Origin of the sequence: Actinomadura sp. 3N508, assembly GCF_044326375.1 — a bacterium.
In the GTDB taxonomy this organism is placed as follows: domain Bacteria; phylum Actinomycetota; class Actinomycetes; order Streptosporangiales; family Streptosporangiaceae; genus Spirillospora.
Window position 1 is genome coordinate 56,296 of record NZ_JBIRAX010000014.1, and the last position, 114,474, is coordinate 170,769.

At 70.9% G+C, this 114,474-nt stretch carries 99 protein-coding genes and 1 pseudogene (2 of these 100 cut by a window edge); 42 read left to right on the forward strand and 58 right to left on the reverse strand.

Features of this window, described 5'->3' with window-relative positions:
• Both ACH34S_RS36595 and ACH34S_RS36600 read left to right on the forward strand, forming a co-directional pair.
• Positions 1 to 1,067, forward strand: partial view of a PucR family transcriptional regulator gene (locus ACH34S_RS36595; protein ID WP_395957484.1) — the 3' portion only. 433 nt of this gene lie to the left of the window's left edge; the window shows 1,067 of its 1,500 coding nt (coding positions 434-1,500); its start codon lies off the left edge, out of view; it ends in the stop codon at positions 1,065 to 1,067.
• Positions 1,068 to 1,077: 10 nt separating this feature from the next.
• Positions 1,078 to 1,488, forward strand: a complete 411-nt coding sequence (locus tag ACH34S_RS36600) for a hypothetical protein (protein ID WP_395957485.1) — start codon at positions 1,078 to 1,080, stop codon at positions 1,486 to 1,488.
• Positions 1,489 to 1,501: 13 nt separating this feature from the next.
• On the opposite strand, the gene ACH34S_RS36605 is transcribed toward ACH34S_RS36600, so the two are convergent.
• The 8 genes from ACH34S_RS36605 to ACH34S_RS36640 all read right to left on the reverse strand — a co-directional run bounded on the left by ACH34S_RS36605 (position 1,502) and on the right by ACH34S_RS36640 (position 9,095).
• Positions 1,502 to 2,362, reverse strand: a complete 861-nt coding sequence (locus ACH34S_RS36605; RefSeq protein ID WP_395957486.1) for an alpha/beta fold hydrolase — start codon at positions 2,360 to 2,362, stop codon at positions 1,502 to 1,504.
• A 30-nt stretch (positions 2,363 to 2,392) separates the two neighbouring features.
• Positions 2,393 to 3,124, reverse strand: a complete 732-nt coding sequence (locus ACH34S_RS36610; RefSeq protein WP_395957487.1) for a Clp protease N-terminal domain-containing protein — start codon at positions 3,122 to 3,124, stop codon at positions 2,393 to 2,395.
• A 49-nt stretch (positions 3,125 to 3,173) separates the two neighbouring features.
• Entirely contained in the window at positions 3,174 to 4,100 is a 927-nt protein-coding gene (locus tag ACH34S_RS36615; RefSeq protein WP_395957488.1) for an NAD-dependent epimerase/dehydratase family protein, read from the reverse strand.
• Positions 4,097 to 5,602 carry a class I adenylate-forming enzyme family protein gene (locus ACH34S_RS36620; RefSeq protein WP_395957489.1) on the reverse strand — a complete coding sequence of 502 codons (1,506 nt, stop codon included), beginning with the start codon at positions 5,600 to 5,602 and terminating at the stop codon, positions 4,097 to 4,099. Before ACH34S_RS36620 ends, ACH34S_RS36615 begins: the two co-directional genes overlap by 4 nt.
• A complete protein-coding gene (locus tag ACH34S_RS36625; protein ID WP_395957490.1) occupies positions 5,599 to 6,768 on the reverse strand; it encodes a cytochrome P450 in 1,170 nt (389 codons plus the stop codon). The genes ACH34S_RS36620 and ACH34S_RS36625 overlap by 4 nt, the downstream gene beginning before the upstream one ends.
• A complete protein-coding gene (locus ACH34S_RS36630; RefSeq protein WP_395957491.1) occupies positions 6,765 to 7,520 on the reverse strand; it encodes a glycosyltransferase in 756 nt (251 codons plus the stop codon). The genes ACH34S_RS36625 and ACH34S_RS36630 overlap by 4 nt, the downstream gene beginning before the upstream one ends.
• Before the next feature lie 2 nt (positions 7,521 to 7,522).
• Positions 7,523 to 8,524: a 3-oxoacyl-ACP synthase III family protein gene (locus ACH34S_RS36635; protein ID WP_395957492.1), complete on the reverse strand. Its 1,002-nt coding sequence runs from the start codon at positions 8,522 to 8,524 to the stop codon at positions 7,523 to 7,525.
• A gap of 157 nt (positions 8,525 to 8,681) precedes the next feature.
• Positions 8,682 to 9,095 carry a hypothetical protein gene (locus ACH34S_RS36640; protein WP_395957493.1) on the reverse strand — a complete coding sequence of 138 codons (414 nt, stop codon included), beginning with the start codon at positions 9,093 to 9,095 and terminating at the stop codon, positions 8,682 to 8,684.
• Between the two features lie 130 nt (positions 9,096 to 9,225).
• Between ACH34S_RS36640 and ACH34S_RS36645 the strand changes: the two genes are divergently transcribed.
• The 6 genes from ACH34S_RS36645 (at position 9,226) to ACH34S_RS36670 (ending at position 16,313) form a co-directional block, all read left to right on the forward strand.
• Positions 9,226 to 10,386 (forward strand): steroid 3-ketoacyl-CoA thiolase, encoded by a 1,161-nt coding sequence (locus ACH34S_RS36645; protein ID WP_395957494.1) that lies wholly within the window; start codon positions 9,226 to 9,228, stop codon positions 10,384 to 10,386.
• 29 nt (positions 10,387 to 10,415) lie between these two features.
• Positions 10,416 to 11,405, forward strand: a complete 990-nt coding sequence (locus ACH34S_RS36650; RefSeq protein WP_395957495.1) for an MBL fold metallo-hydrolase — start codon at positions 10,416 to 10,418, stop codon at positions 11,403 to 11,405.
• A gap of 183 nt (positions 11,406 to 11,588) precedes the next feature.
• Complete coding sequence (locus ACH34S_RS36655; RefSeq protein WP_395957496.1) at positions 11,589 to 12,845, forward strand: cytochrome P450; 1,257 nt, start codon at positions 11,589 to 11,591, stop codon at positions 12,843 to 12,845.
• A 207-nt stretch (positions 12,846 to 13,052) separates the two neighbouring features.
• Positions 13,053 to 14,345, forward strand: a complete 1,293-nt coding sequence (locus ACH34S_RS36660; RefSeq protein ID WP_395957497.1) for a glycosyltransferase family 4 protein — start codon at positions 13,053 to 13,055, stop codon at positions 14,343 to 14,345.
• A gap of 89 nt (positions 14,346 to 14,434) precedes the next feature.
• Positions 14,435 to 15,211, forward strand: a complete 777-nt coding sequence (locus ACH34S_RS36665) for a class I SAM-dependent methyltransferase (RefSeq protein ID WP_395957631.1) — start codon at positions 14,435 to 14,437, stop codon at positions 15,209 to 15,211.
• On the forward strand, positions 15,201 to 16,313 hold the full coding sequence (locus tag ACH34S_RS36670) for a prenyltransferase (RefSeq protein ID WP_395957498.1): 1,113 nt from the start codon (positions 15,201 to 15,203) through the stop codon (positions 16,311 to 16,313). The genes ACH34S_RS36665 and ACH34S_RS36670 overlap by 11 nt, the downstream gene beginning before the upstream one ends.
• Here the strand turns inward: ACH34S_RS36670 and ACH34S_RS36675 are convergent.
• Positions 16,294 to 16,989 carry a class I SAM-dependent methyltransferase gene (locus tag ACH34S_RS36675; protein WP_395957499.1) on the reverse strand — a complete coding sequence of 232 codons (696 nt, stop codon included), beginning with the start codon at positions 16,987 to 16,989 and terminating at the stop codon, positions 16,294 to 16,296. The two genes, ACH34S_RS36670 and ACH34S_RS36675, sit on opposite strands and share 20 nt — an antisense overlap.
• Positions 16,990 to 17,114: 125 nt before the next feature.
• Between ACH34S_RS36675 and ACH34S_RS36680 the strand changes: the two genes are divergently transcribed.
• A complete protein-coding gene (locus ACH34S_RS36680) occupies positions 17,115 to 17,306 on the forward strand; it encodes a ferredoxin (RefSeq protein ID WP_395957500.1) in 192 nt (63 codons plus the stop codon).
• 147 nt (positions 17,307 to 17,453) lie between these two features.
• Positions 17,454 to 17,639 (forward strand): hypothetical protein, encoded by a 186-nt coding sequence (locus ACH34S_RS36685; RefSeq protein WP_395957501.1) that lies wholly within the window; start codon positions 17,454 to 17,456, stop codon positions 17,637 to 17,639.
• 212 nt (positions 17,640 to 17,851) lie between these two features.
• Here ACH34S_RS36685 and ACH34S_RS36690 read toward each other — a convergent pair whose 3' ends face one another.
• Together ACH34S_RS36690 and ACH34S_RS36695 are read right to left on the reverse strand one after the other, a co-directional pair.
• A complete protein-coding gene (locus tag ACH34S_RS36690) occupies positions 17,852 to 20,371 on the reverse strand; it encodes a hypothetical protein (protein ID WP_395957502.1) in 2,520 nt (839 codons plus the stop codon).
• Positions 20,372 to 20,482: 111 nt separating this feature from the next.
• A complete protein-coding gene (locus ACH34S_RS36695; RefSeq protein WP_395957503.1) occupies positions 20,483 to 21,049 on the reverse strand; it encodes a DUF1707 domain-containing protein in 567 nt (188 codons plus the stop codon).
• Positions 21,050 to 21,204: 155 nt separating this feature from the next.
• Between ACH34S_RS36695 and ACH34S_RS36700 the strand changes: the two genes are divergently transcribed.
• Positions 21,205 to 21,789: a Uma2 family endonuclease gene (locus tag ACH34S_RS36700; protein ID WP_395957504.1), complete on the forward strand. Its 585-nt coding sequence runs from the start codon at positions 21,205 to 21,207 to the stop codon at positions 21,787 to 21,789.
• A gap of 87 nt (positions 21,790 to 21,876) precedes the next feature.
• The gene (locus ACH34S_RS36705; RefSeq protein ID WP_395957505.1) at positions 21,877 to 22,584 is read left to right on the forward strand and encodes a cupin domain-containing protein; all 708 of its coding nucleotides are present in this window, start codon (positions 21,877 to 21,879) and stop codon (positions 22,582 to 22,584) included.
• A 54-nt stretch (positions 22,585 to 22,638) separates the two neighbouring features.
• On the opposite strand, the gene ACH34S_RS36710 is transcribed toward ACH34S_RS36705, so the two are convergent.
• The 11 genes from ACH34S_RS36710 to ACH34S_RS36760 all read right to left on the reverse strand — a co-directional run bounded on the left by ACH34S_RS36710 (position 22,639) and on the right by ACH34S_RS36760 (position 34,538).
• Positions 22,639 to 23,679: a sugar phosphate isomerase/epimerase family protein gene (locus ACH34S_RS36710; protein ID WP_395957506.1), complete on the reverse strand. Its 1,041-nt coding sequence runs from the start codon at positions 23,677 to 23,679 to the stop codon at positions 22,639 to 22,641.
• Between the two features lie 2 nt (positions 23,680 to 23,681).
• On the reverse strand, positions 23,682 to 24,824 hold the full coding sequence (locus ACH34S_RS36715) for a Gfo/Idh/MocA family protein (protein ID WP_395957507.1): 1,143 nt from the start codon (positions 24,822 to 24,824) through the stop codon (positions 23,682 to 23,684).
• Between the two features lie 89 nt (positions 24,825 to 24,913).
• Positions 24,914 to 25,972 (reverse strand): ABC transporter substrate-binding protein, encoded by a 1,059-nt coding sequence (locus tag ACH34S_RS36720; RefSeq protein ID WP_395957508.1) that lies wholly within the window; start codon positions 25,970 to 25,972, stop codon positions 24,914 to 24,916.
• Between the two features lie 37 nt (positions 25,973 to 26,009).
• Entirely contained in the window at positions 26,010 to 27,035 is a 1,026-nt protein-coding gene (locus ACH34S_RS36725) for an ABC transporter permease (RefSeq protein WP_395957509.1), read from the reverse strand.
• Complete coding sequence (locus ACH34S_RS36730) at positions 27,032 to 28,573, reverse strand: sugar ABC transporter ATP-binding protein (protein ID WP_395957510.1); 1,542 nt, start codon at positions 28,571 to 28,573, stop codon at positions 27,032 to 27,034. Before ACH34S_RS36730 ends, ACH34S_RS36725 begins: the two co-directional genes overlap by 4 nt.
• 57 nt (positions 28,574 to 28,630) lie before the next feature.
• Positions 28,631 to 29,836 (reverse strand): ROK family protein, encoded by a 1,206-nt coding sequence (locus ACH34S_RS36735; RefSeq protein WP_395957511.1) that lies wholly within the window; start codon positions 29,834 to 29,836, stop codon positions 28,631 to 28,633.
• Positions 29,837 to 30,011: 175 nt separating this feature from the next.
• Positions 30,012 to 30,620 carry a GTP-binding protein gene (locus ACH34S_RS36740; protein ID WP_395957512.1) on the reverse strand — a complete coding sequence of 203 codons (609 nt, stop codon included), beginning with the start codon at positions 30,618 to 30,620 and terminating at the stop codon, positions 30,012 to 30,014.
• On the reverse strand, positions 30,601 to 30,990 hold the full coding sequence (locus ACH34S_RS36745; RefSeq protein WP_395957513.1) for a DUF742 domain-containing protein: 390 nt from the start codon (positions 30,988 to 30,990) through the stop codon (positions 30,601 to 30,603). The genes ACH34S_RS36740 and ACH34S_RS36745 overlap by 20 nt, the downstream gene beginning before the upstream one ends.
• A 3-nt stretch (positions 30,991 to 30,993) precedes the next feature.
• Positions 30,994 to 31,446: a roadblock/LC7 domain-containing protein gene (locus tag ACH34S_RS36750; RefSeq protein WP_395957514.1), complete on the reverse strand. Its 453-nt coding sequence runs from the start codon at positions 31,444 to 31,446 to the stop codon at positions 30,994 to 30,996.
• Positions 31,443 to 34,001 carry a nitrate- and nitrite sensing domain-containing protein gene (locus ACH34S_RS36755; RefSeq protein ID WP_395957515.1) on the reverse strand — a complete coding sequence of 853 codons (2,559 nt, stop codon included), beginning with the start codon at positions 33,999 to 34,001 and terminating at the stop codon, positions 31,443 to 31,445. Before ACH34S_RS36755 ends, ACH34S_RS36750 begins: the two co-directional genes overlap by 4 nt.
• A 108-nt stretch (positions 34,002 to 34,109) precedes the next feature.
• Positions 34,110 to 34,538 carry a roadblock/LC7 domain-containing protein gene (locus tag ACH34S_RS36760; RefSeq protein ID WP_207936619.1) on the reverse strand — a complete coding sequence of 143 codons (429 nt, stop codon included), beginning with the start codon at positions 34,536 to 34,538 and terminating at the stop codon, positions 34,110 to 34,112.
• Positions 34,539 to 34,900: 362 nt separating this feature from the next.
• On the opposite strand from ACH34S_RS36760, the gene ACH34S_RS36765 reads away from it, so the two are divergent.
• A complete protein-coding gene (locus ACH34S_RS36765; protein WP_395957516.1) occupies positions 34,901 to 35,743 on the forward strand; it encodes a sirohydrochlorin chelatase in 843 nt (280 codons plus the stop codon).
• Here ACH34S_RS36765 and ACH34S_RS36770 read toward each other — a convergent pair.
• Complete coding sequence (locus ACH34S_RS36770; RefSeq protein ID WP_395957517.1) at positions 35,740 to 36,534, reverse strand: enoyl-CoA hydratase/isomerase family protein; 795 nt, start codon at positions 36,532 to 36,534, stop codon at positions 35,740 to 35,742. The two genes, ACH34S_RS36765 and ACH34S_RS36770, sit on opposite strands and share 4 nt — an antisense overlap.
• A 4-nt stretch (positions 36,535 to 36,538) precedes the next feature.
• The gene (locus tag ACH34S_RS36775; RefSeq protein WP_395957518.1) at positions 36,539 to 37,441 is read right to left on the reverse strand and encodes an SDR family oxidoreductase; all 903 of its coding nucleotides are present in this window, start codon (positions 37,439 to 37,441) and stop codon (positions 36,539 to 36,541) included.
• Between the two features lie 227 nt (positions 37,442 to 37,668).
• Here ACH34S_RS36775 and ACH34S_RS36780 point away from each other — a divergent pair, with 227 nt between their 5' ends.
• The 7 genes from ACH34S_RS36780 to ACH34S_RS36810 all read left to right on the forward strand — a co-directional run bounded on the left by ACH34S_RS36780 (position 37,669) and on the right by ACH34S_RS36810 (position 46,579).
• Positions 37,669 to 38,736, forward strand: a complete 1,068-nt coding sequence (locus tag ACH34S_RS36780) for a dihydrodipicolinate reductase (RefSeq protein ID WP_395957519.1) — start codon at positions 37,669 to 37,671, stop codon at positions 38,734 to 38,736.
• Between the two features lie 50 nt (positions 38,737 to 38,786).
• On the forward strand, positions 38,787 to 39,695 hold the full coding sequence (locus ACH34S_RS36785) for a glutathione S-transferase family protein (RefSeq protein WP_395957520.1): 909 nt from the start codon (positions 38,787 to 38,789) through the stop codon (positions 39,693 to 39,695).
• 61 nt (positions 39,696 to 39,756) lie between these two features.
• Entirely contained in the window at positions 39,757 to 40,428 is a 672-nt protein-coding gene (locus ACH34S_RS36790; protein ID WP_132177373.1) for an AIM24 family protein, read from the forward strand.
• Between the two features lie 525 nt (positions 40,429 to 40,953).
• Complete coding sequence (locus ACH34S_RS36795) at positions 40,954 to 44,619, forward strand: multifunctional oxoglutarate decarboxylase/oxoglutarate dehydrogenase thiamine pyrophosphate-binding subunit/dihydrolipoyllysine-residue succinyltransferase subunit (RefSeq protein WP_395957521.1); 3,666 nt, start codon at positions 40,954 to 40,956, stop codon at positions 44,617 to 44,619.
• A gap of 87 nt (positions 44,620 to 44,706) precedes the next feature.
• On the forward strand, positions 44,707 to 44,886 hold the full coding sequence (locus ACH34S_RS36800; protein ID WP_395957522.1) for a DUF6104 family protein: 180 nt from the start codon (positions 44,707 to 44,709) through the stop codon (positions 44,884 to 44,886).
• Between the two features lie 93 nt (positions 44,887 to 44,979).
• Complete coding sequence (locus ACH34S_RS36805) at positions 44,980 to 45,825, forward strand: DUF4097 family beta strand repeat-containing protein (protein WP_395957523.1); 846 nt, start codon at positions 44,980 to 44,982, stop codon at positions 45,823 to 45,825.
• Between the two features lie 19 nt (positions 45,826 to 45,844).
• A complete protein-coding gene (locus tag ACH34S_RS36810) occupies positions 45,845 to 46,579 on the forward strand; it encodes a helix-turn-helix transcriptional regulator (protein WP_395957524.1) in 735 nt (244 codons plus the stop codon).
• Positions 46,580 to 46,600: 21 nt separating this feature from the next.
• Here ACH34S_RS36810 and ACH34S_RS36815 read toward each other — a convergent pair whose 3' ends face one another.
• The 4 genes from ACH34S_RS36815 to ACH34S_RS36830 all read right to left on the reverse strand — a co-directional run bounded on the left by ACH34S_RS36815 (position 46,601) and on the right by ACH34S_RS36830 (position 50,332).
• On the reverse strand, positions 46,601 to 47,569 hold the full coding sequence (locus ACH34S_RS36815; RefSeq protein ID WP_395957525.1) for a zinc-binding dehydrogenase: 969 nt from the start codon (positions 47,567 to 47,569) through the stop codon (positions 46,601 to 46,603).
• Between the two features lie 133 nt (positions 47,570 to 47,702).
• Positions 47,703 to 48,497: an amino acid ABC transporter ATP-binding protein gene (locus ACH34S_RS36820; protein ID WP_395957526.1), complete on the reverse strand. Its 795-nt coding sequence runs from the start codon at positions 48,495 to 48,497 to the stop codon at positions 47,703 to 47,705.
• Complete coding sequence (locus ACH34S_RS36825; protein WP_395957527.1) at positions 48,494 to 49,465, reverse strand: amino acid ABC transporter permease; 972 nt, start codon at positions 49,463 to 49,465, stop codon at positions 48,494 to 48,496. The genes ACH34S_RS36820 and ACH34S_RS36825 overlap by 4 nt, the downstream gene beginning before the upstream one ends.
• Before the next feature lie 3 nt (positions 49,466 to 49,468).
• On the reverse strand, positions 49,469 to 50,332 hold the full coding sequence (locus ACH34S_RS36830) for an ABC transporter substrate-binding protein (RefSeq protein ID WP_395957528.1): 864 nt from the start codon (positions 50,330 to 50,332) through the stop codon (positions 49,469 to 49,471).
• A gap of 486 nt (positions 50,333 to 50,818) precedes the next feature.
• On the opposite strand from ACH34S_RS36830, the gene ACH34S_RS36835 reads away from it, so the two are divergent.
• On the forward strand, positions 50,819 to 51,925 hold the full coding sequence (locus tag ACH34S_RS36835) for an NADP-dependent malic enzyme (RefSeq protein ID WP_395957529.1): 1,107 nt from the start codon (positions 50,819 to 50,821) through the stop codon (positions 51,923 to 51,925).
• 3 nt (positions 51,926 to 51,928) lie between these two features.
• Here the strand turns inward: ACH34S_RS36835 and sodX are convergent, their stop codons facing one another.
• Positions 51,929 to 52,342 (reverse strand): nickel-type superoxide dismutase maturation protease, encoded by a 414-nt coding sequence (gene sodX, locus ACH34S_RS36840; RefSeq protein ID WP_395957530.1) that lies wholly within the window; start codon positions 52,340 to 52,342, stop codon positions 51,929 to 51,931.
• Positions 52,343 to 52,532: 190 nt separating this feature from the next.
• On the opposite strand from sodX, the gene sodN reads away from it, so the two are divergent.
• Together sodN and ACH34S_RS36850 are read left to right on the forward strand one after the other, a co-directional pair.
• Positions 52,533 to 52,934 carry a superoxide dismutase, Ni gene (sodN, locus tag ACH34S_RS36845; RefSeq protein WP_395957632.1) on the forward strand — a complete coding sequence of 134 codons (402 nt, stop codon included), beginning with the start codon at positions 52,533 to 52,535 and terminating at the stop codon, positions 52,932 to 52,934.
• 179 nt (positions 52,935 to 53,113) lie between these two features.
• Positions 53,114 to 53,440, forward strand: a complete 327-nt coding sequence (locus ACH34S_RS36850) for a hypothetical protein (RefSeq protein ID WP_395957531.1) — start codon at positions 53,114 to 53,116, stop codon at positions 53,438 to 53,440.
• Here ACH34S_RS36850 and ACH34S_RS36855 read toward each other — a convergent pair.
• Positions 53,395 to 53,907, reverse strand: a complete 513-nt coding sequence (locus ACH34S_RS36855) for a GNAT family N-acetyltransferase (RefSeq protein ID WP_395957532.1) — start codon at positions 53,905 to 53,907, stop codon at positions 53,395 to 53,397. The two genes, ACH34S_RS36850 and ACH34S_RS36855, sit on opposite strands and share 46 nt — an antisense overlap.
• Before the next feature lie 169 nt (positions 53,908 to 54,076).
• Between ACH34S_RS36855 and ACH34S_RS36860 the strand changes: the two genes are divergently transcribed.
• Positions 54,077 to 54,505 carry an anti-sigma factor gene (locus ACH34S_RS36860; RefSeq protein ID WP_395957533.1) on the forward strand — a complete coding sequence of 143 codons (429 nt, stop codon included), beginning with the start codon at positions 54,077 to 54,079 and terminating at the stop codon, positions 54,503 to 54,505.
• A 50-nt stretch (positions 54,506 to 54,555) separates the two neighbouring features.
• The gene (locus ACH34S_RS36865; RefSeq protein WP_026401215.1) at positions 54,556 to 55,314 is read left to right on the forward strand and encodes an RNA polymerase sigma factor SigF; all 759 of its coding nucleotides are present in this window, start codon (positions 54,556 to 54,558) and stop codon (positions 55,312 to 55,314) included.
• Positions 55,315 to 55,371: 57 nt separating this feature from the next.
• Here ACH34S_RS36865 and ACH34S_RS36870 read toward each other — a convergent pair whose 3' ends face one another.
• Positions 55,372 to 55,893: a hypothetical protein gene (locus tag ACH34S_RS36870; protein WP_395957534.1), complete on the reverse strand. Its 522-nt coding sequence runs from the start codon at positions 55,891 to 55,893 to the stop codon at positions 55,372 to 55,374.
• Between the two features lie 121 nt (positions 55,894 to 56,014).
• Between ACH34S_RS36870 and ACH34S_RS36875 the strand changes: the two genes are divergently transcribed.
• Both ACH34S_RS36875 and ACH34S_RS36880 read left to right on the forward strand, forming a co-directional pair.
• Positions 56,015 to 56,956, forward strand: a complete 942-nt coding sequence (locus ACH34S_RS36875) for a diacylglycerol/lipid kinase family protein (RefSeq protein ID WP_395957535.1) — start codon at positions 56,015 to 56,017, stop codon at positions 56,954 to 56,956.
• A 293-nt stretch (positions 56,957 to 57,249) separates the two neighbouring features.
• The gene (locus ACH34S_RS36880; protein WP_131963414.1) at positions 57,250 to 57,504 is read left to right on the forward strand and encodes a WhiB family transcriptional regulator; all 255 of its coding nucleotides are present in this window, start codon (positions 57,250 to 57,252) and stop codon (positions 57,502 to 57,504) included.
• A 13-nt stretch (positions 57,505 to 57,517) separates the two neighbouring features.
• Here the strand turns inward: ACH34S_RS36880 and ACH34S_RS36885 are convergent, their stop codons facing one another.
• Positions 57,518 to 59,182: a histidine kinase N-terminal domain-containing protein gene (locus tag ACH34S_RS36885; RefSeq protein WP_395957536.1), complete on the reverse strand. Its 1,665-nt coding sequence runs from the start codon at positions 59,180 to 59,182 to the stop codon at positions 57,518 to 57,520.
• A gap of 67 nt (positions 59,183 to 59,249) precedes the next feature.
• Between ACH34S_RS36885 and ACH34S_RS36890 the strand changes: the two genes are divergently transcribed.
• The 3 genes from ACH34S_RS36890 (at position 59,250) to ACH34S_RS36900 (ending at position 62,044) form a co-directional block, all read left to right on the forward strand.
• Entirely contained in the window at positions 59,250 to 60,431 is a 1,182-nt protein-coding gene (locus tag ACH34S_RS36890) for an 8-amino-7-oxononanoate synthase (RefSeq protein WP_395957537.1), read from the forward strand.
• 37 nt (positions 60,432 to 60,468) lie between these two features.
• Complete coding sequence (locus ACH34S_RS36895) at positions 60,469 to 61,269, forward strand: GntR family transcriptional regulator (protein WP_395957538.1); 801 nt, start codon at positions 60,469 to 60,471, stop codon at positions 61,267 to 61,269.
• Positions 61,270 to 61,387: 118 nt separating this feature from the next.
• The gene (locus ACH34S_RS36900) at positions 61,388 to 62,044 is read left to right on the forward strand and encodes a Uma2 family endonuclease (RefSeq protein WP_395957539.1); all 657 of its coding nucleotides are present in this window, start codon (positions 61,388 to 61,390) and stop codon (positions 62,042 to 62,044) included.
• 7 nt (positions 62,045 to 62,051) lie between these two features.
• Here ACH34S_RS36900 and bioB read toward each other — a convergent pair whose 3' ends face one another.
• Positions 62,052 to 63,047 (reverse strand): biotin synthase BioB, encoded by a 996-nt coding sequence (bioB, locus tag ACH34S_RS36905; protein ID WP_395957540.1) that lies wholly within the window; start codon positions 63,045 to 63,047, stop codon positions 62,052 to 62,054.
• A 3-nt stretch (positions 63,048 to 63,050) separates the two neighbouring features.
• Positions 63,051 to 63,776, reverse strand: a complete 726-nt coding sequence (gene bioD / locus ACH34S_RS36910) for a dethiobiotin synthase (protein WP_395957541.1) — start codon at positions 63,774 to 63,776, stop codon at positions 63,051 to 63,053.
• Between the two features lie 216 nt (positions 63,777 to 63,992).
• Here bioD and ACH34S_RS36915 point away from each other — a divergent pair, with 216 nt between their 5' ends.
• Both ACH34S_RS36915 and ACH34S_RS36920 read left to right on the forward strand, forming a co-directional pair.
• Entirely contained in the window at positions 63,993 to 64,757 is a 765-nt protein-coding gene (locus tag ACH34S_RS36915; protein WP_395957542.1) for a hypothetical protein, read from the forward strand.
• A 46-nt stretch (positions 64,758 to 64,803) separates the two neighbouring features.
• On the forward strand, positions 64,804 to 65,298 hold the full coding sequence (locus tag ACH34S_RS36920) for a GNAT family N-acetyltransferase (RefSeq protein ID WP_395957543.1): 495 nt from the start codon (positions 64,804 to 64,806) through the stop codon (positions 65,296 to 65,298).
• Here the strand turns inward: ACH34S_RS36920 and ACH34S_RS36925 are convergent.
• From ACH34S_RS36925 to fusA, 3 genes are all read right to left on the reverse strand, one after another.
• The gene (locus ACH34S_RS36925; protein WP_395957544.1) at positions 65,295 to 65,489 is read right to left on the reverse strand and encodes a hypothetical protein; all 195 of its coding nucleotides are present in this window, start codon (positions 65,487 to 65,489) and stop codon (positions 65,295 to 65,297) included. The genes ACH34S_RS36920 and ACH34S_RS36925 overlap by 4 nt on opposite strands.
• A gap of 11 nt (positions 65,490 to 65,500) precedes the next feature.
• Positions 65,501 to 66,853, reverse strand: a complete 1,353-nt coding sequence (locus ACH34S_RS36930; RefSeq protein WP_395957545.1) for an acetyl/propionyl/methylcrotonyl-CoA carboxylase subunit alpha — start codon at positions 66,851 to 66,853, stop codon at positions 65,501 to 65,503.
• A 193-nt stretch (positions 66,854 to 67,046) separates the two neighbouring features.
• Positions 67,047 to 69,104, reverse strand: coding sequence for an elongation factor G (fusA, locus tag ACH34S_RS36935; RefSeq protein WP_395957546.1), 2,058 nt, complete (start codon positions 69,102 to 69,104; stop codon positions 67,047 to 67,049).
• 227 nt (positions 69,105 to 69,331) lie between these two features.
• Between fusA and ACH34S_RS36940 the strand changes: the two genes are divergently transcribed.
• Positions 69,332 to 70,222, forward strand: a complete 891-nt coding sequence (locus ACH34S_RS36940) for an alpha/beta fold hydrolase (RefSeq protein WP_395957547.1) — start codon at positions 69,332 to 69,334, stop codon at positions 70,220 to 70,222.
• A 6-nt stretch (positions 70,223 to 70,228) separates the two neighbouring features.
• Here ACH34S_RS36940 and fxsT read toward each other — a convergent pair whose 3' ends face one another.
• Positions 70,229 to 74,233, reverse strand: coding sequence for an FxSxx-COOH system tetratricopeptide repeat protein (gene fxsT / locus ACH34S_RS36945; protein WP_395957548.1), 4,005 nt, complete (start codon positions 74,231 to 74,233; stop codon positions 70,229 to 70,231).
• 298 nt (positions 74,234 to 74,531) lie between these two features.
• Between fxsT and ACH34S_RS36950 the strand changes: the two genes are divergently transcribed.
• Positions 74,532 to 76,766: a tetratricopeptide repeat protein gene (locus ACH34S_RS36950; protein WP_395957549.1), complete on the forward strand. Its 2,235-nt coding sequence runs from the start codon at positions 74,532 to 74,534 to the stop codon at positions 76,764 to 76,766.
• On the opposite strand, the gene ACH34S_RS36955 is transcribed toward ACH34S_RS36950, so the two are convergent.
• The 12 genes from ACH34S_RS36955 to ACH34S_RS37010 all read right to left on the reverse strand — a co-directional run bounded on the left by ACH34S_RS36955 (position 76,763) and on the right by ACH34S_RS37010 (position 93,876).
• Entirely contained in the window at positions 76,763 to 79,039 is a 2,277-nt protein-coding gene (locus ACH34S_RS36955) for an FxsB family cyclophane-forming radical SAM/SPASM peptide maturase (RefSeq protein ID WP_395957550.1), read from the reverse strand. The genes ACH34S_RS36950 and ACH34S_RS36955 overlap by 4 nt on opposite strands.
• An 18-nt stretch (positions 79,040 to 79,057) precedes the next feature.
• On the reverse strand, positions 79,058 to 79,300 hold the full coding sequence (locus ACH34S_RS36960; protein WP_395957551.1) for a hypothetical protein: 243 nt from the start codon (positions 79,298 to 79,300) through the stop codon (positions 79,058 to 79,060).
• A gap of 197 nt (positions 79,301 to 79,497) precedes the next feature.
• Positions 79,498 to 80,289 carry a VOC family protein gene (locus ACH34S_RS36965; RefSeq protein WP_395957552.1) on the reverse strand — a complete coding sequence of 264 codons (792 nt, stop codon included), beginning with the start codon at positions 80,287 to 80,289 and terminating at the stop codon, positions 79,498 to 79,500.
• 71 nt (positions 80,290 to 80,360) lie between these two features.
• Complete coding sequence (locus tag ACH34S_RS36970) at positions 80,361 to 80,915, reverse strand: hypothetical protein (RefSeq protein ID WP_395957553.1); 555 nt, start codon at positions 80,913 to 80,915, stop codon at positions 80,361 to 80,363.
• Positions 80,916 to 80,945: 30 nt separating this feature from the next.
• Positions 80,946 to 81,923, reverse strand: a complete 978-nt coding sequence (locus ACH34S_RS36975) for a DUF5954 family protein (protein ID WP_395957554.1) — start codon at positions 81,921 to 81,923, stop codon at positions 80,946 to 80,948.
• Between the two features lie 74 nt (positions 81,924 to 81,997).
• The gene (locus tag ACH34S_RS36980; protein ID WP_395957555.1) at positions 81,998 to 82,987 is read right to left on the reverse strand and encodes an alpha/beta hydrolase; all 990 of its coding nucleotides are present in this window, start codon (positions 82,985 to 82,987) and stop codon (positions 81,998 to 82,000) included.
• A 130-nt stretch (positions 82,988 to 83,117) separates the two neighbouring features.
• The gene (locus ACH34S_RS36985) at positions 83,118 to 84,356 is read right to left on the reverse strand and encodes a TIGR02679 family protein (protein WP_395957556.1); all 1,239 of its coding nucleotides are present in this window, start codon (positions 84,354 to 84,356) and stop codon (positions 83,118 to 83,120) included.
• The gene (locus ACH34S_RS36990; RefSeq protein WP_395957557.1) at positions 84,353 to 88,420 is read right to left on the reverse strand and encodes a TIGR02680 family protein; all 4,068 of its coding nucleotides are present in this window, start codon (positions 88,418 to 88,420) and stop codon (positions 84,353 to 84,355) included. The genes ACH34S_RS36985 and ACH34S_RS36990 overlap by 4 nt, the downstream gene beginning before the upstream one ends.
• Positions 88,417 to 89,595: a TIGR02678 family protein gene (locus ACH34S_RS36995; protein ID WP_395957558.1), complete on the reverse strand. Its 1,179-nt coding sequence runs from the start codon at positions 89,593 to 89,595 to the stop codon at positions 88,417 to 88,419. Before ACH34S_RS36995 ends, ACH34S_RS36990 begins: the two co-directional genes overlap by 4 nt.
• Positions 89,592 to 91,139: a TIGR02677 family protein gene (locus ACH34S_RS37000; RefSeq protein ID WP_395957559.1), complete on the reverse strand. Its 1,548-nt coding sequence runs from the start codon at positions 91,137 to 91,139 to the stop codon at positions 89,592 to 89,594. The genes ACH34S_RS36995 and ACH34S_RS37000 overlap by 4 nt, the downstream gene beginning before the upstream one ends.
• On the reverse strand, positions 91,136 to 92,134 hold the full coding sequence (locus ACH34S_RS37005; RefSeq protein WP_395957560.1) for a CBS domain-containing protein: 999 nt from the start codon (positions 92,132 to 92,134) through the stop codon (positions 91,136 to 91,138). The genes ACH34S_RS37000 and ACH34S_RS37005 overlap by 4 nt, the downstream gene beginning before the upstream one ends.
• Positions 92,131 to 93,876 (reverse strand): DUF262 domain-containing protein, encoded by a 1,746-nt coding sequence (locus ACH34S_RS37010; RefSeq protein WP_395957561.1) that lies wholly within the window; start codon positions 93,874 to 93,876, stop codon positions 92,131 to 92,133. The genes ACH34S_RS37005 and ACH34S_RS37010 overlap by 4 nt, the downstream gene beginning before the upstream one ends.
• A gap of 123 nt (positions 93,877 to 93,999) precedes the next feature.
• On the opposite strand from ACH34S_RS37010, the gene pglW reads away from it, so the two are divergent.
• Both pglW and pglX read left to right on the forward strand, forming a co-directional pair.
• The gene (pglW, locus tag ACH34S_RS37015; RefSeq protein ID WP_395957562.1) at positions 94,000 to 98,277 is read left to right on the forward strand and encodes a BREX system serine/threonine kinase PglW; all 4,278 of its coding nucleotides are present in this window, start codon (positions 94,000 to 94,002) and stop codon (positions 98,275 to 98,277) included.
• Positions 98,274 to 101,951 carry a BREX-2 system adenine-specific DNA-methyltransferase PglX gene (pglX, locus tag ACH34S_RS37020; protein WP_395957563.1) on the forward strand — a complete coding sequence of 1,226 codons (3,678 nt, stop codon included), beginning with the start codon at positions 98,274 to 98,276 and terminating at the stop codon, positions 101,949 to 101,951. Before pglW ends, pglX begins: the two co-directional genes overlap by 4 nt.
• A 14-nt stretch (positions 101,952 to 101,965) precedes the next feature.
• Here the strand turns inward: pglX and ACH34S_RS37025 are convergent, their stop codons facing one another.
• From ACH34S_RS37025 to ACH34S_RS37035, 3 genes are read right to left on the reverse strand one after another with little or no spacing between them, the layout of a single operon-like run.
• Positions 101,966 to 102,166 carry a hypothetical protein gene (locus tag ACH34S_RS37025; RefSeq protein WP_395957564.1) on the reverse strand — a complete coding sequence of 67 codons (201 nt, stop codon included), beginning with the start codon at positions 102,164 to 102,166 and terminating at the stop codon, positions 101,966 to 101,968.
• Entirely contained in the window at positions 102,163 to 102,501 is a 339-nt protein-coding gene (locus ACH34S_RS37030; protein ID WP_395957565.1) for a hypothetical protein, read from the reverse strand. Before ACH34S_RS37030 ends, ACH34S_RS37025 begins: the two co-directional genes overlap by 4 nt.
• Positions 102,498 to 102,698: a hypothetical protein gene (locus ACH34S_RS37035; RefSeq protein WP_395957566.1), complete on the reverse strand. Its 201-nt coding sequence runs from the start codon at positions 102,696 to 102,698 to the stop codon at positions 102,498 to 102,500. Before ACH34S_RS37035 ends, ACH34S_RS37030 begins: the two co-directional genes overlap by 4 nt.
• 209 nt (positions 102,699 to 102,907) lie before the next feature.
• On the opposite strand from ACH34S_RS37035, the pseudogene ACH34S_RS37040 reads away from it, so the two are divergent.
• From ACH34S_RS37040 to ACH34S_RS37060, 5 genes and pseudogenes are all read left to right on the forward strand, one after another.
• Positions 102,908 to 103,090: pseudogene (locus ACH34S_RS37040) on the forward strand (helix-turn-helix domain-containing protein); the annotation flags it as partial.
• A complete protein-coding gene (locus ACH34S_RS37045; RefSeq protein ID WP_395957567.1) occupies positions 103,006 to 103,704 on the forward strand; it encodes a DUF5753 domain-containing protein in 699 nt (232 codons plus the stop codon). The pseudogene ACH34S_RS37040 and the gene ACH34S_RS37045, both read left to right, overlap by 85 nt.
• On the forward strand, positions 103,701 to 103,964 hold the full coding sequence (locus ACH34S_RS37050; RefSeq protein WP_395957568.1) for a DUF397 domain-containing protein: 264 nt from the start codon (positions 103,701 to 103,703) through the stop codon (positions 103,962 to 103,964). The genes ACH34S_RS37045 and ACH34S_RS37050 overlap by 4 nt, the downstream gene beginning before the upstream one ends.
• 215 nt (positions 103,965 to 104,179) lie before the next feature.
• Positions 104,180 to 104,569, forward strand: coding sequence for a hypothetical protein (locus tag ACH34S_RS37055; protein WP_395957569.1), 390 nt, complete (start codon positions 104,180 to 104,182; stop codon positions 104,567 to 104,569).
• On the forward strand, positions 104,566 to 106,140 hold the full coding sequence (locus tag ACH34S_RS37060) for a caspase domain-containing protein (RefSeq protein WP_395957570.1): 1,575 nt from the start codon (positions 104,566 to 104,568) through the stop codon (positions 106,138 to 106,140). Before ACH34S_RS37055 ends, ACH34S_RS37060 begins: the two co-directional genes overlap by 4 nt.
• Positions 106,141 to 106,145: 5 nt before the next feature.
• Here ACH34S_RS37060 and ACH34S_RS37065 read toward each other — a convergent pair whose 3' ends face one another.
• The 5 genes from ACH34S_RS37065 to ACH34S_RS37085 all read right to left on the reverse strand — a co-directional run bounded on the left by ACH34S_RS37065 (position 106,146) and on the right by ACH34S_RS37085 (position 111,694).
• Positions 106,146 to 106,247, reverse strand: coding sequence for a cold-shock protein (locus tag ACH34S_RS37065; RefSeq protein ID WP_395957571.1), 102 nt, complete (start codon positions 106,245 to 106,247; stop codon positions 106,146 to 106,148).
• Positions 106,244 to 107,257 (reverse strand): protein kinase, encoded by a 1,014-nt coding sequence (locus ACH34S_RS37070; protein ID WP_395957572.1) that lies wholly within the window; start codon positions 107,255 to 107,257, stop codon positions 106,244 to 106,246. The genes ACH34S_RS37065 and ACH34S_RS37070 overlap by 4 nt, the downstream gene beginning before the upstream one ends.
• Positions 107,258 to 107,783: 526 nt before the next feature.
• Entirely contained in the window at positions 107,784 to 109,754 is a 1,971-nt protein-coding gene (locus tag ACH34S_RS37075) for a tetratricopeptide repeat protein (RefSeq protein WP_395957573.1), read from the reverse strand.
• A 76-nt stretch (positions 109,755 to 109,830) separates the two neighbouring features.
• Positions 109,831 to 110,337, reverse strand: coding sequence for an RloB family protein (locus ACH34S_RS37080; protein WP_395957574.1), 507 nt, complete (start codon positions 110,335 to 110,337; stop codon positions 109,831 to 109,833).
• A gap of 100 nt (positions 110,338 to 110,437) precedes the next feature.
• Positions 110,438 to 111,694 (reverse strand): ATP/GTP-binding protein, encoded by a 1,257-nt coding sequence (locus tag ACH34S_RS37085; protein ID WP_395957575.1) that lies wholly within the window; start codon positions 111,692 to 111,694, stop codon positions 110,438 to 110,440.
• Positions 111,695 to 111,959: 265 nt separating this feature from the next.
• On the opposite strand from ACH34S_RS37085, the gene ACH34S_RS37090 reads away from it, so the two are divergent.
• Positions 111,960 to 114,474, forward strand: the 5' portion of a protein-coding gene (locus tag ACH34S_RS37090) for a phage resistance protein (RefSeq protein ID WP_395957576.1). Its footprint extends 1,157 nt past the window's final position; the window shows 2,515 of its 3,672 coding nt (coding positions 1-2,515); it begins with the start codon at positions 111,960 to 111,962; its stop codon lies off the right edge, out of view.

Genomic DNA, 114,474 nt, shown 5'->3' on the forward strand with positions numbered 1-114,474 from the left:
GGCTCGGCGCCGTCCTCGACCTGGTCGGCCGCGATCTCGGCATGCGCTGCCACGTCCTGACCGCCACCGGGCGGCTCGTCGCCGGTCCGCCGCTTCCCGGCGCCGACGACGCGGCCGCGCTGGCCGGGGCCTTTCTCCGCGCGCCGCGCCTGCCGCGGTACGCGGCCGGTCCGGACGCGTCGGTCTTCCCGGTCGGCGAGGGCGCCGTGTGCCGGGCGGCCGACTGGTTCGTCGCGTGCGAGGGCGACTTCGCGGACTGGCCCGCCGAGCGCCGCGCCCTCACCGGCGAGCTCGCCGCCATCGTCGCTCTCGAACGGGCCCGGCTGGACGACCGGCTGAGCGCCGAGGGCCACCGCGCCCAGGAGATCGTGACCGCCGTCGCCGCCGGGGGCGCCGGAGAGCTGGAGAAGCACGGGGTGCCCGCCGGTGAACCGGTGGTCGCGGTCGCCGCCGCCGGCCGCGACGGGATGGGCCTGGGCGAGGTGCGCACGATCCTCGCCGAGATCCTGCCGGGGGCGCGGCCGGTGCTGGGCCTCGTGGACGACGAGGTCATCGGCCTCATCCCCGCTGCGGCCGGCGCCGACGTCGCCGGCGCGATCGAGGGCGCGCTGAACGCGTTGGAGCCCGGCCTGCCCCGCTCCGGTATCGCGGTCGGTGTCAGCGCCACGGCCGAGGCGCCCGACCTGCGCGGCATCGTCGAGGAGGCCCGCCAGGCGCGGCGGCTCGCGGCCACCCGTTCTCCGGCCGCCGTGTGCGTCGTCCGGCATGACGAACTCGCGACCCATGTTCTGCTGCTGGCGAGCGTTCCCGATGACGTCCGGGAGATGTTCAGGGTGCGGCTCCTGGATCCGCTGCATGCCTATGACGAGGTCCACGGCGCCGACCTCGTCCGGACCTTGGAGACGTTCCTGCGGCATTCCGGGTCCTGGGCGCGCACCGCCGAAGAGCTCCATTTGCACGTCAATTCGGTGCGCTACCGGATTCAGCGCGTCCAGGACCTGACCGGCCGTGACCTGTCGCGCCTTGAGGATCAGGTCGACTTCTTTCTGGCCCTCCGGCTCCGGTAGGAAGGCGGCAATGAATCACCAGAGCGATGATCCGCCGTCCGGACGGTGGAGAACGACGATCGACGCCCTCGCCGCAAGCCTCGCCGCCCACCTCGGCCAGCCGGTGACCGTGGTGGGCGCGTCCGAGATCGACGACGGGTTCTCCTGCCTCGTCCGGGGCCCGGAGCCGTCCGGGCCGTCCTTCCAGGTGGCGTGGGAGGGGGTCCTCGGTATGCAGGTCATCGACGGGAAGCCGGACGTCGGCGTCTCGCTGTTCCTCTACAGCCGAGGTCGCCGCCTGCGGCTCGACGACCAGCCCGGCAGCTATCTGGAGATCGTCTACGAAGGCCCCTTCGACGGCTCGGGAACCTGGCGCGACCTCGGCTGGCTCCAGGACGACTTCGGCGAGTTCGACGCCCACGACCATTACGGCGGCGGCTGATCGCCGGCGAGGTTCAGGAGGTGTGGCGGAGGAGGGCCGGGACGATCGTGTCCCACGCCCGCCGTGGCAGCTCGTTGCCCATTCCCGGGATGGTCAGCAGTTCGGCGCCCGGGATCTCGGCGGCGAGCGCCTCGCCGTTTCCGAGGGGGAAGAACGCGTCGTCCTCGCCGTGGATCACGAGGGCCGGCGCGGTGATGTCGCCGAGCCGCTCCCGCCAGCGGGGCCCGCTGTCGAGGGCGGCGAAGGCGGTCGCCATCTGGTCGGCGCGGTGCGCCTTGCCCGGGTCGGGGGCGGCGGGCGTCCGGTCGTAGATCCGTTCGATGTGCGCGCGGGCTTCGGCCTCGTCGAAGGACGGCCCGGAAAGGTGCCGGGCGCTCTCGACCATGAAGCCGACCACGGAGGCACGGTCCGTCCAGTCGACCTCGGGCGGGTTCATGATGTGGGCCATCAGCTCGGGCGCGTGCTCGGGCAGGTCGGCGTCGTTCGGGCCGGGCGCGGTGGGCCGGGTGGCGATCAGCGTGAGCGTGGTGACGCGGGCTGGGTGGTCCAGGGCGAGGAGCTGCGCGATCCAGCCGCCGACGCCGAAGCCCACGACGTGCGCGGACGGCAGGTCGTGGGCTTCGAGGACGCCGGCGGCGTCCGCCACCAGGTCGCGGAGCGTGTAGTCCGGGGCCTCCGGGTCGGCGGGCGCGGACCGGGCGGTGCCGCGCAGGTCATAGCGGACGGCGAACCTGCGCAGCGCGGCGATGCGCCCGCAGAGGTCGTCGGGCCAGGTGAGCATCGTGTTGCCGATCAGAAGGACCGGCGCGTCACCCGGTTCGCCGAACGTCTCCGCGCACAGTTCCACCCCGTTGGCCTTGATGAGTTTCTCCATGAAGGGTTGGACTGCCCCGGCGCCCGAAACTCATCCCTCCTGCTGGGCGACGATGGCGGCCAGGGCCTCGGTGATGTGCGCTTCGGCGGCCGCCTTGTCGATGCCGAGGCCGGACAGGACGCCGTCGCCGTCCTCGAACTCCAGGAGCGCGAGGAGCATGTGCTCGGTCCCGACGTAGTTGTGGCCGAGGCGGAGGGCCTCGCGGAAGGTCAGCTCCATGGCCTTCTTGGCGTCCGCGTCGTAGGGGATGAGGTCGGGGACGTCGTCCGCCTCGGGCGGGAGCGCCGCGGTGGCGGCCTGCCGGACGTCGTCGAGCAGGACGCCCTGCGCGAGGATCGCCTTGGCGGCGAGCGCGTTCGGCTCGGACAGCAGGCCGAGCACGATGTGCACGGGCCGGATCTGGTCGTTGCCCGCCGCCTTGGCCTCGGTCATCGACGCCATGACGACGTCGCGGGCCCGCGCGGTGAACCGGGAGAAGCCCTGGGACGGGTCGAGGTCGGGGGCCTCGCCCTTCGAGACGAAGCGCTTCTGCGCCGCCTGCTTGCTGACGCCCATGCTCTTGCCGATGTCCGTCCAGGACGCGCCGGAGCGTCTGGCCTGGTCGACGAAGTGGCCGATGAGATGGTCGGCGACCTCGCCGAGGTGCTCGGCGGCGACGACGGCGCTGGTGAGCTGTTCGAGGGCGTCGGTGTGGACCTTCTTGATGGCGTTGATCAGGTCGTCGAGGCGGACCTGACCGGAGGGCTGCACGGGTTCGGTCATGCGTCAACCATAGGTTGACGATCGGGCCCCGTCAACCTGAGGTTGACGATCACCAGGAGGCGGCGCCGGTGAAGGCCGTCCCGTGCGGGTCGTAGCCGAGGACGGTACGGGCGGCGGTGATGTCGAGCGTCCGCTCGACCGCCAGATGGCCGACCGCGTAGCGGGTGAGGCGCGGCGGGCGCGGGCGCCGGGCCAGCAGGAACGCGCCTTCGGCGACGGCGGCGAGCGGCCGGGCGACGGAGGCGGGAACGTACACGGGCCTCGCCTGGACGCCGCGCTCCCGGAGGATCCCGCGCAGCGCGTCGTCGATCGTGACCGGGGCCGCGTCCGCGATGTTGAACACGCCCGCGGCGACCGGGCCGGTCGCGGCCAGCACGCAGGCCCGGACGAGGTTGGCGATCGAGGTCAGGCTGACGCGCTGCCGTCCCGTCCCGGCGGCCGGGAGGACCGGGCCGCGCACGGCGGACAGCACGCGCGGCAGCAGCGTCGTGTCCCCCGGCCCGTAGACGGCGTGCGGACGCAGGATGATCGCGTCGCGCGGCGCGGCCCGCACGGCGCGTTCGGCGGCGGCCTTGGACGCGCCGTACGCGTTCAGGTAGCGGCGCACGGGCGCCTCGTCCTCGGTGACCAGCACGCTCGGCCGGAACGGGTCGTACACGCTCGCCGTGCTGACGTGCACGAACCTGGCTCCGGGAAAGGTCGCGAGGGCATTGCGGGTGCCGGTGAGGTTGGCGGCGAACAGGCCGGCGGCCGGTCCCCAGTCGGTGGCGCTCCCGGCGCAGTGGATCACCGCGTCGACGGCGGGCGCGTCCGGGAGCGGGCCCTGGGCGAGGTCCCATGATCGGTAGGCCGCCCCGCCCAGGTCGCCGGGATCGGGACGGCGGCCGTACGCGAACACCGTCGCGCCCTCCGCCGCGAGCGCCCGGCAGACCGCGCCGCCGACGAAGCCGGACGCGCCCGTCACCGCGATCCTCACCGGGTCACCAGCTCGCGGAGGCGGTCGCGGTCGAGCTTGCGCGTCCGGCCGGAGCGCGGCAGCTCGTCCAGGACGACGATGCGGTCCGGGAGCGCGGCGTGGTCGATGACGCCGGGCAGGGCGCGCCGGAGCCGTCCCGGCAGATCGCCCGCGCCGACGACCGCCAGGACCACCTCCTCATCCCCGGTGCCGGGGTCGGGCACGCCCACGATCGCGGCCTCCGCCACGCCGGGCAGCGCGGCGATCGACGGCTCGTACAGGCCCGGATAGAGATTGAACTTGCCCCGGATCAGCATGTCCTTCTTGCGTCCCATGAGGACGAGGCGGCCGCCGTCGAAGCGCGCGAGGTCACCGGTCGGCAGTTCGGTGACAGGGTCGGCGCCGAGGTACCCGCGGCACAGGTTCGGCCCGGACAGCAGCAGCTCACCGTCATCCGCCAAGCGGGCGCCGACGCCGGGCAGCGGTGCTCCGAGAAGGTCACCGGACGCGGTGTGGGCGAGTTTCTCCTCCGCCGACGCGATCGCCACCGGCAGGATCTCCGTCATCGCGTAGACGGACAGGACCTCGGCGGACGGCGCCGCCGCGACGGCCCGCCGGAGGATCGCGGCCGGTGCGGGCGCCGCGCCGAGCAGCACGTAGCGCAGCGTCGGGGACAAGACCGGCGACGCGTCCAGGATCTCGGCCAGCTGAACCGGCACGCTGAACGTGTGCGTGGCCGCCCGCTCCCGCATCAGCAGGGCGGCGTCGGCGGGGGCGCAGGACAGCGGCGGCATCGACCAGCGCGCCCCGGCGACCAGCGCCGGGAGCCCGAGCATGAGCTGATCGGTGTGGACGACGTCGCCCGGCCCGATCGGCATCCGCGTCCGGAACAGGTCGAGCGCCGCCGCCAGCGACGCCTGCGTGTGGACGACCGCGCGCGGGTGCGCCGTCGTCCCGGACGTGAAGATCACCGCGGCCGGTGCGTCCGGATCGGCGTCGGGGACGGGGCTGGGCGCGTCCCCGCCCGCGAGGCGCGCGAACGACAGCGCACCACGCGGCACACCCGGCAGCCGGCGGCCGACGTGCACATGCCGCATCGGGCCCTCGCCCGGAACCTCCAGGTCCGCGAGGTTCGGCAGCAGCAGCCCGCGCCGCCGCGCATACGCCCGGACGGGCCCCAGCCGGCTCCCCGCGTACAGCATCGACTCCGCCGCCGACCAGCGCGGACGGGCCAGCCGCAGCCGCGCCGTGAACATCTCGGGACCGGCTCCCGGATCGGCGAACACCACCACTCCCCCGGCGGCGACGACGCCCAGCGCCAGCACCAGCGACTCCGGCGACGGCCGGACCGAGAACAGCACCCCGTCACCGGGTACCAGCCCAGCGGAGTGAAGCCCATGGCGGACGGCGAGCACCTGCCGCCGCAGCTCGCCATAGGTGAGTTCCGCGCCGGACCCCGAGACCAGCGCGACACCGCCGGGCGTCAGCGCCGCCTGCTCCAGCAGCCGCCGGACGAGCGTCACGCCGTCCCCCTTCCCGCGCGCACGGCGAGCTGCCGGTACGTCGGGATCAGGACGCCCCGGGCGGCGGCACGGCGGGTGATCGTGAGCGGCCCGGCGGCGAGGAGCGTCCGGGCGACCAGCCGGATCTGCGCCATGGCCAGCGGATACCCGAGGCAGAAATGCGGCCCCGCGCCGAACCACAGCCGCCGCAGCTCGGGCGGGTGCGGGCGGTCGAGGTCGAACGGCCCGAGAGCGCGGCAGCAGTTGTGCGTCGCGATCAGCACCCGGTCCCCCGGGCGCACCGCGACGCCCCCGACCACCAGGCGCCGGTGCACGCTGCGCAGCATCAGCGGCGTCGGCGTCGTCACCCGCATGGCCTCGTCGATGGCCCGGTCGAGCAGCGCCGGACCGCCGGCGGCGACGCGCGCGAGCTGCCCGTGGTCGGCGAGGAGGGCGATCAGGCGCGGCAGGAGCGTGGCGACCGTCTCGGTGCCGGTGAGGAAGAAGGCTCCGGCGGCTCCCCGCGCCTCGTCCTCGGAAAGGCCGAGCGTCCGCATCCGTCCCATGACCGTGGATTCGTCCCCCGCCACGTACGACTTCGCGGCGATGTCGCCGAGCGGGTCCAGCACGGCCCGCGCGCGCCGCACCTGGGACGGCGACAGCCGCCGCGTCCGCAGCGACACCATCGAGACGATCCGCTCGCCCTGCTCGAACAGGTCGCGGTAGGCCGCCTCCGTCCGGGTGTCCAGGCCGATGACCTCACCGATCACGGCCCCGGCCAGCACGCGGGCCGCGTCGACCAGGTCGACGTCCGCGCCGTCGCGGAGGCGGCCGGTGAGCCGCGCCAGGGGCTCCGCCAGCACCCGCCCGCACAACGCCTCGGTGTACGACGGCACGAACAGGTCGGCGAGCCGCCGCCGCAGCACCCGGTGCGCCTCGCCCTCCATGTTGAGCAGCACGGATGGCCCGAGGACCGGCGTCCACAGCTCGCCCGGCGAGCCGGGACCGTCCTTCCGGAACGTCTCGCCGTCCATCAGGATCCCGCGCGCGAGGGACGCGTCGTTCACGACCACGCCCACACCCGGCACGCGCACGATCGGGCCACGCCGCGCCGCGGCCCGCAGCAGCGGATACGCGAACGGATGCGCGCTCAGGTAGAGGCGCCGTTCCCAGTCGAGGGTCGTCATCGGACGTCCACGACGGGCGGCCGGTAGCGGTGGTCGGCGTACCAGCCGAGCGTCCTGACCAGCCCGTACGCCCGCAGGCGGCGCACCGACCCGTACACGACGACGTCCTTGCGCAGCCCGTAGGCGGTGGTGAGGCGGCGGACGCGGTTGACGAGCGCGCGGTCCTCGTGGACGTCCTCGATGCGGGTGCGCGGGAACCCGCCCGCCCGCTCGTACAGGCCGGCGGTGATGGCGACGTTGCAGCCCGGCATCATCACGTAGGGGCCGAGGTAGAGCGGATCCTGGTTGCCCGGCCTGAAGCGTCCGAAGAGCGCGGCGATGTCGATGACGGCGGGCAGCAGGCGGCGCTCCCAGAACTTCAGCGGGAACTCGTCGGTGCGGGGCAGCAGCGGCCCGGACACCATCTCCAGCCCGTCCTCGCCGAACGCGCGCTTCACCGCCGCGACCCAGCCGTGGTGCGGGAGGCAGTCGGCGTCGGTGCGGGCCACGTGCGTGGCCCCGGCGGCGATGGCGTGCCGGACGCCGGTGTCGGCGGCGGCGCCCGTCCCCTTCTCCGGTTCGTGGACGATCCGGACGTCGAACGCCCCGTGCCCGGCCGCGAACTCCTTGACGACCCGCACGGTCGCGTCCGTGCTGCCGTTGTCGACGACGGCGAGCGTGAACCCGGTGTCGGTCTGCTCGGCGAGGCGCCGCAGCGTCGCGCCGATGGAGCGTTCCTCGTCGTAGGCGGGGACGACGACCCAGAGCCTCATGGTCACAGCTCCGCGAACACGACGCCGAGGCTGATGCCGCCCGCCAGCCCGACGAGCGCGACCCGGTCGCCGGGCCCGCACCGTCCCTCGCCGATCGCGGTGGCGAGCTGGAGCGGCAGGCTCGCCGACGCGACGTTCCCGTGCTCGGGCAGCGTCACGACGAGACGGTCGGCCGGGATGCCGAGCGTCGCGCGCAGCACCTCCAGATACGGGACGCTCACCTGGTGGACGGCGACGACCGCGAAGTCGTCCCACGTCAGGCCGGTCTTCTCCAGCGCGGTCGTGAAGATCTCCGCGCCGCCGTCGAGGAACGCGTCCTTGAGCCGCCGCCCGTCCCCGCTGAAGTAGGTGAAGTCGGGGTCGCGGGGATGCATCGAGCCGCCCGCCGGGAGCGTCCCGGCCCGCCACGCGGCGGAGACGGCGGCGAAGTCGCGGTAGAAGATCCCGCCGTCGGGGGCCGCCTCGACGAGCATCGCGGCGCCGCCGTCGGACAGGGTGTAGCCGGCGAACGCGTCCGCGAACTGGGCGCGGTCGCGCACCTTCCAGCGGATCGCGCGGGACGGGCTCTCGCCCGTGCAGACCAGCACCCGCTCGTGCTGCCCGGTACGGATCAGCGCGTCCGCGATCTGCAGGCCGTTCAGGAAGCCGTTGCAGGCGTTCTTGACGTCGAAGACCGGGCAGGACGCGCCGAGCTTCGCGGCGACGATGTGCGCGGTCGCGGGCTCGATCAGGTCCTGCGACGCCGAGCCGAAGATCAGCAGGTCGAGACCGGCCGGGTGCGTCGCGCGCTCGGCGAGGACGCGGCGCGCGGCGGCGACGGCCAGGTCGGACGCCTGCTCGGCGTCGTCCATGACATGCCTGGTCCGGATGCCGGTGAGCCGCCGGACGATCGTCGGAGGCGGCCGGTACCCGCCGCTCTCGGCCGCGACGCGCGCCTCCACCTCGGCGCTGGTGACCGTCCGGCCGGGCAGGTGTGCCGCGACGGCGGTGATGCGGGCTCTCATGGCCTGGGGTCCCCCGGTTCCTCATGGTGCGTGGAACCGTCAGCGTCGCCGGTCCCGGGCGCTCCCGGACAGAGCGACCCTACGGAACCGGGGATGGGCGTTCTACCCCAGGTCAGAGTGAGTACTGCCACTCACCTCGACTGAGCGATACCGCCCGCTAGGCCTCGGGGATCACGGTCGGGACGGCGGTCGTCGGCACGGGCGCCGGGGAGTTCGTCACGGTCGGGACGACCGGCTGCACCGGCTCCTCGGAGTCTCTGGCCCCGGAGTTCCACCACCACAGCGCGAACGAGATCGCGAACAGCACGAGGATGCCCGCGAGGACCTGGAACACCGCCGTCCGATGGCTCGGCTCCCGCTGCCCTCGCCGCCGGAACCGGGGGCCGCCGGAGTGCGCGGCGCGGCGCGCGTTCCGCCGTTCGCGCCGCCGCTCGCGCTTGCCGGGTGCGCGGGCCCGCTCGCTCGCGGACGGCTCGGTGAACGTTGCGCTCCGGACGAAATCGTCGTCGAACACGGGCTCGTCGAAGTCTGCGGCCATGAGGGTCTCCGGCGCGGGGGCGGCGATCAGCACCCAGGCTAGTCGACGGCCGCGGGGACCCGTCCCGCCGCCCGCGACCGTCCTGCTAACCGGGACCGGTCACCCGGCCGAAATCTAGAACCCGTTACAGTCATAACTGAATCGCGTTCGATAAGGAGACCGCATGGGTACCCCGGTGATCGTCGAGGCGGTGCGCACGCCGCTCGGGAAGCGCAACGGACGGCTGGCGGGCCTCAAGCCGATGGCCGTCCTCGCGCACGCGCTGACCGCCGCGATCGACCGCGCGGGCCTCGACGCCGCCGAAGTGGAACAGGTCTTCGCGGGCTGCGTGACGCAGGCTGGCGAGCAGGGCGGGCACGTCGGCCGCTACTCCTGGCTGTACGCGGGCCTGCCGTGGCAGACCGGGGTCACCACGATCGACGCGCAGTGCGGGTCGGCGCAGCAGGCCGTCCATCTCGCCGCGTCGCAGATCGCCGCCGGTGTCGTCGACGTCGCGATGGGCTGCGGCGTCGAGGTGATGAGCCGCGCGCCGCTCGGCTCCAACGTGCTCCCGGCCGACCCGCGGCCGGACGACTGGTCGATCGACATGCCGAACCAGTTCGAGGCGGCCGAGCGCATCGCCGCCCGGCGCGGCATCACCCGCGCCGACCTGGACGCGTTCGGCGCCCGCTCGCAGCAGCTCGCCGCGAAGGCGTGGGCGGACGGCCGCTTCGACCGCGAGGTCGCGCCGATCACCGCGCCGGTCCTGGACGCGGACGGCGACCCCACCGGCGAGACCGTTGAGGTGACCCGCGACGAGGGCCTCCGCGAAACCACCGCCGGCGTGCTGGCGAGGCTCAAGCCGGTCCTCAGCCCGGACGGGCTGCACACGGCGGGCACGTCGTCGCAGATCTCGGACGGCGCCGCCGCCGTCCTGCTCATGTCGGAGGAGAAGGCGGCGGCGCTCGGCCTGCGCCCCCGCGCCCGGATCAGGACGCAGGCCCTGGTCGGCGCGGAGCCGTACTACCACCTGGACGGGCCCGTGCAGGCGACCGAGCGCGTCCTGCGGCGGTCCGGCATGACGATGGGCGACATCGACATCACCGAGATCAACGAGGCGTTCGCGTCGATCGTGCTGTCGTGGGCGTCCGTCCACGGGCCGGACATGGACACCGTCAACGTCAACGGCGGCGCAATCGCGCTCGGCCACCCGGTCGGCGCGACCGGCTCGCGCCTGATCACCACGGCGCTGCACGAGCTGGAGCGCCGCGACGCCGGGACGGCCCTGATCACGATGTGCGCGGGCGGCGCGCTGTCGACCGCCACCATCCTCGAACGGATCTGACGATCCCCCAGGCGCGAAAGGCGGCACCTTTGCAGCCGGAACCCGAAGACCTCGGCGGCGGACTGTGGAGCGTCCCGGTCCCCATCCCGGACAATCCCCTCGCCTACACGCTCGTGTACGCGGTGGAGAGCCCCCGGGGCCCCGTCCTGATCGACGCCGGCTGGCAGCACGAGGACGCCTGGGCGGCCCTCCGCGACGGCCTCGGCACGTTCGGGATCGACGTCGCCGACGTCCACGGCGTGGTCGTGACGCACTTCCACCCCGACCACTCCGGCCTGGCCGGACGCGTCCGCGACGAGTCGGACGCGTGGATCGCCATGCACCACGCGGACGCCGAGATCGTCCGGCTGTTCCACAACGTGGGCCAGAGCGGCCGCCGCGCCTTCGAGCTGACCGCGCTGCGCCGCGCCGGGGCGGCCGAGTCGGACCTGACCGGGTCGAGCCGGCAGACCCCGGTCGCGCCGCCCGCGATCCCCGACCGCGAGCTGTCCGACGGCGACCTCGTCGACCTGCCCGGCCGCAGGCTGCGGACCATCTGGACGCCGGGCCACTCCCCCGGCCACATCTGCCTGCACCTTGAGGACGGCGACCGCATCTTCACCGGCGACCACGTCCTGCCGCGCATCACCCCGCACATCGGCCTCTACCCCTACGACACCCCGGACGTGGACCCGCTGAGCGACTTCCTCGGTTCCCTCGACAAGGTGTCCGCCATGACGGTGGACGAGGTCCTGCCCGCGCACCAGTTCCGCTTCAACGGGCTGTCGGGCCGCGCGCAGGAGATCGTCCGGCATCACGAGGAGCGCCTCGGCGAGGTGACGGCGCTGCTGTCGTCCACCCCCATCACGCTCTGGGACCTCACCGCGGGCCTCACCTGGCGCCACCCATGGGCCGAGATGCACCAGGGCGCCCGCCGGATGGCGGCCGCCGAGGCCGCCGCGCACATCCGCACGCTGGAGACCAGGGGCGTCGCCCGCCGCGAGGGGACCGACGACCCCATCCGCTACGTGCTGCGCTGATACGTGCTGCGCTGAGCCCGCTCGCGTCTCCGGGACCGGCGTGCGGCGTGGGTCACTCCGTCCGCCGGACCCTTGATGAGACTGGAGTCTCATGTTAGAACGTGTTCTAGGTCCACGGGACCAAGCAAGCGCTCAGTTCATGATCGCGCGGGCTCGGCCCCACCCCCGGCACGAAGGATCCCCATGGCACTCGCGACCTCGACCGCCTCCGCCGCGCGCACGTTCCGGGCTCCCGAAATCGACATCATCGACCCCGGCGTGTACGAGCGCGGGGGCATCCCGCACCGGCAGTTCGCGTGGCTGCGCGACAACGACCCCGTCCACTGGCACCAGGACCCGAACGAGGGCGTGCCCGGCTTCTGGGCCATCACCCGGCACGAGGACGTCGTGCAGGTGTCCCGCCGGGCCGACCCGTACTCCTCCCACGAGCGCACGGCGATGTTCGAGGAGTTCACCGACGAGGACATCGCCCTCTACGGGCAGATGATGCTGTTCCAGGACCCGCCGGACCACACCCGCCTGCGCGCCATGGTGAACAAGGGCTTCACCCCGCGCATGATCGGCAAGCTCCAGGACCACGTCCGGGAGATCTGCCACCGGCTGATCGACGAGGCCGCGCCGCTCGGCGAGTGCGACTTCGTCGAGTACTTCGCCGCGCCCCTCCCCCTCTACACGATCTGCGAGCTGCTCGGCGCGCCGCTGGAGGACCGGCAGAAGATCTTCCACTGGTCGAACAAGCTGGTCGCGTTCAACGACCCCGACTTCATCGGCGACCGGGAGGACTCGGCGCTGTGCGCCGCCGAGTTCGCGGGCTGGGGCGTGGAGCTGGCGCGCAGCCGCGAGTCGACGCCGCGCGACGACATCGTCACCAAGCTGCTCACGCCGGACGCGGACGGCTCCCGGATCACCGAGGAGGAGTTCGCGCTCTTCCTGATCATGCTGTCGATCGCGGGGAACGAGACGACGCGGACCGCGACGGCGGGCGGCATGCAGGCGTTCTTCGAGCGTCCCGAGCAGTGGGAGCGGCTGAAGGCGGACCGCAGCCTGCTGCCCTCGGCGGTGGAGGAGATCGTCCGCTGGGTGAGCCCGATCAACCAGTTCCGCCGGACGGCGCTGCGCGACGTCGAGCTGGGCGGCAAGGAGATCAGGGCGGGCGACAAGGTCGTGCTGTTCTACGGGTCCGCGAACCGGGACGAGCGGGTGTTCGACGACCCGTTCACCTTCGACGTGGGCCGCGACCCGAACCCGCACCTCGGGTTCGGCGGCGGCGGCCCGCACTTCTGCCTGGGCACCCACCTCGCCCGGATGAACCTCAAGATCATCTTCGAGACTATCCTGGAGCGCACGCCCGACATCCGCCCGGCGGGCCCGGCGCGCCGGCTGCGGTCGAACTTCGTCAACGGGCTCAAGGAGCTTCCGGTGCGTTTCACCCCGTCCTGACCCCGACTGGGCATGAAGGCGCCTATCTCGCCCGACTCGGGGTCAGTGTGCTTTTCGAAACACTTTTGGACGCCATGCCCAATATTGAACTCGGCGGTAACGTACGGAGGCTAGGGTCTAGGTCATCAACGGCATCAAGGGAGCGGCCGGTGCGCATGCGCCCGGTGCCCTTCGGCTGACGGGAGAGGTGCGTGGGCAGGTGCTGGCGTGGGTGAGGCAGGCGAGCCGGGGGCGCTGCGCGTTGGACCACTGCGGGTCGGCCTGCTCTCGTACCGGAGCAAGCCGCACTGCGGCGGTCAGGGCGTCTACCTCCGCCATCTGAGCCGGGAGCTCATCGACCTCGGGCACTCGGTGGAGGTCCTGTCCGGGCAGCCCTATCCGGAGCTGGACCGCGAGGAGATCGTCCTCACCAAGCTGCCGAGCCTGGACCTCTACAACGACGACGACCCGTTCCGCACCCCGGCGCTCCGCGAGTTCCGCGACTGGGTCGACGTCCTGGAGTTCGCGCACATGCGGACGGGCGGCTTCCCCGAACCGCTGACGTTCAGCCTGCGGGCGCTGCGGCTGCTGAAGCGGCGGCGGCGCGACTTCGACGTCGTCCACGACAACCAGGTCCTCGGCCTCGGCAACCTCGGCATCGGCCGGCTCGGGCTGCCGCTGGTGACGAGCATCCACCATCCGATCAGCGTCGACCGCCGCATCGAGCTGGAGGCGGCGCGCGGGCTCAAGCAGAAGCTCGGCAAGCGCCGCTGGTACGGGTTCGTCGCGATGCAGTCGCAGGTGTCGCGGCGGATCGGGCCGGTGCTGACGGTGTCGGAGTCCTCCAAGGTCGACATCGTCAAGGACTTCAAGGTCGACCCGCGCGACATCGAGATCCTGCCGCTCGGCGTCGACACCCGGATCTTCCACCCGCGCGGCGCGCGCGTGCCCGGCCGGATCGTCGCGATGGCCAGCGCCGACGCGCCCATCAAGGGCGTGGACGTCCTGCTGCGCGCGGTCGCCAAGCTCGCCACCGAGCGCGACGTGCACGTGATCGTCGTGAGCCGCCCGCAGAAGGACGGCCCGACCGAGAAGCTCGTGCGCGAGCTGGCGCTCGGCGAGCGGGTCCGGTTCGTCAACGGGATCGGCGACGAGGAGCTGGGCGAGCTGATGGCGTCGGCGGAGATCGCGGTCGTGCCGTCCCGGTACGAGGGGTTCTCGCTGCCGGCGGTGGAGCACATGGCGTCCGGGACGCCGCTCGTCGCGAGCCGCGCCGGGGCGCTGCCCGAGGTCGTCGGCGACGGGGGCGTGCTCGTCGCGCCCGGTGACGTGGAGGAGCTCGCCGCGACGCTGCGGCGGCTGCACGACTCCGCCGCCGAGCGCGAGCGCGTCGGCGCCGCCGGGTTCGGCCGCGTCCAGGAGCGCTTCGCCTGGCCGGCGGTGGCGAAGGCGACCGTCGAGCACTACCGGGCCGCCATCGCCCAGCAGAACTACCGGCGGCTCGCGCGCACGACCGACTGAGACACGGGCAAGTGAGCCACGGGCGAGTGAGGCACCGGGCCACCTGAGGGACCGCTTCCCCGCGTCCCCCGCACGGAAGGAGCACGACCCTGCTGACCGTGGATTTCCACCGGTTCCGCGTCACCCCCGGAGACCGCGTCCTCGACATGGGCTGCGGTGCCGGACGGCACGCCTTCGAGCTGTACCGCAGGGGCGCGCACGTCGTGGCCTTCGACCAGGACGCCGGCGAGCTGGCCGGCGTCGAGAAGATGTTCGGGGCGATGCGCATCGAGGGCGAGGTCCCCGAGGACGCGACCGCCGAGACCGTGCAGGGCGACGCGCTCGACCTGCCCTTCCCCGGCGACCACTTCGACGCGATCGTCGCCTCGGAGGTGCTGGAGCACATCCCGGACGACATGCGCGCCATGCGCGAGCTGCTGCGCGTCCTCAAGCCGGGCGGGAAGCTCGCCGTGACGGTGCCGAGCTGGCTGCCGGAGCGGGTGTGCTGGGCGCTGTCGGAGGACTACCACACCGCGCCCGGCGGCCACGTGCGGATCTACACGCGCGCCGAGCTTGAGGCGAAGCTCAAGTCGATCGGGTTCAAGGTCGGCGGCCACCACCACGCGCACGGCCTGCACGCCCCGTACTGGTGGATCAAATGCGCGGTCGGCGTGAACAACGACGGCCACCCGCTGGCGAAGGCGTACCACCAGGTCCTGGTCTGGGACATCATGAAGCGGCCGCTCGCCACCCGCCTCGCCGAGCGGGCGCTGAACCCGCTGATCGGCAAGAGCGTCGTCGTCTACTTCGCCAAGCCCAGGGCGGCGGGCACGGCCGCGGGCGCGGCGGGCGCGGCGCCGGTCGAGGAGACGGCGGATGCGGGCTGAGATCGTCCCGCCCGCGCTGCCGGGGGTCCTGTCGCCGGACGACGTCGTCGCCACGGCGCGGAGCATCACGGCGCAGCAGGAGGAGTCCGGCGCGATCCCGTGGTTCGCCCCGACTGCGGGCGTCCCCGGGCACGTGGACGCCTGGAACCACGTCGAGGCGGCGATGGCGCTGACCGTCGCCGGGTTCGGCGACGAGGCCCGCCGCGCGTACGAGTGGCTGCGCGGCGTCCAGCGCCCGGACGGGTCGTGGCCCGCCAAGTGGGTGCTGGGCGAGGTCACCGAGCCGGGCGGCGAGTCCAACCACGCCGCCTACGTCGCGGTCGGCGTCTGGCACGAGCTGGCGATGACCGGCGACGAGGAGTTCGCGCTGCGGATGTGGCCCGCGGTGCGGCGCGCGATCGACTTCACGCTCGGGCTGCAGACCCGGCGCGGCGAGATCATCTGGATGCGGGACGAGCACGGCCGCCCGTCCGACCACGCGCTGCTGACCGGCTGCTCGTCGATCTACCAGTCGCTGCGCTGCGCGGTCGCGCTCGCCGAGCATCTCGGCGAGCCGCAGCCGGAGTGGGAGCTGGCCGCCGACCAGCTCGGCCATGTGGTCGCCGCGCATCCGGAGGCGTTCGCCGACAAGAGCCGCTGGTCGATGGACTGGTACTACCCGGTGCTCGGCGGCCCCGTCCGCGGCGCGGCGGCCGCGCGGCGGTTCGCCGGCCGCTGGGACGCGTTCGTCGTGCCGGGCCTCGGCTGCCGCTGCGTCGACGACCAGCCGTGGGTGACGGCGGCGGAGAGCTGCGAGCTGGTGCTGGCGCTGGACGCGGCCGGCGACCGCGACCGGGCGCTGGAGCTGTTCACCACCATCCAGCACCTGCGGCACGAGGACGGCTCGTACTGGACGGGCTGGCAGTTCGAGAACCGGCGGCACTTCCCCGGCGACCGCTCGACCTACACGGCCGCGGCGGTGATCCTCGCGGCGGACGCGCTCGCGGACGCCTCGCCCGGCGCCCGCCTCTTCAAGGAGATCGCGGGCCGCCCGCTCGGGCCGTGCACGGCGTCCGACCCGATCGCGTGCGGCTGCGCGCTCGTCACGGTCGGCCGGGCGTGAGGGGATCGGCGTCGCCGACCCGCTCCAGGACGCGGAGCGAACCGGCCGTGCGGCGCTCCTCGAACGCGCCGCTCTCCAGCGCCCGGAGATAGATGTGGTACGGCGGCTGACCACCGTCCCGGGGGTCGGGGAAGACGTCGTGGATCGCGAGCGCCCCGCCGGCGGCGACGTGCGGCGCCCAGCCCTCGTAGTCGGCCTGCGCGTGCTCTTCCGCATGGCCGCCGTCGATGAACAGCAGGGCGAGCGGCGTCCGCCAGAAGGCCGAGACCGTGCGGGACTGGCCGACGACGGCGACGACCTCGTCCTCCAGCCCGGCGGCGGCGATCGTCTTGCGGAATGTCGGCAGCGTGTCGAGCCGCCCGGTGCGCGGGTCGACGAGCGACGGGTCGTGGTGCTCCCAGCCCGCCTGGTTCTCCTCCGACCCGTGGTGATGGTCGACCGTGACGACGATCGTCCCGGCCGTCCTGGCGGCGGCCCCCAGGTAGACGGCGGACTTGCCGCAGTAGGTGCCGACCTCCAGGAGCGGCCCGGCGCCGGCGAGGCGCGTTCCGTACTCCAGAGCGGTCTCGTACAGGGCGAGCCCCTCGTCGTCCGGCATGAAACCCTTGGCATGGCGCGCCGCGCGCAACAGGTCCACGGGCATCGCGGCGCCGGCGGACGCCTTGGTGTCGGTCATCGGTCTCCCTCCGTCCGGGCACCATATACGAGGCATATGTCCGCCAGGCGACGACCTTGCCCATCGAGACTAGAACATGTTCTACTTTCGTCCTGACGGGCGAGGATCGCGACAGGGAGGAAGCGATGAGAGTACGAGTCGACCCGCTGGTGTGCGAGGCGAACGGCGTGTGCGTCGGCCTCGCACCCGAGGTCTTCGACCTCGATGACGAGGACGAACTGCAGATCCTCGCGCCGGACGTCCCGGCGGCGGAGCAGGACCGCGTCCGGCACGCGGTGCGGTCGTGCCCGAAGGCCGCACTGTCGCTGGACGAGTAGAACCGGTACCGTCCCGCTCTCCCGGTCTCCATTTTGGGACAGCCCGGAGCGATCGTCCTGGCCCGTCCATAACAAGTATGGGCGTTTTCTCCCCGTTCCGCGGGGCACCGACCGGTCGCCACACCCCCACGGGAGGAGACCGACCCAATGGCGACCCGGTACCGACCGCACATCAGCCTGGCCGGCCTCATCTACCTCCTCATCGGCCTGGTCATCGCCTGGGACCGCGGCTACATCAACGGCGACCTGATCCGCAGGGTCGGCAGCGCGCTGCTGGCCGTGTTCCTCTGGTTCCTGATCCTGCTGGGCGTGGACCTGCACATCCGCGCCTAGCCGCCGACCCGGACACGGGCCGTCCGTTCCCCGCCACAGGACGGCCCGTGTCCGCGACGACAGCCCCTCATCGCGTCCCGGCCATAGACCGCTAAGTAGGGCAGAGGCTACTTTCCGCCCATGACGAAAAAAGACTGTAGTTGCGGACATGGCGGCGGCTGCTCGTGCCCGAAGGGATGCTCCTGCGGCTGCAACGGCTGAGGACGCCCGCCCTACTTCGGGACGGGCGCGTGCCACAGCAGCGGGCTCTCCGTGAGCGCACCGGACGTGGTGCCCACGGCCAGGACGGCCGAGCCCATGGTCGCCAGCGCGGTGAGCCGCTGCTCGCCGGGCCCCGACAGGCCCGGGACCTGGAGACGGCTCCATGACACGCCGTCCGCCGAGATGAGGACGGCGCCGTCCCCCTTCGCGGTGCGCGCCGCCACGACGAATCCGTTCGGCGTCGCGGTGACGGCGGTCGCGGTGACGTCCGTGCCGAGGCCGTGCGGGGCCCAGGTCGTCCCGCCGTCGGCGGAGACCAGCGGCACGCCACCGGCGGCGAGCGCCACCAGAGTGCGGCCGTGCGCGGCCACCTCGGTGAGCGGGCCTTTCGCGAGGCCGGACGGGAGCTTGACGGCGGTCCACCGCAGGCCGTCCGGGGACTTCCACACGGCGGGCCCCCTGTCCCGGCCGCCGACCGCCACGTACGTGCCCGCCGCCACGGTGACGTCGGCGGCGGGGCCGTTCAGGGCGGTGCGCCGCCAGACCCGGAGATCGGACGAGCGCCATGCCGCGCCCGCCCCGACCGCGACGTAACCGGCCGGGCCGGACGTGACCGCCACGGGCGGCGGGCCGCCGGGGAACGGCGATGTCCGCCAGGCCAGCCCGTCCTGCGAGGTCAGGGCGAGAGGGCCGGGCCGCGCGCCCGATGTGCGGCCCACGGCGAGCCAGCCCCTGGCTCCGTGCACGACGTCCGAGAGCCATCCGCCGGTGCCCGGGAACCGGGCCCGCGTCCATGCGCGCCCGTCGGGGGCGCTCCAGATCGCCGCGCTGCCGTTGGTGCTGCCCGCGGCGACGGAACGCCCCGGCGCGGCGGCGAGCGATCTGATCGTCCGTTCCGGGTGGACGGCGCCCGGCACGCTTCGCAGATCGACGCCGGACAGGTAAGCGTCGTTGCCCTGACGTCCAGCGACCACGAGCCTGGGACCTGCGACCGTCACGGCACTGCTCTGCACGGGCGCCGGGACGGTGCCGCCCGGCCGCCAGGTGCGGCCGTCATCGCTCCGCAAGACGTTGCGCGCGCCCTTGGCGCCTCGCACCAGGACGGCCAAGCCACCGTTCCCGCCGTTCCCGCCGTTCCCGCCGAACCGCTCGATGCCGTAACCGCCGAACCGGCTCGCGGCCTGCCATCTCAGGCCGTCGACCGAGGTGAACAGGACACCGAAACGCTGGATCCGGCGGCTCTTCCTCTTACCTATCGGCTGGCGTCCCTCGCGAACGGTCGCGAACCAGCCCGGCCCGGCCGCCAAGCCCTTCGTCGGACCGTAGGAGCCCTGGGCCTGCGGGACCGCCGCGGCCGTCCAGGTGCGCCCGCCGTCCGCGGACCGCCAGAGGCCATCGGCCCGCACCTTGCGAGTGACCTTCTTCCCGGCCTTCCGCGCGGTGACCTTCTTGACGTACGTCCCGTGCGCGACCAGGACGTTCCCGCGCGCGGCGACGCGGTCGAGGCTCGCGACCCCGGCGGGACCGGCGGTGCGGCGCCAGGTCCGGCGGTCGGCCGACGTCCAGACGGCGGCGCGGCCCGCGGCCGTCCCGGCGGCGACGAACCCGGTGCCGGTGCCGGCCAACGCGTTCACCGTGTCGGACGGCGTGAACGGCGCGCCGAGCGGGACCCTCGTCCAGGTCGTCGCGGTGGCGCTCGTCCACGCCACCGGGGCGCCGCCGGACGATGCGCCGAGCGCCAGCCAGTTGCCCGCCGATCCGGCGAGGTGGCGCGGGCCGTCACCGCGCGGGGGCGCCGAGCCGTCCGCCGCGGCCACGCCGGCGACCGACCAGGTGCGCCCGCCGTCGGCGGAAACGATGAACCGGGCCCGTTCCTGGCCGGGGACTCCGTCGCCCTCGGTGCCCGCGGCGACGATCGTCCCGCCTGCGGCGGAGACGGCGGTGAGCTCCTGGACGAGCCCGTCGGTCGCGGCGGCGGGGTCGGGGGCGAACAGCGCGTCCGCCGCCACCGGCCCCGGGACGCCCGCCCCCACCCGCGCGGGCTCCTCGCTCCGGGCCGCGCCGACGATCACGCCGCCCGCGACCGCGACGAGCCCCACCGCGACCGCCACCCGCGACCGCAGCCCGGCCCCGGCCCCGGCGCCGGACGCCGCCGGCTTCGGCGGGCCCGCCACGAGCACGTCATGAGGATCGGGCAACGTCCGGCCGCCCGCGGGCTTGCGGGACGCGGGCTTCGGAACGGCAGGCTTCGGGGGCGCGGGCTCCGGGACGTCCGGGACGTCGGCGGGCGATTCCCCGGGGGGCTCGGCGACCGGCTCGGTGCGGTTCCGGGGCGGGGCGCCGTGGCCCCAGCGCAGGCCGGTGGCGCGCCAGGCCTCGTACGCGCGCTGCCAGGGCGACAGCGTCGCGGGCAGGTCCGCGAGATCGCCGGCGACGCCGAACGTCAGCCGCCGCCGGACCTCGCGGGAGCCGGCGGGCTCCTCCTCGGCCGTCCGCCGGGCCTCGTGCTGCTCCGGGGTCCTCGCCGTCACACGCGCTCCTTCACGGTCCTGTCGGACCACCATCAAATCGCGCCACGCAGGCCCATGCATGGACATCCGCGTGAACGGCGGCCGATGAGGCCGCGGGAGCGTTCTATCACTTCAGGCCGGGCGTATACGATCTTTCGCCTCGATCGACCCCTTGTAGGCATAACCCCGTATATGGACGACCGGCGCGCCGGCGGGCGGGACGCCGTGGATCTCGGCGGAAACGCCCATGCCGCCCGCCTCAACGCGCACGCCCGGCGGGACGACGATCTCGACCGCCGACTTGTAGACGATCAACCGCAGCTCGGTGACCTGGGCGTCCAGCTCGGCGCCGCGCAGGTCGAGCAGCCCGGTGCCCTTGTAGACCACGACCGTGCACCGCTCGGGCAGCCGCCAGCGTCCGGCCCGCTTGAGCGAGCCCTTGTAGGCGAGCTGGAAGCGTCCGGCCGGTGCCTGCGTGGACCCCGCCGGCGCGACCCGGGCGTCGTCGGACGGCAGGTCGGCGGCCACGGCCCAGAGCTGGCCGTGCGTGCGCGCCGCGAGCACGCGGTCGATGCGCTCGTCGAGCTCCGCCTCGGTCAGCCGTCCCACCGCGAAGGCCGTGTGCAGCCGGACGAGCATGTCGTCGCGGTCGCCGTCCGAGGCGCGAACGGCCTGGGCCTGCTGCTGCTCGGCGCTCATCGCATCTCTCCCCTCAAGACGAGATGTATCGTAACTCGCCGCCCCTCGGTTTTCGAGACATTGACCGCATCCCGACGCGCGCGATCTTGCCTGCGGCCCCGCCGGACCTCCGTCCGCTAGATTCGGAAGGGGCCGGCACCAAGGGGGGACGATCGATGGGCGGGACGCTCGGCCGCACGCATGGTCCGTACACGCTGTACGACCTCGACGCGCTCCCCGAGGACGGCCGCCGCTACGAGCTCGCCGACGGCTGGCTGAACGAGCTGCCCGGCGACCTGTGGCACGACCACGCCGCCGACCAGCTGAAGGCGATCCTGAAGGAGGCGGCCCGGCACGCGGACGCCGACGTCCACATCGCCGGCGCCCCGCAGGACGTGACGACCCCGGCCGGGGTCCGCAAGCCGGACGTGTTCGCCGTGACCCGCGACACCGCCCGCGCCGCCCTGGAGCGCCAGACCCGCACCTACTACGGGCCCGACCTCCTGCTGGTCGCCGAGGTCGTGACGCCGCGCACGGTGAACGAGCAGATCGACCGCGTCCGCAAGGTGGACGAGTACGCCGCGACCGGCATCCCGCACTACTGGCTCGTCGACCTGGAGCCGCGTCCCGCCATCACCTTCCTGGAGCTCGTGGACGGCCGCTACGAGCTGACCGGCAAGGCCCGCTCCGGCGAGGCGATCGCCCTGGACCGCCCCTACCCCATGGCCTTCGACCCGGCCCGCCTCTCCCAGATGGACTGACCGGAACGACCTGACCGTCCTCCAGCTCCCACCCGCCACCGTTCAGCGGACGAGCTCCGTTCGGCCGCCGGTATTAGGCTTGATCATGTGCTGCTGCTGACGACGCTCGACGGCTGGCGCGCCCAGCCCGGCCCGCGGTTCGTGCTGTCCGACGCGGGGGCGGTGTGGGCGCCCGAAGACGAACCCGGAGCACTGGCCGTCGCCGACGACGTGTTCGCGGACGGGCAGGTCGTGGCCGTCACGCTCGACCCGGAGCCCGGCGCGTCGCCGCCCCGCGGGGTGATCGACCGGACGGCGGCGTCCCGCGTCCGGTACGCCCGGCGCGGCCCCGACGGGCGGCACACGGCGCTCCTCGACCGGCCCGCGACCGCCGAGGCGCTGGACCTGCTGCCGCATCCCGAGGGCGGCTGGTACCGGGAGACCTGGCGGTCGGACGCGTCCTTCACGCCGGACGGCTACCCGGGCGAGCGGTCCTCCGCCACCGGCATCTACTTCCTGCTGCAGCCGGGCGAGGAGTCGGTCTGGCATGCGGTCCGGTCCGCCGAGGTGTGGTTGTGGCATCGGGGCGGCCCGCTGTCGCTGCTGCTCGGCGGCGACGGGGAACGCCCGTCCGGGACAGCGGAAACGATCACGCTGGGCGTGGCCCTGGCGGACGGGCACGTGCCGCAGGTCGTCGTGCCGCCCGGCGTCTGGCAGGCCGCGCGCCCGGCCGGGCGGGAAGAGGTCCTGGTCAGCTGCATCGTGTCGCCGGGCTTCGACTTCGCCGACCTGAGGTTCGAGCACCCGCCCGGCTGAACGAGGCGACGTGCCGCTCCCGTGCGTGGCCTCACGGGAGCGGCACGCCGCAGGTCAATCGGAGGCGTCCGACGCGTCGGGCGAGTCGGTCTCGTCGGCCGAGAACGCGGCGTCGAACGCGGCCGCCGGCGGCTCGATCGCGTTGAGTGCGCGGACGAACTCCAGGGCCTCCGGAGCCCCCTGGAGGCGGTCCATTCCGGCGTCCTCCCACTCGATCGAGATCGGCCCGTCGTAGCCGATGGCGTTGAGGGCGCGGAACACGTCCTCCCAGGGGACGTCGCCGCGGCCGGTGGAGATGAAGTCCCAGCCGCGCCTCAGGTCCGCCCAGGGCAGGTGGGACGAGAGCCGCCCGCGGCGCCCGTCGCCCGTGCGGACCTTCGTGTCCTTGCAGTCGACGTGGTAGATCCGGTCGCGGAAGTCGAACAGGAAGCCGACCGGGTCGAGGTCCTGCCAGACGAAGTGGGACGGGTCGAAGTTCAGCCCGAACGCGGGACGGTGCCCGATCGCCTCCAGGGTCCGGACGGTCGTCCAGTAGTCGTAGGCGATCTCGCTCGGGTGCACCTCGTGCGCGAACCGGACGCCGACCTCGTCGAACACGTCCAGGATCGGGTTCCAGCGGTCGGCGAAGTCGGCGTAGCCGCACTCGACCATCGCGTCGGGGACGGGCGGGAACATCGCGACCGTGTGCCAGATCGAGGACCCGGTGAACCCGGCGACGGTGTCCACGCCCAGCGCGGCGGCGGCACGGGCCGTGTCCTGCATCTCCGCCGCCGCGCGCCGCCGGACGCCCTCGGGCTCGCCGTCGCCCCAGATGCGCGGCGGCAGGATCGCCTGGTGCCGCTCGTCCGGGATGTCGCAGACGGCCTGCCCGACGAGATGGTTGGAGATCGCCCACACCTTCAGGTCGTGCTTGGCGAGGATCTCCAGCCTGCGCGGGATGTAGGCGTCGTCGGCGAGGGCCCTGTCGACCTCGAAGTGGTCGCCCCAGCAGGCGATCTCCAGGCCCGCGTAGCCCCAGCCGGACGCGAGCCGGCAGACCTCCTCGAACGGCAGGTCCGCCCACTGGCCGGTGAACAGCGTGATCGGTCGTGCCACTGTCATTCGCTCCCTTCGACGTCCACCCAGCACTTCGCGGCGGCGCTGGCGGCGACCGCGGCGAGGACGCGCTGTACCTGGAGCCCGTCGGCGAACGAGGGGCTCGGGTCGGTGCCGTCCGCGATGGCGGCGAGCAGGTCGGCGATCTGGTGGGTGAACGTGTGCTCGTACCCCAGGAGGTGTCCGGGCGGCCACCACCGCCCGGCGTACGGGTGGACGGGCTCGGTCACGACGATCCGCCGGAATCCGGCCGCCGCCGCGTCGTCGCCCGCGTCGTGGAACCAGAGCTCGTTCAGCGACTCCAGGTCGAACGCCAGCGCGCCGGACGAGCCGCTGACCTCGATGCGCAGCGCGTTCTTGCGCCCGGTGGCGAACCGGGTCGCCTCGAACGTCGCGAGCGCGCCGCCGTCGGTGCGGGCGATGAACAGGGCGGCGTCGTCCACGGTGACCTGGGCCGTGCCGCCGCCAGGCAGCGGACGTTCCGGGACGAACGTGTCCAGCAGCGCCGACACCCCGGTCAGCGCGTGCCCGGTGATGAACTGCGCGGTGTCGACGATGTGCGAGGCGATGTCGCCGAGCGCGCCCGACCCGGCCTTGTCACGGTCCAGCCGCCAGCTGAACGGGGCCTGCGGGTCGGCGAGCCAGTCCTGGAGGTACTGGGCGCGGATGTGCCGGACGGTCCCGACGCGGCCCTCCGCCACCAGCCTGCGGGCGAGCGTGACCGCCGGGACGCGCCGGTAGTTGAACCCGATCATCGACCGGACGCCGCGCGCCCGCGCCCGCCCGGCCGCCGCGGCCATCGCCGCCGCCTCCGCGACCGTGTTGCCGAGCGGCTTCTCGCACAGCACGTGCTTGCCCGCGTCGAGCGCGGCGACGGCGATCTCGGCGTGGGTGTCGCCGGGCGTGCAGATGTCGACGATCTGAACGTCGTCGCGGCGGAGCAGTTCCTTCCAGTCGGTCTCCACCGACGCCCAGCCGAGCGACGCGGCGGCGGCCCCGGCGCGCTCTGCGGAGCGTCCGGCCAGGGCGGTCATGACGGGTGTCAGCGGCGGCCCGAAGAACGGCCCGACGCTGCGCCACGCCTGCGAGTGGGCGCGCCCCATGAACGCGTGCCCGACCATCCCGACACCGACCGTCGTCGTCATATGTCTGCTCCCCTAGTGCTCGTCCGGCGCGGTGCTTCCGGCCGGCGCGCCCGCCCCCCCCCGTGCGGGCGCGCCGGCGCCCCCGCGGCTCAGGACTCGAAACCGAGCGGCATGTAGCGGTCGACGTTGTCCTTGGTGACCGTCTCGGACGCGAGCGTGATCGACTGCGGCGCCTGCTGCTCGACCAGGTCCGCCATGCCCTTGCCCTGCGCGATCAGCCGGCCCAGCTTGATCGCGGACGCGGCCATCGTCGGCGAGTAGGTGACGGTCGCCTCCAGCACCCCGCCGGCCTTGATCTCCCGCATCGCGTTGGCCGAGCCGGCGCTGCCGACCATGAAGAACTCCGTGCGGCCCGACTGCTTGATCGCGGCGAGCACGCCGACGCCCTGGTCGTCGTCGTGGTTCCACAGCGCGTCGATCTTCTTGTGGGCGCGCAGCAGGTTGGAGGCGACCTGGTTGCCGGACTCGACGGTGAACTTCGCGTCCTGCTTGGCGGTGACGGAGAAGCCGTAGGACTTCAGCGCGTCCGCGAAGCCCTTGCTGCGGTCCTGCGTCAGCGGCAGCGTCGCGATGCCCTGGATCTCCACGATCACCGGGTCCGCGACGCCCTTGGCCTTCAGCTTCTTGCCGACGTAGTGCCCGGCGGCGACGCCCATGCCGTAGTTGTCGCCGCCGATCCACGTCCGGTACGACAGCTTGTCGGGGAAGACACGGTCGAGGTTGACGACCGGGATGCCCGCGTCCATCGCCTTGCGCGCGACCTGGTTCAGCTGCTCGCCGTCGTTCGGCAGGATCACCAGCGCGCCGACCTTCGCGCGGATCAGCGACTCGACGGCCGAGATCTGCTGGTTGATGTCGTTGGTCGGCTCGACCGGCTTGAACGTGACGTCCGGGTACTTCTTGGCCTGCGCCTCGGCGTTCTTGGCGATCGCGGCGATCCAGCCGTGGTCGGCGGCGGGCGCGGAGAACCCGAGCGTCACCGGCGTGCCGGGCTTGTCGTTGTCGCCGCCGAGCGTGCCCGCCTGCGCGGCGGGCGCCGGGTCCTTCTCGCTGTTGCCGGTGCAGGCCGCGGCCAGGGTTCCGGCCGCGACGACGGCGCCGCCGAACAGGACCCCTCTGCGGGACGGGCGAGGTGTGTGGTCGCTCATGACTGCTCCTGGTCATGGGGGGTGGGACGGGGGGTGTTCAGGTGGGCGAGCGGAGCCCGCGGCGCTGCAGCAGCACGGCGATCCCGATGATCACGCCCTTGGCGATGAGCTGGTCGCTGGTCTGCAGGCCGTTCAGGATGAACAGGTTGGTGATGAGGGTGAAGATCAGCACGCCGAGGATGGACCCGGTGATCGTGCCGCGGCCGCCGGTCAGCAGCGTCCCGCCGATGATGACGGCGGCGATCGCGTCCAGCTCGTAGAGGTCGCCGTGGGTGCTGGAGCCGGTGGTGGTCAGCGCCATGATGATGATCGCGGCGATGCCGCAGCAGAACCCGGACAGCGCGTACAGCAGCAGCGTGTGCCGCCGGACGTCGATGCCCGCGAGCCGCGCCGCCTCCCGGTTCCCGCCGACCGCGAACGTCCGGCGGCCGAACGTGGTGCGGTTGAGCAGCAGCCATCCCGCGACGGCGACGGCCGCGAAGATGTACACCAGCAGCGGCAGCCCGATCAGCTTCGTCGTGGACAGCGCCTCGATGGCGTTGTTCTCCGGGCGGACCAGCTGGGTCTTGCGGTCCGACATCCGCTGCGCGAGGCCGCGCGCGGCGACGAGCATCGCGAGGGTGGCGATGAACGGCACCATCCGCCCGTAGGAGATCAGCAGCCCGGTGACGACGCCCGACCCGGTGCCGACGAGGATCGCGCACATCGCCATGACCGCCGGGCCGTAGGACTGCGTCGCGACCGTCGTCGCCCACACCGACGCCAGCGCCATCACCGACCCGACCGACAGGTCGATCCCGCCGCCGATGATCACGAAGGTCTGGCCGACGGTGATCACGCCGATGGTGGCGGCGAGCACGAGCACGCCGACCGCGTTCCCGGACGTCGCGAAGTTCTCCGGCTCGGTGATCAGCCCGGCCGCGCACAGCAGCACCAGCGCCGCGACCAGGCCGAGGTGCCGGATCTCGCCGACACCGCCGCCGGCCGGCGCGCCGTTCCCGACCTTCTTCGTCAGGGAGACGAGGGTGCCGTCGCGCCGCTCGTTGAGGCCCGCCTTAGTCACAGCGCGCTCCCTTCCATGATCATGTTGAGCACGGCGGCCTCGTCGAGGTCGCGGGCGGCGCCGGTGTGCACGACGCGCCCCTCCCGGACGACGAGGACCCGGTCGGCGAGCCCGAGCACCTCGGGGACCTCGCTGGACACCAGCAGCACCCCGATGCCGCGCCCCGCCAGCCCGCGGATCAGCGCGTACAGCTCGGCGCGGGCGCCGACGTCCACGCCGCGGGTCGGCTCGTCCAGGATCAGCAGCCGCAGCCCGGTCGCGTCCTTTCCGGAGGCCCCGGTCAGCCAGCGGGCGAGGACGACCTTCTGCTGGTTGCCGCCCGACAGCGTCACGACGGGACGTCCCGGGTCGGGCGGGCGGATGTCGAGCGCCTCGATCTGGCGGCGGACGTCGGCGAGCTCGCGACGGCGGCTGAGCCAGCCGAACGAGGCGTACCGGGACAGCCCGGCGACGCTGACGTTCCCGGCGACCGTGTCGTTCGGCAGCAGCGCCTGGCTCTTGCGCTCCTCGGGCGCCATGCCCATGCCGCGCCGCACCGCCGCGCCCGTGTCGCCGGGACGCACCGGACGCCCGTCGACGAGCACCCGTCCCCGCGCGGGCCGCCGCGCCCCGTAGACGGTCTCCAGGATCTCCGAGCGCCCCGACCCGACGAGCCCGGCCAGCCCGACGATCTCGCCCGCGCGGACGCTGAACGACACGTCCTCGAACGACCCGGGCAGCGCCAGGTTCTCCACGCGGAGGATCTCCGGCCGGTCCCCGGACGGCTCTTCGGAACGTTCCGGGAAGACGTACTCGACGTCGCGTCCCGTCATCAGCGACACGATCTCGCCGGTGGACGTCGTGCGCGCCGGGAGCCCGACCGCGACGGCCCGGCCGTCCTTGAGGACGGTCACCCGGTCGCCGATCTCGCGGATCTCCTCAAGCCGGTGCGAGATGTAGACGACCGCGACGCCCGCGCCGGTCAGCTCCCGGATGATGCGGAACAGGTTGCCGACCTCGTCGTGCGCGAGCGCGGCGGACGGCTCGTCCATCACGATGAGACGCGCGTCGTGCGAGAGCGCGCGGGCCATGCTGACGACCTGCTTGCCCGCCGCGGGCAGCCGCCCGACCTCGCGGCGCGGCGGGATCTCGGCGTGCCCGAGCCGGCCGAGCAGCTCCCGCGCCGCCCGCTCGGTGTCGCCGCGCCGGGTGAACCCGAACGTCGCCTTCTCGTGGCCGAGGAAGATGTTCTCCGCGACGGACAGGCCGTCCACCAGGTCGAGCTCCTGGTAGATGGTCGCGATGCCCGCCCGCATCGCGGCGGTCGGACCGGCGAGCCGCACCGGCGCGCCCGCGAAGACGATCTCGCCCGCGTCCGGCTGGTGCGCGCCCGCGAGGACCTTGATGAGCGTCGACTTCCCGGCGCCGTTCTGCCCGAGCAGGCAGTGCACCTCGCCGGGGCGCACGTCGAGGTCGACGCCGTCCAGCGCGCGGACGCCGGGGAACTGCTTGACGATGCCGCGCATCACCAGCAGCGGTTCGGGTGCGGACGAGCCCATCGGGCCTCCTCGGGGGGCGGGAGGAACGAAGTCGAAGGGACGGGCGGAGTCGGGACGTCAGGCGGCGGTGTAGGAGAAGACGTGGTCGCTGATGAGCCGGGCGCCGCCGACGACGCCGGCGGTCCCGGCGAGCTCGGACAGCACGATCGGGAGGTTGCCGGTCGCGAGCGGCGCGGACCGGCGGTAGACGACGCTACGGATCTCGGCGAGCAGCGCGTGGCCGAGCCCGGCGACTCCGCCCGCGATGATGACCAGGCCCGGGTTGAAGAAGCTGACGAGCCCGGCGAGGACCTGCCCGACGTGCCGGCCGCCCTCCCGGATGAGCCGCACGGCGACCGGGTCGCCCGCCGCCGCGGCCTCGCCGACGTGCTCGGCCGTCAGCGCACCGTGCGTCTCCAGCAGCGCTGCGAGCTGCGGCGACTCCCCCGAGCCCGCCGCCGCCGACGCGTCCCGCGCGAGCGCGGCGCCGCCGAAGAACGCCTCCAGGCAGCCGGCGTTGCCGCAGGCGCAGATCGGGCTCTTGCCGGATTGGGCGCCGTCCACGCGGATGTGGCCGATGTCGCCGGCGCTGCCGGACACGCCGCGGTAGATGGCGCCGTCCACGACGATGCCGCAGCCGATCCCGGTGCCGATCTTGACGAGCAGGAAGTCGTCCACCGAGCGGGCGAGCCCGGCGTGCAGCTCGCCGAGCGCCATCAGGTTCACGTCGTTGTCGACCAGCACCGGGCAGCCGAGCTCCTGGCCGATCGCGTCGCGCACCGGGAAGCGGTCCCAGCCGGGCATGATCGGCGGGACGACCGGCATCCCGTCCCGGAAGCTGACCGGCCCGGGGACGCCGATGCCGGTGCCGTGCACCTGCGGGATGAGGCCCTCGTCGCGCAGCTTGCCGAGCAGGTCCAGCGCCCGGTCGAGGACGACGGTCGCGCCCTGCCGCACGTCGCACTGCTCGCCGACGTGGCCGAGCACCTCCAGCTCGCCGTCGGTGACGGCGACGTCGATCGAGGTGGCGCCGATGTCGAAGGCGACGAACCGCAGCCGCGGCGACAGCCGGACGATCCCGGACGGCCGCCCGCCCCGGGACGCGGCGAGCCCGGCGCCCTCCACGAGCCCGAGCTCGACCAGCCGGTCCAGCTCCACGGCCAGCTTCGACCGCGACAGCCTGACGACGTCGCCCAGCTCGGCGCGCGAGCGCGGGCCCTCGTCGCGCAGCAGCCGCAGCAGCCGTGCCTGATGCACGTTCTGCGGGCGAGCCGACATGCGCATCACGCCGTCCTCTCCTGGTGAGGGCCCGGTCGGGGGGCTTGGCGAGACGGTAACCGGCTTTCGCCGCGCTGAGAAGACCTTTCTTCTAGATCATCTCAACTTTTTCCACCCAGAGGACAAAGGTCCACATGGAGAGGCCCCCCCGGCCCCGCCGCGGGGGCCTCTCCCGGACTCGCTAGTAGCTGATCGTCGCCTGGCGGCTGCTCATCGTCCGCATGATGTGCTCGACCAGCGTGATGAGCACCTGCTTGGCGTCCTCCCGGTCGCGCGCGTCGCAGGAGATCACCGGGATGTCGGGCGACAGGTCGAGTGCGTCGCGGACCTGGTCGGCGGTGTGCCGGCCCGGCCCGTCGAACCGGTTCACGCCGATGATGAACGGCAGCCCGCGCCGCTCGAAGTAGTCCACGGAGGCGAAGCAGTCGGCCAGGCGCCGGGTGTCCACGAGGACGACCGCGCCGAGCGCGCCCTTGGCCAGCTCGTCCCACATGAACCAGAACCGGTCCTGGCCGGGCGTCCCGAAGACGAACAGCACGAGGCCGTTGGGCAGGGTGATCCGCCCGAAGTCCATCGCCACGGTCGTCGTCGTCTTGCCCATGACGGCGCTGGTGTCGTCGACCCCGATGCTCTTCTCGGTCAGGGCCTCCTCGGTGCGCAGCGGGCGGATCTCACTGACCGCGCTGACCAGGGTGGTCTTGCCGACGCCGAAACCACCGGCCACGAGGATCTTCACCGTCAGCGCGGAATCGCCCTGTGCGGCGGCCGCGTCAGAGCGCACGGATTCCATCGATCACTTCCTTGAGTACGCGCTCGCTGGGGAACTGCGCCACCGGCGCCGGGCGCCGGACCTGTATCAGCGTGCGGTCGAGCAGATCACCGAGCAGGACACGGACGACCCCGAGGGGAAGTTCCAGATCCGACGCTATCTCGGCGACCGACAGCGGTGTGCGGCAAAGCTCCAAGATCATGTCATGTTCCGGCGCCCAGGGCGCCGGCAGCAGGGGGTCGGCGGCGGGTTCCGGCGCGTCCACGGCGGCGATCAGCGCGACGAGGTCGAAGTCCTCGCCCTCGTAGCGCGTGCGGCCTCCGGTGAGCGCGTAGGGCCGCACGACCGGACCCGGGGCGTCCTCCTCCTCATGCCAGGCGGCGTCCTGCATGCCTCACCCGCCGCCCGGTTCGGCCACGGCGGCCCGCCGCGGGTCGGCGGACAGGTGCTGCCCGACGCGCGCGACGAGCATCGCCATCTCGTAGGCGATGATCCCGAGGTCGGCGTCCGCGGCGGCGAGAACGGCGAGGCACGCGCCGTGCCCGGCGGCGGTGACGAACAGGAACGAGGACTCCATCTCCACGATCGTCTGCCGGACGGGCCCGCCGCCGAACGACTCCCCCGCCCCGCGCGCGAGGCTCTGGAAGCTGGCCGCCACGGCGGCCAGGTGGTCGGACTCCTCGCGGGCGAGCCCGCTGGAGGCCGCCATCCGCAGCCCGTCGCTCGACAGCACCACCGCGTTCTGGACGGCGTCCACCCGCTGGACGAGGCTGTCCAGCAGCCAGTCCAGCTCGCCGCCGGGCTTGCCGCCCGTGGCGTCCGCGGCGGAGTACTGGGCCTCTGTCATGGGGTGTCGTCCTCCTGGTCGCCTGGTCTCCGCTCCTGGTCGGATGGGTTCTGTCCCGGCTCGCCGCCGGCCGCGTCCTGCCTGCCGCGCTGCCAGCCGCGCTGCATGGCGGACAGCTTCGATCGCATCGCCTCGGGCGAGCGCTCCGCGGACCGTTCCGGCGCCTGGGCCCCGCCGGGCGCGGGGGCGGCCGGGGCCGCGTCCATCGGTACGGGCGCGGACAACGGCATGGCGGGCTCGGCGGGCTTGGCCGGTGCGGCGGGCTCGGGTTTCGGCGGGACGGGCGGAGCGGCCGGTGGCGCTGTGGCCGGTCGGGCTGTGGCCGGTGGTGCCGTGGCCGGTGGTGTCTGGCCCTTGGCGGCCAGGCGCTCGTCGACGCGCCGTTTGAGCTGCGGCGCGAGATGCTGCTGCCGCCGCCGCTTGGGCAGCTCGCCCTTCTTCGGCGGCTCCACGGGCTCGGGCCGGGCCTCGGGCTCCGCCGCCGCCTCCGTCTCCGCCCTGGTCTCCGTCTCGGCGACCAGCCGGACGGAGCCGCCCGAGCCCCACAGGTCCGCCTCCACGTCCGGCAGCTCGGGCAGCGGCCCGGTCTGGCGGCGCGGCGACGGCTCCTGCTCGAAGTCCTCCACGACGAGCGCGCTCGGGATCAGCGCGACCGCCGTCGTCCCCCCGTACGGGGACGGGCGCAGCGTGACCGTGATCGCGTGCCGCTCCGCCAGCCGCGCCACGACGAACAGCCCGAGCTGGGCGCTGTCGGACGGGTCGAACTCCGGCGGGCTGGCGAGCCGCTCGTTGGCGGCGCGCAGCCCCTCCTCGGTCATGCCGAGCCCGCGGTCCTCGACCTCGATCGCGAACCCGTTGGCGACCGGCTGGCCGCCGACCCGCACCGGCGACTGCGGCGGCGAGAACGTGGTGGCGTTCTCGACCACCTCGGCGAGCAGGTGGATGACGTCGGCGACGGCGGAGCCGAGCAGCGCGATCCGCGGCAGCGGCTGCACCCGGACGCGCGGGTAGTCCTCGACCTCGGCGACCGCGCCGCGGACCACGTCCACCAGCGGCACGGGACGGCGCCAGCCGCGCCCGGCGGTCTTGCCGGCGAGGATCACCAGGCCCTCGGCGTGCCGGCGCATGCGGGTCGCGAGGTGGTCGAGGCGGAACAGGTCCGACAGCTCGTTCGGGTCCTCGGTGCGGCGCTCCATCGTGTCGAGCAGCCCGAGCTGCCGGTGCAGCAGCGCCTGGTTGCGGCGGGCGAGGTTGACGAACACCTCGCTGATGCCGCGCCGCGCCCCGACCTCGCCCTCGGCTGCGGCCAGGACGGCGTCGCGGGCCCGGTCGAACGACTCGGCGATCTGGCGGATCTCGTCGATGCGGTAGTCGACGGCCGGCTCCGGCGCCGGGTCGGCGGGGCGCCCGGCGCGGACCTGCTCGGCGAGCTTCGGCAGCCGCTCGCGGGTGAAGTCCACGACGCCGGCGGCGAGCGTCCGGCACTCGCGCAGCAGCCGCCGCGAGACGCGGGCCGCGATGAACGCCGACGCCGCGATCGCGAGCAGCCCGAGGCCGCCGGCGAACGCGAGCCGCCAGAACGCGTTGATCGCGATGCCCCTGGCGTGCTCGGTGACGTCGTCGAGGACCTTGTTCTCGAGCTCGTACATGCGGGCGTTGGCGGTGTCGGCGGTGGAGCGCCAGTCGCGCGCCTCGATGAGCGGGCCGCGCGCGGCCTGCCCATGGCGGCCCGCCGGGCGCGCCCGCGCGGCCTCCTCGTCGGCCGGCTCGGCGCCGCGGATGACATGGTCCTCCAGCGTGCGGAGCCGGGTGAACTGCGGGGAGTCGACGAGGCGGTGGTAGCGGGCGCGGTCGGCGTCCGGGAGGTTCGCGGCGGTGTCGGCGTAGAGCATCCGCTGCGCCCCGACGAGCTGCGCGAACAGGCCGCGCTCGGCGGTGGTGATCCGCCCGGCGGCGAGCGCGCCGGTCAGCAGCGCGTCCTCGCGGGACATGAACTCGCGGGCGCGGCCGAGCGCGGTGAGGGTGCGGGCGTGCGCGGTGATGGACCCGTCCCCGGGCGTGGTCGCGTTGTAGATGGCGAAGCCCGCGTCGATGAGGTCGCCGTACTCGCGGAGCACCTCGCCGCGGTCGGCGATCCGCTGGTCGACGCCGCGGCGGACGGTCTGGAGCGTGCCCAGGCGCTGGACGAGCGCGTCCAGCCGCCGGACGATCTGGGGCAGGATCGCCTCCCGCAGGCCCTGGTCGCGGCTGCCCGCGCGAACGTCGGCCGCCGCCCTGTCGGTCGCCTCCCGCTGCTTGCGCATGGCCCCCGGTGCCGCGCCCCGGTCGCCGCCGAGCTCGGCCATCGACAGGCGCCGCTCCTTCTGCAGCCCGTCGATGAGCCGCTGCATGGGCAGCACCGTCTCCTGCTGGAACTTGCGGCTCTGCAGCAGCTCGTCCGCGTCACCGTAGGTGATGCCGGTCAGGAACACCCACAGCGAGGCCAGCGCCAGCAGCGGCACGAGGACCAGCAGGCTGATCCTCGCCCGGATGGAGGAGAACCGAGGGCGGGTCATTCGGGGGGATTCCTCCCGATGCGTGGGAGTACGGAGGTGTGCGGGAGCCTACTACGTCGGGGCTTCCCGCCGATCGGACATCCGTGCGCTTGGGCGAATTCCGGCAGGTCAGGACATTCCGAGTCGCTCGCCGCCGACCTGCGTCCCGAACCTCGGGCTCGCCTGCATGTGCCGCCCGGCGCGCTTGATCAGCACCGCCATCTCGTAGGCGACGAGTCCCGCGTCGGCCTCCGCCTCGGCCAGCACGGCGAGGCAGGTGCCGTCCCCGGCGGCCGACACGAACAGCAGCAGCGCGTCCATCTCGATGATGCTCTGCCGGACGTTCCCGCCCGCGAAGTGCCGTCCCGCGCCGCGCGCGAGGCTCTGCAGGCCGGACGCCAGCGCGGACAGGTGCTCGGCGTCCTCGCGGCCGAGCTCGCCGGACGCGGCGACGGCCAGGCCGTCCCGGGAGAGGATCACCGCCTGCCGCACGGCCGGCACCCGCCGCGCGAAATCGTTGAGCAGCCAGTTCAGCTCGCCGGTCACGGTGTCGTGCATCATCGGGCTCCCTCAGTTCCCCCAGCGTCCGGCGGCCAAGGGTCCCTGGATCATAAAGGCGGCTCGCGACGGCCCCGCAACCGCTTTGGCCCCTTTCGTGGGCATTGCCGCCATTCCTGCGACCGACCGGCATGGGCCGCACCGCCCCGGGATGCCCGATCCGGACAGAAGAAGATAGCGGCAAATCAGGACAATTTACGTCATTTCCCTCTGTTGTCCCGGGCCATTGCGCCATACTCTGCTTCTTCACCACCACTTCGCCTCGCGGCCGGCACGGGAAGGAGACCACGATTCACCCAGGCAACGACGGCGGCCGGGACGGGAGGCCGACCTCCTGGCGGGAGGGCGTTACGATGCCCGCCGTGAGTCCCGAAAGCCAGGTACCCGAGGCACTGCCGTCGCGACGGCGCCGCGCCCCCCGCGGCGGCCGGCACCGCGGCGACGAATCGTTCCTGCTTCCCCCCGGATCCCCCACGCTGGTCCTGGCCGTCCCCGGCCCCGCCCGGCGGGCCGGCGCCGAGCCCGCCCTGGAGCTGGCGCGGCTCGTCGAGATCGAGCACACCGGCCAGCCCGCCCGCGTCGCCTACCTGGAGGGCGACGAGGCGAACCTGCACAACGTCCTCGCCGGGCTGCGCCACGACCCGGACGAGCTCGGCGCCGTGGTCGTGCCGCTGTCCACCGGCCCCGACGCGGCCATGGACGCGGCCCTGCGCAACGCCGTCGCGGCGGCCCCGGCCAACGCCGTCGCCGCCGAGCCGCTCGGCCCGCACCCGCTCATCGCCGAGGCCCTGCACGACCGGCTCGCCGACTCCGGCCTCGCCCGCGCCGACCGGATCAGGCTGATGACGATGGTGACCGCCGCGTCCGGCGTCATCATCGCCACCCCAGGCGACGCCGCCGCCGTCCGGCAGGCCGAGGTCACCGGCGTGCTGCTCGCGTCCCGCCTGGCCGCGCCCGTCTTCACCGCCTCGCTGAACGACGAGGCGTCCGTCAAGGCAGCCGCCGAGCAGCTCCGCGCGGCGGGCGCCACGTCCATCGCGCTCGCCCCGCACCTGATCGGCCCGGAACCGGACGCGGCACGGGTGGCATCCGCCGCCGCCTCTGTCGGCTGCCCTTACTCCGGACCACTCGGCCCCCACCCGGCCCTGGCCCGCCTGGCCGCCCTCCGCTACGTGGAAGCCCTCTCCCTGGCCCTGGCTGACTAGAGGTTCTTGAATTCCGGGGGGCGTTTCTGGAGGGTGGCGGTCATGCCTTCGGCCAGGTCCTCGGTGAAGAAGGCGAGGGTCTGGACGGCGGTCTCCGCCATGAGCTGGCGGCGGAGGCCGGGGGCGTCGAGCGACGCGTTGAGCAGCTCCTTCGTGCGCCGCAAGCCGTAGGGGGACTTGGTGAGGAGTTCGTCGGCCAGGGCTTGCGCGGCGTCCAAGTCCGCGCCCTCGGGGGCGATCTCCGTGATGAGGCCGAGGGCGTCGGCGCGGGTCACGTCCAGGCGCTGGGCGCGGTAGGAGATCTCCGCGGCCTTCGCCGGGCCGACGAGGCGGGGCAGCAGCCACGACAGGCCGCAGTCGCCCGCGGAAAGCCCGAGATCGGTGAACGGCAGCACGAAGCGGGTGGTCGGGTCGGCGACCCGCAGGTCGCAGGCCAGCGCCCACGCCGCGCCGATGCCCGCGACCGGGCCGTGCAGCGCCGCGATCACCGGCTGCGGGATCTCCCGCAGCCGCGCGGTGACCTCGCCGCCGCGGGCGATGCCGTGGTGGAGCCGCTGGACGCGGCCTCCGGCGCCCTCCGCCGCCGGTCCGCCGCGCAGGTCCATGCCCGAGCAGAAGCCGCGGCCCTTGCCGGTGAGGACGACGACCTGGGTGTCCGGGTCGCGCATCAGCTCGTTGAGGACGTCCAGCAGCTCCTCGGTCAGCGCGACGTCGACGGCGTTCAGGCGCTCCGGACGGGACAGGGTGATCTTGCACACCCCGTCCCGCCGGTCGAGCTCGATCCCGCTCAACGGCTCACGAGCCGAGCTGCTGGATCAGCGGGCCCATCTGCTCCATCGCGTTCTTGTACACGGTCATCGGAGTGTCCGCGTTGATGGCCGCCCAGTTGTCGCGGACGTCCTCCACCGACAGCGTCTCGTTCTGCCCGTAGCCGGGGCCCTCGGTGACGAAGACCTTCGCGATGCGCCCGCCGCCGACGGTGTAGACCTCGCCGGAGTCATGGTTGGACTCGTGGACGAGGTAGGCGACGAGCGGCGTGACCTGCTCGACGCCGATCCGGTCGGCGAACTCGGCGGGCAGCAGGTCCTCGGTCATCCGGGTCCACGCGACCGGCGCGATCGCGTTGGCCTTGATGTCGTACTTGGCGCCCTCGTGCGCGAGGGTCTTGGTGAACCCGACCAGGCCCATCTTGGCGGTCGCGTAGTTGGCCTGGCCGAAGTTGCCGAACAGGCCCGCCGGGGACGAGGTGTTCACGATCCGCCCGTACCCGTTGTCGCGCAGGTGCGGCCAGGCGGCGCTGGAGACCAGGAACGAGCCGCGCAGGTGGACGGCGATGACCGCGTCCCACTCGTCCGCGGTCATGTTCTTGAACGAGCGGTCGCGCAGGATGCCCGCGTTGTTGATCAGGATGTCGAGCTTGCCGAACGCCTCCAGCGCGGTCCGCACGATCGACTCCGCGCCCTCCGGCGTCGCGACGTTGCCGGGGTTCGCGACGGCCTCGCCGCCGCTCTTGGTGATCTCGTCCGCGACCTCCTGGGCGGGCCCGGCGGAGGCGCCGGTGCCGGACCGGTCGCCGCCGAGGTCGTTGACGACGACCTTGGCGCCGCGCGCGGCCAGCTCCAGCGCGTGCCGCCGGCCGAGGCCGTGGCCCGCCCCGGTGACGACCGCGACCCGGCCGTCGTAGCGCAGTTCCGACATCTCAGACTCCTCACATGCACCGAACGGGACGGACTGCCCTAGGTAACCATCCAGGGGTTACCCAGTGGTACCAGTAAACCGAATCCCGCTCGGCCACGCCCCCCGGGTTCCGCCGCCCCACTGGACGTCATTTCGTTCCCGCGTACGATGGGGCTTGGGAGGAAAGTTTCACCGAATGCCGCTTTTCGCCCGATGCCGGGCGCGCTCCCTCGGAGGTCCCCGTCCCGATGAGCCCTGCCGACGCGTTCTCGACGAACCCCCGCCCGTACCGGGTCGTGCAGTGGGCGACGGGCGCGCTGGGCCGCTGCGTGATCCGGGGCGTCCTCGACCGGCCCGACATGGAGCTGGCCGGCGCCTGGGCGCACACCCCGGGCAAGGCGGGCGTCGATGCCGGGACGCTCGCCGGCCGCGACCCCATCGGCATCCCCGCCACCGGCGACTTACACGACGTCCTCGACCTGGACGCCGACTGCGTCGTCTACGCCCCCACCCCCGCCCTCGACCGCTACACCGACCTCGACCTGATCTGCTCGCTGCTGTCGTCCGGCAAGAACGTGATCGCCACCAACGGCTACGTCTACCCGCAGGCGCACGGTCCGCAGGTCGCGAGCGAGCTGGAGCAGGCGTGCAAGCGCGGCGGCACGTCCGTGCACGGCAGCGGGATCAGCAACGGCTTCATGGCGGACGTGATGCCCCTGGTCCTGTCGCGGCTGTCCCGGCGGATCACCCACGTCTACGCCCGCGAGTGCTTCGACTTCTCCCGGCACCCGTCCTGGCAGATGGTCCACCACACGGTCGGCTTCGGGAAGGACGAGGACGCCTTCCTGCGCGCGCTGCGGCCGAACCGCACCACGATGCGGGCGCTGTTCGCCGAGAGCCTGCACCTGGTCGCGGCCGGGCTCGGCGTCGACCTGGACGAGATCGACGTGGACGTCGAGCACCGCCTCGCCCGCACCGACCTCGCCACCGCCGCCGGTCCGGTCCCCCGCGGCACGGTCGCCGCGGTCCGCTGGACCTTCAGCGGCATCGCCGCCGGACGCCCGGTCATCACGGTCGAGATCGTGCACAAGGCGGACGCCGCCCGGATGCCCGACGAGTGGGGCCGCCCCGGCTACTCGCTCCGCGTGGAGGGCCGCCCGTCCGTCACGCTGGCGGCCGACGAGACCTGGGTGTCCGACCCGATCTCCGCCGCCGCGGCGCACGTGCTCAACTCCGTCCCGGTGGTCTGCGCGGCCCCGCCCGGCATCCGCACGCACCTCGACCTCCCGATGATCTGCGGCCGCATGCGAGTCTGAGAGGAAGACGGGAAAGAGGGGGACCTGTGGAGAACGTCAGGGAGTCGGGCATGACCACGCAGGAGGTCGGCAGCGGGCGGTTCGTCCGGCAGGCGAACCGGTTCACCGACCGGATCACCGCCGACGGCACGAGCGGGTTCCCGGCCGAATCCGGCCGCTACCGGCTGTTCGTGTCGTACGCGTGCCCGTGGGCGCAGCGGAGCATGATCGTCCGGGAGCTGCTGGGCCTGGAGGACGTGATCGGCCTGGCCGTCGTCGACCCCATCCGCGACGAGCGCGGCTGGCGGATCCCCGGCCGCGACCCCGTCACCGGCGCGGAGTTCCTCTCCGAGCTGTACCTGGCCACCGACCCCTCGTTCGAGGGCCGCTACACCGTCCCCTGCATCTGGGACACCGAGACGAAGCGCCTGGTCACCAACGACTTCCCGAACATCACCACGATGATGGAGACGGAATTCACGGAGTATCACCGTCCCGGTGCCCCCGACCTGTACCCGGAGGCACTTCGCCCCGAGATCGACGAGCTGAACGGCCTCGTCTACACGAACGTCAACAACGGCGTCTACAAGGCCGGTTTCGCCACCGACCAGGACGCCTACGAGGAAGCCGTGGACGCCCTCTTCACCACCCTCGACGACCTCGAAGAGCGCCTCGCCACCCGCCGCTACCTGCTCGGCGACCAGATCACCGAGGCCGACGTCCGCCTCTACACCACCCTCGCCCGGTTCGACGCCGTCTACTACTCGCACTTCAAGTGCAGCCTGCGCCGCCTGGTCGACTACCCGAACCTGTGGGCCTACGCCCGCGACCTGTACTCCGTCCCCGCCTTCGCCGGTACCACGGACTTCGACCACATCAAGCGCCACTACTACGTGACGCACCGGCACATCAACCCGACCGGCATCGTCCCCAAGGGACCCCTCGTGGACTGGACGACCCCGCACAACCGGGAACGTTGACCCCATCCCCTCGTTATGCTGGCGGTTCTCCCAGTAACCGCACGAGAGGCACCACCCGACCATGCGCAGCCAATTCTTCGGGAACATGGACCAGGGGCAGCAGCTCCCCGGCCACTTCGCACTCCAGAACTCCAAGATGCTCCGGGTCCACCTCAACGGGGACGTCCTGGCCCGGCAGGGCTCCATGGTCGCCTTCCAGGGCCAGATGGAGTTCGACTACGAAGGCTCCGGCGGCCTCGGCAAGTTCATGAAGAAGGCGCTGACCGGTGAGGGCGTGCCGCTGATGCGCGTCAAGGGCCAGGGCCTGCTGTTCTGCGCGAACGACGCCGACGACATCCACCTCTTCTACCTTGAGAACGAGGGCATGACCGTCAACGGCAAGAACATCCTCGCCTACGACTCGCACCTGCAGTCCGACATCCAGCGCGTCCAGGGCGCCGGCATCGCCGCGGGCGGCCTGTTCAACACCACCCTCACCGGCACCGGCTGGGTCGCCCTCACCACCCACGGCACCCCGGTCATGCTCGACTGCGGCCGCGCCCCGACCTTCGCCGACGGCCAGTCCGCCGTCGCGTGGAGCACCAGCCTCCAGGTCGGCGTCAACCGCACCTTCAAGGCGGGCGCCCTCATCGGACGCGGCAGCGGCGAGGCCATGCAGCTCGCCTACCAGGGCCAGGGCTTCGTCCTCATCCAGGCCAGCGAGGGTCCGACCGTAGCCCCCCACACCCACTAATTGCATTTCTCTCCTCCTTCGGGCCTTGGCGGCCCTCCATCGTCGAGAAACGCGGGCGATCGCTGGCATCGCTCCGGCTCGCCTGGCGGCTCGCTGCGCGATCAGGTTCTCGCAGGCTCGAACCTGCCTTCGGACGCGATCGCGAGTGTCGAGGTCGTTGCGGGGTTGCGCCGATGGCTGAGGTGGCTGCGACCCTGCACGACTCGATTCCTGGACGGGCCCGGTCCCTTGGCCGGGGCCTCAGCCGGGGCCACGGGTCGTGCGGCCGGAGGGCGCCCGGCGCCCGGAGGTCGCACGACCCGACGACGCAGGCGACCGGAGCGACGCCACGCACGCCCGTCACGGGCACGACAGACCGCAACGGCGGCGTGAGGATCGCCTGCGTCGTGACGGGGGGTTCCAGGGGGTCGCCCCCCTGGGTCAACACGGTAGCCTTGATTCGTCTCAGAACTTACCTGCGAGCTGCGGAAGAGGGCGATCTCCGCCGTGTCGACAGAGTCGTCGCAATCTAGTGCCGACCCCAACATGACAGACTTCGGCGCCAACGAGTGGCTGGTCGACGAGCTGTACCAGAAGTACCTCGAGGACCCGAACTCGGTTGACGAGGCCTGGTGGAACTTCTTCGCGGACTACCAGCCGGACAGCCGGCCGTCGTCCGTGACGTCTGCGTCCCCCCCGGCGCCGTTCGATGGCGCGGCCGCCAAGGCCGCGAACGGTTCCCCGGCCGCTCCGCCGACACCGCAGCAGCCCGTGAAGCCGCCGAAGGCGGAGGCCGCGAAGCCGGCGCCGAAGAGCGACAAGCCTGCTCCGCCGCCGGTTCCCGAGGGCGCCGAGGAGGTCCGGCTGCGCGGCGTCGCGGCGCGGACGGCGTCCAACATGGAGGCCAGCCTCGGGGTTCCGACGGCGACGAGCGTGCGGGCCGTCCCGGCGAAGTTGCTGATCGACAACCGCATTGTGATCAACAACCATCTGAAGCGCGGCCGGGGCGGAAAGGTCTCGTTCACGCATCTGATCGGTTACGCGATCGTCAAGGCGCTCGCGGCGATGCCGGAGATGAACGCGGCGTTCACCGAGGTGGACGGCAAGCCGGTGCTGATCCGGCCGGAGCACGTGAACTTCGGGCTGGCGATCGACCTGCAGAAGAGCGACGGGTCGCGGCAGCTGGTCGTGCCGAGCATCAAGGCCGCCGAGACGCTCGACTTCCGCCAGTACTGGGCCGCCTATGAGGAGATCGTCCGCAAGGCCCGCAGCGGCAAGCTCACCATTGAGGACTTCCAGGGCACGACGATCAGCCTGACGAACCCGGGCACGATCGGGACCGTCCACTCGGTGCCGCGCCTGATGCCCGGCCAGGGCACCATCATCGGCGTCGGCGCGATGGAGTTCCCGGCGGAGTTCGCGGGCGCGTCCAGCGACACCCTCGCCCGCATGGGGATCAGCAAGGTCATGACGCTGACCTCCACCTACGACCACCGGATCATCCAGGGCGCGCAGTCGGGCGACTTCCTGCGCCGCATCCACGAGCTGCTGCTCGGCGCCGACGGCTTCTACGACGAGATCTTCGAGGCGCTGCGCATCCCGTACGAGCCGGTGCGCTGGGTGAAGGACATCTCCGCCACCCACGAGGACGACGTCGCCAAGGTCGCGCGCGTCCACGAGCTGATCCACGCCTACCGGGTCCGCGGCCACCTGATGGCCGACACCGACCCGCTGGAGTACAAGCAGCGCCGCCACCCCGACCTCGACATCCTCAAGCACGGCCTCACCCTGTGGGACCTGGAGCGCGAGTTCGCGACCGGCGGGTTCGGCGGCAAGCCGACGATGCAGCTGCGCGAGATCCTCGGCGTGCTGCGGATGGCGTACTGCCGGACGGTCGGCATCGAGTACATGCACATGCAGGACCCGGAGGAGCGCGCCTGGATCCAGGAGCGCGTGGAGGTCCCGCACGAGAAGCCGTCCCGCGAGGAGCAGCTGCACGTGCTGCGCCGGCTGAACAGCGCGGAGGCGTTCGAGACGTTCCTGCAGACCAAGTTCGTCGGGCAGAAGCGGTTCTCGCTGGAGGGCGGCGAGTCCGTCATCCCGCTGCTCGACTCGGTGATCTCGGCGGCGGCCAAGGACAGCCTGGACGAGGTCGTCATCGGCATGGCGCACCGCGGCCGGCTGAACGTGCTGGCCAACATCGTCGGCAAGTCCTACGGGCAGATCTTCGGCGAGTTCGAGGGCAACCTCGACCCGCGGAGCGCGCAGGGCTCGGGCGATGTGAAGTACCACCTCGGCGCGGCGGGCGACTTCGTCGCCGACGACGGCTCCAAGATCCACTGCGAGCTGGTCGCGAACCCCTCGCACCTGGAGACGGTCGACCCGGTGCTGGAGGGCGTCGTCCGCGCCAAGCAGGACCTGCTGGACGTCGGCGAGGCCGGGTTCAGCGTGCTGCCGATCCTGGTGCACGGCGACGCCGCGTTCGCCGGGCAGGGCGTGGTCGCCGAGACGCTGAACCTGTCGCAGCTGCGCGGCTACCGCACCGGCGGCACCGTCCACGTGATCATCAACAACCAGGTCGGGTTCACCACCGCGCCGGAGTACTCGCGCTCCAGCGTCTACTCCACCGACGTGGCCCGGATGATCCAGGCGCCGATCTTCCACGTCAACGGCGACGACCCCGAGGCGTGCGCGCGGGTGGCGCGGCTGGCGTTCGAGTACCGGCAGACGTTCAAGAAGGACGTCGTCATCGACATGGTCTGCTACCGGCGGCGCGGCCACAACGAGGGCGAGAACCCCTCGTTCACCCAGCCGCTGATGTACGACCTGATCGACGCCAAGCGCTCGGTGCGCAAGCTCTACACCGAGGCGCTGATCGGCCGCGGCGACATCACCGTCGAGGAGGCCGAGCAGGCGCTGCGCGACTACCAGGAGCAGCTGGAGCGCGCGTTCACCGAGACCCGCGAGGCGGTCAAGCGGCCGCAGGAGCCGGGCTCGGTGGTCAAGCCGGACGTCGAGGAGAGCATCCCGATCGACCACGCCTCGGCGGGGTCGGCGATCCCGGCCGAGACCGTCAAGCGGATCATCGAGTCGCAGGTCTCCCTGCCGGAGGGCTTCACCCCGCACCCGCGGCTCCAGCCGATCCTGCAGCGCCGCGCGCAGATGATCGAGGACGACGCGATCGACTGGGCCACCGGCGAGCTGCTCGCGATGGGCTCGCTGCTGATCGACGGCCACCCGGTGCGGCTCGTCGGCCAGGACACCCGCCGCGGGACGTTCGGCCAGCGCCACGCCGTCCTCGTCGACCGCAAGAACGGTGAGGAGTACACCCCCCTCAAGCAGTTCGGGCAGGGCGTGTCGAAGTTCTACGTCCACGACTCGCTGCTGAGCGAGTACGCGGCGATGGGCTTCGAGTACGGCTACTCCATGACCCGCCCCGACGCGCTGGTCTGCTGGGAGGCCCAGTTCGGCGACTTCGCCAACGGCGCCCAGTCGATCGTGGACGAGTACATCTCCTCCGGCGAGCAGAAGTGGGGCCAGCACTCCAGCGTCGTGCTGCTGCTGCCGCACGGCTACGAGGGGCAGGGCCCCGACCACTCCTCCGCGCGGATCGAGCGCTTCCTCCAGCTGTGCGCGCAGGACAACATGACCGTGATCTACCCGACCACCCCGGCGAACTACTTCCACCTGCTGCGCTGGCAGGTGCTGTCGAAGCGGAACAAGCCGCTGGTGGTGTTCACGCCCAAGTCGCTGCTGCGGCTGAAGGCGGCCACCTCCCCGGTCGAGCAGATCACCGGCGGTGCGTTCCAGCCGATCATCCCCGAGGTGAACCCGGCGATCGACCCGGCGGGCGTGCGGCGCGTGCTGCTCACCACCGGCAAGATCTACTACGACGTGGCCAAGGCCCGCGACGCCGCGGCCGCGACCGACACCGCCGTCGTCCGGGTCGAGCGCCTCTACCCGCCGCCGGTCGACGAGATCAAGGCCGAGCTCGCCAAGTACCCGGCGGGCGTCGAGGTCGTGTGGGTGCAGGACGAGCCCGCGAACATGGGCGCCTGGCCGTTCATGGCGCTGAAGTTGCCGCACCACATCGACGGGCTGAAGATGTCGCGGGTGTCGCGCCCGGCGTCGTCGTCCCCGGCGGTGGGCTCGGCGAAGCTGCACCAGGCCGAGCAGGAGGCCCTGCTCGCCCGCCTGTTCGCACCCAAGTAGACGTGACGGACTCTGGGGGCTCCGGCGCACGGCGCCGGAGCCCTCGGCGTCCCGGGCCGACGATCAGCACGAGAGAGAAACCAGGCAATGTACTTCACCGATCGGGGCATCGAGGAGCTGACGGACCGGCGCGGCGCCGAGGAGGTCAGCCTGGCGTGGCTGGCCGAGCGCCTGCGCGAGTTCGTCGACCTCAACCCCGAGTTCGAGACGTCCGTCGACCGGCTCGCCACCTGGCTGGCCCGGCTGGACGAGGAGGACGACGAGTAGCGCGGAGGCGGTCGGCCGCACGGGCCGGATGAACACGTAACTGAACGCGATACATCTTGACTTTCCAGAGACGCGACATATCGTGTTTACTGGATGGGGCGCAGCTCGGACGAAGGGCAGATCGCGATGTCGCGCTGGACGATCGACGAACCGACCACCCTCGACTTCGACGGCGTGGTCGCGCTGCGGGCCACGCTGATCGCCGGGACGATCTCGGTGCTCGCCTCCGCCGAGCGCCCGTCCGTCATGGTCGGCGAGGTCGAGGGCCCGCCGCTGGTGATCACGCACGAGGCGGGCATGCTGACGATCTCCCACGAGAACCTGTGGGAGGGCGTGCTGAACTGGCTGCGCACCCAGCGGTGCCGGGCCGCCGTCACGGTGACCGTCCCGCACGACTGCCCGGTCAGCCTCAACCTCGTGTCGGCGGACGCCGTCGTCACCGGCACGACGGCCCGCACGTCCATCAAGAGCGCCTCCGGCGACGTGACGCTCGACGGCGTCGCGGGCGCGGTCGACGCCAACACCGTCTCCGGCGCGGTCGAGGCGCAGGGGCTGGACGGCGCGGTCGCGTTCACCTCCGTCTCCGGCGACCTGTCCCTCGCGGGCGGCTCCGTCGCCCGGCTGTCGGCGCGGGCCGTCAGCGGCCGCGTCGCCGCCGACGTGCACCTGGACGGCGACGCACGCGTGGACGTCAACACCGTCTCCGGCGCGGTGGCGCTGCGCATCCCCCAGTCCGCGGACGCGCAGGTCACGCTGAACTCGGCCGCCGGGCCGCTGGACACCACGTTCCCCGAGCTCACCGAGCAGGACGGCCTGCTCGGGCGCACCCGGTCCGGCAGGATCGGCGACGGCTCGGGACGGCTGAAGGTCAACACCGTGTCCGGCGCCGTCACCCTCATCGGGCGCGACGACGGCGAGCCCGACATCACCACCCCGTGAAGGGAGAAGTGAGGACGACGTGAGTCCCGTTTTCGGCCACGGTCGCCTGCGGCTGTACCTGCTGAAGCTCCTGGAGGAGAGCCCGCGGCACGGCTACGAGGTGATCCGGCTCCTCCAGGACCGGTTCCTCGGGGTCTACTCGCCCTCCCCCGGAACGATCTATCCGCGGCTCGCCCGGCTGGAGTCGGAGGGCCTGGTCACCCATGAGGTGATCAAGGGCAAGAAGGTGTACTCGCTGACCGACAAGGGCCGCGAGGAGCTGGAGCGCCGGATGGACGAGCTCGCGGAGCTGGAGGAGGAGATCTCCGCGTCGGCGCAGGAGTTCGCCCGCGGCGTGCAGGAGGACGTGCGGCAGACCGTCCGGACGCTGCGCGAGGAGCTCACCCAGGCCGCCCGGACGATGCGCGACGAGGGCAAGGCGACGTCCAAGGACGCCTGGAAGGAGACGACCGGCCGGCAGAAGGACGAGTGGAAGCGCCAGAAGGAGTACTGGCGCGAGCAGACGCAGGGGTGGAAGGAGGAGTGGCGGAAGAACTGGGAGGACGCCTGGAAGACGGCGACCGGGACCCGCGAGGACGTCGCCCGCCTCAAGCTGGAGCGCCTGCTGCGCGGGTTCGTCGAGGACGTCCGCAAGGCCGCCAAGTCGGCCCGGCTGGACGACGACGACCTCGCCGCCGCCCAGACCCTCCTGAACGAGTCCTGCGAACGCCTGAAGCAGGAGATCTTCCGCACGGACGAGCCGAAGAAGCCCTGACGGCCCGGCCGGCCCTGACCGTCAGGGCGTGAAGATGATCTTCCCGAAGAGGTCTCCCTCCGCCATGGCGGCGAACCCCTCGTGCGCCCGGCTCAGCGGCAGCGTCCGGTCGATCACGGGCTTGGTGCCCGTCTTGACCAGGAACCGCGCCAGCCGCTCCAGCTGGTCCCGCGTCCCCATGGTGGACCCGATCACCGACAGCTGCAGGAAGAACACCCGGTTCAGCTCCGCCGGCGGCACCGCCCCGCTGGTGGCGCCGGAGACCACGATCCGGCCGCCGGGCCGCAGCGACTTCAGCGAATGCGACCACGTCGCCTGGCCCACGGTCTCGATGACGGCGTCGACCCGCTCCGGCAGCCGCGCGCCCGTCTCGAACGCCTCGTCCGCGCCGAGTCCCCGCGCCCGCTCGCGCTTGGCCTCGCTGCGGCTGGTCGCGTAGACGCGGTACCCGGCCGCCGCCGCCAGCGCGATCGCCGCGGTCGCGACGCCGCCGCCCGCGCCCTGCACCAGTACCGAGGCCCCGGGCTGCAGGCCCGCCTTGTCGAACAGCATCCGGTACGCGGTGAGCCAGGCCGTCGGCAGGCACGCGGCCTCCTCGAACGACAGCCCGGCCGGTTTCGGGACGAGGTTGCGGCGCGGCACCGCGACCTTCTCCGCCAGCGTCCCCGGATGGACCTCCGACAGCAGCGACCGCTTCGGGTCGAGGGTCTCGTCGCCGCCCCCGCGGCTGGGATCGCCGATCACCGAGTGGACGATGACCTCGTTGCCGTCCTCGTCCACCCCGGCCGCGTCGCAGCCGAGGATCATCGGGAGCCGGTCGGCGGGCAGCCCGACGCCCTTGAGCGACCACAGGTCGTGGTGGTTGAGCGCGGCCGCCTTCACCGTGACGGTCGTCCACCCGTCCGGCACGTCGGGATCGGGCCGCTCCCCTGCCGCCAGCCCGTTCAGCGGATTGTCTGCGTCGATCTTGGTTGCCGTGACAGCGAACATGCAAGGCACCCTAATCGACCGTCCGGTCGGCGAACGGCCCGCCCCCAGGGGACGGACCGTCCTCCAGCCTCCACCCACCACCATTCAACGGACGAGCTCCGCTCGACGGCCGTTCTACGCCTGCGGAACCGCGTCAGAGGACCTTGGAAAAGAAGTCCCTCGTGCGCTGGTGCTGCGGGTCGGCCAGCACCTCGCGGGGCACGCCCTTCTCGACGACGACGCCCTCGTCCATGAAGACCAGCGAGTCGCCGACCTCCCGGGCGAAGCCCATCTCGTGCGTGACCACGATCATGGTCATGCCGTCGAGCGCGAGCTGCTTCATGGCCTCCAGGACGTCGCCGACCAGCTCCGGGTCCAGCGCGGAGGTGGGCTCGTCGAACAGCATCAGCGCGGGCTCCATGGCCAGCGCCCGCGCGATCGCGACCCGCTGCTGCTGCCCGCCGGACAGCTGCGCCGGGTAGCTCTGCGCCTTGTCGCCCAGCCCGACCCGCGCCAGCAGGGCGAGCGCCCGCTCGCGGACCTCCGCCTTCGGCTGCCGCTTCACCCGGACCGGCGCCTCCATGATGTTCTCCAGCGCCGTCATGTGCGGGAACAGGTTGAACCGCTGGAACACCATGCCGATCTCGCGGCGCTGCGCGGCGACCTCGCGGTCGCGGAGCTCGTAGAGCTTGCCGCCCGACTCGCGGTAGCCGACCAGGTGGCCGTTCACCCACAGCCGCCCGGAGTCGATCTTCTCCAGGTGGTTGATGCAGCGCAGGAACGTCGACTTGCCCGATCCGGACGGCCCGACGACGCACATCACCTCGCCCGACCTGACCTCCAGGTCGATGCCCTTCAGCACCTCCAGCCGGCCGAACGACTTGTGCACCGCCTCCGACCTCACCATCAGGCCGCCTCCGCTGGCCGGCTCTCCGCCAACGTCGCTCATGCGGCACCTCCTCCCCCGCCGCCGAAGCCGAGCAAGCGCAGTCCCGCCCTCTTCTCCCTGGTGACTTCCGCCCCGCGGGAGAAGTGGCGCTCGATGAAGAACTGGCCCACCAGCAGGAAACTGGTCAGGATCAGGTACCAGATGCAGGCCGCGACCAGCATCGGGAAGACGTTGAACGTCCGCGATCCGACCGCCTGGAGCTGGAAGAACAGCTCGTTGCTGACCGGGACGTAGGCCACCAGCGAGGTGTCCTTGAGCATCGCGATGGTCTCGTTGCCGGTCGGCGGGACGATCACGCGCATCGCCTGCGGCAGGATGATCCGGCGCATGGTCTGGAACCGCGACATGCCGAGGGCGCCCGCGGCCTCCTCCTGGCCCGGGTCGACCGACAGGATGCCGGCGCGCACGATCTCCGCCATGTAGGCGGCCTCCGACAGCGCCAGCGCCAGCAGGCCGGCCATGAAGCCGGTCAGCAGGGTGCGGGCGTCGAGGGTGAACAGGGTGCCGTCGATGTCGACGCCCATCAGGTCGCCGAGCGGCCCGGCGAACGGGACCCCGCCGACGTGGTACTTGGCGTACAGGATGCCCATGTTGCCGAACAGGATCGCCAGCACGAGGCGGGGGACGGCCCGGAAGAACCAGGTGTAGAGCCAGGCGACGCCGCTGAGGACGGGGTTGTCCGACAGCCGCATCACGGCGAGGACGACCCCGGACAGGACACCGATCAGCATCGCCAGCACGGTCAGCGCGATGGTGGTCCAGACACCGCGGATGATGTTGGGCCGGAACGCGTTGTCGACAAGGAACGACCACTGGAACTGCTTGTTCGTGACCAGCATGTTGACGAACATCGCGGTGAGGACCGCGATGACCGCAACCGCCACCCAGCGGCCGGGGTGCCGGACCGGCACGGCCTTGATCGCCTCAGGCCGCGCCGGATCCGGCGTCTGTTTTGTGAGATCCGCCATCGGTTACGGGTTAACGGCCGAGTCGGTGATCGCCCCCGCCTGCACGTTCCACTTCTCCAGGATCTTCTTGTAGGTGCCGTCCGCCTGGAGGGCCTTGGTGGCGCCGGCGATGGCCTCGGCGAGCTGCGTCTGTTCCTTCTGCACGACGAAGCCGTACGGGGCGGCCTCGTAGATGTCGCCGAGCAGCTCGAGCTGGCCGTTGGTCTTCTTCACCGCGTAGGCGATGATCGGCGAGTCGGCGAGCCCGGCGTCGTCCTTGCCGGACACGATCGCCGCGGTCGCCTGGTCCTGGCCCTGGTACTGGTCGATGGTGATCGCGGGCTTACCGGCGGCCGTGCACTCCTTCGACCGCTTCTGCACGTCGTCGACCTGGACGGTGGCCTTCTGCACGGCGATCTTCTTGCCGCAGGCGTCGTCGGGCTGGACACCGCCGGGGTTGCCCTTCTTGGTCGCCCACTGGGTGCCGGCATTGAAGTAGCTCACCATCGTGACGACCTTCTTGCGCTCGTCGTTGATGGTGAAGGAGGACACGCCCGCCTCGTACTTGCCGGACTGGACGCCGGGGACGATGTCGTCGAACTTGCTGGAGACCCATTCGGTCTTGAGACCGAGCTTGGCCGCCACGGCGTCGAACAGCTCGCGGTCCCAGCCGATGACGGTCTTGCCGTCGGTGTCCAGGAACTCGTTCGGCGCGTAGGTGGAGTCGGTGCCGATGAGGATCTTGCCGTCCGACTTGATCGCGTCGGGGACCATCGCCGCCAGCTTGGCGTCCGCGCCTCCCGAAGCGGTGATCTTGGGGCCCCCACCCGTGTCGTCTTTCTTCTCGCCGCATGCCGAGAGCGCGAGCGCGCCCGTCAGCACCAGCACGCCTGTCACGATCCCGTGACGACGCAGAGAACCGGTGATCACTGGTCCCCTCCCAGATGGTTGCGTCGGATCCGCGTAGATCCGTAGGTCAGGAGCACATCTTGGCGTACAACCTCCCTGATCTGGATAAAGGGTGCGAAACAATCGCGCAACGAGGGAGCCCCGGGGCGGCAGCTCAACGTCGCCGTTCCCCGCGGAACGCAACCGTACGGCCACACTTCGGCAACGCCCGCGTGACCATCGCCACGGTCCACTCTCGACCGGGATCCGGGAGGGGGTATGGCACAATCGGACAACGGGTGACCCCCGTACGTCACGAGATGACCACCGGGTGACCGGCCACCAGACCTTCAGCACCGCGGCGGCGTCCAAGAAAGCCAACTTTCACTGACAGGGGTCGCAGTGGCTGCTCAGCCCATTCCCACCGAACCTTCTTCCCTGGACGATGATCCGGCCTTCCCGCTGCATCGCGGCGGGAAACTGGAGATGCGCTCGACCATCCCGGTCCGCGACGCCGCCGACCTGTCGCTGGCCTACACGCCGGGCGTCGCCCGCGTCTGCACCGCGATCGCCGACCACCCCGAACTGGCCTACGACTACACGTGGACGTCCAAGGTCGTCGCCGTGGTCACCGACGGCACCGCCGTGCTCGGGCTCGGCGACATCGGCCCGGCCGCGTCCATGCCGGTCATGGAGGGCAAGTCCCTGCTGTTCAAGGAGTTCGCCGGCGTCGACTCGGTGCCGATCGCGCTGAGCTGCACGGGCGTCGACGAGATCGTCGACACGGTGGTCCGGATGGCGCCGAGCTTCGGCGGCATCAACCTGGAGGACATCAGCGCCCCCCGCTGCTTCGAGATCGAGGACCGGCTCCGCGCCGCGCTCGACATCCCCGTCTTCCACGACGACCAGCACGGCACCGCGATCGTGGTGCTCGCCGCCCTGACCAACGCGGCCCGGCTCGTCGGCCGGCCCCTCTCCGATCTGCGCGCCGTGGTGGCGGGCGCGGGCGCGTCCGGCATCGCGGTCTCGAAGATGCTCATCGAGGGCGGCATCGGCGACATCGCCCTGTCCGACAGCAAGGGCCTCATCTACGAGGGACGCGACGGCCTGAACCCCGTCAAGGAGCGCATCGCCGCGATCACGAACCGCTCGCACCTCAAGGGCTCCACGGAAGAGGCGCTGCGCGGCGCCGACGTGTTCATCGGGCTGTCGGGCGGCACCGTCCACGAGTCGTGCGTCGCCACGATGTCGCAGGACGCGATCGTCTTCGCCCTCTCCAACCCGACCCCCGAGGTCCACCCGGAGGTCGCCCGCCGGCACGCGAAGGTCGTCGCGACGGGCCGCAGCGACTACCCGAACCAGATCAACAACGTGCTGGCCTTCCCCGGCATCTTCCGCGGCGCCCTGGACGTCCGCGCGCACTCCATCACCGAGGGCATGAAGCTCGCCGCCGCGAACGCCCTGGCCGGCATCGTCGGCGACGACCTGACCCCCGACTACGTGATCCCCGGCCCCTTCGACGACCGCGTCGCCCCGGCCGTCACCGAGGCCGTGGCCGCCCAGGCCCGCCGCGAGGGCGTCGCCCGCATCTGACGGTCACTCAAGCCGGCCCGTGTCCCCCTGGCGGGACGCGGGCCGCAGGATCGCCGGTCGCGGCCAGTAGCGCGCCACGACACGGCCGACGATGAGCGCGTCGGGAACGGCGCCGAAGTCCCAGCTGTCGCGGCGGCCCCGGGCGCCCTGGTTGTCGCTCTCCAGCCACCACCCGTCCCGCGCCCGGTGATCGGCGCGCTTGACGATCAGCAGCTCCCGCCGCTCCGGATGGCGGGCCACGACGACGTCCCCGGCCTCGGGACGGACGCCGGTCCGCACGAGCAGCCAGTCCCCCGGCCGCAGCCCCGGCAGCATCGAGTCGCCCGTGACCTCGACGGTCCGCAGCCGCCCGCGCGCACCGGTCAGCGCCAGCGCCGCCGCCCCGGCCAGCCCCCAGAACAGCGTGCGGATACGCATGGTCCTCCTTGCAAGCCGGCACAGGGCCGCCCGCATAGTTCGCCGGACGGCGGTCATGAACGGGAAGGGTCCCGGGCATCGCTCCAGGACCTAGGCCGAATTACCGAGCGCCCTGGCCGGACGGGCCCACGGGCACAAGAGTAATGTCGAGGACCTGAGCATGATCCGCAACGAGGGAAGGGAATCGCAGGTGTTGCTCAAGCTTCTGCGCCCGAAGACAACGGTGTCCGCTCACTGCGACCTGCCGTGCGGCGTCTACGACCCGGCGCAGGCCCGGATCGAGGCCGAGTCGGTCAAGGCGATCGCCGAGAAGTACGCGGCCAACGAGGACCCGGAGTTCCGCGCCCGGGCGATCCTGATCAAGGAGCAGCGTTCCCAGCTGGTCAAGGAGCACCTGTGGGTGCTCTGGACCGACTACTTCAAGCCGCCGCACTTCGAGAAGTACCCGCACCTGCACCAGCTGTTCAACGAGGCGACCAAGCTCGCCGGTGCCACGGGGACCAAGGGGAGCATGGACGTCGGCGTCGCGGAGCAACTGCTCGCCAAGATCGCGGAGATCGACAAGATCTTCTGGGAGACGAAGCAGGGCTGACCAGCCAGAACACCGAGGCCCGGCCCCGATGGGGCCGGGCTTCAGCCATGTCCGGGGACGTCCCGGCGCGGCCTGCGCGGAGGTGGGGCGTTGCCCGGCGGGCGCGGGCAGGTCATTCTTCTCTCAAGAAGAGTTCGGCATGGCGGGGCCGGCGGCGGACTGCGAACGCGGCGGTGCGTGTGAGCGACGAGATCGAATGCCCGGAGTGCGGTGGGACAGGCGAGCAGCGCCTGGGGCCGCTGCAGTTGATGTGCATGTACTGCCACGGCCGGAAGGTCGTGAGCGGCGAGCATGAGCCCGCGGACGGCGGGCCGCGCCCCCAGGGCCTGCCGGTGGAGGGCGAGGAGTACGACGCCCGTGTCCACGGGCCGCTTCCGCCCGTCTGGGAGCATCCGGCGGTGCGGGGGTCGGGCCTCTGCACGCACTGCCTCGGCGCCGGTGTCGTCGTGGCGGAGGGGACCTACGCGGAGGCGCCGTGCCCGCTGTGCTCGGGGGGCGGGCGGTAGGACGCGGCGGCCCCCTTGAGGGCGTCGCCGGTGAGGCGGTAGACCGTCCACTCGTCCTGCGGGCGCGCGCCCATCGACTCGTAGAAGTCGATGGCGGGCTTGTTCCAGTTGAGGACGGACCACTCGACCCGGCCGTAGCCGCGCTCGTCCGCGATCCTGGCCAGTTCGGTGAGGAGGGCCTTGCCGTGGCCGTGCCCGCGGACGGCGGGGTCGACGAACAGGTCCTCCAGGTAGATCCCGTGCGTCCCGTTCCACGTCGAGTAGGTGAGGAACCACATCGAGAACCCGATGACGCGGCCCTCGTGCTCGGCCACGTGGGCGTACACCTTCGGGTCCGGGCCGAAGAGGCTCTCGCGGATCTGCTCCTCGGTGGCCTTCACCTCGTGCAGGGCGCGCTCGTACTCGGCGAGCTCGCGGATCAGCCGCAAAATGTCGGGAACGTCGTTGGGTGTCGCGAATCGGATCACCCGTGCAGGCTATCCGGACGTGACGCACGCCTCCCTCCCGGGAGGTTTGGTTCGCGTCCCCTCACGTCGTCGCGGACATTGGTGAGAAAGCCACGCGCGGCGAAGTCTCGCACAGGGGCTCGCAGGCGGTAGTTTCGGAAGCAGCGGGACCATCCTGCGAGGGAGTGACGTGACCGAGGAAACCGCTGCAATGCCGACCAGTACGAAGTTGTCCGTCCGCGACGTGGTGACGGTCAAGTTGCCCGCCGCGAGCGCCTACCTGTCCGTCCTGCGGACGGCGACCGCCGGCCTCGCGGCCAGGCTCGACTTCACGCTGGACGAGATAGAAGATTTGCGCATCGCCGTCGACGAGGCGTGCGCGATGCTGCTCGCCCAGGCCCTGCCGGGGACGGACCTGGTGTGCGAGTTCGAGCTGACCGGCGAGGCCATGCGCATCTCCGTCTCCGTGCTCACCGTGGACGGCGAGGTGCCGAGCCGCGACACCTTCGCCTGGACCGTCCTGTCGTCGCTGGCGGGTGAGGTGGACGCCCAGGTGGGCGCCGACGACCGGGTGACCGTGACGCTGCAGAAGCGCCGCGGCGCGGCGGGGGCCCCGTGACAGAGAAGACGACGATCGCCGGCGCGAGCAACGAGCGGTCCGAGAGCGCGGTGCCGGACCGCGCCCGCGCCCGTGCGCTGTTCGAGCGCCTCGCCGAGCTTCCCGAGGGCGACCCCGAGCGCCAGCGCATCCGCGACCAGCTGGTGGAGCTGCACCTGCCGCTCGTGGAGTACCTCGCCCGCCGCTTCCGCAACCGCGGCGAATGGCTGGACGACCTGATCCAGGTCGCCACGATCGGGCTGATCAAGTCGATCGACCGGTTCGACCTGGAGCGCGGCGTGGAGTTCTCCACCTACGCCACGCCCACCATCGTCGGCGAGATCAAGCGGCACTTCCGCGACAAGGGCTGGGCGGTGCGCGTCCCGCGCCGGCTGCAGGAGCTGAAGCTGTCGCTGACCAAGGCGATCAGCGACCTCGCCCAGCGGGAGGGCCGCGCGCCGACCGTCAGCGAGCTGGCCGCGCACCTGCAGATGAGCGAGGAGGAGGTGCTGGAGGGCCTGGAGTCCGCCAACGCCTACTCCACCGTCTCCCTCGACGCGCCCGACTCCGGTGACGAGGACGCGCCCGCCGTGGCCGACTCCCTCGGCATGGTCGACGAGTCGCTTGAGGGCGTCGAGTACCGCGAGTCCCTCAAGCCGCTGCTGGAGAAGCTCCCCGCCCGCGAGAAGAAGATCCTTCTGCTGCGGTTCTTCGGCAACATGACCCAGTCGCAGATCGCGGCCGAGCTCGGCATCTCCCAGATGCACGTGTCCCGGCTGCTCGCCCGCACCCTCGCCCAGCTCCGCGAGGGCCTCACCGCCGACGAGTAACCAGGCGTCGAGCGGAGCTCGTCCGTTGAATGGCGGTGGGTGGGGGCTGGAGGACGGTCACTTCTTGGTGGGCTGTTCCTTCAGGCGCTCTTTGAGGCGCTGCCCCAGAGACCGCGGTTCACCAGGGCTCTGCACGGGCGCGGCCTCTTCCCGGACGCCCTTGTCGCCGTCCTCGCGCACGTCGTCGTCCTCGTCCTCATCGTGATCGGTGATCAGCCAGGCCGTGCTCGGCGGGCTGAGCACGGTGACGAGCGCGAGGACGGCGACGGCCGCCATCGGGATCGCGATCGCCGGGCGGTCGCTCTGCCACAGCGACCACGCCACCGGCAGCGCGAACAGCTGCGTCAGCACCGCGGGGGCGCGGCTCCACTGGTCGGCGCGCCACACCCCCCGCGCGCACGCGAGCATGCCGAGGCCGCCCGCGAGCGCGAGGACGGTGACCCCGATCGCGCTGGCCGGGTCGACGGCGCCGCCGGTGGCGGTCTCCACGCCGGTGTACACGCCGAAACCGACGGCGGCGACGCCCTCCACGGCCTCGAGGGCGGCGGCGGCCTGCACGGTGATGGGACGCTTGGACACAATCGAAAACCCTACTCGCCCCGCCCGGCGATCAGGTCCGAGGGCGGTTTCCCCAAGGCCTGGCGGCAGGGCGGGGGTAACAACGGGCGAACGCATCCGGAACGATCGATACCCTGACGCCGTGCGCGCCATGCTCATCGCCAATCCCAAGGCGACCTCGACCTCCCGGCGGGCCCGCGACATCCTGATGCGGGCCTTCACCGGCGATCTCGACCTGGTCCTCGCCGAGACCGGCCATCGCGGCCACGCCGCCGAGCTGTCCCGGCAGGCGGCCGTGGACGGCTACGACGTCGTGATCACGCTCGGCGGCGACGGGACGGTGAACGAGGCCGTCAACGGGTTGCTGGCCCATGGCCCGTCCTCCGCCCTGCCCTCGCTGGCGGTGCTGCCGTCCGGCAGCACCAACGTGTTCGCCCGCACGCTCGGCCTGCCCGGCGACCCGATCGGCGCGACGAAGGCGGTCCTGGACGCGCTGCGCGCCGGGCGGCGCCGCACGATCGGGCTCGGCACGGCCTCCCACGACGGCGGCCCGGAGCGCTACTTCACGTTCTGCGCGGGCGTCGGGCTGGACGCCGAGGTCGTCCGGGAGGTCGAGCGCAGGCGCGCCGCCGGGGCCACCGCCTACAACTCGCTGTACGTCCAGACGGCGCTCCGGCATTTCTTCTCCGGCACCGACAGGCGGCATCCGGCGCTCACTTTGGAACAGCCCGGACGCCCGCCGAAATCTGGACTGTTCCTCGCGTTCATCTCCAATACTTCGCCCTGGACTTTCATGGGCCGGCTCGCGGTGAATCCGAGTCCTAAGGCGAACTTCTCGCGCGGCCTGGACGTGTTCGGCGTGCGTTCGCTGGACGTCGGCCCGACGCTCGGGGCGGTGGCGCAGATGCTCACCGCGCGTGGCCGTCCGGTGCAGGGCCGGCACGTGGTGAACGTGCACGATGCGGCGGAGGTCACATTGCGCGCGGAGCGGCCCATGGCCTTTCAGCTGGACGGCGACTACCTCGGCGAACAGCACAGCGTGACGTTCCGATCGGTTCCGAAGGCAATACGCATCGTCATTTGAGGCTGTTGGGGCGGCCAGGTGAGAGCCAAGTAACACGCCCGTCCCACGGATGTGACACATGCGACATCCATACTTTGAGAATCCTTTCTCAAAGGTCTTGCGTCTGCCCGCGCCCCCCTGACAACCTCAAAGTGCGCTTGCCGACATAGGGACCCCGACGACGCTGGTCCCCGTCTCGCGGCGCCGCCGAACATTCACCCCTGGAGATGGCCACAGCCACCCGGGTGTTCGCGACATGTGAAACCGTTCACAAGAGTGGAGCATCTCCACCACCTGACGAAGGAGTGGACCGCATGGACTGGCGCCACCGCGCAGCCTGCCGTGACGTGGACCCCGAGCTTTTCTTCCCGATCGGCAACACCGGGCCCGCGATCCTGCAGATCGAGGAGGCCAAGCAGGTGTGCCGCCGCTGCGACGTCACCGACGCCTGCCTGCGCTGGGCGCTGGAGTCCGGCCAGGACTCGGGCGTATGGGGCGGCATGGGCGAGGACGAGCGCCGCGCCCTGAAGCGCCGCGCCTCCCGCGCCCGCGCCCGCGCCGGTCTGTAGCCGGACCTCAGCCTCACTTGGCTTGGGGCGGCTGACGGCGTGAGGATTGCGCCTCGCCCAGGGGGATGTCGACGACGACCTCGGTGCCGCCACCCTCACGGGGGCGGAAGTCCAGGTGGCCGCCCAGTTCCCCGACGATCAGCGTCCGGACGATCTGGAGCCCCAGGCTGTTGCTGCTCTCCACGTCGAAGTCCGCGGGGAGGCCGATCCCGTCGTCGGCGACGACCGTGACGAGACGGCGGCCCGCACCTTCCCTCCGGACGGCGGCGGCGGCGCGCGGCTCGTGCTCGTCCGCGCCCGGCCAGTCACCCCAGACCGAGACGCCGCCCGGATCGCGGGGCACATCGCCGTCGCCGTAGCGGTGCGCGACGACCTCAAGCGTCCCGAAGCGGTTCGTCAGGCCGTGCTCCAGGGCGTTCTGGAGCAGCTCGGTGAGCGCCATCGCCAGCGGCGTGGCGACCTCGGCGGGCAGGACACCGAAACTCCCGGTCCGCTTCGGCGTGACCTTGGTCTCCGGCGTCGACACCTCCCCCGCCATCGTGATCACCCGGTCGGCGATGTCGTCGAAGTCGATCAGCTCGTCGGGGGTGTGCGACAGCGTCTCGTGGACGATCGCGATCGACCCGACGCGGCGGACGGCCTCGTCCAGCGCCGCCCGCCCCTCCGGGATCTGCAGCCGCCGCGCCTGGAGCCGCAGCAGCGCCGCGACCGTCTGCAGGTTGTTCTTCACCCGGTGGTGGATCTCCCGGATGGTGGCGTCCTTGGTCAGCAGCTCCCGGTCGCGCCAGCGCAGCTCGGTGACGTCCCGGCACAGCACGATCGCGGCGATCCGCTCCCCGGTGACGACCAGCGGGATCGTCCGCAGCTGCATGATCGACCCGTGTGACTCCACCTCGACCTCGCGGGGCGCCCGGCCGGACAGGACGACGCTCAGCGCCTCCTCCATCGGCTCCCCCGTGTCGCACAGGTCGGCGGTGATCTGCCCGAGCGACTCGCCGACCAGGTCGGCCGGGTAGCCGAGCCGCCGGTACGCCGACTGCGCGTTCGGGCTGGCGTAGGTGACCCGGCCGGTGCGGTCCAGCCGCATCAGCCCGTCGCCGACGCGCGGCGAGCGGACCATGTTCGGCTCCTCGCCCGGCGCCGGGAACGTTCCCTCGCAGATCATCGTCGCGAGGTCGCTGGCGCTCTGCAGGTAGGTCAGCTCCAGGCGGCTCGGCGTGCGGGCCGAGCTGAGGTTCGTGCTCCGCTGGATCACGCCCAGCACCTTCGGGCCGCGCCGCACCGGGATCGACTCCTCCCGGACGGGGATGCCGCTGCCCCACTCCGGGTCGCCCTCCCGGACGATCCGCCGCTCCCGCCACGCCACGTCGATCAGCCCGCGCCGTCCCGTCCGGACGACCTTGCCGACGAGGTCTTCCGGGTAGGCGGTCGGCCCGGTCGTCGGCCGCATCTGCGCGATCGCCATCCAGCCCGGGACGGCGGCGCCGGGGTCCGGCAGGACGCGGCGGCCGCGGTCGGCGGGCAGCGCGTCCGCCGACCGGAGCGGCACCCAGAGCAGCAGGTCGGCGAACGACAGGTCGGCGAGGAGCTGCCAGTCGGACACCAGGGCGTGCAGCCACTCCAGGTCGTCCCCGGTGAGATCGCTGTGATCGCGGACGAGATCGGTCAAGGTAGGCACGCCACCATCATCGCCGATGGGCTTTGGTGCCCGGGCGGGTCCCCCGTCCTGCGTGCGGCCTGGCAGGATGCACCGCATGACCCCGGTACGCGACCCTCTGGCCAGGCTCCGCAGCGCGGCGGCCCGCCGCGAGGACGCCGGGCTGCACCGGACGCTCCGCCCCCGCCCGCCCGGCTCCGGCGGGCTCGTCGACCTGGCGTCCAACGACTATCTCGGGCTGGCGGGCGACCCGCGCCTGGTCGCGGGTGCCGTCGCCGCCGCCCGCGAGTGGGGCACCGGGTCCACCGGGTCCCGCCTGGTCACCGGGACGACGGAGCTGCACGCCGAGCTGGACCGGCGGCTCGCCGCGTTCACCGGCACCGCCGCCGGGCTCGTCTTCTCCTCCGGCTTCCTCGCCAACCTCGGCGCCGTCACCGCGCTCGCCGGGCCCGGCACGCTCGTCGTGTCCGACCAGGTCAACCATGCCTCGATCGTGGACGCCTGCCGCCTGTCGCGCTCCCGCGTGGTGATCGCCCCGCACCGCGACGTCGCCGCCGTCGAGCAGGCCCTGTCCGGCCGCGACGAGGACCACGCGATCGTCGTCACCGACGCCGTCTTCTCCGTGGACGGAGACCTGGCGCCCCTGAAGGCCCTGCACGGCACAGCCCGCAAGCACGGCGCGCTGCTGGTGATCGACGAGGCGCACGCGCTCGGCGTCGTCGGCGACCGCGGCCGCGGCGCCGCCCACGCCGCCGGCCTCGCCGGCGAACCGGACGTGATCCTCACCGTCACGCTGTCGAAATCCCTCGCCTCCCAGGGCGGCGCGGTCCTCGGCGCCCCCGAGGTCATCGACACCATGATCGACACCGGCCGGTCGTTCATCTTCGACACCGGCCTGAACCCGCCCGCCGCCGGGGCCGCGCTCGCCGCGCTCGACGTCCTGGAAACCGACCCCGCCCTGCCCGGACGCGCCCGCGACCGCGCCCGCCGCATCTCCGCCCTCGCGGCCGGTTCCGGCCTGGAGACCGCGTCCCCGGCCGCCGCCGTCGTCCCGGTGTTCCTCGGCGAACCGCTCGCCGCCGTCCGGGCCGCCGAGGTCTGCGCCGAGCACGGGCTCCGCGTGGGGTGCTTCCGGCCGCCGTCCGTCCCCAAGGGCCGGGCCTGCCTGCGCCTCACCGCGCGGGCCACGCTGAACGAGCCGGACCTCGCCCACCTGGGAGAGGCCCTGGCGAAGATCGCCTGTTCTACCGGCCGTAGTCTTCACACATAACATCGGGGAGAACCGGTGATGAACGTGAGGAGATGCCGTGACGGAGGTCAGGGGCGGGCCGCGGCACGGGGGCGGATTCGACGGCTACGACCGGGCCTCACTGGGCGACCTCGGCAAACGCCACCCGAACCAGGCGCCCCGCATCCCCAAGTACTACAAGCTCAAGGAACTCCTCGTCGAGCTGATCCAGTCCCTGCCCCCCGGCAGCCCGCTGCCCCCTGAGCGGACCCTCGCCGAGAAGTACGAGACGTCCCGCACCACCGTCCGCCAGGCCCTCGCCGAACTCGTCGTCGAGGGACGCCTCCAGCGCATCCAGGGCAAGGGCACGTTCGTCGCCAAGCCGAAGGTCTCCCAGGAGCTCCAGCTCGTCAGCTACACAGAGGACATGCGGCACCACGGCCTGCGCCCCGAGACCCGCATCCTGGAGGCGGGCTACGTCAGCGCCGACGAACGTCTCGCCACCCTCCTGTGCATCCGCCCGGGCGGCCGCGTCCTGCGCGTCCACCGGCTCCGCCTCGCCGACGGCGAGCCGATGTCCATCGACACCTCGCACCTCCCCGCCCGCCGCTTCCCCGGCCTGCGCCGCGAACTCCCCCGCCACCGTTCCCTGTACGAGACGCTGGCCACCGCCTACGACGTCCACCTGACCGAGGCCGAGGAGACGATCGAGACCGTCCTCGCCACCCCGCACGACGCACAGCTCCTGGGCGTGGACGTAGGCCTCCCCATGCTCCTCCTCTCCCGCCACGCCTTCGACACCACCGGCCAGCCGGTCGAATGGGCCCAGTCGTTGTACCGAGGCGACCGCTACAAATTCATAACCCGCCTCCGCCGCTGACCTGCGCGGACTTTTTTCCGTAGACTCTTCGACCACCAGTTCGAACGATCTGGCTACGCTGGGTACGAACCTTCTCTACGATGACCGGGAGCAGATCGTGAGGGAGGAGTCACAAGGCGTGAAAGTCCTATCCGACGAAGAAGTGTCGTTGTTGCCCGACACGCCCTACAACCTCTGGGTACGTGGCGAACTCGACGACTACGTCGACGCCCCCGAAGGATCCCGAGTCGAGATCATCGGAGGGAAGGTCGTCGTGTCCCCGCCGCCCGGGCTGCCTCACAACGCCATCGCCGGCGACATCAACTACCAGCTCGTTCGAGCCCACGTGCTGGAGTCCGGCTACCCCTGGAAGACCGACCAGGGCACCGGGATGTCACTCGTCGGCGTGGGAGACGGTTATGTCCCGGACCTCATGGTCATAGACGAGGAGGTTTATCTGGCCGCCCGGCGCGCCGGAGTGCGGACGGTGGTGCCCGACCAGGTCGAACTGGTCGTGGAGGTCACCTCGTCCAGTAACGCCAAGAACGACCAGCAGCCCTCCGGACGGACGCGCCGCAAGAACAAGTGGAACGGCTACGCCGGGGCCGAGATCCCCTACTACCTGCTGGTCGACCGCTCGCCCAAGGTCGCGCGTTCCATCCTGTACTCCATCCCAGACCAAACCTTGGGAGCCTACCTGCACCAAGAATCCTGGGACTTCGGCGAGCCGATCCACCTCCCCGACCCGTTCGACATCGAGATCCAGACCACCGAGTGGAGGTCCTGGGACAACTGACCTCGGGCTAGAGGGTCTGGCTCAGGGCCTTGATGGGCATTTGGAGGTCTGTCAGGAGTTCCAGGTCCTTTTGGGCGGGGCGGCCCAGGGTCGTCAGGTAGTTGCCGACGATTATGGCGTTGATGCCGCCCAGCATTCCCTCGCGGGTGCCCAGGTCGCCGAGGGTGAGTTCGCGGCCTCCCGCGTAGCGGAGGATGGTGCGGGGCAGGGCCAGGCGGAACGCGGCGATGGTCTTCAGCGCCTCCGTGCCCTCGACCAGCGGGAAGTCGGCGAACGGGGTGCCGGGGCGGGGCGCGAGGAAGTTCAGGGGGACCTCGTCGGGGTCCAGGTCGGACAGCTGGCCGGCGAACTCGGCGCGCTGCTCGATCGTTTCGCCCATGCCGACGATGCCGCCGCAGCACACCTCCATTCCGGCGTCCTTCACCATGCGGAGGGTGTCCCAGCGCTCCTCCCACGTGTGGGTGGTGACCACGGTCGAGAAGTGGGAGCGGGCCGTCTCCAGGTTGTGGTTGTAGCGGTGGACGCCCATCGCGGCCAGCTCGTCGACCTGCTCTTGGGTGAGCATGCCCAGCGAGCAGGCGATGTTGATCTCGACGGCGTCGTTGATCGCCTTGATGCCGTCGCGGACCTGCGACATCAGGCGCTCGTCCGGGCCGCGGACGGCGGCGACGATGCAGAACTCCGTCGCGCCGGTCTTCGCGGTCTCCTTCGCGGCCTCGACCAGCTCGGGGATGTTCAGCCACACCGAGCGGACCGGCGACTCGAACTTGCCGGACTGGGAGCAGAAATGGCAGTCCTCGGGGCAGCCGCCCGTCTTCAGCGACACGATGCCCTCGACCTCGACCTCCGGGCCGCACCACCGCACCCGCACCTCGTGGGCGAGGGCGAGCAGGTCGTCCAGCCGGTCGTCGGGGAGGGTCAGGCACTGCAGGACCTGGTCGGCGGTGAGGCCCTTCCCCTCGTCCAGGACCTGGCGGCGGGCGACTTCGAGGATGTCGGTCACGTGTTACTCCTTGTCGAGGCCGTAGGTGTCGCGGAACGCGGCGGCGTCGAACGCGCCGCCGAACGAGGGGGCCAGGCCGCGGTGCGCGGCCAGCAGGAACTCCGCCGGGTCCAGCGCGCCGGCCCCGGCGGGCAGGACGCCGGAGAGCGGCCGGGCCGCGATCGTCTCCAGGTCGCGGATGTTGCTGCGCATGGCGAGGTCCGGGTCGCCGGGCCAGGCGCCGATGACGACGCCCGCGAGCTGCACGCCGCGGTGCGCCATCGCCTCCAGCGTCAGCGCGGTGTGGTTGAGCGTGCCGAGGTCGGGGCGGGCGACGACGAGCACGGCGGCGTCGAGGCGGTGCGCCAGGTCGGCGATCGTGGCGCCTTCGTCGTCGTAGCGGACCAGGAGGCCGCCCGCGCCCTCGACCAGCACGAGGCGGCGGGTGCTGGACAGGTTCCGGATGCGGTCGGCCGCGTCCGCCAGGTGGACGGGTGGGACGCCCGCGCGCCGGGCCGCGGCGGCGGGCGACAGCGGGTCGGGGAACCGGGCGAACTCGTGCACGTCGTCGAGGCCGGCGAGCCGCCGCACCTCGTCCAGGTCGCCGGGCTCCCCGTCGCGGACGCCGGTCTGGCCCGGCTTGACGACGGCGACGGACGCGCCGCGCGCGGCGGCGACGGCGGCCAGCGCCGCGGTGACCACGGTCTTCCCCACTCCCGTGCACGTCCCGGTGACCACGACAACACTCACAAAGCGGCACCCTAGCGCGGGCCCGCGGGCCGGACGCCCGCCGGACCCCACAGTGAACACTTTCCTCCTCGGGCGGCGCGCATGGTCCAGTCGCCGCGAACAGGCCGGACGAAAAATGTTCAGTCTTCGGCGGCATGACTTTGTCGGCGGTGGAACCGGATCGGGCGGCGGGGGCGTCCAAGGGTCATGGCCGGTCCCTACACACGCTCCCGCCGGGTGTCGGCGCTCACCGTCGCGGTCTGCGCGGCGCTGACCTCCTGCGGCGGCTCCGAGACGGCCTCGCCGTCGCCGTCGTCCCCCGCCTCCAAATCGGCATCACCCACCACGCCCTCCGACGGTGACTCCCCCGGCGGCGAAAGGCTCGTCCTGCGCTGGCGCACGACGGGCGGCATCGCGGGCCTCGGCGGCCCGGGCAGCCTCCCTGACTTCTCGCTCTACTCCACGGGACGCGCGATCGTCGCGTCCGCCGGGCCGCAGGGCGAGCTGACCGAGTACCGCCTCAAGCCGGAGGCGGTCCAGCGGCTCCAGAACGAGGCGCGCAAGGCGGGCCTCGGCCGCACCCACAAGGTCGGCTCCGACCAGCAGATCATGGACGCGATCACCATCGTGTTCACCATGGGCGGCGCGACGACCCGGGTCGTCCAGCCGGAGTCCCAGCGCGGCCCGGAGGCCGCGTTCCTCAAGCGCCTCGACCCCAAGGGCTGGGCGGCGTCCGACCAGGCCGCCCCGGCCCGCCCGTACGAGCCGGCGAAGACGGCGGTTCTGGCGGGCGAGACGAGCGGGGGCGGCACCGTCAAGGACTGGCCGCTCGGGCCGCTCGGCGACGGCACGCGGGCGGCGGGCGGCATCTGCACGGTGGCGCCGTCCAAGAGGGTCCCGGCCGCCAAGCCCGACGTGACCTGGCGCAGCGAGGGCAAGACGTACTCCGTGCGCCTGCGCCCCCTCCTGCCCGCCGAGTCCACCTGCACCGACATCACCTGACCGGCCGCCGGATTCGTCGCCCTTTGGCGGCGGATAGCCTGATCAGGTGGATGATGCGGTGGTTGTTCGCGGGGCACGGGCGGACGAGTACGAGCTGATCGGGGAACTGACGGTCGAGGTGTACGTCGCCGGCGGGCTGGTGTCGGCCGCGTCGCCGTATGTGAGCACGCTCCGGGACGCCGCCGGACGCGCCGCGAAGTCGGAGCTGCTCGTCGCGGAGGTCGGCGGCGAGCTCGGCGGGGCCGTGGCGTACTGCCCGCCGGGCAGCCCGTACGCCGAGCTGGCCGGGCCGGACGAGGCGGAGTTCCGGATGCTCGCCGTCCGGGAGAAGGCGCGCGGCAAGGGGGCCGGGCGCGCCATGGTGCTGGCGTGCGTGGAGCGCGCCCGCGCGGCGGGGCTCAGCGGGTTGCGGCTGTCGACGCAGCGGAACATGGACACCGCGCATCGGCTCTACGAGCGGATGGGGTTCGTCCGCACACCGGACCGGGATTGGGCGCCCGCGCCCGGCGTGGATCTCATCACGTACGCGCTCGCGTTCTAGGACGCGGGTTCGCCGTCCAGGGCGCCGTGTTTCGAGCAGCGGGCCGTCCAGCCCAGGGGCGTCACCTGGACGATCAGGCGGCGGCGGCAGCTCGGGCAGTAGCGGGGCGGTTCCATCTCGCGGGCGGTGCGGCAGGCGGCGTGGTCGCCGGCGGTGGCGGGCTCGCCGCAGCGGTCGCAGTAGGTGTCCACGGCCGGTCCTTTCAGCGGGCGATCGAAGAGTGCGGGCGCATGCGGCCGACGATCTCGGTGTTGTAGGTGCCGTCCGCGAACTCGGGGCGGTCGAGCAGCTCGCTCAAGAACGCGAGGTTGGTGCGCGGGCCCTCGATGTGGAACGCGTCGACGGCGGCCCGGGCGCGGCGCAGCGCGTGGGCACGGTCGTCGCCGTGGACGCAGAGCGTGGCGAGCAGCGAGTCGTAGTGGGGGGTGACGGTGGTGCCCTCGGCGTATCCGGCGTCGATGCGGATGCCGTCGCCGACCGGTTCCTCCCACACGGTGATCTCACCGGTCGAGGGGCGGAACTGCTGCGGGTCTTCGGCGAGGACGCGGAACTCGATGGCGTGGCCGTGCGGGGACGCATCCGTGAACGAGACGGGCTCACCGGCGGCGATGCGGAACTGCTGCTCGACCAGGTCGATGCCGGTGACCAGCTCGGTGATCGGGTGCTCGGCGGGCAGGCGGGTGCTCATCTCCAGGAAGTAGAACTCCTGCGCGGCGGGGTCGACGAGGAACTCGACGGTTCCCGCGCCCCGGTAGCCGATCGCCTCGCCCGCGCGGACGGCGGCGGCGAGCATCCGCTCGCGCAGCCCCGGGAGGATGCCGGGCGACGGCGTCTCCGCGGCGATCTTCTGGTGGCGGCGCTGGAGGGAGCAGTCGCGCTCGCCGAGCGCGACGACGGTGCCGTCCGCGAGGCCGAGGATCTGCACGTCGACGTGCCGGGCGCCCTCCACGTACCGTTCGAGGAGGACGTCGCCGTGCCCGAGGAGCCGTTCGGCGTGGGCGCGGGCCGTCGCGTACGCGGCGCGCAGGCCCGGCTCGTCGCGGGCGGCGGCGAGGCCGATGCCGCCACCGCCGGCGGCGGGCTTCACCATCACCGGGTAGCCGATGCGCTCGGCCTCCTCGGCGGCGGTGTCGGCGTCCGGGACGGGCTCCCACACGCCGGGCGCGACGGGGACGCCCGCCTCCTTCATCAGGTTCCGGGCGTTGATCTTGTCGCTCATCCGGGCGGCGGCGAGCGGCGGCGGGCCGATCCAGACGAGGCCGCGACCGGCGACGGCGCGGGCGAAGTCGGCGTCCTCCGCGAGGAACCCGTGACCGGGGTGGACGGCCTGCGCGTTCGTCCGGTGCGCGGCCTCCAGGATCGCCGGGACGTTGAGGTAGCTGCGCACGGGATCGGCCGGGCCGATGAGGACGGCCTCGTCCGCCTCCGCGACGAACGGGAGGTCGGCGTCGGCGCCAGAGTGCACGGCGATGGCCTTCACGCCCAGGGCGCGGGCGGTGTGGACGATCCGCCCGGCGATCTCCCCGCGGTTCGCCACGAGCACGGACTCGAACACCTGCGGACTCCCTCTGCGCGGATCGGCGGGACCGGGACCGGCTGCCCCGACCCGGCCGAGACTAGCGCCGGCGGCGCCGCCGCGTCCGGCCGTGCGGCCCACAAATAACGGCGCGCGGGTTTGTGCGCCGGGCGCCGCGGCTCGAAGCCCCAGGCCGGGGGCCGCACATGGGGTGCGGCCCCCGGAACCCGAGTCAGCCGGCGGCGATGATCTTCTGCGCGGCCGCGGGCGGAACCTCGGCGTAGGAGTCGAACCGCATCGTGAAGACGCCGCGGCCCGACGTCATGCCGCGCAGATCGCCGACATAGCCGAACATCTCCGCCAGCGGCACCAGGGCGTGCACGACCCGGGCGCCGCCGCGCTCACCGCCGCCCTCGACCCGGCCGCGCCGGGCGCTGAGGTCGCCGATGACCGCGCCGAGATGCTCCCCGGGGGTGGTGACCTCGACGGCCATCACCGGTTCGAGCAGCACCGGGGACGCGCGCCGGACGGCCTCCTTGAACGCCATCGACCCGGCGATCCGGAACGCGAGCTCGGACGAGTCGACGGGGTGGAAGTCGCCGTCCAGCAGGGTGACCCGCACGCCCGTCATCTCGTGGCCCGCGAGGACGCCGGCCTGCATCGCGTCCTGGCAGCCCGCGTCCACGGACGGGATGAACTCCTTCGGGATCCGCCCGCCGGTGACCCGGTTGACGAACTCGTACCCGTCCCCGATCGGTTCGAGGGCGATCTGCACCTTCGCGTACTGGCCCTTGCCTCCCGACTGCTTGCGGTGCAGGTGGACGACCTTGTCCACCGCGCGCCGCACGGTCTCGCGGTAGGCGACGCGGGGCCGTCCGACGTTGGCCTCGACGTTGTACTCCTCCTTCATCCGGTCGACGAGGACCTCCAGATGCAGCTCGCCCATGCCGCCGATGACGGTCTGGCCGCCGTCGTCGCGCACCCTGAAGGACGGATCCTCTTCCGACAGGTGCCGGATGGCGTCGGCCAGCCTGTCCACGTCGGCCTTCGACCTCGGCTCGACCGCGACCTCGATCACCGGGTCCGGGAAGTCCATCGACTCCAGGATCACCGGATGGGTCTCGGCGCACAGCGTCTCGCCGGTCGTGGTCCGCTTCAGGCCCATGACCGCGACGATGTCGCCCGCGCCCGCCGATCCGATCTCCTCGCGGTCGCCCGCGTGGACGCGGTAGATCTTGCCGATGCGCTCCTTCCGTTCCTTGACGCTGTTCAGGACCGCGGCGCCGGACACGAGCCGGCCCGAGTAGATCCGGACGAACGTGAGCCGCCCCAGATACCGGTCGCTCATGATCTTGAAGGCGAGCGCGGCGAGCGGGGCGTCGTCGTCCGGCGCGGGCATGCCCGGTGCGGCCGTGCCGTCCGGTGCGGCCACCGCGTCGAGCGGGGACGGGAGGTAGCGCGCCACCGCGTCCAGGAGGGGCTGGACGCCCTTGTTCTTGTACGCGCTGCCGCAGAACACGGGCGTCACGACGGACGCGACCGTGAGCCGCCGGATCGCCGCGTGGACCTGCGCCTGCGACGGTTCCGTGCCGCTCAGGTACTGCTCGATGAACTCCTCGTCGTGGTCGCCCAGCGTCTCGATGAGCTCGGCCCGCGCCCGCCGGACGTCCGCGAGCATGCCGGACGGGACGTCCCCGACCGTGTGCACGCCGTCCGGCCAGCGGTGCGCGCGGCCGGACACGAGGTCGACGACGCCCTCGAACGCGTCCTCCGCCCCGATCGGAAGCTGCATGACCAGCGGGACGGCCCCCAGCCGCTCGCGGATCATGTCCACGCAGCGGTGCGGGTCGGCCCCGGCACGGTCGAGCTTGTTGACGAAGCAGATCCGCGGCACGCCGTACCGGTCGGCCTGCCGCCACACCGTCTCCGACTGCGGCTCGACGCCCGCGACGCCGTCGAACACCGTCACGGCGCCGTCCAGGACGCGCAGGCACCGCTCGACCTCGACGGTGAAGTCGACGTGCCCCGGCGTGTCGATCAGGTTGATCGTGTGCTCGGCGCCGTCGGCCGTCCAGCGGCAGGTCGTGGCGGCGGAGGTGATCGTGATGCCGCGGTCGCGCTCCTGTTTCAGGAAGTCCAGCGCGGCCGCGCCGTCGTGCACCTCGCCGATGCGGCGGGACACGCCGGTGAAGAACAGGATCCGCTCGGCGGTCGTCGTCTTCCCGGCGTCGATGTGCGCCATGATCCCGATGTTGCGAACCTTGGAGAGTGCAAGGAATGTGGTTGTCATCGGGAATCCTCCGTTTCTCTCGGATGACGACCGCCGCCGGACAAGATCGTCCCTTTACGGCAAGCGCACCGTAACCGCGCGGAACCCGCGCGCGCCAAGGGTTTTCCACCGCATGCGCCGGGTGTGACACCCCGGGTTGACGCGTGTGGAGCTGATCAGTTAGAAGCGGGGACAGGGGACGGTTACGCGCCGGTGCGCTCCGGGGATCCGGAGAACGGAGGACTGTCTTGACGAGGGTCGTATCCACGGCGGACGGACGAGAGCTCGCCGTCGAGGAGTGGGGGGTCCCGACCGGTTTTCCCGTCTTCCTCCTGCACGGCACACCCGGCAGCAGGCTCGGCCCCATCCCGCGCCCCATGGTCCTGTACCAGCGCGGCATCCGGCTCATCAGCTTCGACCGTCCCGGCTACGGGCTGTCGGGCCGGATGCGGGGACGCGTCGTCGCCGACATCGCCGACGACGTGCGGCTGCTCGCCGACGTCCTCGACCTGGACCGGTTCGCGGTGCTCGGCCGGTCCGGCGGCGGCCCGCACGCGCTGGCGTGCGCGGCGCTGCTGCCCGGCCGCGCCACCCGCGCCGCCGCGCTGGTCGGGCTCGCGCCCGCCGAGGCGGAGGGCCTGGACTGGTTCGAGGGGATGGCGGCGTCCAACACCCGTGAGTACATGGCGGTCCGCGGGCAGGGGCCGCTCGTCGCGGACCGGCTGCGGACGATCGCCGACCGCATCCGCGCGGACCCGGCGCGGCACGTCGCGAACCTGTACGCCGAGCTGACCCAGTCGGACCGGCGCGTCGTGCTGGAGTCGGGGATGCGCAGGCTGCTGCTGGAGACGTTCCAGGAGGCGTTCCGGACGTCCGCCGACGGCTGGATCGACGACCTGCTCGCGTTCTGCGCGCCGTGGGGGTTCGAGCTCGGCGACATCGTCGTCCCGACGATGCTGTGGCACGGCGCGAACGACACCTTCTCCCCGGCCGGGCACTCCCGCTGGCTGGCCGACCGGATCCCGTCCTCGACGGTCGTCGTCCAGCCGGGCTCGGCGCACTTCGCGGCGTTCAACGTGCTGCCGGACGTCCTGTCGTGGCTGGCCCGGCCGGCCGCGCCGCTCTCCGGCCGGGTGTAGGCCCGATCAGACCGGGTGCAGCTCGAAGTCGCGGTCGACGCGCAGCCCCTCGCGGACGGCCGCGATCAGCGGGTGCGGGCGCTGCTCGCCGAGCCTGAGCAGCCCCGCGACGGCCCGCTCGCGCAGTTCCCGCGACTCCGCCGTCCGGCCCATGCCCTCCAGCGTGACCGACAGGTTGCCGCGGCAGAAGCAGGTGTCCGGGTGGTCCTCGCCGTACACCCTGACCAGGCCGGCGAGGGCGTCCCGCTCGCGGGCCTCGGCGTCCTCCAGGCGCCCGTCGGCGCCGAGGCAGTTCGCGTGGTTGACGGCCGCGAGCAGCACCAGCGGATGGGCGGGGCCGAGCAGCCGCACGAGCAGCGAGGACGTCTTGGCGGTGAGCGCGACGGCCGTCTCGACGTCGCCGGTGTAGCGCAGGTAGCAGCCGAGGTTGTTCTCGATCATCACGGTGTAGGGGTGCTCGTCGCCCATCTGCGCCCGGTGCCGGGCGAGGACGGCGCGGGTCCGGTCGCGGGCGCCGACGAGGTCGCCGAGCTCGCCCATGCACGCCGCGACCTCCAGGTCGGCGGGCAGCGTGTCCGGCGACTCGGGGAAGTGCCGCTGGTAGCGGGCGTAGGTGTCCTCCGCGAGCGCGAGCGCCTCCTCGCGCAGCCCGGCGCGGCGCAGCGACACCGCGAGGCTCTTGCCCGTCCGGAGCGTGTCGAGGATCTGGTCGCCGAGGACGTCCACGTACCGCCGGTACACGTCGCGGAGCCGGACGACGGACTCGTCGTAGCGGCCCGCCTCGCGCAGGTCGCGGGCCACGTTCGCCTCGGTGAACAGCGTGTAGGGATGGTCGTCGCCGAGCAGGGCGCGGCGCAGCCGCAGCGTCTCGGTGTCGTAGCGGTAGGCGCTCTCCCAGTCGCCGGTCAGCCGGTAGTCGACCGCCAGGTTGTGCGCGATCATCAGCGTGCGCGGGTGCTCCTCGCCCCACGGCGTGCCCGCCTGCTCGTAGGTCTGCAGGTCCAGGGCGAGCGCGCCGCGGTAGTCGCCCATCGCGCGCATGTCGGCCGCCAGGTTGCCGGCGGTGATCAGCGTGTGCGGGTGCGTCGGGCCGAGCGTCGGGGAGTTGCGCTGCCGTTCCAGGACGTCCTGGTCGAGGTCGTAGGCCTCCTGGAAGTTGCCCTGCGAGCGCAGCACGTTGGCGATCTGCGAGCGCAGGAACAGCCACTGCCAGTGGTCCTCGCCGAGCTTGCCGCTCCACTCGGCGACCAGCTCCTGCCCGGCCGCCATCGCGCTGTCGAACACGCCGCGCTTCCACTGGTAGCGGACGAGGTCGGTGAGCATCTGGCGGACGTCCTCGTCGTCGCAGCTCGCCGCTCTGGACGGCTTCACGTGCGGCAGGATCTCCTCAAGGCTCGGCCAGTTGCCCGGATCGTCGGTGTCGCCGTGGCTCGGCCGCGCGCCCAGCAGGATCTTGTGCACGTCGTGGCAGGTCGTATCGGTCAGCTCCGGGTCGAGCCCGTGCCGGATCACGGCCTGGACGAGCGGGTGCACCCGGATCGACTTGTTGCCCTGGTCGACCTTCGCCAGCGCGAACCGGCTGATCTCCCGGACGTGCTTGCCGATCACCAGCGTGTCGCGGACGGTCTCGTCGTGGGCGGCGAGGATGCCCGCGGTGACGTCGCTGTAGACGAGGTCGAGCGAGATCGGCTCGGACGAGAAGAAGGCGAGCAGCTCCAATAGGCGCGCCGCCGCCGGGGACGCCTCCCTGAGCTGCCGGAAGGTGACGCTCCACGTCATCGCGACCGACTGCGGGAAGCTCTCCGCGCTGCGCTCCAGCGTGGACGCCGTCTCGTTCTCCAGCGCCTCCAGGTACTCGCTCGCGGGCATGAACGTCGACGCGAGCCACGCCGCGGCCTGCTCGATCGCGAGCGGCAGGTAGCCGAGCGCCGTGCCGATCTTGCGGGCGCTCTCCTCGGAGATGTCCTGGACCCGCCGGACGAGGTGCTCGGCGGCCTCCTCCTCGGTGAACACGTCCACGGCGACCGGGTTGGCGAGCTCGGACCAGGCCGGGTCGCGGGAGGTGATGAGGACGTGCCCGTCCCCGCCCGGCAGGTACGGCTTCAGCTCCTCCGGGTTCTCCGCGTTGTCGAAGATCAGCAGCCAGCGGGAGGTGGGCTCACCGCGCCGCAGCGCCTCCAGCGCGGCACCGGCCGCGTCCGCGATGTTCTCCCCGACGCGCAGCCTGAGCTGCGGCTGCTCGGCCAGGTTCGCCAGCGCCACCCGGATCGAGTCGGCCGACTGCGCGCTGATCCACCACACCAGGTCGTAGTCGGCCTTGAAGCGGTGCGCGTACTCCAGCGCGACCTGAGTCTTCCCCACGCCGCCGAGGCCGTGCAGCGCCTGCGGCATGACGACCCGCTGCGTCGTCCCGAGGAGCTGGTCGCGGAGCACCTCCAGCAGGCGGCCGCGGCCGGTGAACACGGCGTTGCGGCGGTCGGCGTTCCAGATCTCCGGCGCGGTCCGGGCGGAGCCGGGGAACCGCGGCCCGACCCGCGAGTGCTCGGCCGGATGGTCGAAGGTGTAGCCGGGCCTGCCGAGGGCCCGGACGAGGGCCTCGGCGCCGTCGCGTTCCCCGAGCCCGGTGAGGTCGAGGGGGAACTGGTCGGTGACGGCCGTGCGCAGCGCGGCGTCCTGCACCCGGACGGTCGTCAGCCTGCGCTGCGGCGCCGCGGCACGGCTGGCCAGCGACTCCCAGTACCGCAGCGCGTTCGGCGAGCTGACCGAGTCGGGCGAGAGCAGCACGATCGTGTGCTCGCCGGGATCGTCGCCGGGGACCTCGCCCGCCGCCGCGTCCACGCTGCGGGCGTCGACGCGGAACCCGGCGCGCCCGAGCACGAGCGCCATCCAGTCGACCCACGGGCGGTCGGCGGAGACGTAGCTGATGAGGACGTCGGAGACCTCGGTCGGGCCCCGCCGGGTGAACCGGTCGAGGGTGGTGAGGCGCAGCTCCTCCTCGACGGGCCGGTACTCCCCCACCCGGCCGTCGGTGATCACCTTGGTGAGCCGCTCGAACGCCGCGAGCATCGAGTTCGGCGAGCCGGGCGCGTCGCCGAACGTCGCGAGCGTCTCCTCGAACGCGTAGTACGGCCGGTACGGGATCTCGATCGACAGCCAGTACCCGTTGGCCTCCTGCCGGGTCATGCCGCGCGGGAAGCGGTCGAAGCGCGCCCGCGCGTACGCCCGCCCGGCCTCGACCTTCGCGTTCTCCCCGAAGTCGATGCGCATCGGGACCGGCAGGATGCGGATCGGGCGCACATGGTCGCGCTTGTCGATGCTGTGGGCGATGTCGGCGGCGCCGTCGATGCTCTGGTAGCTGAGGGTGAAGCAGTCGACGAGGACGTCGGGGAAGTGCAGCGTGCAGATGTCGGCGATGTCGCTGTAGCCGGTGCGGCTGTCGATCAGGACGTAGTCGTAGTGCCGCCGCATGTCCTCGCGGAGCGCGTCGAAGAACTGCCCGCCGCCGAGCCGCCCGTAGAAGTGGTCGAAGTCCAGGGCCCGGGTGAGGGAGGAGTAGTTCCTGTTCTGCCGCCCGGCGGAGATGAAGTCGAGCGTCCCGTCGCCGGGGAACTCCCACTCCAGCGTGACCGCGTGCCGCAGCACCTTCGCGTAGTCGCGGTGCCAGTCGCGCTCGTCGTCCTCGTGCTTGTTCGTCGTCGCCCAGGAGTACTCGTCGAGCATGTCGATGACGCCGGGCGTCGAGGTCAGGATGGTCTGGTCGAGGAACGGATGGAAGAACTTGTGCAGGCCGGGGGATTCGAGGTCCCAGTCGATGACGAGCACCTTCAGCCCGGCGCCCGCCATGATCCAGGCGACGTTGGCGAGCGCGGTCGTCCGGCCGGTGCCGCCCTTGTAGGAGTAGAAGGTGACGATCGTCCCGCCGTTCCCGCCGTTCGTCCTGGCGTCTGCGCCGGGCTTGATCGCCGCGTCCGTCGTGATCGCCGCGTTCGTCCGGTCCGCTGGGTTCGTCATGAAGGGTTCTCCTCGCCTCAGGACTCCAGGTCGCTGAGGTTGGGCCGGGACATGGACGGCGGAGTCTGCGGAGCGGGTGCACCCCCGACTTGTTCCTGCTGCGGCCCGTGGTCCCAATCTCCGACAGCTCCGCGCCGACGACCGTTCACGAGGCCGGGGCGACGTCGAGAGCACTTATGTGACCAGATTCGGCGTACAATTCTCCCCCCACAGAAGAATGATCTACATTATGATGTGAAGTTAAGCGATCGATGCAGGGGTGTGGTCAATGAGAAGGTTTCGTCGAGCGGCCAGGACGATGTCTGCAGCAGCGGGCACGGTGGCCGTAGGGGTGGCGATAAACCAAATCCTCAATGGCGGCGCATGGAATCTGATGTGGCTGATCATTTCCCTGGCGGCGGCGATTACTGCAGAAAGTGTCAACATCTGGATCGGCCACCAGGACACTTCTCTCGATCAACAAGGTACTGGGCCTCCCGCTGGACGCCGGCTTCCCGCAGGATACAGCACTCACGACGGTTCTGCACATATTCCACGAGAACGCTCGATACCCCGCCAGTTGCCCCGTCGATCGCGCCATTTTACCGACCGCGAGGCCGAATGCTCGAATCTGGACGACCTATATCACAACAGCGCCGATCTCGTCGTTGTTTCCGGGCTCGGCGGAGTCGGAAAGACCGCCTTAGCCGTTCACTGGGGCCACCAAAATAAGAACCACTTCCCCGACGGGCAGTTTTACGCGAACCTCCACGGATACGACCCCAGCACCTCTATCGCCGCCGAAGACGTTCTCGATAATTTTCTGCGAGCTTTGGGCGTGGCCCCTAACCAGATCCCCAATACTCTCGATGCGATGGCGGCGGCATTTCGATCGGAGATCAACGAACGGCGAATGCTCATCATTCTAGATAATGCCCGCTCCGCCGCTCAGATCCGGCCACTCCTGCCCTCCTCCGGAAATTGCATGGTGCTGATAACGAGTCGCAGCAAGCTAAAGTCTCTGATCGCCCAGGATGGCGCCGAGCTGATTGATCTGAAACCGCTTGCCGAGGCCGATGCGCTAAACCTTCTCCAGGCCGTAGCCGATACCAGGAATTCCCTGCTCCACGATTCGATGACGACCTTGGTGCGGCAATGCGGATTCTTACCGTTGACTCTGAGAATAGCAGCCGAGTATATACGAGGGCAGGATGGAGCGTTCATCGAAGATCTCGTCGGAGAGCTCGCAGATCAACAACAACGACTGACTTTTTTTACCGGACATCGTGAAAGTGCGTCAGTGCCAGAAAACGTGTTCTCTCGGTCCTATGGCTCCCTCGCTCCCAATGCCGCGCGGATGTTCCGCCTGACCGGACTTCTCAGTGGCGTCGACTTCTCCGTCGAAGCGGCAGCAGCGGTGGCCGATGCCAGCATGATGGAAGCCCGTCGGCACTTGTCGCTTCTCCTGGACGCAAATCTGCTGGAAATGCCTAGCGCCGACCGCTACCAGTTTCATGATCTCGTCAAGGCCTATGCCATAGAGCGGCTCAACGCCGAAGAGAGCGCTGCCGACCGTAAGGCCGCAGTTCATCGGGTCCTTGGCTGCTATCTGCGCACCGCTGGCAACGTCGACCGTGTCATCTCGCCTCAGCGCCGGCACGTGCAAACCGAGCCTTCACGATGGGCCAGGACCTTCGACGATCCGCAGAGCGCTTTGTCATGGTGTGAGGCGGAGAGACTCAACCTCATCGCCGCCATCGATCAAGCCATGCTTCTAGGGTTCGAGGAGATCGCATGGAAACTGCCGATTAATCTAACGTACTTCTTCATTCTGCATTCCCATCCGGTGAACCGCCACGAAACCGCTTTGGTGGCCCTTGACGCGGCTCGGCATGCCGGCGATCGCTATGCCGAGGCGCGGAGCGAGACCTGTGTCGGCGGCGCGGAACTCGCACTCGGACGAGCGCCAGAGGCCCTCGGGAGGTTTCAGAACGCAATCAATATTTGTGTGGAGATCGACGACGCTCAAGGGCAGGCCATCAATCTGGGCAACGTTGCCTATACCTTGATCCAACTCGAGCGATATGAGGAGGCCCTCGACCATGCCAAAAAGTCTTTGAGATTGTTGAGGGATCTCGGCGATCGGCGGAGTGAGTCTATTGACTTGAGGATGATCGGCTCGATTCACCGCATCCTCGGCGATGACGACGAGGCATATCGGCAGTACAACGCCGCAGTCGACGCCGCCCACGGCGTCGACCTCCAATCCGAAGGCGACGCGCTATATGAACTAGGTGAACTCGCCCGCGTTCGGGAAGAGTTCCCTACTGCGGTCACCTGGTTTCAGAAATCAATTGACGTCAGGCGACAGATCGATGACAAGTTCGGCCTCGCAACGAGCCTGCTGGGTCTCGGATCGGCCTTCCTCACGCTCGATGAAACCCGTATGGCATACTCGGCCCTATCAGAATCATTGACGATTTACGAACTAATGGAGAATCCGAAGGCGGCCGAGGTTCGCGAAATGTTGGACAACATCACTGGACGACCTTAGGCGCCGGAAACCATCGCTATGAACGCCCGGCGCATCGCCAGAACGAACTGTTCGCCCATTCCGGTGAGTGACGCCGACTCTTGAAGTGTGGTGATCGCATTCAAGATCATCGGATGCAGGCGGTGAAAATGGCGTGCCGCCTCGGACGCCTCCGCGCCCTCCCCCGACCGCGTTCTGCGAAACCAGAAGTCAGCGACGGCGATGTGCGCGTACGCCCCCTGCAGCAATGCGCCCAAGGGACGCGGGTCAGGGCGCCAAGGCGCGTCGTACAGCCGGTCGTCGGATTCGTCATAGAGATCGGTGAAGTCGAGGACTCCACCAAGCTTCACGTGCTGAAATTCATGGAGGATCAGCAAGCACAGAACGGCAGGACTATCCGGCAGCGCGATTCCCACCGCTCCGTAGGCGTCCCGCACCGTTGAGCTGACGCTTGCCCCGGACTTGGGGGCGGTGAGCGGGACGATCGTCGTCAGCCCCTCCGCAATGGCCGGCGCGTATTCGGCGTACTCCTTCTCCAGTAGCGACCATGCCTCCCGGAAGGACGCCTCCCACCGCGCGAACTGATCAGTGTCGAGCCGTGGTGCCGCGGGCCGGACGTGGCGGTCGCGGAACGGGTCGAGGTCATCGAGCATGACGGTGAAACGGCCTGCCGTCAGGTAGCGGACCGCCTCGACCGCCGTGGCACCGTCCACCTCGATACGTCCGGCATCGACGCGGACGGTGGTCTCCTCACGGCTCGGCACGTCATAGCGGCCAATGCCCGGGAGATGCACCGCGCCGCCCCGAACCGGGACGGTCAGCGTGACGCTCTCGGCCGCACGTGCGGCGGCCACGCAGGCAACGGTCGCCAGGAGACCATCGTCCGCCGCCCCGTTGTTCCGGTTCAAGGCGCGAACCCGTTCCAGGGCCCACGCCCGCACATGGGGATACGACAGCGCCCGGTCGTAGGCGTCAGGATCAGCGGCACGGACCCGGTTCACCGCGTCCCGGCCCGCCGAGGGGCCGGTGCGGGCACCGATCGCAGTGACCAGGCCACGGCATCCGATCCGTTGCGCGTCCCCGAGCCGCGCCATCGTCGCGCGGTCGCCATGGCCTGTCGCCACGGAGAGCACCACGGCGGGTGGCAGAATATACGGTTGGCGGGTAATGCTCTCCTGTAGGTTGCCGATCAGCGCAAAAAGGTCGCCGCAGTAGACGCTGGGGTTGGCGAAACCGGAGCCATCGGCGCGGTACCGATGTGCGAACAATCCGCCGCCGCAGGTCGCGACGACCGGGCAGTCCTGGCAGGTTTCGCACAGAGCCGCCAACCCGCCTTGGCGCGCCTTGATGCCCGCTACGCTCGCCACGTCATCGATCGAGTGCCGGAAAACGTCCATGCCTGTGTCCGGGGCGCCGTCGAACGCCGTTTTCAGCGAATCAACCTGCTCATACGTGCCGTCCGACTCGACGACCAGCAGATCGCTCGCCTCCAACCCCAGCGATTCGACAAGACCGGTCCTCCCGACGGTGGTGCGGATGATCGAATCGAACATCCGCACCGGCACCGGGCGGTCGTCGCTCAGCCACCTGTCGGCGATGACCTGCAGCCAGTCGGCATAAGGGGTGGCGGGCGTCTCACCGGCCGATGGACCCGTTGCTGATCCTGGCGGTGGACGTTCCCAGGTGTGATGCGGCAATAGGAAGTCGATCTTGGGCGGTTCGTGCGCGATGAGCGCCTCATAAACGGTGATCGGGTCATTGGCGATGTCGATGGTGCAGAGCAGACCGGAATACAGCTCGGGATAGTCGCCGCGGAGGAGATCGATGGCTCGGATCACCTTGTCGTAGCTGCTGCGACCGTCGCGATACGAGCGGTGCCGGTCGTTCGCCTGACGGTCCCCGTCCAGGGAGATGCCGATCTTGACTCCGTGGTCGCGCAACAGCGCACAGAACCGCCGATCGAGGAGAACTCCGTTGGTCTGCATTCCCAGATCGAAGTCGCAGACGTGAGAGAGCCGGCCCTTCAGTGCGGAAAGGAGGGCGGCGAGGTGGTCAGGCCCGCACAGCAGCGGCTCACCGCCGTGCAGGACCAGACTCACGTGCGCCAAGCCGTGGCGACGCGCGTGGTCGGCGATGCGTTCCGCCGTGCGATCCATGGTGGCCACGGACATCATGACTGGACGCCTTCGCCAACTCTGGTCGGCGTGCTCGAATACGTAGCAGTGGTCACAGGCGAGGTCACACCTGCTGTGGACCTTGAGCACGAATTGGCGAAACAGTGTTGACGGAGCCATGACTGCCGCAAAGAGATGTCAGATGAAGGAGGTGAACGCGGCGACCCCGTCGGCCGCTGAACCGTCCACGTCCCTCTCGTGCGTTCGGGAGACCCTCGCAACGATGCGCGCGGCAGCGGCTTCGAGAGCCAACTCCTCCGGAGTCGGTTGCCGCGAGTCGGTGTGCTCTGGCGCGTTAACTTCTTCGCTCACGTTCATGCTCTCCATGCCGGTCGAAGCCATCAATAAGCGGGCTGGGCGGATGTCGGCCGCCGTCTTCATGGAGGTGCCGGTGGCTCGACGCAGGAAATCTCGAGCAGGTACCGCGCGATGATAGGACAGTGCAGCGCCCTGTCCTCACTAGAAAGTACATGAAGGAGCTGAGCACGACATGGCCGAATCATGCCAGCCGTTCTTTTCGAGGCTGGTTCGAGCGCGGCCTCAGCCAAGGTCGTAGCGCCGGAGCGCCCGCCACGTGATCAGGGGCGGGTGGTGATGGCCGGGGTGATGACGGCCAGCCGGGCGCCTGCGGGGTCGGTCATGACGCAGAAGCGGCCCGGGCGGATGTCGGTCGGCGGGACGTGGATCTGGGCGCCCAGCTCGGCGGCGCGGCGGGCGGCGGCGTCGCAGTCCGCGACCCAGAAGTACGGGATCCAGTGCGGCGGGAACCCCTCCGGCCACCACGCCTCGATGGGCAGCAGGCCCGCGACGGACCAGTCCCCGAGCTTCCAGTTGGTGTAGGACGGCGCGTAGTAGGAGCGGTCGACCGGCGTCCAGCCGAACACCTTGCCGTAGAAGCGGCGCGCGTCCTGGGGGTCGGTGCTGGCCAGCTCGACCCAGCACATCGCGCCCGCCTCGTCGACGACGCTGGCGCCCGGCTGGTTGTAGGGCAGCCAGAGGGCGAAGTCGGCGCCCTGCGGGTCGGAGCACAGCGCCATGCGCCCGAGGTCGGCGACGTCGGCCGGCTCGACGGTCACCGCGCCGCCGGCGGCGCGGACGACGTCGAGCGTGGCGTCGAGGTCCGCGACGCGGAAGTGGCAGGTCCAGGTCGCGGGCTCGGTGTCGTCGGCGAGCGAGTTCACCCCGGCGACCTCCGGGCCCTGCGCGCCGTCGAGCGTGAAGACCTCGTTGTCGCCCCACATGCCCAGGGCCAGCGTGTAGGAATGCCACCCGAAGACACCGCGGTAGAACTCCTTGGACGCCCCCACGTCCGGGCTGGTCAGCTGGGCCCATGCCGCAGTCCCGGGGGCATGCTCGGTGACCTCGGGCATCCCTCCACGGTAGGAGCGGGCGGGCAATCTCCCATGCCGCGCACCGCCAAGAAGATCCCAATGAACGATTTTCAGACGCTGTCGACGGCCTGGAGCAGGCCCCAGACGAAGTGGGCGGCGAACGTCCCGTCGGGTGTGGTGAGGGTGGCGTGCCAGCGGCTCGGGGCGTCGCCGTCCTGGTGGGCGACGCTGCCGAAGCGCGCGGCGACGTCGCCGACGACGCAGGACCAGGGGACGAGGTCGTCGACGGCGTCGAGGCGCGGCACCGGGACGCCGCCCGCGCGGGCGAGCCATTCGTGCGCGACGGAGCCGTCCGGGGCCAGCATGATCTCGAACCGGAGCCCGGGCCATAGGGACAGGCCCGTCCACCACACGATCTCGCAGGTCACATCGCCGATGCGGCGCTCCTCGACGCCGCCGGGCGGGCCGAGGACCGCCTCGTAGCGGCGCTGCCCGCGCGGGAACGTCCGGGACCGGAGGATCCGCTGCCAGCGGGCGTTGACCTCCCGCGTCTCGGTGCGGGTCGCCGCCAGCGCGCGCATCGCGTCCTCGACGAGGCCGGGCTGGTAGTCGGCCATCCGGCGGAGCAGCACGAGCTGGAACTCCCGCCGCGCGAATCCCTTCACCGGCGCCACGCTACCGGCGCGGCCGCCCGCCTACTCGTCGTCGGCGAACCCGAGGCCGCGCGCTTCCTCGGGGTCGGGGGTGAAGGGCTCTTCGGGGTCGTAGTCGGACGGGCGCGGCCGCTCGGGCCCGTCCGAACCAACGCGGACGACGTACTCGAAGCGGATGACGCGGAACCGGCGGCCGAGGACGGTGATCTCGGCGCGGCGCGTCCCGTCGCGGAGCAGCCCGGCTGCGGCCCGGTACTCGGCGAGGACGTCCGGCGACGACGGCAGCATCATCGGCACGATCGTGTCGAAGTAGGTGGCGAGGTGGTCGCGGACGCAGGCGGGGCTGTGCAGGAACGGGCCGTGCGGCGGCCACGTCCCGTTCTCCTTCTCGGCGGCGGCGAACCGGACGGCGAGCCGGGCCACGCGGGGATGGGTGAGGAGTGCGCGGCGCGCGTCACGGGTCACCTCCACCGGGACGTTCGGCCCCTCGGGGACCTTCTCCCACCGCTCCCCCAGCAGCTCCGGCGACCCGGGCGCCAGCGCGGGCGGCAGCAGGCCGTGGTCGAACCGGCGAGCGTCGCGGCGGGTGCGGGGCTCGGGCAGCTCGTCGGGGTCGGTGGGGCGCGGCGGCTCGGGGCCGTCCGCGCCGAAGCGGCAGAACCGGTCGGCGCGGACGACGCGGAACACCCGCCCGGCGACGGTCAGCTCGTTCGGCCGGCCGCGTTCGAGCAGCGCGGCCCCGGCCCGGAACTCGCCGCGGTCCACGCCGGAGGCGTCGCGGGCCATGTTCCGGAACCACCAGGCGAGCGAGTCGCGGGCGTCCTGCGGCGTCATCCGCTCCATCCCGGACATCATCCAGCCGCCGTCGACCCGTTCCATCACCCCGTACGTCGGCCCGTACCAGAGCACGAGCGGGTGGGTCCGCCGCGCCCGGACCTCGCCGAGCCACGCCGACGACGACGCGGCCGACGGCGAAGGGGGCAGATCACCAGCCAGAGCCGCGCCATCACTACCCGTCATGCCGTCCATCGTCACAGGGCGCGGGGGTCCGGCGCGCGGGATTCCGCCATTCGGCTTGGCAGGACTGCACAGCGTCAGCTTTTCCGGGCGCCGATGGCTGCGGCGAGTGCGGGCCAGCTCCGCTCCAGCTCACGGCGCCAGTACTTCCAGTTGTGCATGCCGGGCCCGTAGAGGTTCGCGGTGACGGGGACGCCCGCCCTCCTGGCCGACTCGACGAAGTTGGCCGTCATCACCCCGGCGAGCTGCTCGCCGATGCGCCCGGCGTGCCACGGCACGGTGTCCGGGTCGTCGAAGGGGCCGGGCCGCCCGTCGCCGGACGAGACGTACACGCCGGTGCCCTTCAACCTGGCCACCATCGCGGCCGCGTCGTGCTCGCGCCAGTTCGCCCGCGCGATGATCGGGTCCCCCCAGATCGCGGTGCCCGCCTCCCGGTTCATCGACGTCAGGATCGCGGGCATGCCGGGGGCGGTGATGTTGAGCGAGCCGCTGTAGCACGCGGCGTACCTGAACAGCCCGGGGTGGCGTTCGGCGTAGGTGATGGCGCCCTGCCCGCCGGACGACAGCCCCATCGCGGCGCGCAACGATCTGCCGCCCGCGGCCGTCCAGCCCCTGGGGACAAGCACGCGCGTCTCCACCTTGGCACCGAGCGCCGGGGACGCGATCGTGACGTCGAACTGCCGCGTCCCGGACTTCCTGACACTGGTGATGGCGGCCCCGTCGGCCGCCTTGGCGTACGTACCGGGCGCGCCACCGCCGGACGGCCCCGGCCTCGTGCCACGGCCGCCGGGATTGGTGCCGGGGTCGTCGGGGCTCGGCGCGCGGTCACCCGTCCGGAACGGCTTGGTGCCCGGCGGAACCTTGGGCAGCTTCGGCGACGGCGACGCCCCGGGAGCCTTCGTCGGCGGCCCGAACGACGGAACCGGCTCGGCACAGCCCCTGGCCTCCGACCGCTCCTCCGGCACACCTGCGCCCGCCTGCGCGAGACCGACCATCACGGCCGGCAGCAGCACGGCCGCCGCCAGGCTCCCCCCGATGGCGATCTTCCTGTCCGTACGCTTCTTCATGCCGCTCCCCAGCCCGGCCGCGACACCCGCTGATCGAGCGCAGGGCGCGGTACTCCCGCCCGCCGAAGAAGCTACTGTTCCCGCCGATACGCCGCAAGTATTGACATCAGATGCAATAAAGCCGAGACGATCAGCAACCCAACGTCACCGCATCGGCGAGATCGGCCAAAAGAATCTCGGCGACCGTCTCCTCCAGTACGGCGGCATCGTGCTGTCGCAGGTTCTGAGCGAGTTCGGTGTCCCAGGGCGCCTCGGTGATCCTGCCGGGGACGGGGCATGCGCTCCTCGCCGCCCGCAGCCCGGCAAGGTAGTCGGCGGACGACATCCGCCACGGCAGCGCGCCGGTCTTCGCCATGACGTAGGCCGCGATGCGCAGCCCTTCTCCGTCGAAGTCGCCGTGATAGCGCAGCGTCGTCCCGGGCCTGGCGAGTGCGCGCAGCAGCCGGACGACGGCGCCGTTCGGCCAGCCCGACGAGCACACCAGCGGCGGGCAGCCCGCGCCGAAGCGCCGCACCGCCAAGGCGAGGACCGTCGGGTTCTCGGTCACCCACACGTCCCGGTCCGCGACGCGCGGGCCGGGCGAATCGCGGAGCTGCTGGAGGGTGATCACGCTCGCTTGGCCTTCGTCCGCCCACATCCTCAGCGAGCGTGCGAGGACGTCCGAACCGGGCGGCCTCAGTCCTGCGGCCAGGACGCTGGTGGACAGCGCGTCGCATTCGACCCCGGCGCGTTGCCAGAGGGCTCGGCGTTCCTGCGCGTCCTTCGGGGGCTCGACGTCATAAAGGATCGCCTGTGCGCGCAGGACGAGTCTGGACAGGCGGCCGCCGTCGTCCAGTGCATGCGAGTCGCCCAGCACGTCGTTGGCGAAGGCGGCGAGTGGCCTGCCGTCGGCGGGCAGTGCCGCCATGACGGCGAGCACCTGCTCCAGAACCTGCCGCGTGGACGGAACCGAACCGCCCACCAGGCCCTGCCGCCGGACGTCGGCCGTCCACCCGAGCAGTACGGGTTCGCCCGCGACGACGGGGTGCGATTGGAGCCACTCCCATAGCGCTTCTCGCTCGCGGTCCCGTTCCCTTCTATCTCGTGCCCGGTCCCCGATGGACCCGCAGATCGTCTCGGTCACCGTCCTGGAGTCGGAGCCGGGGCCCGCCAGGTCGCGGACGGCGGCGTCCAGGCGCGCCACGGCGACGGTCGTCGTGGCCGGCGGGTAGCGGTCCAGGCCGAGCAGGTCTGCCAGTGCGGCGCGCTGCGCGTCGCTCAGGTTCTTGACGGTGACGCGGCTGACCTGGGTGCCCGTCGAAAAACGCTTGTGCAGTTCCGTCCACAACGGCCGCAGGTCGGCGGCGCGGAGCCGTTCGGGGATGGTCATACCGGCACGCCGTCCTCGTCGGCGGGTTCGGTCCGGTGCCCGTCCCAGATGAACCGCGCGGTCGTGACGGCGTTGTCGCCGTCGCCGTCCGCGCCGGTGATGAGCTGGTGGATGGCGATGCCGTCCAGTTCCCGGTAGTCGCACCACTCGTGGTCGGACGTGAGCACCATGTCGAGTTGCAGGTTCACCAGCAGGTCGAAGACCTGGCCGCGGTTGGCGGTGTCGACGCCGACGAACACCTCGTCCAGCAGGATGAAGCGGGGGCACCCGGGGTCGGTCTGGTAGTGGGCCGCGACCGCCGCGAACAGCGGCAGGTGCAGCGCGATCGCCTTCTCGCCTCCGGACAGGGCGCCGTGCAGTTTTCGGGTGAGGTCCTGCCAGCCCCGGCCGTCGGCTCGTTCGAGGCGGACGGTGAAGCGGTGCCAGGCCGTGTAGTCGAGGACGTCCATGAGCTGCTCCTCCCAGCTCGCCGCCGTGTTCGCGGCCCGCGCCTCCTCGACCCGGTCGCGGAAGAACCGGTACAGCGCCTCCCGGTCGTCGCCGCTGAGCCGTGCGGGGTCGCGCAGCAGCAGGTCGCGGGCCGCGCGGACGCCGGGCGGCTGCTGCGGGTCGATCTGCCAGACGAGCCGGACGGCGACCTGGGAGGCGGTCCGCACCCGTTCCAGCCGCGCGTTCATCCCGTCGACGAGGTCGTGCGCCTGCCGGATCCGGTCGGCGAGGTGGCGGCGCGTGTCTCCGGCGAGGGTCCGGTCGAACAGATCGCGTTCCTTGGCGGTGATGTCGTGCCGCCGCTGGTCGCGTTCGCTGCGCAGCGCCGCGCTCAGTTCGGCCGCGCCGACGCGCACCCCGTTCATCGTGGCGGTGAGCACCTGGACGTCCTCGTCCGGGACGAGCTCCAGGTCGGCCTGGTCGGCGAGAACGTCCCGGGCGTGGTGCAGCGCATCGGTGAGCCGCGCCGCCGCCTCCCGGACGTTCTTCGGCTCGTGCGGCGTCCGCCCGAGCCGTGCGGACACGGTGCGGGCACCCTCCAGCGTCGCCTTGACACCGTCGCCGGGCGCGAGCGGCACGTCGAGCCCGGCGTCGGACGTGAGGTGCCCGGCGGCGAGGTGCCGGAACCTGACGGCGGCCCGGTCGCGGTCGGCGACCGCCTCGTCGCGGGCCCGGTCGGCGGCCTCAACGACCGCCGTCAGCCTGCCGATCCGGCCGCTGAGGTCGCTCAGCTCCCCGCGCAGCCCCTTGCAGCGGCGCTGGTTGAGGTCGGCGTCCGCCTTGACCCGCTGCAGGTTCTCCAGCACTTCCCGATGTTCGGCGCCGATCGTGGCCTGGAGTGTCCGGAGCCGCTCGGCGAGTTCGGCGGCGGCCTGCGCGTCGCCGTCGGCCCGAGCCTCGGACTCTGCGGCGGTGTGCTCGTAGTCGCGTGCGGTCCGGCCGGTGTCGGCGGCGCGTGCGTCGGCCGCGAACAGGGCCGCGGAATGCTCGATCCAAGCGTTCCCGGTCTCCCGCGCGTCGCGGAGGGCGGTGGCGAGCTTCGCCAAGGCCTCCTCGCTGACCGGAAGCCCGTGCTCGGCGCCCAGCGCGGTGAGTTCTCGCAGCGCGCCGGTGACTGCGTTCTCCCAGTGCCGGACGTGCTCTTCCGCGCCCCGCAGCTCGTCCTCACGATGCGCGAGGTCCCGCTCCGCGCCCTCCAGCTTCTTGGCGGCGTCGGTCAGTGGCTTGTGCCGGGGACGGTCCCCGAGTTCGGCGTCGAGCGCCCCCTCGGCGGACTCCACGTCGCGGAACGCGGACGCGCAGCCGGCGACCTCTGCCTCCAGGACGCCGATCTGCGCGTCCAGCTCGTCGATGCGCAGCCGCCTGGCACGCTCGCGCGCGGTCGCGCCGATGTACTCGGGCGCCGGTTTGGTCCAGCGGCCGGTGACGGTGCCGACCCGCCAGGATCCGTCCGGGCCCGCTGCGGCCGCATGGTCGGCCTCCAGCGCCGTTCCGGCGAAGGCGACCCCGGACAGCACCGCGCGCAGCACCTCCGGCGGCACACCGGTCCCGGGTTCGGGGACGAGAACATCGGCCAGGTTCCGGCCGGCGAAGGGACGGGCGAGCAACGACGGAGCGAAGGCGTCCTCCTCGTCGCGGAGGAGGCCACCGTCGGGCAGGACCCACACGTCGAGCAGCCCGGCCGCCTCCAATGCCGCCTCGATGCCGGCCTGGTCGCCCGGCGGGACGCCGTCCGCGAAGGCGACCAGTCTCCACAGCGGCCCGCCCGGGCGTCCCGCACGTTCCGCCGGACGGCTCCGGACGGCGGCAGGAGCGATCGCCTTCCGCCGGGCCAGCTCATCACGTTCCCGCCTGCGGCCGGCCAGCTCCTCCTCGATCCGGGAGCGCCGCGCTTCGATACCGCTCCGCGCGGCGGTGAAGCGCCGGATCGCCTCGGCCTGCGCCGCGAACACGATCTCGCCGCATTCCCGCTCGTCGTCGACGGCGGCGCGCAGCGCCTCCCCGTCGAGCGGCGCGAGGTGCACGCAGGCGCCCGCCCAGGCCGCGAGTGCCCCGGCGAGCGCGTCGCGGACCCGCGCATGGTCCCCGCGTGCGACGTCGCGGGTGCGCGTCGCCTTGGCGAGCCGGATGCGGCGGGCGTCGCGGTCGGTCTCCGCCTCCGTACGGCGGTCGACCGCCGTGCGGTGCCGTTCGATCGCCTTCTTCAGCTCGTCGATCTGCCTTTCCCTGCTTCCCACGGCGGCCGCTGTGAGCTCACGCGCCCGCTTGACCGCCGCGGTCGCCGCCGCCTCGTCCCCAACCGGCGGTACGGCTTCGATGGCGGCCGCCGCCTCGCGGTGGACGGCCGCGAGCCCCGCCCGTTCCGCGGCGCGGGCGGCCTCGGCGGCGGCCCGCTCGGTGAGGGAACGCCGGGAGGCGGCGTCCTGGCGGGCCTGCTCGGCGCCCTCGCGCCGGCGTTCAGCCTCCTGAGCATGGCGTCTGGCGACCTTGCGGGTGTCGGCCGCGGTGGCCTCCGCCTTCCGGGCGGCCTCCTGCAGCGTGGCGAGGTCGTGTCCGGCCCGGTACGCCTCGCTCTCTACGAGCGCCTCACGTTGCGCGACGAGCATCCGGCCGCGCTCTTCCTCCCCTTCCAGCAGCTCCGCGGCCCGCTCGTGGTCGGCTTTCGCCCGCTCCTGATCCTCCCGGCCCGTGCGTGCCTTGGCGGTGCGGCCGTCCATCGTGCTCGTCGCCGAGATCAGCTCCTGCGCGGCGGCCCGCAGGACACGCTGGGCGTAGGTGCGCTGCCGCGCCGCGAGCTGGTCGGCCTCGCGGACGTGGTCGTCCAGCCGCCGCAGTTCCTCCCGCTGCCGGTCGAGGCGCTCGAACCCCTCGGCGATCTCGTGTATCTCGCCCTCGCCGAGCGGCGGCAGCGCGCTGGACAGCAGCTGCGACAGCAGCCCGGGGTCGAGGCGCTCGGACAGCTTCGGGGTGCGGAGCTGGCGCAGCGCGGTGAGCAGCGAGTCGTAGCGCTGCTCGGTCAGCCCGCCGTAGAGGGTCCGCCGGACGGTGGTCCGGTACTCGTCCGCGGATTCGTGGACGTGGCCGTCCGCCCCGATCGCCTCGCCGAGGTGCGTGCGGGTGAGGGGCCGTCCGCCGTCGCCGGTCAGCGACAGGCCGCCCGGGACGCCGACGCGGCGGCTCGTCGTGAAGTAGGCGGGCGTGACGTTCTTGGTGTTGGACGTGGCCTGGAGCCGTGCACCGCACGTGAACCAGTGCCCGTCCCGGGTGAACTCCAGCCAGACGTAGCCGACGCGGGTGGTGCCGGTGTGCCCGTCCCCCATCAGGTTCCAGTGCATGGTCCGCTCGCTGCCGCCGAACGTCGACAGCCGGGACGGCTTCAGGCTCGCGTCCAGCAGGTAGGGAAGCAGCAGCTCCAGGACCTTGCTCTTCCCGCTGCCGTTCGGGCCGCGCAGCAGCAGCCGTCCCTTGTGGAACTCGAACACCTCGTCGTAGTAGCGCCAGACGTTGAGGATTCCGGCGCGGACGGGCTTCCAACGCGGGGACGCCTCGCCGTGGATTAGTTCGGTGACGGTCATGTTTCCTCTTGCCGGACGGTGTACCGGTGGGCCGCGGGCAGGATCGCGACGCGGTCGTCCTCGCACCTCGCGAGCCCGAATCCGCAGAGGGTCGCGATGGCGTCCTCGGCGAGCCGCCGGGCGCCGCCGTCCGAGCGGTAGGCCATCGCCCAGCGCGGGAACCGGTCGAGGACGCGCTCGGCTTCGCGTGCGAGCCCGTCCATGGACGAAGGCCCTTCCCGTGTCAGGACGTCCAGGAGCAGCAGCGCCGCCACCTTCGCGTGGCCTCCGTCATCGGGGAACCGGGAGTCGGTGGCGAGCCCGTCGGGGTCGACGAGGAGGTAGCCCTCGGAGCGTTCTTCCAGTTCGAGGCCCGCCTCGGCGGCGGCGCGGCGGAGGATCTGCCGCCCGGTCGGCGAGGCCGCGTACGCCAGCTCGGCCGGGGTGAGGTCCGCGCGGTAGACGACCGGGTCGTCCAGAAGGCGCCGCAGCAGCGCGTGCCGGGCCCACAGGTTGCGCTGGGTCTCGGTCGGCTCCTCGCCGCCGTACCGCCGTTCGACGGTCAGTTCCGCCAGGTCGGGCCAGTCGGCGTCAGGGAGCCGCGACGGCGCGACCGGCGCGGACAGCAGCCGGATGACGCGGGTCGCGTCCACCCGGTAGAGCACCTTGGCCTCCGCGCTGTCGAGGAACGCGTCCGTCGCGCCGTCGACCGCGGTCACCGCGCCGTAGTGCTCCAGCAGCTTCAGCGCGTCCACGAACGCGGCCCGCTCGTCGCCGCGCACCGGGGCGAACGAGGGGACGTGCTCGTCCGCCGCTGACGCCTGCACGACCCGCTGCGCGAGCATCCCGATCGTCGTGACCGGCCCCGCGAGCGCCTCCGCGGCTACCAGGCACAGCAGCGTGTACCGGCGCCGGTCGAACGGCGCGCGGGTCGTGCGCCGTCGCCTCGCCGGACGGGACGGATCGCCCGCCCGGACCTTCACCAGCCGCGCATACCCGAGCCTCGGTTCCAGGTAGAGCCGCCACCCGCAGTAGTAGTCGAACCATTGGGCGAGCGTCCGGTGCCGGAGCCGGATCAGGCCGAAGTCGTCCGGGTCGGCCTGCTGGGAGATGAGCGGCCTGCCGAGCAGCAGCCGGATCGCGCGGGAGATGTCCTCCTTCTCCGCGCGGACCATCTCGTTCTTCAGCACGCTCATGCGCCCGCGGCCCTCCGCTCCCGCGCGGGCATGGTCGCCGTGAACCGGATGTCGACCAGGTAGTCGGGGCCGCTGAACCATCCTCTCGGCGTACGCAGGACGGCGGTGCGTCCGTCTTCCGGCGGCCACAGCCGGACCTCGATCCGGCCGTCCGTCGTCAGCGCCCGCCGCCCGCCGTCAGAGCCCGGACGTACGGCGAGGGCACGGCCGATCAGGTCGAGCAGGCGCCGAAGCGTGTCGTGTTCCAGCCGCGCGAACGACGACAGCCGCAGCGCGCCGTCGGTCGCGAGCCACTGCCAGGCCGCCTCCAGCTCCGCCCGCTCGCGCCGTGCCCGCTCCCTGCGCTCGGCGCGCAACGCCTGCACGTCCCGCACGCCGCCCGTCCGGCCCATCCGCTCGGTGCGGCCACTGGTGCGCAGCAGCGCCGACACCTGCACGGACGGCGTCTCCTCCCAGCTCGCCGCCGTCGGAATGGGTTCGGCGTCGGCGTGCGCGAGATGGGCGTGCCGCGCGGGCGCCAGGCCGAACGCCGTCCCCCACAGCCGGTGCGCGTCGTCGTCGCTCGGCGCGTTCGCGAACCATCGGGCCAGGACGCGGAAGTCGGCCGCCGCGCTGGACGACCGCCGCCGCGACTCCGTGATGCGGTCCAGCACCTGAAGCAGCGACACGATCGCCCTGCGCGCCACGTCGTGCAACTGCCGGACGCGCGGCGTGCCCTCCTCGGGCCGGAACCACAGCCGCAGCCCGTCCCACTTCGCCATCCGCGCGGACAGCCAGGCCGTGGCCGTGTCGGCGCCCTGACCAGGCGGCAGCTCCGCCCCGTCCAGGGCCCGCCGGTGCAGGACGCTGACGCCCCGCTCCTCGACCTCCCCGAGCGCCGCCCCGATCGCGTCCGCGCGCACGTCCAGGTTCGTGAGGAACTCCTGAAGGTAGGCGACGGTGGCGCTCTTGACCTCGCTGAACGTCGTCAGGTCGGCGCCTTCCGCGCGCATCAGCCGCTGAAGCTCGCCGTTGAACTGCTTGGTGTTGTTCCGCAGCGCGTCGAGGTGCCCTTCGAGTTCCTGGAGCGTCGAAAAGATCCGCCGGTTCACGGACGGGTCATCGTCCTTGAGCAGCTCGCCGAGTTCGCCGAGCCGGTCCGTGATCGCGTCCAGGACGGCCGTCTGCAGCGCACCGGACGAACTCAGCACCGCCAGCGCGTGCTGCACGCCCGCGAAAGCGGCCTCACCTCTGCGGGTCAGCGAATACTGGAGGTTCTTGCGCTCGTACTCCTCAGCCGTCGCGTAACTGCCCGCATGGTTCTGGACGACGTCGAGGAGCTTCCATTTGACGAGCTGCGCCAGCGTCCGGATGAGCCCGTCGTCGTCAACGGGCGCGTAGTACCCGACCGTCCGCAGCCGCTCCCGCACCTGGTCGAACGTCAGCGACGTCTCCAGCCGCTCGTTCGCGTCCCCGAACGCGTACATGACCGCCGTGTGCAGATCCGCGCGATCGGTTGTGGTGAACGAGAACATCCCCTCCGGCACGCGCGGCAGCGCCGTCATGGAGCTCCGTCCAGTCCCTTGATGAATTTGATGAAGGCGCTCAGGGCTCGCGTGTGCTCGTCCCGGACGCCCTCCGGGCTGAAATGCATGACGTCATTGCGGATCACGCGGACGCGGTCGAGCTTGTCGACGAAGACCTGATGGTCGATGTCCGCCCACCCGCAGCGCTGGAAAAGCGTCGTGTCCTCGAAGATCTTCTTGTAGTCGCCGAACATCAGGTCGTCGGCCCCGGAGGTCTTGTTCGGATAGCGGGCCTTCCGCCGCATCTCCTCCACGGTGCAGATCTTCCGGACCAGCCGCCTGAGTCGCTGCTCGATCTCGCTGAGCAACACGAACGGGTTGGCCAGCCCGACGAACTGCTCCGCGAGATCGGCGAGCGTGACGATGCCGACCAGCTTTCGGTCTTCGTCCTCCACGAACGCGAACCCACCGGCCCAGATCCGCGACGCCTGCTTGAGCAGGTCGTCATCACATTTCAGGACCTCGGGAAGGGGGTCGAGCGCGGACCGGAGGTCGCTCTTTCCACGCGCCTTGGCGAGGCGAATGGAATCCCACGTGATGGCGCCACGCAGCAGCCCGTCCTGAAGGACGGCGAGCTGGGAGAAGTCGTCACTCAGCATCGTCGTCTCGGCGTGCGCCAACGTGCCGTCGATGTCCACGGACGTGACGCCGCGCGTCGCGCTCGGCAGCTCCCGCACCCGCAACGACACCCGGACGGGCGCCTCGTCGTCCACCTCGGACACGGCGGCCGGTGGCTCCGGTGCGGCGGCTTCCGGCGCCGGCACGATCTCCACGGTCCGTCCCGCGTCCGCCAGGACGGGGACGGTGGTGAGCCCGTGCGAGGCCAGGTCCGACGTGATCTCCTGGACGACGGCGTCGCTGCGGATGGCGTAGCCCCAGTGCCACAGCAGCTCGCGGACGCCGATCTCCAGCGGTTCGGGGGCTCGGCAGCGCTTGACGGCTTCCTTCAGGAACGCCGATGCACCTCCGGTCACGCCGTGACCTCCCGTCCCATGGCGCGCCTGATCAGCTTGACCAGTTCTTGCATCCGGGTCCCGAAGAAGGCGTCGAACTCGGAGAAGCGCACGAACTCGGGCTGGATGAAATGGGACGTCAGCGCGTCGTCCAGCCAGTTGGGCCGGATGCCCGTCTCCCGTTCCAGCAACTCCAGGCCCATGCGGGGCGCGTTCTTCCCGAGCGTCTTGGCCGCGCGACCGGACAGCAGCGTCTTGTTCACCACGCTGTCGCGGCGCTGGGCGTCGATTCCGTGCTTGTCGCACCAGGTGGCGGGGAAGATCCGATGGATGTCGACGGTGCCGTCCGCGACCTGGTCACCGGTGATCGGCTTGTCGGTGTAGTACCAGTCGACGCTCTCCTCCTGGAGCAGCAGGGCGAAGACGCCCTTGTAGGCGGCGCTGTTGCGGCTGTTCATGGTGAGCAGCCGCTGCCTGACGAAGTTGGCTTCCTGGATCGACTCCGGCTCCCGCCCGCCGCGCAGCCAGGTCACGACCTGCTCGACGTCGCGCGGGAAGCGGCTGTCGGCCGTCCCGCCGTACTGCTCGCCGAAAACTCCGCACCAGTACCACTTGGCGAGTTTCTCGTGCGCCTCCGGTTCTTCGGTTTCGCGTCCGAGGATCGTCCGGATCGCGGCGAGCGGGGGGAGCTGCGTCCGGTAAGGCAGGTCTTCGGAGCGGAAGATGCATTGGTCGGTCAGGAACTCGCCCGCCCAGTGCAGCGCGTCGGCGATCTTCGGCGCCCACTCCAGGTAGTCCGCGAGCTCCAGATCGAGCAGGTCGCGCCGCTTGCAGCTGATCGGCACGCCTTCCTTGTGGTACGTGGACGCCAGGCAAACGGCCTGAAGGAAGTCAGTGTTCTGGAGCCCGCCCAGCACGGGATAGGCGGCGGTCAACTCGTCCCGGGTGGCCTTCCAGTGGTCGGGCAGGTGGAACTCGCCATGCTCCCCGGTGTACTCCTCGTCGCCGGCGAAGGTGGCGGTGAGCAACTCGAACACCGTGAGCTGGACGCCCTTCGTGTTCACCTTCTCGAAGACCGTGCAGACGGCGTCCCGCGGGGTGTCCTTCTCCAGCCTGATGAGCGGCACGGAGTATCCCTGCACCTTCTCCAGCACGGCCACGCGGAATTGGATCCAGGCCGCCCGCCGTTCCGGGGCGCCCTCGGTATAACCCCATTGCCATTGCTCGATCTTTGAGCTGTCGAAGACGTACCAGAGCGGGAAGTAGCCCTTCTCGTATTCGAGGCCGGTTGTGGACAGATCAAGACCGGCCCGCCGCCCCACCGGCTTTATGATCTTGTCTTCGGGAAGCGACCGGATCGCCGATTCCCGGTCGGCCTTCGGGTCGATGGCCGTCTCGATGTGGATGTAGTACCAGAGGTTCTTCGGGTCGTCCCGCTGGTCCATCGTGTCGACCGGGCGTCCGGACCTGAGGGCCTGGTACAGGGCGGTCATGCGCTGCTGGCCGTCCAGGAGCAACTGCTCAGGCTTGACGCCCTCCGCGGGCTGAACTCCCTGCAAGGGACGGGTCTTGAACTTCCCCCCGGGCCCGCCCGTGGCCAGCGTCATGACGACGCCCATCGGATAGTCCATCGTTACGGTCGCAAGGATGGAAATGATGTGCTCGTCGTCCCACTTCCACTCCCGTTGGAAATCGGGTAGCTGGATGTGGCCGGCGGCCACGTCGTCGAGCATTTTCCCCAGCGGACGACTGTCCAGTGCCATAGACCGAACGGTACCGAGTCAGAACGGGTCAGTGCAGACTTTTGGGGCGCCTCAAGCGCCCGGGCGGTCGTATGCTGTCCGCCACGGGTCAGTGCCGGGACGTTGGTGAAGAGGTGGCGCGGGGTGTCCAACCGGTGGTGGGGGCCACGGTCCGACTTCACCTGGGAGGAGGAGGCCCTCCAGCACGTCCGGGCGCAGATGCCCCCGACGGAGCCGTACCGGGCGTGGCAGACGTTCTCGTTCGCGGCGCAGTCGGGGCACGTTCCGCAGGTGGACCTGCTGATCGCGACCCGCGCCGGGCTGTTCCTGGTGGAGATCAAGAGCCATCCGGGACGGGCCGTCAACAGCGGCAGCACGTGGATCTTCCACGGCGACGACCGCACCCGCTCCTTCGAGAACCCCCTCTTCGCCACCGACCTGAAGTGCAAGCAGCTCCGCGAGCAGCTCGAATGGGCCCGCGACCAGCTTCCCGGCATGCAGGGCCTCCGCATCCCGTTCATCCGCCCCGCGGTGTTCCTGTCGGCGCCCGACCTGCGCTGCCTGTTCGACGACTCCCAGAAGTTCAACGTCTACGGACGGGACGGCCTGGAAAAGGACACCGGCCTCCCCGGCATCTGGACGGGTCTGCTCGGCGGCTCGGCCCGCAGCCGCCGTGACATCGTCGAGCCCGCGCTGTCCAGGCAGCTCCACAAGCTCCTCACCAAGGTCGGCATCTCGGGGCTGCGCAAGCACCGCAAGGTCGGCCCGTTCGAGCTGGCCCCGCAGCACTTCGACGCGGGCCCCACCTGGGAGGACTATCTCGCCAAGAACACGGCCCTCCCGGACGACCAGCCGCGCCGCATCCGCATCTACCTCTCCGAGCTGAGCGCCGACCGGGAGAGGCGGGAGTCGACGCGCCGCGCTGCCCGCCGCGAATACCTCGCGTTGCAGGGCATCTCCCACGAAGGGATCGTCCAGGCGGAGCAGTTCAGCGACGAGCACGAAGCGGGCCCGGCGGTCATCTTCCGGCACGGCGCCGACTGGACGCGCCTGGACCACTTCATCGCCGAACGCGGCGCGGACGTCCCCGTCGAGACGCGCGTGGAGATGATCAGGCAGCTCGCCGAGGCCCTCGACCACGCGCACCGCCGCCACCTGTTCCACCGGGCGCTCGCGGCCCGCAGCGTCTACGTCGAGATGGACGGCCACTACCCGCGCCTCCGCATCTGCGACTGGCAGGTGTCGGCGCGCCCGAACTCGGGCTCATCGGGCCGGCCCACTGCCCTCGCCGCCCGCAGTACCCTCTCCGGCTCGTCGAGTGGCGGCCCATCGCTCGCCGCGCATCTCGAAGCCGCGTCCGGCCCCTACCTCGCGCCCGAGTTCGGCAACGGCGACGCGCAGGGCACGCCGCTCGACATGTTCGGGCTGGGCGCGCTCACCTACCTGATCCTCACCGCGCAGCCCCCGGCCCGCGACCGGGCGTCCCTCCAGGCCCGCCTGTCGGATCAGCAGTCGCTCGTCCCGTCGGCGGTGTCGGACGCCGTCACCCCCACGATGGACGGCCTCGTCGGCGGCGCCACCGCCGTCCAGCCGGTGGACCGGCACGAGACGGTCCGGGAGTTCCTCGACTGGCTGGAGCAGGTCGAGGAGGAGATCACCGCGCCGGACGAGTCGGACGAGCCCGACCTGCTGGAGGCGGTGAAGGGCACGATCGTCCAGGGCTGGACGGTCGTCCGGATCCTCGGCAAGGGCTCGACGGCGAAGGCGCTGCTGGTCGAGCGGGACGGCCACGAGCAGGTCCTCAAGGTGGCGCTGAACGAGGCGAGCCGCGAACGCCTGGAGCACGAGGCGGCGCAGCTCCGCCGCCTCGCCGACCGGCACATCGTCCGCTGGATCAAGGGCCCGATCGAGATCGGCGAGCGGTACGTGCTCGTCCTGGAGCAGGCGGGCCGGCAGACGCTGTCGCAGTTCCTCCGCAGCCAGGGCCGGTTGACGATCGACGACCTGCAGAACCTCGGCACCCACCTGTTCCGCGCGGTCGGCTACCTGGAGGAGGAAGGCGTCTGGCACCGCGACATCAAGCCGGACAACCTCGCCATCAGAGAGCTGCCGAAAAAGGGTCGCCGCCTGGTCCTGTTCGACTTCTCCCTCGCGAACGCCGCCGCCCGCGACATCGGCGTCGGCACGCCCCCGTACCTGGACCCGTTCCTCGGCGCCGAACGCCGTCCCGAGTACGACGACGCGGCCGAGCGGTACGCGATGGCGGTGACGCTCCACGAGATGGCGGGCGCCGAGCTTCCGTCCTGGGGGGACGGCGTCGCCGCCCCGAACCTCCTGGACACCACCGAGGAGGTCCCCCAGCTCGCCGAGGACAGTTTCGACCCGCTGCTCCGCGAACGTCTCGTCGCGTTCTTCCGCAAGGCGCTGCACCGGGACGCCGCGCGCCGCCACGCGTCGCTGCACGAGATGGAGCTCGCCTGGCAGGACCTCTTCCGGGGCCTGGACGAGACCCTCCCCCCGACCACCCCGCAGACCGTCCACACCCAGTCCGACGATCCGGAGTCGGCCCGCGAGCAGGCCGCGACGGCGGTCACCGCGGACACCCCGCTCGTCGCCGCGGGTCTCACGTCCCGCGCGCTGTCCATCGCGTTGCAGCAGCTTGAGGTGTCGACGGTCGGGGAGCTGAGCAAGGTCCCGTCCGTGCGGATCCAGCGGCTGCGCGGCGTGGGCCTCGGACCGCGCAACGAGCTGGTGAAGCGGGCCCGCGAGTGGCGGCAGCAGCTCGCGATCGCCGAGAAGGCCGGAGACGCCGGGCGCGCCCCCGCCGCCGCGGACCCGCGCATGCTGGGCCTGGACGAGGTCGCCGAGCAGCTCATCCCCAAGGATGTGGGACGCAACGGCACCGAGATCCGCGTGATCCGGGTCATCCTCGGGCTCCCGGTGGGCGGCGAGCCCGCGCCTGTCGCGCAGTGGTCGTCCCAATCCGCGGTCGCGAAGGAGCTGGACCTCAGCCAGCCGCACGTCACCCGCCTGGTCGGCAACGCCCGCAACCGCTGGGCGAAGAACGTCCCGGCCGTCACCGCGCTCCGCGCCACCGTGCTGGACGTCCTGCAGGCCCACGGCCGCGTGATGGAGGCCCACCGCCTCGCCGCCGCCCTTCTCGCCGAGCGCGGCTCCGAGCTGGACGACCCCACCGCCCGCCGCGCCCTCGCTGGCGCGTGCCTCCGCGCCGCCGTCGAGACCGAAGAGCACCTGGACAATCCGCGCCTCGCCCGCCGCCGCGCCGGCGACCGCGTCCTGATCGCCTCCGTCGCTGAGGACGACCCCTCCGCCCCCACCGAGGAGGAACTGCTCGACTACGCCGCCGAACTCGGCCGCCGCGCCGACGGCATCGTCGACCTGCCCGACTCCGCGCCCCTCCCCGGGACAGCGGCGGTGCTGGACGCGCTGAACAGCGTCCCGCGTCCCGAGGGCATGCCGCCCCTGTCGGACCTGGACCTGGTGTCGCTCGCCGCGGACGCGTCCCGCAACGCCGCGATGACCGCCAGGCTGGAGCTGTACCCGCGCGACCTCGCGCCCCGCAAGGCGCTCCAGCTCGCCCAGGCCGCCAGCTACCTGGGCCCGCCCGGCCTGCTCCCCCACCAGCTGCGCGACCGCGTCCTCGCCCGCTTCCCCGAGATCGCGCACCTCCCCGACCCGGACGAGCTCCGCACCGTCCTGCGCCGCGAGCTGAACATCACCGTCAACGTGACACCCGGCCCGGACGGCGAGAACCGCTACGTCGTGCCGAGCCGCAACATGCTCACCCCGCTGAGCGGACGCGGCAGGCCCGGCCGCACGACACGGCTCGCCACAGCGTCGCCGAGCGCCGAGACCTGGGCGCGACTCGCCGGAGCCGCCGAGGAGGGCGGTTTCCTCGCCGTCAAGGCGTGGATGGACGAGTCGACGTCCGTGCTCGGCGTCCTGACCACCATGCCGGACATCACCCCGATCAACGTCGCCCGGACGTTCCTCACCACGCTCCGCGCCATCGTCACCGAACGCGGCAGGCCCCGCTGGGAGACGGTGCTCGCCGCGGACTCCCCCGACGCGTCCCCCACCGCCCGCGCGGGCTTCGAGAAGCTCGTCGCGGAAGTCTGGGACCGCATGCAGGACGAGATACGCAACACCCCCGGGACAGTGCTGCTCCACGACGCCACCCCGCTCGCCCGCTACAAGGGCGGCATGGAACTGCTGACCCGCCTCAAGCTCGCCGCGCTCTCCCCGGACGAGGGACCGCACGGCCTGTGGGTGTTCTGCCCGATGCCCGACCCCAACGCGGAAGCCGCTCTTGACCATACGGTCGTCCGCGCCATGGGTGAGAATGAGCAGCTCGCCGTCCCCGGCGGGTTCGCGTTGCAAGACACGAGGAGCGCTTCATGATCGACCCGGCCGCCCTGCTCAACGACTTGAAGCCACGGGTCAGGGCGCTGGAGAACGATCTACGCGAGCGCGCCGCGGAACCCGAGTTCGCCGGACAGCTCGAAGAGGAGTGGGACAAGGCCGTCCGCCGGAACCGCACCGCCGCCCAGTACCCGTCCTGGCTTGAGGACCAGATCACCCAATCCGCCGTCGCCTGGGTGCTGAACACGGTGTTCCTGCGCTTCTGCGAGGACAACCACCTCATCGACGACGTGTTCCTCTCCGGCCGCGGCGAACGCCTGGACCTCGCCAAGGAACGGCAGCAGCTCTATTTCGAGCAGTCGGACAACGCCAGCAAGACCGACCGCGAATGGATCGAAGAGGGCCTCGCCACGATGGCGAAGGCGTCCCCGGTCGCCGCCGGACTCTTCGACCGCGACCACAACCCCATGTGGCGGATCACCCCGTCCCTTGAGGGGGCGAAGACCCTCATCGACTTCTGGCGCCACTCCCGCCCGGCCCAGCCGGAGGACGAGACGGACGCGGCGACCGTCCCCGTCCACGACTTCACCGACCCGTCCTGGGACACCCGCTTCCTCGGCGACCTCTACCAGGACCTCTCCGAGCACGCGAAGAAGAAGTACGCCCTGCTCCAGACCCCGGAATTCGTCGAAGAGTTCATCCTCGGCCTCACCCTGGACGAGGCCCTCAACGAATTCGGACTCGACCCCGAACCCCCGGAAGCCTGCCCCGAAGAACTCGCCCTCCCCCGCGGCCTGCGCGTCATCGACCCGACCTGCGGCTCCGGCCACTTCCTCCTCGGCGCCTTCCACCACATCCTCGACCGTTGGAAGGCCCAAGCCCCCGCCGCCGACAAATGGGACCTCATCAACCGCGCCCTCTACTCCGTGCACGGCGTCGACAAGAACCCCTTCGCGGTCGCCATCGCCCGCTTCCGCCTCCTGATCGCCGCCATGCAGGCCGGTGAAATCAGGCGCCTGAAGGACACCCCGGACTTCGCCCTCAACATCGCCGTCGGCGACTCCCTCATCCACGGCCGAGGCGGCCCCGAACTCGACCAGGGCCGCTGGGAATTCACCGAAGACGGCGAACTCGCCGAACCCGAACCCGTCTTCACCTACGCAACAGAAGACGTCAGCGACTACATCAAAACGGTCGACCTACTCGGCGTCGGCAGCTACCACGTCGTAGTCGGCAACCCGCCCTACATCACCGTGAATGACAGAACGGAGAACAAGAACTACCGCGTTTATAAGAGTTGCTCAGGCACCTATGCCCTATCTGTGCCCTTCGCCGAAAGGTTCTTCCAACTCGCCATCCGAGCAGGACAGGATCGCCGGGGCGCAGGCTACGTCGGCCAGATCACCGCAAACTCCTTCATGAAGCGGGAGTTCGGCAAGAAGCTCATCCAAGAATTTTTCCCGACCATCAGACTCACTCATGTCATCGACACTTCGGGCGCCTATATTCCCGGCCACGGCACACCGACCGTAATTCTGGTCGGCCGTCGCGCTTATCCACGCGACGAGTCGGTCCGCGCCGTCCTAGGTAATCGCGGCGAACCTGGTCAACCAGCTGATCCGGCGGCGGGCGTTGTCTGGCAGGCGATCATCAAAAATGTGACCACTACTCTCCCTTTCGACAATGAGTGGATAGGCGTCGCCGACGCAAATAGAGAGCGCTTTTGTCGACACCCTTGGAACCTCAGTGGCGGGCATAACACCAGGCTGTTCGATCGCATCGAATCAAATAGCAGCATGTCACTACAGTCCATACTCTCCTCCATTGGAAGGACCACGAACCCAGGCGAAGACGAGGAGTATTTTCTTCCAGATATCTCCACCGCACGCCGATTGGGCGAGGAACCCTACGTTCGCGACCTTATCATTGGCGAGCATGTGCGAGACTATTCCTTTAAAGACGCAATATCGCTCCGGTATCCTTATTCCGATAGCCTCGCCTCAATCAGCGTATCGGATGATCACTTCCTTCCGCGACGGAGCCTTTGGGGCGCACGCTCCATTTTGCAACGGCGCGTCATATTCGGCAGAAATCTCCTGGAGACAGGGCACGCCTGGCATCGCTACCTAGAGAGCTATCCCGAAAGACTCAAATCTCCCCTCGCCATATCTTTTGCCTTCGTCGCGACACATAATCATTTCGTCCTCGACGAAACAGGGAAACTCTTTAAGCAGTCGGCACCAGTGATCAAGCTGTCATCTGCTGCCGACCTGGAGGACCATTACTCGCTGCTTGGCCTATTGAACAGCTCTACCGCATGCTTCTGGCTCAAGCAGGTCAGTCACCCCAAGGGTGGAAGCGGAATCGGGCGAGGCGTTCAAGATGAGGCCTGGGAAGGTCGATACGAATTTACCGGCACGAAACTTCAAGACTATCCGCTTCCAGCAAAGTCCATCCCGCACCTGGGACACAGGCTCCACAAACTCGGCGAACGATTGCAGGAAGTGATCACCTCAATTGTCAAGGAAAACCCTGCGCCGGAGCTGCTGAACAGAGCACATCGGGAATGGAACAAGACCCGAGCGGACCTGATAGGAATTCAAGAAGAAGCCGATTGGCAGGTTTACCAGCTATATGGGCTGCTGACTGAAGAAGAGGCGGCGGAGCTGGTTGCTGATTCAGAGTCCGTGCCTGGGGTGAAGTTGGGTGAGCGGGCGTTTGAGATTGTGCTGGCGCGGAAGTTGGCGGCCGGTGAGGTCGAGACGCAGTGGTTTGCGCGGCATGGGTCTACGCCGGTCACGGAGGTTCCGGGACACTGGCCGGAGGAGTATCGGCGGGTGGTGGAGAAGCGGATCGAGACGATCGAGAAGCTTTCGCAGACCATCGGGCTGATCGAGCGGCCGGAATACAAGCGGCGGTGGGCGTCGGAGCCGTGGGAGAAGAAGGAGAAGGATGCGCTTCGGGGGTGGTTGCTGGATCGGTGTGAGGCTCGGGAGCTGTGGTTCGCTCCGGATGAGGCCGGTCAGGAGCGGCCGAGGATGGTGACGGTCGGGCGGTTGGCTGATCGGCTTCAGGACGATGCCGATTTCGTGTCGGTGGCGCGGTTGTATGCGGGTGAGGAGGTCGAGCTGATCGACATCCTCACCGAGATCCTGGATGCGGAGCATGTGCCGTTCATTCCGGCGCTTCGGTACAAGGACTCTGGGTTGCGGAAGCGGGAGCAGTGGGAAGAGACGTGGCGGTTGCAGCGGATAGAGGACGAGACAGGCGAGCGGCTCGATATCCAGGTTCCGCCGAAGTACACGAGTGCGGACTTCGCGAAGAACTCGTACTGGCGGAATCGCGGGAAGTTGGATGTGCCCAAGGAGAGGTTCATCTCGTATCCCGGGGCCAGTCCGGACGGGGACAAGACGCTGCTGCTCGGGTGGGCCGGGTGGGATCACGCTCAGCAGGCGCATGCGCTCGTGACGCTCATTGAGGAGCGGACGACCCGGGATGGGTGGGAGCTTGAGCGGCTTATGCCGCTGCTGGCCGGGCTGGACGAGGTCTTGCCCTGGGTTAAGCAGTGGCACAGCGACGTTGACCCGGAGACCGGGTTGAGCCCGGCCGTCGCCTACGAGGGGTACCTCTCGCAGCAGGTGGAGCGGTACCCCGAACTCTCCCGGGAGGAGCTTGCCAAGTGGCGGCCTCCCAAGAAGGGCAAGAAGAAGTAGGCGGACGGCCAGGCTCATCGGGTCGTGATCTCCCGGAGGCGCTGGCGGAGGACGAGAGCGTCGCTGGCTCTGATGAATATCTCGTCGCCCTTGACCGCCATCCAGATGGGGCGGCCAGGGTCGGCGACGATGCCGAAGCCGGGGAATTCCGCCCTCAGCTCGGCCAGGCGGACGGCTGTGTCCTGCTGCCAGGTCCCGGTTGCGGTGGTGTTCATGCGGGGGCTCCCAGGTAGCCCTTGATCATCACCAGGGCGTCGGTGATGCGCTCCGTCTCGGCGATCGGCTGCTGCCAGGACGTGAAGTACCAGTAGCGCCCCTCGTCCCCGTCGTGGGGGCGGCACGTGATCGTGTCGCCGGCGACTCCTCGGGCACCGCAGCAGGTTCGCGCGGTGGAGGTCGTGTTGCGGACGACCAAGCCCCCAGCCACCTGGTGGATCGTGAACCCGTGGGCCTTGAGGTGCATCCCCAGCATCTTCAGCCGGACGTACGACTCGACGGCCGGGCTCCGCTCGTCCTTCTGCTGCCGCTCGTCCTGCCCCGGGCTGCTCACGTCCGCCTCCTCGTGGACTCGGCGAGGGCGATCCGCTCGGACAGGCGTGTCTGCGCGTCGCAGAGGAGCCAGAGCTCGCCCTCGTCCTGTGCCTGCACCTGGTCCAGGCAGCCGTTGAGGAACTGGTACGCACTGAGCCAGCCGATGCGACGCGCAACGATTCCGTCGCCCACCCGCTCAGGGCGCCATCCGGACATGAGGGGCATTCGCCCCACACTCGTGGAATTGTTCGATATCAGCCTCTTGTACATCTAGGGGACCTCGTTTTGAGTCGTTGCGTCGAAAAGCTTGCATTCACACTCGCGGTCCGGGTTAAAGTGCGGTAGTGACCGCTCCACACTGACGGTCAACCAGGGCAAAGATCACGTCAACCACTCCCCCCGTGGTTAACCCTCCGGAGGCTTCAATGGGCGAAAACCAGGCGCGCGTCTTCTTCGGTACGGAACTGCGGCGCATGCGAGACGAGGCTGAACTCACGGGAAAGGAACTGGCGGACGCGCTCGGATGCACGCCCCAGTGGATCAGCACCATGGAAAGCGGCCGGAAGGTCTCCGAGCAGAGCGCACACGACCTCGACACGTACTTCGGGACCGGCGGTCACTACCACCGCCTGTGGAAGCTCACCAAGGACATCGAGGTCCAGTTCATCCTCCCGCCCAGCTTCCCGGAGTACTTGGAGTACGAGAGGAAGGCACGTCTTACCGTGTCTTCAGCGCGCTCCTCGTCAACGGGCTCTTCCAGACCGAGGACTACGCGCGAGCCATTCTCACCAACACGGACGGAGCGAACTCGACCGAGTTCACAGCGAAGCGCATGGACAGGCAGGCCGTCCTGACCCGCGACAACCCGCCGCACGCCTGGCTCGTGCTGGATGAAACGGTGCTGCGCCGCAATGTGGGAAGTCCGGACATCATGAGGGAGCAGCTCAATTACCTGCTCACCGCCTCCGAGCGGATCAACACGATGATCCAGGTCATCCCCAGCAGCACCGGATACCACGCCGGACTCGGTGGGAGCTTCACCATCCTGAGTTTCGACGAGGAAGCAGACCTCGCCTACACCGAGTCGGCTGGTGAAGGACTCCTGATCGAGAAGCCTGCCAGGATCAAGCACAAGGTCGTAACCTGGGACTTGATCCGGGGCTATGCGCTCCCCATTGAGGAGTCCAGGGCCCTGATAAGGAAGGTGATGGAGGAGCTATGAATAACGTGCTCCGTACTAAGTGGCGCAAGAGCAAGCACAGCGGCCACAGCGGCGGCGACTGCGTCGAGGTGGCAGGACTGTGGCGCAAGAGTAGCCACAGCGATCACAACGGCGGCGATTGCGTTGAGGTGGCGGACCTCTCCCCCGTGGTCGGGGTTCGGGACTCCAAGGATGTGGACGGGCCGAAGTTGACCTTCAGTGTCGCGGCCTGGTCGGCGTTCACTCGCGAGGTCAAGAGCAGCGCCCACGACCTGGCCTGACGTCCCCCACCAAAGCACTCCCCCTGCGAGCCCTCGGCCGTCCATGCACCAGGCCGGGGGCTCCTCCATGTTCGGGCCCCACCGTCGCGGCTCCTGGCAGGCCACAAGTGGCACCTTTTTCTTTCAGCCCCGGCACTGCAATCGCGGGCAGTTCAATGATGGGCAAGGGCGCCCGTGCACCCGCAGGACGGTCGGCGAACGGAGACACTCGGGCCGTGAAGATAGGCATCAGCGTCGTAGGGACGACCGACGACCAGGAACTCGTCGGCCTGTACCGATGGATGGCCAGAGATCACGTTCTGACACGGCGGAACCGGATCTCCACCGTCACGGCAGCGTCCGCACCCGGCGAGCAGGGCGGCGCCCTGGAGGCGATCAACGCGGTCGCGGGCAACGCCATCGCGCTGAGCAGTCTCGTTGTCGCCGTCCTGGCCCACCGCAGGAACGGCCCTGCCGACAGGAGCCGGGGAACGGTCCGCATCGAACGCGACGGCATCGTGGTGTCGATCGAACCCGGCAGCGAGTTATCGGCCGAAGAGATCATCGAACGCCTGACGCGCGAGCCCCTTTCCGACGAGGACACCCCTGGCGGCTCTCAGCCATGACCCCGCCATCGCGGCGGCTTTCCGACCCAGAGCGATCCCGGGTCGTGCTGGTCGGAACGGCCCGTTACCGCCACCTCCCTGATCTCCCGGCCGTGGCCCGCAACCTGGACGCACTCGCCTCCACGCTCACCCAAAGCTCGTGGGGACTGCCGCCGGAGAACTGCATCCAGCACCTGGACACGGACGATCCGCGCGCCATCCTCGACGATCTGCACGCTGCCGCCGACGAGGCGACCGACACGCTGATCTTCTACTACGCCGGTCACGGCCTCGTCGATGAACTCGGAGGCAGCAATCGTCATTTGCACCTGGCACTGCCCAATGCCAGCAAAGACCGCTTCCACCATGGCCTGGTGTACGACGACGTCCGGCGCCTGATGCTCAGCCACCGAAGCATCGCCTTGCGGAAGGTGGTCATTCTGGATTGCTGCTACTCGGGCCTGGCCACCGCGCAGAGCACCGCAACCGATCTGGGGCCCCTGACCGACATCCACGGCAGCTTCGTGCTCACCGCCACCTCCGCGACCGCACCGGCGTTCTCGCCCCGCGACGAGACCTACACCGCGTTCACGGGCACCCTCCTGGAAATCATCAGTGACGGCGTGCCCGGCGCGGGGCCCGCCCTGAACATGAAGACCGTCTTCCAGCACCTGACTCGCGAGCTCCGGTCCCGTGCACGCCCCGAGCCCACGGCGAAGAACATCGATTTCGGTGCCGACATCGCCTTCCTGGCGAACGCCGCTCACCGCCACTCCGCACACTCTCGGGACCATGCCGACGTCGGTTCCGGCCGGGTCGAGGACCTCGGCGAGGCCGGCCGGGCGCCGTCCGGCTACACCCCCATGGAAATCGGGCCGCTCCGCTGGAACCCCCAGCCGCCCGAGCCCGCGGTGGAAGGGCCCGTTCCCGCGGGTACTCCCCTCACCAGTTCGGTCACCAATCTCCTGACCGCGATCTCCGACGGAGTGGTCCTTCCTCTCACCAGATGGGCGATGCGCCCTTTCACCAGATCGACGACGACGGAACCGGCTCGGGCCGCACCCGGTCAACCGCGCCCTCCGATATCCGGCCGCAAATCGGGGATCTATTTCGCCGCCGCCTTCGTGGGAATGATCGGGCTTTTCTACGCGGCGACCGTATTCGGCAGGGCCACGGCCGAGACGTCCCTGGCGGGCCGGGCACTGAGCGGTCCCGGCCCGGTCACCGTTCCCAAGGCGCCGGGAGAGTCCACCAGCGGCTTCGCCTGGGCGGCAGGGGAACCGGTGCAGACCGAATTCCGGCCGGGCGGTACTCAGGCCACGCAGCTCCGCGGCGTCCTCAAGGCCACCGTGCCCGAGGGATGCCAGACCAAGAAATTGCATTGGGGGATCACCGTCGACGGCCGCCAGGTCGGACGTGGCGTCCTGACGGCCGAGAACGGACGCCAGGTCCGCACTCGCTACGATCTCGGGCGCACTCCGCAGCACATCATCATCACGGCCTGGTGGGACGCCGACGCCGCCCCCTGTGTTTTCTTCAGATTGACGTGGCGAGACCCCCACATGCCGAACACCCTGCAATGGTGGTGGTGACCTGATCAGAGTCTCTCGATGGACTCGGCCTGCGGGCCGTGCCGACCTTGGACGACCTTGAAGCGGACACGCTGTCCGTCCACCAGCGTCCGGTGGCCGCTCATCATGATTCGCGAGTAGTGGGCGAACACGTCCGGCCCGGGCGGTCGGGAGTAATGAAGCCGAAGCCCTTCTCGTCATTCCACCACTTGACACTGCCGAGGTGGTACCCATCAGGCCGGGAGGGCACGGACCTCTGCGGCGGAGTGGCCGACGACTGCGCGACCACGGGCGGCGGCGCCTTGGTGGCCGGGAACGTCACAAGATTCTCTATGACCGGTCTCAGGCTCTTGGCGTCGACCATCCTGCTCGATCTGTTCTTGGACAGGAGGACCAAGACGATCGTGTCCCAGTTCTCGGGGACTCCGGGGTGAACCGAGCTGGGCCTGGGCGGTGCCGTCCGGACATGGTCGAGAAGGACGGTGACGGCCTTACCCTCGAACGGCACCCTGCCCGTCAGCAGCTCGAAGAACGTGCAGCCGAGCGAGTACAGGTCGCTCCGCTGGTCGATGTCCTTGTCCTCCACCTGTTCGGGGGACATGTAGGCAGGGGTGCCGATGACCATTCCGGACGCTGTGATGCGCGTGTAGTCCGCGGCCTCGGCGTACGCCGCGATACCGAAATCGACGAGCTTGATCGTGCCGCGCGGCATGAGCATGATGTTCTGCGGCTTGAGGTCCCGGTGGTAGACGCCCGCCTCGTGCGCCTCGGTGAGCGCGTCGCAGATCTGGAGACCCCATGCGGCCACGTCGGCGGGGTCCTGCGGGCCGCGCCGCTTGACGAGGGCGCCGATGTCGGTGCCGGGGACGAACTCCGTGACGACGTAGTCGCGGTTCGCCGCCTTGTCGCGGCCGTAGTCGTAGACGGCGGCGATGTGCGGGCTGACCAGCTTCGCGGCCGTTCGGGCCTCCCGCCGCAGGCGGGCCGCGGCCTCGGGCGCCTCGTTGAGTCCCGCGATGACCTTGACGGCGACGGTCCGATCCAGCGTTTGGTCGTGCGCCTTCCAGACCTGCCCCATACCGCCCGAGCCGACCAGTTCGTCCAGCCGGTACCTGTCTCCCAAGACCTCAGCGGCCATCCCACTCCCTAACCCCGGCACAGCACTTCATAGAGGATAGCCGTCACGGCTCTCTGAAATGGCCCCATGTCGCGCATAGCGCAATTCTGGTCACTGTCCAGACTCTACCCAGCAAACTGATCGAAATGGCGGAACCGTTCCCGCCGACTCGACGGTCCGTGCCCGACCCGCAGGATCGCGTGATCAGACCGGCCCCCTCGGCGTGCCAGCGGTCTTCCAGTCCTCCGGCGGTGCCCAGGCCTGAAGGGAGCGCCTGCGAGCGTCAGCCTGGATCCCACGTCGCCCCCCCCGCGAGCGCCGCTTCGTTGCGTCCCGCTCCGGTGCGGAATGCCGACACAACCGGCCGGCCTCCGTCTCATCGACCATGGCGCCACGGAAAGGCGAAGCGGGAAGTGTTCTCTGATCCGGCCCCTATCGGAACGTCCCAAACTCCACGTTCCGCCTCGACGTAATGGGGGGGACACTGGTCGAGGGCCAAGTGGTGGCGAGCTAATTCATCGTTTCCGACATGTTCGCGGGGACGGGTTCAGCGCGTCGCGTCTTGGATTCGGGTGCGAAGCCGTGTCGCGGCCGGGTCGTGGAAGCCTGATAGCTCGTGCAGGGCGTCCGACCAGGAGCTGCGGGCCTCGTCGCGGCGGTTCCGCGCGGTCAGGGTGACGGCCAGGTTGTCCAGCGCGAGTGCCAGTGGCCAGCGGTTGCCGCCGTACTCGCGGAGGATGCCGACGGCCCGGCGGTGGCATGTCTCGGACTCCTCCAGCAGGGAGAGATCCCGAGCGGCCTCCCCTGCGCCGTCCCAGGCGAGGGCCTCCCGTACCCGGTCGCCGATCGTTCCCTGGAGTTCGATCGCCCTTCGGCAAGCCTGGAGGGCGCTGTCCTGCTCGCCCGCTGCCCGCTGCGCTCTGGCCAGCTCCAGGAGCCAGTAGCCCTCCCAGGTCGGATTGCCGTACCGCCGGGCGATCCCCACGGCGCGGCCCGCCGCGTCCAGGGCCCCGGGCACGTCGGCGCGGCCCCGCCGCACCATGCTGAGCAGCCGGAGCGCGTTGCCCTCCCCGCCGCGCTCCGCACGCTCGCTGAACAGCGCCAGGGCGTGCCGGATCGTCGGCTCCGCCCCGTCGAGGTCGCCGAGCTCGACGCGGGCCTCGCCGACGTTGGCCGCGAGGACGGCCTCCCAGCGCGCGTCGTGCAGCGCGCGGTAGACGTCCATCCCGCGCTCGAACATCTCCAGCGCCTCCCGCAGGCGCCGGCTCCGCAGGTGGACAAGGCCCAAGGCGTTCAGCGACAGCGCCTCTCCCTCCCGGTCGCCTGACTCGCGGCGGATCAGGAGCGCGGCGCTGTGCGACTCCGCACCGCGTTCCAGCTCGTGCGACTGGGTGTAGGCCATGCCGAGGCTCTCCAGCAGCTCCGCCTCGCCCCGCCTGTCCCCGGCGCTGCGCGCGGCCTCCAGGCCGATCCGGCTGGTCGCCACCCAGTCCTCGAACGGGTTGAACCGCATGTAGATGTTGCGCAGCACCACCGACAGCTTCCACGCGTGCTCGGGCAGCTCGTTGTCCGCCGCGCCCCGCGTCGCCGCGACCAGGTTGGCGCGCTCGCGCTCGTACCAGCGGACCGCGCCGTCGTAGGAGTCGAACTCCAGCGGCTCGACGCCCTCCTCCGCCCGTGGCAGGGGGACGTTCCTCTCCTGCGGGTTGATCCAGGTCTGGGCCGCGTCGGCCGTGTAGATGTACCAGGTCAGCATCCGCCGCACCGCCCGGTTCCGGTCGTCCTGGCGGTCCTCCCGCCTGGATCTGTCCATCGCGTAACTCCGCAGCAGCTCGTGGAACTGGAAGCGTCCTCCCGGCCCCGGTTCGATCAGATGGGCACTGGCCAGCGCGTCCAGCGAACGCCGCGCCGCGCGGTCCCCCGCCCCGGCGAGCGCCGCCGCCGCGCCCGCGCCGAACTCCGGTCCGGGATGCAGGGACAAGGCCCGGAACAGGGCCGCGGCCTTCGCCGGTAAGGCTCGGTACGACCACGTGAACACGGCACGGATGGCGTCCGCGTCGTCCGCCTCGTCCGCGCCGTCCGGGTCGTCGCCGCGTGCGGGCGGGTCCAGCAGGCCGGACTCGCTCCGCAGCTCCGTGATCAGCTCGCCGAGCGGCGTCCACGGACGGGCCGCGACGCGCTCGGCCGCGACGCGGAGGGCCGGCGGGAGGCGGGCGCACACGTGCGCGAGCTCGGCGAACCGCGCCTGCTCGTCCAGGCGGAACGCGAGACCGGCCGCCCGCAGCAGCGCGACCGCGTCCTGCTCCGGCAGCAGCCGCACCGTGATCCGGCGGGCCCCGTCCCTGGCGACCAGGCCCGGCAGCGCCCCGCGCCCGGTCACGACGACCGCGCAACCGGGAGCGCCGGACAGCAGCGACCGGTACAGCGCCGCGCCCTGGTCCACCTCGCCGGGGATCGCCCGCCGCGCAATACCGAGCGCTGTCAGGAAGCAGTCCTCCGTGCGTGCGCCCCAATGCACGACGAGGGACCTTTGTCACCCCGGCGGTGCCGACGACGAGCGTGATCGGATTCTGAACGACGCGGCAGAATAGAGGCTACTCGCCGGGGACTCTGCGGATGTTCTCCACCAGCCGCCAAACACCACTTGACGGGTTAGGCGGCCATCCGTCACCGTCATGCAGCCTTCGCGCTCTCTTGCACGCATCCGCGACACCGCTCTCGAAATCGTCGAACCGGGTGGCGGTCTTCGACCAGCTCGGCAAAATTGCCCTCAGCTGCTTCTCCGCCTCCCGCGCGCTCTGAAAGGGCCGGCTACAGTCCCTGAGATGCAGGATCAGCCAGAACTCGAATGATGGCGCTGAGAGCGCAAGATTGACGTCGAGGCGCTCCGCCTCAGTGCGGAGCTTTGCGACGAGTTCGTCGTTCAGTTCGGTATCGAGAACACACCACACCTCATCATACTCCGCGGTCCGAATCTCAGCCGCTCTCCTGACCAGGCTCAGATGGTCCTCGCCCGGTTCTTTGACCGTGAGCTGCGAGACTCGTCTCACACATTGGCGCATACCGCCGAAGTAGAGCTTTTCCGTCTTGCCTTCGCACACGATGAGGTAGCTGCGTCGTTCTGATCGCGCCCCAGCTTTCCTGCGCCGAAGATTGGTCTCGGTCTCGAACCGAACCGAACGCCCCCTTTGGCCGTTATTGCTAGAACTCTTCGGCATCGCCGGAGTCTCCCCGGGAACCTAGCGCGGCTGCGAACAGTTCGTCACTGACCAGCGGCACGGCGCCGTAACGGCCGGCGAGATACCGGCGCTCGCGGTTCTCTTCGCTACGCGGCTTGAACTCCGAGACAGGAAAAAGCTCGGTACCGCCGCACTCGTCCTTCTCGGTGAACCAGATGTGATCACGGAGCAGAACGTCCTCACCCGCGATACGCCCCAGCAGGGACACATCGTGGCTAGTGAAGATCAATTGAGCGCCGCGAGGATTGGTCGCCTCGTCTCGGAACATCCTAATCAACTGGGCCGTCAGGATTGGATGCATACTTGCATCGAGTTCGTCGACGACGAACGGGGTTCCGAGGTCGAGTGCCACAAAGATCGGGCGCGCCAACCGATACAGGCTCTGAGTGCCCGTCGACTGCTCCCGTAGGCTCAACAACGCCTTGCCGTCAGCACCTTGATGCCGGAAGTAGAGCTGCTTTCGGCGAGACGGTGCCCTGTCTTCACCGCGTTTCAGCCTGGCGACGCGTGCGGCATATTCTTCCTCGCTCTCCTCAACGACTTCAGTGCCCACAATTCCGGTGTCCGCCGCACGCAGCAAATCCGTAATACGATCCGTATAGCGTATTTGGGGACCCAAAAATGGGGTCAGAAAATCCTTGCTAGAAGTGCGCCACGCGATTCGCTGAAACCATTCGTAAACCGGCTGAACCACTTCCTGCTTGGAGCGGGACGCCAAAGACAGGAAGAGAACGTTGGGTTCGGCAAGTTCCTCGACCTGACGCAGCCCCTTGCGAGAGTGCTCACCGTAATCGAAGTGATCACCCTGGCGGTGGAAGATGACACGTCGCTTCTTGAGCGGATAGCTGTACATCCACTCCTCGACGATCTTGTTGTCGTTGAGCGCAAAGCCGTAGGTATAACGAATTCCATCAATTTCCACGTCTACGGCGAACATGGACGGTTCGTCAGCCATGGCGTCATCCAAAGCAAATGGATGGCGCTCAATGCCGGCACCCGGTTCGTTCTCCCTGAACGACCAACGCACCATGTAGGTCATGTACTGGAACGCGTCGAGCACGTTGGACTTCCCGGAGGCGTTCGCGCCGAAGATCCCGGCCACGGTCAGCGCCTCCCACGGCGCGTCCTCCGGCTGGTCCGCCGGGTAGACGGGCGTGAGCAGCAGTTGCTGCTCCGTTCGCAGCGACCGATGGTTTGCTGCGCGGAAACTTAGCAGCATCGGGCTTCTTACCCCCAATCAGAGACGTACTCATCCTCCAGTGTGCAGGAAAACCGTACGCGTGCCTACCAGTAACGACTAGTAAATACTTGTAGCTACGTGTAGCCACAAGTGGCGGCGCGGCGAAGACCATCCGATACCGCCACAGATCGCCAAGCACTGACGGCCTGCGGCGAGTACTCCTATAGCCTGACTGTCCGCGCTGACCGACATCTGAGCGAGACGCGCGGTGCGGATTGACGGTTGGAGTGGGAGCGGGGCGAGGATGGCGGTTCAGCTGCTTCGGGACCTGATCGACATCCCCGAGCGGGTGCTCGCCGGGGATTTCGTCCTCATGCTGGCCAAGGGCGTCGAGGCGGACTCGACCGTCCGGGACTACGTGGTCACCGACCAGCTGAAGGGATGCTTCGATCAGGCCCTCGGCATCATCCAGTCGACCGTCGAAGGGCGGCAGTCGCGGGCCGTGTACCTGGACGGGTCGTTCGGGTCCGGTAAGAGCCACTTCATGGCCGTGCTGCACGCGATCCTGCGCGGGGAGCCCGAGGCGCTGCAGAAGGACGGGCTGAAGGACGTCGTCCGGAAGCATCGGGCGTGGCTGAAGGACCGCAGGTTCCTGCTCGTCCCGTTCCACATGATCGAGGCGGTGTCGCTGGAGTCGGCGGTGCTGGGCGGGTACGTCCGGCACGTGCGGGAGCTGCATCCGGACGCGCCGCTGCCCGCCGTCTACCGGGACGAGGGCCTGCTCGCCGACGCGCGGGAGCTGCGGGCGACGCTGGGCGACGAGGCGTTCATCGCGGGCATGTCCACCGGGACGGAAGAGGAACAGGAATGGAACGCCGTCGCCTGGACTAGCGACCAGCTCGACGCCGCCCTCGCCGCGCCGCCCGGTGACGGCGAGCGCACGCGGCTGGTCGGAAGCCTCACCGCCACGCACTTCAAGCGGTACGCCGACGCCGTCAGCGGGACCGACTCCTTCATCGGGCTCGACCCCGGGCTCGCCGAGATCAGCAGGCACGCCAAGGACGTCCTCGGCTACGACGCGATCGTGCTGCTGCTGGACGAGCTGGTGCTGTGGCTGTCCGGCTACATCGGCAACATCGAGCGGGTGCAGGCCGAGGCGCAGAAGGTGTCGAAGCTGGTGGAGTCGGCCGAGCACAACCGGCCGGCGCCGATCATCAGCTTCGTGCCCCGGCAGCGGGACCTGCGGGAACTGGTCGGGCGGGACGTCGCAGGCGCCACCACGGCGAGCCTGTTCGACACGCTGAAGTACTGGGACGGCCGGTTCGACACCATCAAGCTCGAAGACCGGAACCTGCCCGCCGTGGTGAAGGCCCGGCTGCTGCGCCCGAAGAGCAAGGACGCGGAGAAGGCGCTGGACACGGCGTTCGAGCGCGTCACCAACGCCCGCTCGGACGTGTGGGAGGCGCTGCTCGACGCGCAGGGCGGCGCGTCCGACGCTGAAGCGTTCCGCGCGACGTACCCGTTCAGCCCGGCGTTCGTGCACGCGATGGTCGACATCTCGTCGGCGCTGCAGCGGCAGCGGACCGCGTTGAAGCTGATGCAGCAGCTCCTGGTCGACTACCGCGACGTCCTGCCGGTGGGGCAGCTCATGCCGCTCGGTGCGATCTACGACGTGCTCGCGCGGGGCGCGGACCGCCCGTTCACCGACAAGCTGCGCGGCGAGTTCCAGCAGGCCAAGGACTTCTACACCGGCCGCCTGTTCCCCTACCTGCTGGACAAGCACGGGCTGACGCCCGAGCAGGTCGCGGACCTGCCGTCGCGGCACGCGTTCCGGGCGGACGACCTCGTCGTCAAGACGCTGCTGCTCGCAGCGCTGGTGCCGAACGTGCCCGCACTGCGCACCCTGACCGCCGGGCGGCTCGCCGCGCTCAACCACGGCTCGATCGTCACGATGCTTCCCGGGCAGGACCGGGTGATGGTCGGCAAGACCCTCCGGGACCTGGCGGGCGAGTTCGGCGAGTTCCAGGTGTCCGCGGGCGACGACCCGACGGTCGAGGTATCGCTGATCCGCGTCGACACGGCCGGGATCCTGCGCAATGTCGTCAACGTCGACGACGACGCGGCCAAGCGGCGCCTCGTCAAGGCGATGCTGTGGAACGAGTTCGGGGCGCAGGACAAGGGCGAGTTCGTCACGTCCCGCCCCATCGTGTGGAAGGGCACCGAACGGGTCGTCGAGCTGATCTTCGGGAACGTGCGGGACCGCGAGCGGCTCCCCGACGAGCAGTTCGAGCCGGAGATGCCGGGCGCGCTGCGCATGGTGGTGGACTATCCGTTCGACGAGGGCGACAAGGGCCCGGCCGAGGACCGGCGGCGGCTCCAGTCGCTGCAAGAGAAACCGGACCCGCCGCTGACGCTCGCGTGGCTCCCCTCGTTCCTGTCCAGGGCCAGGCTCGTGGAGCTGGGCGACCTGATCCGCATCAATTACCTGCTGGAGCGCGGTGACCGGCTGGACGAGCTGACCGCCACCCTCAGCGCCAGCGATCGCGACCATGCGCGCAGCCAGCTCCGGAACCGGCAGGCGGCGCTGAGCGACAAGCTCCGCACCGCGCTGCGCCGCGCCTACGGGCTCGCGAGCCCCGAAGACGCCGACCTCGGGGCCAGGTCCGAAGACCCGGTCATCGCGCTCGACTCCCGGCTCGAACTGCGCACCCCGGCGGGCGTCGAGTTCGGGGACGCCCTCCAACGCCTCGCCGGGCAGCTCCTCGACCACGCCTACCCCAAGCACCCCGACTTCGACCCGACCGGCCGCCGCCAGGTGA

What these genes read in the sequence shown, in the direction of transcription:
- ACH34S_RS36835 (WP_395957529.1), top strand. Translation starts at nt 50,819, where the DNA reads ATGCGCTCGACCATCCCGGTCCGCGACGCCGCCGACCTGTCGCTGGCC.
- ACH34S_RS36805 (WP_395957523.1), top strand. Translation starts at nt 44,980, where the DNA reads ATGGGGCGCAGCTCGGACGAAGGGCAGATCGCGATGTCGCGCTGGACG.
- ACH34S_RS36820 (WP_395957526.1), bottom strand. Translation starts at nt 48,497, where the DNA reads ATGAGCGACGTTGGCGGAGAGCCGGCCAGCGGAGGCGGCCTGATGGTG.
- ACH34S_RS36605 (WP_395957486.1), bottom strand. Translation starts at nt 2,362, where the DNA reads ATGGAGAAACTCATCAAGGCCAACGGGGTGGAACTGTGCGCGGAGACG.
- ACH34S_RS37060 (WP_395957570.1), top strand. Translation starts at nt 104,566, where the DNA reads ATGACCCCGCCATCGCGGCGGCTTTCCGACCCAGAGCGATCCCGGGTC.
- ACH34S_RS36720 (WP_395957508.1), bottom strand. Translation starts at nt 25,972, where the DNA reads ATGAGCGACCACACACCTCGCCCGTCCCGCAGAGGGGTCCTGTTCGGC.
- ACH34S_RS36715 (WP_395957507.1), bottom strand. Translation starts at nt 24,824, where the DNA reads ATGACGACGACGGTCGGTGTCGGGATGGTCGGGCACGCGTTCATGGGG.
- ACH34S_RS36700 (WP_395957504.1), top strand. Translation starts at nt 21,205, where the DNA reads ATGGGCGGGACGCTCGGCCGCACGCATGGTCCGTACACGCTGTACGAC.
- ACH34S_RS36610 (WP_395957487.1), bottom strand. Translation starts at nt 3,124, where the DNA reads ATGACCGAACCCGTGCAGCCCTCCGGTCAGGTCCGCCTCGACGACCTG.
- ACH34S_RS36670 (WP_395957498.1), top strand. Translation starts at nt 15,201, where the DNA reads ATGCGGGCTGAGATCGTCCCGCCCGCGCTGCCGGGGGTCCTGTCGCCG.
- ACH34S_RS36785 (WP_395957520.1), top strand. Translation starts at nt 38,787, where the DNA reads ATGACCACGCAGGAGGTCGGCAGCGGGCGGTTCGTCCGGCAGGCGAAC.
- ACH34S_RS36695 (WP_395957503.1), bottom strand. Translation starts at nt 21,049, where the DNA reads ATGAGCGCCGAGCAGCAGCAGGCCCAGGCCGTTCGCGCCTCGGACGGC.
- ACH34S_RS36985 (WP_395957556.1), bottom strand. Translation starts at nt 84,356, where the DNA reads ATGACCATCCCCGAACGGCTCCGCGCCGCCGACCTGCGGCCGTTGTGG.
- ACH34S_RS36880 (WP_131963414.1), top strand. Translation starts at nt 57,250, where the DNA reads ATGGACTGGCGCCACCGCGCAGCCTGCCGTGACGTGGACCCCGAGCTT.
- ACH34S_RS37070 (WP_395957572.1), bottom strand. Translation starts at nt 107,257, where the DNA reads ATGGCCGCTGAGGTCTTGGGAGACAGGTACCGGCTGGACGAACTGGTC.
- fxsT (WP_395957548.1), bottom strand. Translation starts at nt 74,233, where the DNA reads ATGACGAACCCAGCGGACCGGACGAACGCGGCGATCACGACGGACGCG.
- ACH34S_RS36780 (WP_395957519.1), top strand. Translation starts at nt 37,669, where the DNA reads ATGAGCCCTGCCGACGCGTTCTCGACGAACCCCCGCCCGTACCGGGTC.
- ACH34S_RS36790 (WP_132177373.1), top strand. Translation starts at nt 39,757, where the DNA reads ATGCGCAGCCAATTCTTCGGGAACATGGACCAGGGGCAGCAGCTCCCC.
- ACH34S_RS36745 (WP_395957513.1), bottom strand. Translation starts at nt 30,990, where the DNA reads ATGCAGGACGCCGCCTGGCATGAGGAGGAGGACGCCCCGGGTCCGGTC.
- pglX (WP_395957563.1), top strand. Translation starts at nt 98,274, where the DNA reads ATGATCGACCCGGCCGCCCTGCTCAACGACTTGAAGCCACGGGTCAGG.
- ACH34S_RS36630 (WP_395957491.1), bottom strand. Translation starts at nt 7,520, where the DNA reads ATGAGGCTCTGGGTCGTCGTCCCCGCCTACGACGAGGAACGCTCCATC.
- fusA (WP_395957546.1), bottom strand. Translation starts at nt 69,104, where the DNA reads ATGACAACCACATTCCTTGCACTCTCCAAGGTTCGCAACATCGGGATC.
- ACH34S_RS36980 (WP_395957555.1), bottom strand. Translation starts at nt 82,987, where the DNA reads ATGAAGAAGCGTACGGACAGGAAGATCGCCATCGGGGGGAGCCTGGCG.
- ACH34S_RS36950 (WP_395957549.1), top strand. Translation starts at nt 74,532, where the DNA reads ATGTCTGCAGCAGCGGGCACGGTGGCCGTAGGGGTGGCGATAAACCAA.
- ACH34S_RS36760 (WP_207936619.1), bottom strand. Translation starts at nt 34,538, where the DNA reads ATGCACGACACCGTGACCGGCGAGCTGAACTGGCTGCTCAACGATTTC.
- ACH34S_RS36675 (WP_395957499.1), bottom strand. Translation starts at nt 16,989, where the DNA reads ATGACCGACACCAAGGCGTCCGCCGGCGCCGCGATGCCCGTGGACCTG.
- ACH34S_RS37085 (WP_395957575.1), bottom strand. Translation starts at nt 111,694, where the DNA reads ATGCTGCTAAGTTTCCGCGCAGCAAACCATCGGTCGCTGCGAACGGAG.
- ACH34S_RS36655 (WP_395957496.1), top strand. Translation starts at nt 11,589, where the DNA reads ATGGCACTCGCGACCTCGACCGCCTCCGCCGCGCGCACGTTCCGGGCT.
- ACH34S_RS36990 (WP_395957557.1), bottom strand. Translation starts at nt 88,420, where the DNA reads ATGACCGTCACCGAACTAATCCACGGCGAGGCGTCCCCGCGTTGGAAG.
- ACH34S_RS36685 (WP_395957501.1), top strand. Translation starts at nt 17,454, where the DNA reads ATGGCGACCCGGTACCGACCGCACATCAGCCTGGCCGGCCTCATCTAC.
- ACH34S_RS37065 (WP_395957571.1), bottom strand. Translation starts at nt 106,247, where the DNA reads ATGATGAGCGGCCACCGGACGCTGGTGGACGGACAGCGTGTCCGCTTC.
- ACH34S_RS37035 (WP_395957566.1), bottom strand. Translation starts at nt 102,698, where the DNA reads ATGTCCGGATGGCGCCCTGAGCGGGTGGGCGACGGAATCGTTGCGCGT.
- ACH34S_RS36600 (WP_395957485.1), top strand. Translation starts at nt 1,078, where the DNA reads ATGAATCACCAGAGCGATGATCCGCCGTCCGGACGGTGGAGAACGACG.
- ACH34S_RS37025 (WP_395957564.1), bottom strand. Translation starts at nt 102,166, where the DNA reads ATGAACACCACCGCAACCGGGACCTGGCAGCAGGACACAGCCGTCCGC.
- ACH34S_RS36815 (WP_395957525.1), bottom strand. Translation starts at nt 47,569, where the DNA reads ATGTTCGCTGTCACGGCAACCAAGATCGACGCAGACAATCCGCTGAAC.
- ACH34S_RS36960 (WP_395957551.1), bottom strand. Translation starts at nt 79,300, where the DNA reads ATGAAGACGGCGGCCGACATCCGCCCAGCCCGCTTATTGATGGCTTCG.
- sodX (WP_395957530.1), bottom strand. Translation starts at nt 52,342, where the DNA reads ATGCGTATCCGCACGCTGTTCTGGGGGCTGGCCGGGGCGGCGGCGCTG.
- ACH34S_RS36955 (WP_395957550.1), bottom strand. Translation starts at nt 79,039, where the DNA reads ATGGCTCCGTCAACACTGTTTCGCCAATTCGTGCTCAAGGTCCACAGC.
- ACH34S_RS37000 (WP_395957559.1), bottom strand. Translation starts at nt 91,139, where the DNA reads ATGACGGCGCTGCCGCGCGTGCCGGAGGGGATGTTCTCGTTCACCACA.
- ACH34S_RS36680 (WP_395957500.1), top strand. Translation starts at nt 17,115, where the DNA reads ATGAGAGTACGAGTCGACCCGCTGGTGTGCGAGGCGAACGGCGTGTGC.
- ACH34S_RS36755 (WP_395957515.1), bottom strand. Translation starts at nt 34,001, where the DNA reads ATGACCCGCCCTCGGTTCTCCTCCATCCGGGCGAGGATCAGCCTGCTG.
- ACH34S_RS36825 (WP_395957527.1), bottom strand. Translation starts at nt 49,465, where the DNA reads ATGGCGGATCTCACAAAACAGACGCCGGATCCGGCGCGGCCTGAGGCG.
- ACH34S_RS36795 (WP_395957521.1), top strand. Translation starts at nt 40,954, where the DNA reads ATGACAGACTTCGGCGCCAACGAGTGGCTGGTCGACGAGCTGTACCAG.
- ACH34S_RS36730 (WP_395957510.1), bottom strand. Translation starts at nt 28,573, where the DNA reads ATGGGCTCGTCCGCACCCGAACCGCTGCTGGTGATGCGCGGCATCGTC.
- ACH34S_RS36740 (WP_395957512.1), bottom strand. Translation starts at nt 30,620, where the DNA reads ATGGAATCCGTGCGCTCTGACGCGGCCGCCGCACAGGGCGATTCCGCG.
- ACH34S_RS36800 (WP_395957522.1), top strand. Translation starts at nt 44,707, where the DNA reads ATGTACTTCACCGATCGGGGCATCGAGGAGCTGACGGACCGGCGCGGC.
- ACH34S_RS36965 (WP_395957552.1), bottom strand. Translation starts at nt 80,289, where the DNA reads ATGCCCGAGGTCACCGAGCATGCCCCCGGGACTGCGGCATGGGCCCAG.
- ACH34S_RS37010 (WP_395957561.1), bottom strand. Translation starts at nt 93,876, where the DNA reads ATGGCACTGGACAGTCGTCCGCTGGGGAAAATGCTCGACGACGTGGCC.
- ACH34S_RS36775 (WP_395957518.1), bottom strand. Translation starts at nt 37,441, where the DNA reads ATGTCGGAACTGCGCTACGACGGCCGGGTCGCGGTCGTCACCGGGGCG.
- ACH34S_RS36735 (WP_395957511.1), bottom strand. Translation starts at nt 29,836, where the DNA reads ATGCGCATGTCGGCTCGCCCGCAGAACGTGCATCAGGCACGGCTGCTG.
- ACH34S_RS36750 (WP_395957514.1), bottom strand. Translation starts at nt 31,446, where the DNA reads ATGACAGAGGCCCAGTACTCCGCCGCGGACGCCACGGGCGGCAAGCCC.
- ACH34S_RS36890 (WP_395957537.1), top strand. Translation starts at nt 59,250, where the DNA reads ATGCACCGCATGACCCCGGTACGCGACCCTCTGGCCAGGCTCCGCAGC.
- ACH34S_RS37045 (WP_395957567.1), top strand. Translation starts at nt 103,006, where the DNA reads ATGCACGCCCCAGTGGATCAGCACCATGGAAAGCGGCCGGAAGGTCTC.
- ACH34S_RS36625 (WP_395957490.1), bottom strand. Translation starts at nt 6,768, where the DNA reads ATGACGACCCTCGACTGGGAACGGCGCCTCTACCTGAGCGCGCATCCG.
- ACH34S_RS36995 (WP_395957558.1), bottom strand. Translation starts at nt 89,595, where the DNA reads ATGAGCGTGCTGAAGAACGAGATGGTCCGCGCGGAGAAGGAGGACATC.
- ACH34S_RS36635 (WP_395957492.1), bottom strand. Translation starts at nt 8,524, where the DNA reads ATGAGAGCCCGCATCACCGCCGTCGCGGCACACCTGCCCGGCCGGACG.
- ACH34S_RS37050 (WP_395957568.1), top strand. Translation starts at nt 103,701, where the DNA reads ATGAATAACGTGCTCCGTACTAAGTGGCGCAAGAGCAAGCACAGCGGC.
- ACH34S_RS36645 (WP_395957494.1), top strand. Translation starts at nt 9,226, where the DNA reads ATGGGTACCCCGGTGATCGTCGAGGCGGTGCGCACGCCGCTCGGGAAG.
- ACH34S_RS36975 (WP_395957554.1), bottom strand. Translation starts at nt 81,923, where the DNA reads ATGACGGGTAGTGATGGCGCGGCTCTGGCTGGTGATCTGCCCCCTTCG.